Genomic DNA, 93,186 nt, shown 5'->3' with positions numbered 1-93,186 from the left:
AAATCCGTAATGGCAGCTGTTGTTTGGTTACCAGCAGAAGCCGACCATAAATATGAATAAGGAGCATTTCCACCAGTAGCAGTTGCAGTTGCAGTACCATCATCACATCCTTGAGCAAATGTTGCGTTAACTTTATCAACAGAAACACTTAATGCTTGAGAAGGTTGTGTAATTTGAATATTATGAACAACAGGATCACAAGACGAGCCATCCATAGAGACACTTACTGAATAATTACCAGCTAAATTTTCAAAGTAATGGTTGGTTTGTGTTGTAGTTCCTGCATCTAAAGAATAACGATAAGGAGTTGTACCACCAACACCTTGATATTTTATGCTTCCAGTTGATTCTCCATAACATTTAACACCCTTATTATAAATAAAATTAGCAGATAAAGCTTCAGTTGGTTCAGCTATTGTAACAGAATCGGAGTCTGTACATCCATTATCATCCGTTACTAAAAGATTATAGGTGCCAGCAACAACATTTGATAATGTTGCAGAATTTGAACCGACAGTATCACCATCAGAATTTGACCATAAATATGTGAATGGAGTTGAACTACCAAATACTGAGGCGGTAGCACTTCCTGAATCACTTCCAAAACAATCAGCATTTGTTGGACTTATTGTTCCAATAACTACGCTTTGACTAATATCATAAGTATAAGTTACAGTGTACTTATAACGTGCAGTACTCTTAAAAGTAATTAAACTACTGCCAGTAGAAGAGGATGATGAATTACTGTTTGTTGCAAAACTTAATGGTAAAACACCAGTTCCTATGAAATTACCTAGGTCACTAACAGAAGTGTAAATTACATTTCCACTGTCTAAAGTTGTATCCATTTCATAAATCATATCATCATCAGCAGTAGAATCTCCAATTATATTTGTTACCCATAATGGATTATTTGTTGGATCAATACCTAATAAGAATGATTTAGATGCAAAATCATTAAATTCTTCATCCATAGCAAAATAGGTAGAATTAGAGCTAGCACTATCTCCAGGCCAATTGCCTTGCGCAGGTACTAGAACTTCTTCGTTAATCGGAATATATTGAGAAGTAGCATAGCCATTTGTTCTAGCTAATTCTGCATTTGAAACGATAGGACTAAGATTACCAATCTTGTAAGATATATCTGTGTCAATAGCGCCTCTAACAAATCCGTTAGTAGTTTTGTTTTCAAATAGAACTGCGCTTCTGAATTCACTAGAATAACTTACTTCTACTTGTGTTAGTGTTCTAGTACTTCCAGGATTAAATTTTGGAATATTAACAGCTAACTCGTCAGCTTCTGTAAGTATAAAATCAGATTCAAAAGTGTAAGTAACTTGTTTATTAGTAGATTCTGGAACACAATCTTCAGAACATGTACCAGGATTAGTTAAGTTTAACGTTTCCGTTAATCCACAAGGATTAGACGTAATTGTAATTACAAAGTCGTCGTTTCCTAAGCCTCCATTATGTATAATAAAATCTGTTGGGTAGCCATAACTTACATTATTAGCAATTTCTTCCGAAACGACATGTGATCCAGAAGGATATGTAGTTTTATTATAAAATACATCAACCGCAGATCCATTTTGTGTTGCTGAAACATTATATGTGTAAGGATTTTGGAAATAATCTGTTGGAGCATCTGGATCTATAGTGAATGTAATAAAGTCATCTGTAGAGTCTTCAAAAGTTCCTGCATTATTACAAACGGCAGCAAAGATTTGAGAGTTAAAATTTTTAAATGGTGGCTCATTAACTGTAATACTCGTTGAAACAGAACAACTATAATTATCAACAACAGTAACATTATAGATACCTGCACCAATATTTGTTAAATTATCATTAGTAGAACCATCATCCCAAGTATAATAAATTGGAGGAGTTCCACCTTCTACATTTAAGTAAATAGCACCTGTATTTTCGCCATTACATTCTACATTCGTTATTGAAGAAACAGTAACAACTATTTCATCTGGTTCTGTAATTTCTAGATTTACAGTAGAAGTACAATCTAACGCATCAATAATGGTAACAGTATAATCACCAGCAGTAAAAGGAGGTGCAAAGAAATCACTAGATTGGGTTGTTGTTCCTCCATCAACAGAATATAGGTAAGGAGGTGTTCCACCAGAACCAATTACTTTAAAGTCTCCAGAAGAATTACCATGACAGTCAACATGTTTTATCCAGTCAACCGCTACAGATAATTCTTCATTGGGTTGCTCAACTTCAAAGTCTTCGTTTTCTGTACAACCATTTGCATCTGTAACAGTTACGGTATATGTACCTGCATATAAACCTAACAAATCTTCGGATGTCGCAGAATTATTCCAACTATATGTATATGGAGGCGTTCCACCAGAGACTGAAATGTCTATTGCGCCATCATCACCTAACTTACAAGATACATCTGTGATGTCCCCTGTTATTTTCATATTAGATAATAAAATTGGGTTGTTTGTGTAAACTTTTTCACAAGTTGTATTAGTATTTCTAATAACTAAATTATAGGAACCAGCAGGAATATTGAATATTGGAGAACTCTGAAAAGCACCTGTATTTAATTTGTATTCAAATTCTGCACCTAATGGAGAAGTAACTTCGATATTAAAAGTATCATCAGCATTACAATCTACTTCATATGAAGGATCTGGAGGTAAATCCACAAAATTCATATATACTGTTGCTTGGTCACAAACAGACTGGTTCGGAGCAGGTAAACAAATACTATATTCAAAACTTACTTCACCAGTAAAATTATCAGTTGGTTGGTAAGTATAAGTTCCGTCTGCATTAAGCTCAAAAAATGCGCCGGCAGGAGTTGGAGCAGAAACTAATGTATATGTAGAATTATCAGGAGAACTATTGGATAATTTTAGATCACCTGTATAGAGCTCATTGATACAATTGGTCTCATGGTTATCTACGGCATATTTTTGTAGAATTAAAAACTTACCATCACCATGATCATTAGTTGAAGCATTAAATTCAATCTTTGTGATTTTTGAACCTATTGGTACAATATCACTCAAATAGAATAATGCCATACCAAGCGTTTTATTTTGTTCAACTGTACGATCTGTTAACCAATAATCTGTTCCGGAATTTGGTACTTGGTTTGGAGGAGAGTAAGTACCATTGATTGTATTATTATTAGATCTTACAAAAGTTTCACCTAAAAATTGTTCTGGACCTCCACCAACAGGAATTCCAAAAACTGCGATATGGTAACAGTTATTAGCATTACGCTCAGTAATTGCTAAAACACCGCCTTCATTGGCAGGTATTGAAGGATTATAAAAAATAGTTTGTTTTTGTGCGTCTGTTGTTTCCACAGCATCAAAATCTAAACAGATGTTTCTACCGTTAAAACTACAAGCGAAAAAGTGATTTAAATTCTTATCTTGAAACGCAGACAGCGCTTCTGAGTGCCATAAGGGATCACTACTATCTGCGAAAATAGTTGATGAATTCTCCATAATATGATTGTATGCGTGACCTTTTCGTCCAACGCGCGTCATTTCATAATCTGAAGGAACTGCAAACGTATTATATACTTCACCATTAATAGTTACCGATTCAATTGTTGCAGGATACGTACCATTTGGTTGTGTAGCTTCTACCCATTGAAAAGTAACACCAGTCTGAATTGATGGTGACTGCTGTGCTGTTAACAGATTTGGTAAAACAACAAATAAAGCTAAAAAAATAGCTCTTGTTAAATTTACTACAGAAATACAATTGTATTTTTTTCTCATACTGTACATAATAACTTATTGTGTCAATAATTTTATATATCAACTGAACATAGTTATGACTACAAATAAAATTTGAGCATAAACAATTCAGTATCGAATAATATTATTATTCGTTTTTGTTAAAATATAGAGGGAGATATTATTAACGTAAATGAAATATATTTAATGGATTAATATATTTTTTGATTTGGGATCATTTACATTATTTTTACGTAACAAAATAACTATTAACTAAAACCATAAACAAACTTTGATGTTAAGGCGGCAATTTACTCGTTAAGGTGGACATGTGCAACCTTTTGTCGGTAAAATATGCGTTTAATCGTAATTGTATGAAAAGTATTACACTAGTAAGGCATGGTAAATCTTCATGGAAACATGATGTTTCCGACCGAGATAGACCACTACAAGATAGGGGGTTTGTTGATTCTGAATTGGTTGTTAATCAGCTTGTTAATAGAGTTTTTTATTGTAAAAATATTTTTTCTAGCCCTGCAAAAAGAGCATTAAGCACGTGTAAAATCTTTATAAGAACGCTGCAAATTCCTGAAAATGAAATTTCTATTATCGAAGATTTATATGATTTTGACGGTAGAAATGTGATAGAATTCATAAAAAAAATACCAAATAATATTGATGATGTTATGATTTTTGGTCACAATCATGCATTCACATCAATTTCTAATATATTTGGTGATGTTTTTATAGATAATCTTCCTACAAGCGGATTAGTTAAACTCAATTTTGAGATAAATGACTGGAAAGATTTGAAAAAAGGCACTACCGAATTTGTAATTATTCCAAAGGAATTAAGAAAATGACAAAAGATAAAAACATATATATAAATAGAGAGTTAAGTTGGTTAAAATTTAACGAGCGTGTATTACAAGAGGCAGCTGATGTTGAAGTTCCTCTAATAGAACGATTACGCTTTTTAGGTATTTTTTCTAATAATTTAGATGAGTTTTTTAAAGTAAGATATGCTACTGTTAAGAGAATATATGAGGCAGGTAAAGGAGGAAAGAGTGAATTAGGTGGTATTAAAGCAGGTGATTTATTAGAAAAAATAACTGAGATTGTTATACAACAGCAAAGTTATAGTCTTGAAATTTTAGATGAAATAGAATCTGAATTACAACAAGAGAAAATCTATATTATTAATGAGTCGCAAATTGATAAGGAGCATCATGAGTTTATTAAAAATTACTTTTATCAAGAGATAAGTCCTGCACTTGTAGTAATTATGCTTAATGAAGAAGTTGCTTTACCAGAACTAAAGGATATTTCGGCTTATCTATCCGTAAAGATGAGTAGCAGAAATGCAAAGGATCAATTTGCTTTAATTGAAATTTCTGCGGCAATGGATCGATTTGTTGTTCTACCAAATAAAGGTGAGAATAGCTATATTATAATGTTAGATGATATCCTTAGATATTGTTTAGATGACATTTTTAATATTTTTAGTTACGATACTATTACTGCACACATGATAAAAATTACCAGAGATGGTGAATTAGATTTTGACAGTGATTTAAGTAAAAGTTTTATAGATAAATTATCAGAAAGTGTAAAGGATAGACAAAGTGGAGTTCCTGTGCGTTTTGTATATGATAAAAGTATTGAAGCAGATACACTTAGTTTCTTGTTAAACAGAATGAAAATTGATGAGAAGGAAAGTATAATTCCTGGTGGTCGTTATCATAACCGACGAGATTATATGAGTTTCCCAAGTTTAGGGCGAACAGACTTATTATATAGTAAAATAAAACCTTTACCTGTAAAAGGCCTTAGTTTAGAAGAAAGTATATTTAAAACAATCGCTAAAAAGGATTACTTAATTTATACGCCATATCATACATTCTCTTATATCGTAAAGTTTTTAAGAGAAGCCGCTTTAGATCCTAAAGTTAAAACGATAAAGATTACTATTTATAGGTTGGCACAAATTTCTCATGTCGCGAGCTCTTTAATTAATGCTGCTAAAAACGGAAAAAAAGTAACAGTATCTATAGAGTTAAGAGCACGTTTTGATGAAGAGGCAAATATCAACTACGCTGAGCAAATGCAAGATGAAGGTGTAACAATGCTATTTGGTGTTACAGGTTTAAAGGTGCATTGTAAAATGTGTGTTATTGAGCGCGAAGAAAATGAAAAACTAGTTCGTTACGGGTTTATTAGTACCGGAAACTTCAATGAGTCTACAGCTAAAATTTATACAGATTTTACTTTGATGACGGCTAATCCAAAAATCCTAAAGGACGTTTATAAAGTATTTAATTTCTTAGAAGTGAACTATAAGGTAAATAGATATAAACACATTATTACCTCTCCTCATTATACAAAATCGAGAATATTTGCCTTAATTGATAATGAAATTGAAAATGCTAAAAAAGGTAAGCCTGCTTATATTAAGTTAAAGATGAATAGCATCAGTAGCTATAAAATGATAGACAAGTTATATGAAGCCAGCAGAGCAGGTGTAAAAATTCAGATGATCATAAGAGGTTTGTGTTGTCTGGTTCCTGGAGTGAAAGGTATGAGTGAGAATATAGAAATAATTAGTATTATAGATAAATTCTTAGAACATACACGCTTGTATATATTTTCTAATCAACAAAACCCTAATATATATATATCATCTGCGGATTGGATGACGCGCAACATTGATAATAGAGTAGAAGTTAGCTGTCCTATTTATGACGAAGATATAAAAAGAGAGCTACAACATTTATATGATATATGTTGGAATGATAATGTAAAGGCAAGAATTATTAATGAAAATCAAGATAATAGCTACCGAAGAAATAACAACCCTAAAGTAAGAGCACAATTTGATACTTATAGGTATTATTTAAATAATTTAGAAGGATAATTATGCTGAAGATACAGAAATTTGCAGCCATTGATATTGGGTCTAATGCTGTGAGACTATTAATTTCAAATATCATTGAACAAGATGACGAGTTGGTGATTTTTAAAAAAAATTCCCTCGTTCGTGTACCTATTAGATTGGGAGCAGATGTTTTTCTTAATGGTGAAATATCAGAATATAACCAGAATAGAATGATGGATACCATGCAAGCATTTAGCTTAATTATAAAATCTCATGGTGTTGTAAGGTATAAAGCATGTGCAACTTCTGCAATGCGCGAAGCAAAAAATAGCGAACCATTACAAAAAAGAATATTAGAATCTTGTGGTATTAATATTGAAATTATTGATGGAGAAGAGGAAGCTGCCATTATTGCAGCTACAGATTTACAGTCTTTTATAAACCCAAATAAAACGTATTTATATGTAGATGTTGGAGGTGGAAGTACGGAGTTTTCTATTATTCATAATGGTGATAAAAAACAATCTAGATCATTTAAAATAGGTACTGTAAGGCTTTTAAATGATATTGTAAGGAATGAAACTTGGCAAGAATTAGAAAGCTGGATCAAGGAGAATACAAAAAAATACGATAAAATAGAATTAATAGGTTCTGGTGGTAACATCAACAAGATTTTTAAAATTTCTGGAAAAGACGCAGGGAAACCATTAACTTATTTTTATCTCACAAGCTATTACAAAATGCTTCAAAATTATTCTTACGAAGAACGAATTACAAAATTAAATCTTAATCAAGATAGGGCAGATGTTATTATACCTGCAACAAGAATTTATCTTTCTGCTATGAAATGGAGTGGAGCAAAAGATATTTATGTTCCAAAAATTGGACTATCAGATGGAATTATAAAAAGTATGTATTATGAAACTGTTTCTAGTGTGGTGATATAAAAAATCAGACTAAAGCATGTAGTTTGTCCGATTTTTCTTTATATAATATCATAAATATAGAAATTAATTTATCTTAGCTTCCTATAATAACTAATTATGAAAAAATATTTATTTCTTTTAATATTTGTATCCTTTACAAGCGTAGGTCTTTCACAAGACATTTTTTACGGAATTAGAGGCGCATTAAATGTATCTAATTTAGACTATAAGCCAGATGCTGAGTTTTCAAATCAGCATAGAAACGGATTTGCTTTTGCAGGATTTGTAGATTTTGAGTTCAATGAAAAAATTGGATTAAGAACAGAGCTACAGTGGTCTGCAGAAGGAGGTAAAGCTCAAGAAATAAGAGCAGATTATATTCATTTACCGCTTCTTTTAAATATTTCGTTTACTGATCGTTTTTCATTTTTAGTAGGTCCTCAACCTAGTCTAAAAACTTGGAAGGATAAAGACGGATTTTCAACATTTGCAGTATCAGGAGTCATAGGTGTTGAGTTTATGTTAACAGATGAATTATTTATAGATGCTAGAGCATCTTATGGATTAACAAACATTTTAGATCAAGATTTGACAACATTCGAAGCAAAAAATAATGTCTTACAATTTGGGTTTGGGATGAAGCTCTAAATATGTTAGAATTAGTGTAATAAAAAAGCCTTAACTTTTCAGTTAAGGCTTTTTTATTTAGCCATGTATAGTTTCCTTATTCCCCAAGGATTTCATAATATTTGCTTCAAAATCTAATAAAGCTTCCCATTTATCATCTACTTCTTTTCGGTCGCCATATTTTCTAGCAAAATTTAAAAACATAGTGTAATGTCCTGCTTCGCTTATCATTAGTTTTCGGTAGAACTTAGCTAGTTTCTTATCTTCTAATTCTTCAGAAAGTAATCTAAAACGTTCACAGCTACGTGCTTCAATTAAAGCAGCATATAAAAGTCTGTGCACTAATTGTGTCGTTCTGCTTCCACCTTTAGGAAAGAACTTAATAAGAGCAATAACATAATCGTCTTTGCGATCTCTACCAAGCGTCCAGCCGTTTTCTAAAATCCTATCGTGTACCATTTTAAAATGGCTCATTTCTTCATTGGCCAATTCAATCATTTCTTGTACTAGCTCAGTGTATTCTGGGAAACCTACAATTAATGAAATTGCAGTACTTGCAGCCTTTTGTTCGCAATAAGCATGATCCGTTAAAATATCTTCTATATTCTTTTCAACGATATTTACCCATCTTGGATCTGTTGGTAATTTTAGTCCTAACATAATTATTTTACTTCTGTTTGTACCACATTAGATTTTCCATTGTTATCAATATATAACCTATGAATGGCGTATTTGTCAGATTCAGGAATGGCATACATAATATCTATTAACACCATATTTTTATAAGAAGGGTCATCATTTACATTAATAGATTTTAAAACCGCAAGGGTATTAAAATTGTATAAATCAGAACCACTAACTAAATTGGCATTGTATTTAAAGACTTTATTTATTTTCTGCTTATCGAAATTTTCATTGTAAATTTCTTTATCATCTTTAGAGATGCTAATATCAAACTTGAAGTTTCTATAATGCATCTGATAATTAATAGTGTCTTTTATTTTTGAAAATCTAACTGCATTAGATAAATCAGAATAGGTTTTAATTTTTACTCTAAAACCATTACTCATAAGAGTATCTACTTCTTGCTCTATATAGGTTTCAGGTATATAAATGTTAGTTTCAAAATTCACCGTTTTTTTAAATTCCTCAATGCTTTCAGATAAAGCTTGATTTTGTGTTTTCCTACCTTCGCAGCTTGATAAGCCTATTCCTATTATTAATAAAAGTAATACTAATTGTTTCATAGTCGTAGTGGGTTATATATCTAATCCAAAAGTTTGTCTTAATATTTCAAGATTAGGATTCTTTTCTTTCAATTTTTCGTATTTTTCTAGAGGTGTAAATGCGTATTTTTTAGCAATTTCTTCGTTAACGGTTATGTCTAGTTTTAAATCGTAATTAAGCAATTTCTTTTTTAAAAAAGCCATTAACGGAAATTCAGCACGTTCTAATTCTATCTTATTGGTATTATTAGAATACGTTAAATAAATGGTCGTTCCTTTTAGTTTTGGTTGATCCATTTGCAGAATGGAAGCCATAATTTTTTCACCTTTCTTATCCATTTGAGCCGTATAGATTTTCCAGGCTTCGTCTAATGCTTCTTGTGTAACGGCTTCTTTAGGTAAGTCGTCTTCATCAATTACTACATCCATTTGACGTAGCTGATGCTCTTTCTTTTCTCTAATACTTTTTAATGATAAACCAGAAGTAGATGATTTTGGTTTATTAATAGATATTTTAGGGATATTTATAACTGGCTCAGCAACAGTAGCAACTGTTTCTTTAGGTTTTATTTGTTCTTCTGAAATGGTTTTGTTTTCAGGAGTTTTTACTTCTGTTTTTGGTTTTGTAACAGGAATAGGTGTGATACCTCTTGCTTTAAAATACGAAGACGGAATTATGAAGTGCTTAAGATTTTTTTTTTCTCCATCAAAAGTGATAGAGGCAAGTTGCATAAGTGTTAACTCAACGAGTAAACGTTGATTTTTACTGGTCTTATATTTTAAATCGCAGTCATTAGCGAGTCTAATACCTTCCATAAGAAAGGTGTGTGTTGTCTTTTGCGACTGTTCTTGATATTTAAGACTTGTATCTTCACCAACTTCTAATAACGGAATGGTTACAGGATTCTTACAAACCATTAAATCTCTAAAATGAGAAGCTAAACCTGCAATATAATGATGACCATCAAACCCTTTAGATAGAATACTATTGAATTGTATTAATAAATCTGGAATCTTATTCTCTAAAATTAAATCTGTACTTGTAAAATACGTTTCGTAATCTAGTACATTTAAATTTTCAGTAACAGCTTGTCTTGTTAGGTTCTTACCAGAAAAACTAACTACTCGGTCAAAAATAGATAGAGCATCTCGCATGGCACCATCTGCTTTTTGAGCAATAATATGTAGTGCGTCATCTTCTGCAGTAATGCCTTGTTCTTTAGCAATATATTTTAAGTATTCTTTTGCATCTGAAACTGTGATTCTTTTAAAATCAAAAATCTGACAACGCGATAATATCGTTGGGATGATTTTATGTTTTTCAGTTGTAGCTAAAATAAAAATACAATGTTTTGGTGGTTCTTCTAATGTTTTAAGGAAAGCATTAAAAGCAGCTTGAGATAACATGTGGACCTCATCAATAATATAAACTTTGTATTTACCAACTTGTGGAGGAATCCTTACTTGATCAGTTAAACTTCTAATGTCATCAACAGAATTGTTAGAAGCCGCATCTAATTCAAAAATATTAAAAGCAAAATCTTCGTCTTCCTTAGTATCACCATCACTATTTATCATTTTCGACAAAATACGAGCGCATGTTGTTTTACCAACACCTCTAGGGCCTGTAAATAATAAAGCTTGTGCTAAGTGATTGTTTTCAATAGCGTTGAGTAAAGTATTTGTAATAGCTTGCTGACCTACAACATCCTTAAAGGTTTGTGGTCTGTACTTACGAGCCGATACTACAAAGTGTTCCATTGAAAAGTTTACTGAATTACAAATTTAAGAATAACCTATAAATAGCCCATTCTAAGAGGTTAAAATTAGTATGAGTTATTAACAATTTATGTACTTTTGCTCACAAGTAAATCGCCTTATCGATTCTAAATTTATTTAGGGTAGGAAAGTCCGAACACCATAGTGCAATCATAGTGGCTAACAGCCATCCATCGAAAGGTGAGGAAAAGTGCAACAGAAAGTATGTACAGGTAATGCTGTAGTGAAACCAGGTAAACTCTATGTGGTGCAATGTCATGTATACTAACGTTTGAGCGTACACGCGCGATTGTTAGAGGGTAGGCAGCTAAAGTTTGCTGGTAACAGTAAGCGTAGATAAATGATAAGGGCTTTTTTTTTGTTTAGGATTTATTTCCTAAAAAATAAAAATGTACAGAATTCGGCTTATAGATTTGCTTAAACAAACAAGCTCCTTGAATTTCAAGGAGCTTTGTTTTGTTTATGTTGGTTGGTATTATTCTTTTGATGGAGGTATAATTTGATAACCTAAAGCTTTAAGAATGGCCAAATTATCATAATAAATACTGCTTCTTTCTATTTTACCATTGTTTACAAGAGCTGTAAATTGATAAGGAAGTTCTATGTCTTTTCCGTCTTGAGTAAAGGAATAAGTACCAAATTGATAAACCCAATCACCTTTATATTCACCTTGGACAACTCTAATTGTTGCTGTTACAAAACTCACTTTTTCATTACTGCGAATTTTATGTGTTTCGTTCCAAGAGTCTAGTGTTGCTTGCTTTGTTATAGAATCGTTTGCCGCAGGACCATAACCTATATAATTGTCTGATAATAGCTCTTTCGCTTCCATCATTTTATTATTGATTAAAGCATTTACATAATTACTCACCACTTTAATATCGGCTTCTGGTTCTGGGTTTTCGACTACAATGTCACTGTACTTTGGTGCTTTGTCTTGAGCAAATGATAGTTGACTTATTATTAAAAATAATAATAATAGTAATGGAGTTTTGAAAATTTTCATAATAGCTGTTTTTAAGTTATATAATTGATTAATAGTTGCAAATCAATTTTGGGACAGAAACTCTTAAGGGAACGCGCTATTAAAGACCAGTAGGATGGTAATGGCGTATACGTTAGTTACTTAGGGCTACTAAGATAGTGAATTTATTTGATTAAGAAATAAGCTACAAAACTGATAATCAGTTAATTTGAGAAAAAACTAAATACATTTCCACCATAACTTTTAGAATAGGAGTAATGCTCTAATTGACTCAAATCTGTATGCTTAGAGTGTTCTACAATGAGTACACCTTCATCTTCTAATAATTTATTCTTAAATACTAATTCTGGAATTTTAGAAAATGCATCTAATTCAAAAGCATAAGGTGGGTCAGCAAAAATAATGCTGTGTTTCTGTTTTGATTTTTCAAGGAATTTAAAGACATCACTTTTAATGGTTGTGATGTTCATTTCAAAATCGTCTGCGGTTTGGTTAATGAATTTTATACAGCCAAAATGGGCATCTACTGCTGTGATTTCTTCAGTACCTCTTGATGCAAACTCATAGCTAATATTACCTGTGCCAGAGAACAAGTCTAGTACCGAAATGTCATTGAAGTAATACTGATTATTTATAATATTAAAAAGTGCTTCCTTTGCCATATCTGTAGTTGGTCTAACAGGTAATTTTTTAGGAGCTGAAATTCGTCTGCCTTTGTACAAACCCGATATAATACGCATTAAAAGGAATTTAAGATTACATAATGTTGGTGTAAATAACGTCTATCTGTTTTTGCAACTATGTTAAATTTATAGTTTTTTTCTATAAAAGTGACGTGCCTTATATAAAGATAAAGCATCACAAAGTTTTCGTCGCCAATTACAATATTTCCACTTAAGAGAATGTGAGTAGTTTCAACGTCTAGTTTTAATTGTTCAAACACAAATAAAACGTAGTAAATAAAATCTTCTTTGCTGTGATATTCAAATACATTAAACAGTTGGAGCTTACCATTCTCTAAAACTAAAAGTTCTATTGTGTTTTTATTTACATTAACGTAAACGGTTGGTTCTTCTGATGTGGATTCTGGATTCTGTATTAAAGCATCAATGAGTATACTTGAAGAATGTTTGTAAACAAATTCCCCAAAAGTTTCAAAAATGTAATTATTAATATTCACGTAAGGCACATAAACATTTACACTTTTATTTATTGCAATAAGGTCTTCTGTAATAAAATCGTTTCTAAGAATTTTAGAATTAAATTTTAAATAATCAGCTTTATTATCTGCATTAAATAGTTCTTCTGGGACTAATGAAGAGAGCTCGTTTTGATGTATAACTAATACGTCATTAAAGTCTTCAGAAAAAACGGTATTACTACTTAGCTCAGTCTTTAAGTGATTAAGAACAGCGTCTGGCACTTGCTTTTGTTCAAAATCTATAGTTTTAAGAAACTCAATTTCGTTTGTTGTTCTATTTAGTATACAAAAAGAAAGCCCATTCAAATTAATTTGAATGGACAGTTCTTTAATATCGTTTATTTTCAAACTATTCTTTGTTTGTGTAACTTTTTGGCCAGTTTCCTTTTGTGAATACTTCATCCATAGATCCTACAATTAACGTTGGACCATTAACACCATCCACAGAAACAACTTGCTTTTCTTTTTCAACTAAATATGGTTCTTGGTCATCTAAAACAATTGCCTTATCTACACTTGCTTCAAATACAGGGAATTCGTCTAATTTACCTGCTTTTAGTGTAAATTTAGCGCCTTCTTTACCAATACCAACATTCATCATATTTTTGTAACGTGTGCTACCTTTAAAAATAGAATCTTTCAGATTCCAATAATCAAGTGTATCAATTAAAGTAAGAGTTTTCATAGTTTCTACACCACCAAAAGCTTTTGTTCTTTCTTCATCTAATACTAACGTATCACGTCTTTGTGTAATTGGCACTTTACCGTTTTCAACAAAATTTATTAATTTATCAAAACTATCAGTGTAAGTTCCGTGTACATCTTTATATGCTAACTGAGAATCTCTAATGTCAATTAATTTATCAATTACTAAAGAGAAACGCTCTTTCTTTAATTGGTTAAATTGAATTTCTTTATAAACAGACATGTATGTCATGTAACCTAAGAAAATAATTAATACCCAAAGTAAAATATTAAGAATTGGCTTAATTTTTTTTGGTACGAACTTGTCAATCAACCATACAATTCCGATGGTCAAAATTATAATTAATACAATTGCTAGAATTATCATATATAAGTTTTTATTAATTAGGTCTAACGCAAATCTACAATTTTTTTTTGTTGGTTAAAACTATCTAAATAAAAAACATAAAAAATAATTAACTAAACATCTTTAAGGCTTTAAAAAGAGAGAATATTACTATCTTGCTGTATATTTATTTTCTCTATGATCTCTAATGCTTCTGCATTCTATTCGCTATTAAAATCTAAGTTTCCTTTTACACCAACTTCTAAGCAAGATATGGTGTTAATGCAGTTATCGCAATTTATTTTCGATAATAATAAAAATTCAATTTACCTTCTAAAAGGTTATGCAGGTACAGGTAAAACGAGTATCATTGGTACCATTGTTTCAAATTTATGGCAAGCTAAAAAAAGTGCCATTTTATTAGCTCCAACTGGTAGAGCTGCAAAGGTAATTTCTAATTACTCTAAAAAAGAAGCATTTACCATTCATAAAAAAATATATTTTCCTAAAAAAGATAAAGGCGGTGGTGTAAATTTTGTAATGCAGCCTAATAAACATCGCAACACTATTTTTATTGTAGATGAAGCTTCTATGATTTCTGATACGCCTTCAGACACTAAATCTTTTGATAGCAGTTCGCTTTTAGATGATTTAATGAGTTACGTATATTCTGGTCATGAGTGTAAATTATTACTTATTGGTGATAAAGCCCAGTTACCACCAGTAAAATCCGATTTAAGTTCTGCTTTAGATGAAAACAAACTCAGCCTTAATTACAATAAGGATGTTATTGGTATTGAGTTAGATGAAGTAGTAAGACAAGAACAAGATTCAGGGATTCTTAGCAATGCAACAGAGCTTAGAGCCGTTTTAGAATCTGGTATTTACGAGAGTTTTAAATTCGATTTAAATGGTTTTAAAGATAGTGTGCGTTTAATTGATGGTTATGAAATTATGGATGCCATTAATGATGCTTACAGCAATAATGGTTATGAAGAAACTGCGATTATTGTAAGAAGTAATAAACGCGCTAATGCTTATAATCAGCAAATAAGACAACGTATTTTGTTTAATGAAGCTGAATTATCAGCAGGTGATTATTTAATGGTTGTAAAGAATAACTATTTCTGGCTTAAGCCTACAACTGAAGCTGGTTTTATTGCCAATGGAGATATTATTGAAGTCCTTGAAATATTTAGTATTAAAGAATTGTACGGCTTTAGGTTTGCTGAAGTAAAAGTAAAAATGGTAGATTATCCTAACATGGAGCCTTTTGAAACGGTCTTGCTTTTAGATACAATTGATGTTGAAAGTGCATCGCTTAGTTATGAGGAGTCAAACCGATTATATCAAGAAGTGTCAAAAGATTATGAAGAAGAACCTTCAAAATACAAACGTTTTTTGGGTGTAAAGAACAACAAGTTTTTTAACGCATTACAAGTAAAATTCTCTTATGCTATAACATGTCACAAATCACAAGGTGGACAATGGAATACGATATTTGTTGAGCAACCTTACTTGCCAAACGGAATGGATAGAGATTACATTCGTTGGTTGTATACAGCGATTACTAGAGCCAAAGAAAAACTATATTTAATTGGCTTTAAGGATGAAATGTTTGTAGAAAAAGACTAAAACAATACTAAAATGACAGAAACTTTATTAAGCATATTTTTAGGTATCGGACTTTCAGCCTCTGTTGGTTTTAGGGTATTCTTACCATTGTTTGCTTTAAGCTTAGCTGCTTATTTTAATTTGTGGGAACTCAATGAATCTTGGCTATGGATTGGGAGTACAACTGCAGTGGTCACTTTAGGTATTGCAACAGTTGTAGAAATTGTAGCTTATTATATTCCGGTAATTGATAATGCTTTAGATACAATCGCAATTCCGTTAGCAACCATCGCAGGCACTGCTGTTATGGTTTCTACAGTAGCAGATTTAAGCCCTGTAATTACTTGGGCTTTAGCGATTATTGCAGGAGGCGGAACTGCAGCAGTAGTAAAAAGTTCTGCAAGTACAGCAAGATTAGGTTCTACGGTTTCAACAGCTGGTTTTGCTAATCCTATTGTTTCTACTATAGAAACAGGGACGTCCATTTTAATGTCAATTATCTCTATATTCTTGCCGGTTTTGGCGATTTTTTTAGTGTTATTTATTTTTTATCTGATTTATAAACTCTATCGAAAGTTGCGCCCAAACAAATCAAAATCACCAAATACCAATTTGAATACATAAAGTCGTTTTTAAATCTTATTTTTGAAAGTACACAAGTATAAGTTACATAGATGAAAATTATATCAATGATTCCGGCACGTTATAGTGCATCACGTTTTCCAGGTAAATTAATGCAAGATTTAGCAGGGAAATCTGTTATTTTAAGAACATATGAAGCTACCGTTGCCACTAAATTATTTAGTGAAGTTTACGTTGTAACTGATAGTGAAATCATTTATAAAGAGATTGTAGATAATGGCGGAAAAGCTATTATGAGCATAGAGGAGCACGAGTCAGGTAGCGATAGAATTGCAGAAGCTGTAGCTAATGTAGATTGCGATATTGTAATTAATGTACAAGGTGATGAGCCGTTTACAGAACGCGAAAGTTTAGCCAAAGTAATCGATGTTTTTAAAGATGATAAAGACAAAGAAATTGATTTAGCTTCTTTGATGGTAGAAATTAAGGATTGGGACGAAATAAACAATCCAAATACAGTAAAAGTTATTGTAGATCAGCAGAATTTTGCATTATATTTTTCTCGAAGTCCAATTCCGTTCCCAAGGGATAAGGAAGTTGGTGCACGCTACTTTAAGCATAAAGGGATTTATGCATTTAGAAAAGAAGCGATATTAGAATTTACCGTTTTACCAATGCAGTTTTTGGAAGCATCTGAGAAAATTGAGTGTATAAGATATTTAGAATACGGTAAACGCATTAAAATGGTAGAAACAACCATTCAAGGTGTAGAAATTGATACACCAGAAGATTTAGAAAGAGCCAAGAAATTGTGGAAGTAGATTATAAAAATATAAAAGTTATTGGCTTTGATGCTGACGATACACTTTGGGTCAATGAAACTTATTTTAGAGAAGCTGAAGAGGAAGCAGGTAGGTTGTTATCACGTTACGAAACACCAAATAAAATAGATCAAGAGCTTTTTAAGATGGAAATGAAAAATCTTCCAACTTATGGTTATGGAGTTAAAGGTTTTGTTTTATCCATGATTGAACTTGCTGTAGAGCTATCTAACGGAAAGGTTTCTAATGATGTTATTGCGGAGATGTTAAATATCGGCAAAGAGATGATTAACAAACCAATTGAGTTGTTAGATGGTGTAGAAGATGTTTTAAAAGTATTGTCAAAAGATTTTAGATTAATTGTTGCAACCAAAGGCGATTTGCTAGACCAAGAACGGAAATTAGAAAAATCGGGCTTGTTAAAATATTTTCATCATATAGAAGTGTTAAGTGAAAAACAAGACGTTAATTATTCAAAATTATTAAAACATTTAGATATTGAACCTGAAGCTTTTTTAATGATTGGTAACTCTCTTAAATCTGATATCTTGCCATTAGTGAGCATTGGAGCAAAGGCTATTCATGTTCCATTTCATACTACTTGGCAACATGAAACCGTGACAAAAAAAGAAGCCAATGGTTCTGATTTTGAAACGGTACAAAGTTTAACTGAAATTTTAGACTTTTTTAATTAGGATTTGAAAGTACTCGATAAACATACATGGAACAGGCAATCTCATTTTGAGTTTTTTAACTCATTCGTAGACCCCTATTTTGGAGTAACTTTTAAAGTAGATGTTACTAAAGCATATCAATTTTCGCGTTCTAACGATGTCTCTTTTTTTGTAAAATATTTACACGCTACAATGCAAGCTGTAAATGATGTAGAGAATTTTAAGTACAGAATAAATGAAGAAAACGATGTTGTTGTTTTTGATACCATTCATGCATCTCCAACAATATTAAGACCGAATAAAACCTTCGGATTTACGTTTGTAAATTACGATGATGATATTCTTAAATTTCAAGCTAGCTTTTTAAAGGAAAAAGAAAGAGTTTTTAACTCTAAGGATTTGTTTCCTCCTGTAAACTCTATGGATTGTGTACATTGTTCATCTTTGCCATGGATTAGTTTTACAGGACATAAAGAACCGTTTAAAGGTGATAAAGATTCTATACCAAAGTTGGCATTCAGTAAAATGGAAAGTTGCGGTACAAAGAAAGAAATGGACATTGCTGTAAACGTTAACCATGCTCTAGTAGATGGCTATCATGTTGGGCTGTTTAATGAAAAATTACAATTTCATTTAAATAGTTATTAAATATAAACTAAGTTGTTATTTTTGTTAAAGATATAAAGTAAATGAAATATAAAAATTATCCAATGGTGTCCAGAGTTGTTTTTGGTCGAGGAAGTTTTAATCAACTCGATGAAATTCTTACAACTAAGCGCAAGGGAAGAAATGCACCATTTATATTTTATGTAGATGATGTGTTTAAAGGCAATCATTGGTTAACCTCAAGAATTACCTTGTCTTACAAAGACAAAATTATATACGTACCTACAAAAGAAGAACCAAGGACTGACCAAATTGATCAGTTAGTTGAAGATATCATTTTAGAACATAGTGAGCTGCCTTCTGGTATTATAGGAATTGGTGGAGGCATTGTGTTAGATATTGCTAAAGCAGTGTCCTTAATGTTGACTAATAAAGGTGAGTCTAAAGATTATCAAGGTTGGGATTTAATAAAGCAGCCAGCTATTTATCATGTTGGTATACCAACACTTTCTGGTACAGGAGCAGAAGTGTCTAGGACAACCATTTTAACAGGGCCAATTCGTAAATTAGGAATTAACAGTGATTACACACCTTTTGATCAAGTTATATTAGATCCAGAATTGACAAAAGATGTACCAAAAGATCAATGGTTTTTTACTGGTATGGATTGTTTTGTGCATTGTGTGGAATCGTTAAATGGTACTTTTTTAAATGCTTTTAGTCAGAGTTATGGTGAAAAAGCTTTTGAGCTTTGTAAGGAAATTTTTTTAGAAGACACTTTAACTACAGAAGACGCTCAAGATAAATTAATGATGGCCTCTTGGCATGGTGGTATGAGTATCGCATATTCGCAAGTTGGAGTAGCACACGCAATGAGCTATGGTTTAGGTTATCTTTTAGGAATAAAACATGGTATCGGAAACTGTATTGTTTTTGACCATTTAGAAGAGTATTATCCTGAAGGTGTGGCGATATTTAAGCAAATGAAAGCCAAACATAATATTCAATTACCACAAGGTGTTTGTGCAGATTTAGAGCAAGATCAATTTGATAAAATGATTGATGTTGCGCTTAGTTTAGAACCACTTTGGGAAAATGCAATTGGTAAAAATTGGAAAACAGTAATAACTAGAGAAAAGCTTCTGGAGCTCTACAAAAAAATGTAAGATGCGTTGGTTAGCTAAATTTATTTATTTTAAACTGTTAGGTTGGAAAGTGGTTGGAAACACCAACTTCTCTAAAGATACGGTTAAAAAAGCTGTAATTATTGCAGCACCACATACGAGCTGGATTGATTTCTACATTTCATTGTTATTACGAAAAGTAACAGGAGTAAAGACTAGTTTTGTCGGAAAAAAAGAATTGTTTACTTGGCCCTTTGGATACTATTTTAGATCAGTAGGAGGACACGCATTAGACAGAACTTCTGGGCAAAATAAAGTTGAGGCTATAGCTAATTTGTTTGAAGGTAAAGATGAATTTAGACTAGCATTATCACCAGAAGGTACTAGAAAAAAAGTAGTTAAGTGGAAAACAGGTTTCTATTACATTGCTAAAAAGGCTAATGTGCCAATTATCATGTACACTTTCGATTTTAAAAACAAACAAAATAAAGTTTCAGAACCATTTTACCCTACGGACAATATGGAAGCCGATTTTGAATATATGAAATCATTTTATAAAGATGTTATAGGTAAAGTAGAATCATATAGTTAGAAGTTAAAACGCTATAATTTTGGCATAACATTTGAAGTATTTTTAACACAATGAAACATAAAGTAAACTCCAAGTCCCTAAAAAGAAACATTGTTCCAGAAAGCTCTCTAATTAATTAGAGAGTTTTTTTTTCTCCATGTATTTCTCTAAAAGAGAATTGGTTTGGGTGTTAAGTTTCTTTTTGAAAAATGACATACCACCAAAAAGCATTCCTTTTAATCCAATAGCTTGTTTTGCCCATTTATGCAAATCAAAAACATCAGTATGTTTTATAATTAATCCATCTTTAAATATAAAAGTAGCATCAATTTTATTATGTACTTTTTTACCAGTTTTACTAAAATTATAATAGGCTTCCCAATGAGCAGAGCCTCTGTTTTTATCGGTTTTTATATTTGTAAATTCTACTTTAAAACCTTTTCCATTCTGCGATTCGCACAGCATTAACCACATAGATTTTGCGCGTTCTCCTTGTAAAATGCCAAAAGCAGGATCTTCAAAAACAACATCGTCATGGTAACAAGAAGCCATAGTTTTACCATCAGAGTTATTTAAAGCAGTGTAAAATGTTTCAATAAGTTTCTCCATCATTTAAAGTTTTTCCGGTAATTACAAAACCGTTATAAACAAAAATACGTAAGTATTATGCTATTGCTTCATATTCGATAATTGAAAAGGGAATTAATTACTGTGAAAAGTAAAAAACCATTTTACTTATTAAGGTGGTCTTTTAAATTAAAGTAACTAAATCAGTTGGTATATCGTTTAATCTTGTCTATCAATTTTCTTGTATTAGAGTAGACAAATGCATTGGTTTTAGCATAATGAAATGATAAAAAACAAACTAGAGATAAAAAGATAATAGCACCAAGTATAGCTTGCCATGGAAGAAGTGTGTTTCCTATTATTTGATGTAATCCTAGTCCTGTAAAACTTCCATAAATTATAATAAAATGAATCACATAAATGGATAGTGTTTTCTGTCCTATTCTTAAAATTAATGGTTGTTTTATATAGTTTTCAGCTAGGTAGAATATTGAGAACAGAATTAAAACATTACCGAGTCTGGTAAAGAGATAATTATAATATGCAACGTCTTTAAATAATGAAATATCTAGCCAATAATACAGTTTCATAAATAGGTGAGACGACTTAAATATTAAAGCAATGCCTACAATAAAAAAGCCTGTAACAATTGCCATCTTAAATTTAGGTCGTTCCACATAACGATAAAATAAAGTAGAAATAAAGGCTCCAAAAGCAACATACCCAAACCAAGGAATAATGGTAAATACAGAACCATGAGTTTTAGTTAAATAGTTAGAAATAGCAACAGGGATTTGAGGTAATTCTAAATAACGATATAGTGGTTCCGTAGAAAATACAACTAGACCTAGAGTCAACATTAAAATTGAAAATATTAATGTTTTTTTGAAGGTGAGCTTATATATTATAACTATAATAATGAGTGATAAACCTATACATTGTAATACATCTACAATTAGAAAGTAATTACTGAATTTCCCAAAAAGCCATTCAAAAATAGGTACGCGTAATAAATAACCAATGCCAATTAGCATTAAGCCTCGCATTACACCTTTTCGCATACGTTGGTTAATACTTCCATTTTGTTTTGCTCTAATAAGTAGGTAGGAAAATATGAGTCCAGAAATTGTGAAAAATGTTGGAGCAGTAATACCTCTAAAGTATTCCCATGTTTTAAAAGCTAAATGATTTTGGTCTCTATAAGAAGGGTCGAGTAGCGTATCTATAAAATGTCCTTGCAACATCATTAAGATAGCAAATGCTCTCACAGCATCAATAAAATATAGACGGTTTGATTTCAATTAGTTATTGCGTTGAAATGTAAAGATATGATTTAGCGAATTAATAAGTTTTTAGATAATGAGTATTGTAAACACTCACGTCATTTTTCATTAACTAATTTGATCAGCAAATCTATCTTTGTCAGCTTTAGTTTTTTTCCAAGACTTCTCTAACAACATATAAAGTAAATAGCAACTGAGAATACCAAATGGTATCATAAAAAGACTAAGTACAGTGTCATTCATGGTTTCTAAGAATTCAGGATAAAATATATCTAGTATAATTCCAATGGTGAAACTCGCAGCAATGATTCCTGCGTAATAAACTACGACGCCTAATATTGCAAAACCCCATTCACTTTTATCATACTCCTCAGCTAATTTATAAAAATATTTACCTATCCAATATAATAATAGTAGTCCTAACATATTTCTTTATCTAATTGTTAATCTCAGTTTTGGCAATTTAAAAGTCCAATTAAAATTGTATCTGTATTGTAAACATAGTAATAATTCCTAAACTGAATTATTAGTTGTTTCGTTTTTTTTAAGTTTGATTGCAATATAAAATGGATTCTTTTTTAAGAATATATAATTGGCTGATTAATATTTGTTCGTGACAAAGAATATACTTGGGCAATAAGAATTAATAGTCTCTATAAATTATGAAAAAACGAGGTGCAAAAAAAAAGAGATGCACCTCGTTAAATTAAATATTATAAATAAATAGCTAAAAATTACTTTCTTCAGCCATTTTAACAACGCCTACAGTTAGTATTAAATTAGCGAATCGACGTTGTTCACCTGTTTGAATAATTAATGTAGTGGCAGGTTCTCTAATTTTATCATAGAAAGCCCATCGTTCCATTTCATCCCAAGTTACGTCACCTAATAATTTTTTATAGGCATCATGTATTTCTGCATTAGCCTCTGCTGGCTTTTCCATAACAATAGCACCTTGTATTGGACAAACCTCTAAAATACCTTCTAGGACAGTTAATGCATCTAGCAATCCTGGTCTAAAATTTAAATGTACTGTTGTAGAATTAGGACCTGTCATAGCACCAACAGGTAAATTGCCGTCAGCGATTACTACTTGAGCAAAATGACCAGATCGCGCAAGTGCTTCCATAATTGTTGGATGAATTACTGCAGTCTTTAACATAAATATTTTTTTAATTGTTGTAAACAAACACTAAAAAAACAATATCGGTTTTAGTGTTTGTTTACTTTAATGAGTAATTACATGTTATAAACACCTCCATTGATGTCTAAAGTAGCTCCTGTTATGAAACCATCGTATTCTGAAGCCAAATATAAAACGGCTCTAGCAACATCATCAGCATTACCTGCTCTTTGTATTGGTATGCCAGCTGTTGTCTCAGCCGCAGATTCTTTTGTTGTGTGTGTATTATGAAATGACGTCCCAAGAATAAGACCAGGAGAAACAGCATTCACTCTTGTGCCTTGCCCTCCTAATTCTGTAGAAAGTGCTCTTGTAAATGTAAGAATAGCACCTTTACTTGTAGAATAAACTAATGAACCTGGATGACCACCTTTACGTCCTGCAAGCGAAGCTAAATTCACAATACTACTATTCTCATTTTTTGTTAAATATGGCGCTGCAGCTCTAGTAACAAACATCATAGATGTAAGATTGATGTCCATAACTTTATGCCAAAATTCAGTTTCCATCTCGTTAAGCATTTTACGTGCCACAAGAGAACCAGCGTTATTAATTAGTATATCTAATCCACCTAAGGCTTCTACTGTTTTTTCAACTAAAGCATTCGCGTCAACTTCCTTTGTTAGATCACCACTTATAGCAATTGCTTTTTGGTCTTTACTTTTAGCATAATCTACCAATTTATTTGCTGTATCAGCACTCGAGAAATAGTGAATCGCAACATTAGCTCCACTGTCAATAAAGTGTTTAGTTATTGCTTCTCCAATACCTTGGGCTCCTGCAGTAATTAAAACATTTTTTTCGGTAATTTTATTATTATTCATGTATCTAAGAAATTATTAGAGTTGATTGTTGTGTTGTAATTTCGACTAAGTATTACAGTCGTCGTTCCTTGTACTTACAAATATAGCATTTATAATAAAAAATAAGATAAGAGTCTTAACCATAAATTAATTGAAAACAAAGGCCGTAAATTAAAACGGTTTACTAAATTTATAATCTATGGAATTTTTAAACCAATTACTCAAAGATTTTTCGTCCTTAGCTTGGGGTTTACCTTTGCTGATTTTATTAATAGGAGGAGGTTTGTACTTATTAATCCGTTCTCATTTTTTACCATTTAGATATCTTGGTCATGCCATTAATGTACTAAGAGGAAAATATGATGATCCAAATGATCCGGGTCAAATTTCACATTTTCAAGCATTAACAACGGCTTTGTCAGCAACGGTTGGCATGGGGAATATAGCAGGTGTGGCTGTGGCTATTTCGGTAGGAGGACCAGGAGCAGTTTTTTGGATGTGGATTAGTGCTGTAGTTGGTATGTCTACCAAATTTTTCACTTCTACTTTAGCAATTATGTTCAGAGGAAAGGACAATGAAGGTGAAATTCAAGGTGGACCAATGTATTTTATAGTGGAAGGTTTAGGAAAATCTTGGAAACCATTGGCTGTGTTTTTTAGTCTTTGTGGACTTATTGGAGCTTTACCTGTTTTTAATGTAAATCAATTAACTCAGGCTTTAAATGATATTTTATTAATACCGAATGGTGTAGAAGTTGGTTTAGTTTCCAACCTTTATATCGGAATTATTTTAGTAAGTATTACAGCTTTAGTTATTTTAGGAGGTATTAAACGTATAGGTTCTGTAGCGTCTCGATTAGTACCAAGTATGGTGGCTTTATATTTTGTTTTAGTTATTGTTATTTTAGTAGCGCATAGTGATGTATTATTATATTATTTGAAATTAATTTTCACAGATGCTTTTGCTGCCAATTATTACCCAAAAGACGATACCTTTTTAGGAGGTGTTTTGGGCGCATTGATTCTTCATGGAATTAAACGTGGCGCTTTTTCTAATGAAGCCGGAATAGGAACTGCACCAATGGCACATGGAGCCGCGAAAACAGATGAGCCTATTCGAGAGGGTTTAGTTGCCATGCTTGGTCCTGCAATAGATACTTTAATTGTTTGTACACTTACGGCTTTGGCTATTTTGGTGACAGGTGTTTGGGAAACTAGTGATGCTAATGGTGTTAGTCTTACTGCTTCAGCATTTGCAGATGTAATGCCTAATTATGGAAAGTATTTATTGCTAATTTGTATTGCTATTTTTAGTATGAGTTCGTTGTTCTCATATTCATATTATGGAACGAAATGTATGTCATTTTTATTTGGAGCAAAACATAAACATTACTACAATTATTTTTATATTTTTAGTATTCTTATTGGTGCAACAACCAGCTTAAAAATGATGATAAACCTTATTGATGGTGTGTTCGCTTTAATGGCTATACCTACAATGTTGGCAACTATTATTCTAGCTCCAAAAGTAATTAAGGAATTGGAAAATTATATTAAACGGTTAAAAGAGGAATGATAATAAGATGATACTCTTTGCTACTTATTTATAGAAGCTTTAAATTGTTGAGGCGTCATCATTTCCATTTTTTTGAATTGCCTATTGAAGTAACTCGTGTTATTAAATCCAGATTGAAAAGCAATTTCAGACATTCTTAAATTTTTAGATTCTTTAATTAGCTTTTTAGAAAACTTAATTTTTTCCGAATTTATATAATCTATAGGCGAGATGCCTAACGTGTTTTTAAATTGCTTATGAAAGTGAGATGTGCTCATGTAGGCTTTCTTTGCTAACTGATCTACAGAAATATCTTTATTTGTTAAGTTATCTTTTATAAACTTAATGACAGCGCCAATTCTTGTGTCCGTGAAAATATGAGTGTCATTAATTATTAATGATTTTGCTTTAGTTTGAAGTAATCGCACAATCAATTCCTGTATCATTAAATCTAATAAAACATCTTTAGATTTATTACTGTTAGTAAATGTATAGGTGAGTCTTTCTATTAAATGATTAACATCTACATTATTTATGAGGTGAGATGTGGTTTTTTCTAAATCCCAAGTATTGTTTTCGTTTTCAATAGCAACATTGTGATTAAATTTTTCAACCACTTCTTCAATTTTAAAAGCATCAATACCTAAAGCTAAGCATTGCGTTGGTTTATCTATTGTTGCTACAGGGAAATCAATAATCATTTCCTTATTAGTTGGCATTACTACGGATTCTCCTGGATTAAAATCAAAAGCATCAAATCCATCAAGATGCATTATTTTCTTGCCAGTTAGCATACTGGCAATAATCGGAAAATCGAAAGTTAAAGATACTTTTTCTGCAAAGGCATGAGTTTCATAAATATTAAGCTCGGCATATTCAGCATTATAAGTCGTTCTGTTTTCTACTAAAGTAGTCAGTTTTCTTTGGCTTTTATGTCGAGTTAATAAGTTGCTCATTCTCAATATTACAAAAAAATAGTCTTAAAAATTGTTAATAATAGATATGTTCAAAGGTATAATAAATACGTTCAATTTAATTCGAATATGATAAAATAACTTTAACAAAATTAATAAATAGTCAATTTTTTGGCTATAAAGATTAGAAACTAATAAATAAACAACAACAGGTATGAGTTATTCTAAACCAAAATTTAAAGAGAAGTATTCCAATTTTATCAATGGAAAATTTGTGCCACCAGTAGGTGGAGATTATTTTGATAACACGTCTCCTGTAGACGGAACATTAATTGCTAAATATCCTAGGTCACAAAAGGAAGATGTAGAAAATGCAGTTGACGCAGCTAATGCAGCTAAAGATGCTTGGGGAAATACTTCAGCCACGGAGCGTGCAACAATGTTAAATAAAGTAGCAGACATTATAGAAGAAAATTTAGAAGAATTTGCGTTAGTAGAAACTTGTGATAACGGAAAGCCAATTAGAGAAACGTTGAATGCAGATATTCCATTAGCAGTTGATCATTGGCGCTATTTTGCAGCATGTATAAGAGCAGAAGAAGGCAGTGCTACAGAGCTAGATCAAAATACGTTGTCTATGAATATTAAAGAGCCACTTGGTGTAATAGGTCAAATTATTCCATGGAATTTTCCTTTGTTAATGCTGTCATGGAAATTACCACCAGCTTTAGCAACAGGTAATTGTGTGGTGTTAAAACCAGCAGAGCAAACACCATCTACAGCTACTTTATTAATGGAAAAAATAGCAGATGTATTTCCTCCTGGAGTTATAAATATTGTGCATGGCTTTGGTCCAGAGGCAGGGAAACCATTGGCATCTAGTTCTAAGGTTGACAAGGTGGCTTTTACTGGTGAGACTACAACAGGTCAATTAATAATGCAATACGCTTCAAAAAATTTAAATCCAGTAACGATGGAATTAGGTGGGAAGTCTCCAAATGTTTTCTTTAATAGTGTAATGGATGAAGATGATGCGTATTTAGATAAAGCTATTGAGGGCGCAGTGCTATTTGCTTTTAATCAAGGTGAGGTTTGTACGTGTCCGTCTAGAATATTAGTGCAAGAGGATATTTATGATGCATTTATGGAGCGCGTTATTGCTAGGACAGAAGCTATTGTACAAAATAGTCCTTATGATACTAGTTGCATGGTAGGTGCACAAGCTTCTAATGATCAATACGAGAAAATCCAATCATATTTTAAAATAGGAAAAGAGGAAGGTGCTAAAGTTTTAACTGGTGGTGAAGCTAATAAACTAGAAGGTGATTTAGCAGGTGGTTTTTACATTAAGCCCACATTATTAGAAGGACATAATAAGATGAGAGTGTTTCAAGAAGAAATCTTTGGACCAGTAGCATGTGTTACTAAGTTTAAAGATGAAACCGAAGCTATTGAGATAGCAAACGATACTTTATATGGTCTTGGAGCTGGTGTTTGGACGAGAGATGCACACCAATTATATCAAATACCTAGAGCTATAAAAGCAGGTCGTGTTTGGGTGAATTGTTATCATGCTTATCCTGCTCATGCACCATTTGGTGGTTATAAAAAATCTGGTTTTGGAAGAGAGAATCATTTAATGATGATGAATCATTACAGACAAACAAAGAATATGTTAATTTCATATGACAAGAATAAATTAGGATTCTTTTAGAGTTAAATTAATTAATAGCTGTTAAAGGTTGGGTTAGTTAAATGACTCAACCTTTTTTAATATAATAAGAATATGAAAAGAGTAGAAATAACGGAAAAAGCGGCAGAAATTGTTAAGCAACTAAAAGCTAAGCATGGTGATTTAATTTTTCATCAAAGTGGAGGTTGTTGCGATGGTTCTGCACCTATGATTTTTGAAAAAGGAGATATGTATTTAGATGAGAGCGATATTCATTTAGGTGTTGTTGAAGGTGTTAATTTTTATATGAATCAAGATCAGTTTGAATACTGGAAACATACACATTTAACCGTTGATATTACCGAAGGAAGAGGCGCAAGTTTTTCTTTAGAAATTCCATTAGGTCTTCGGTTTTTAATTCATTCTAGATTGTTAACTAAAGAGGAAGAAGTATTTTTTAACAAATAGTATACCTGAAATGAATTAAGTAAATATTCAGATTTTATAAATTAAGCTCTAAAAATTAGTGTTATTCGCTGTTTTGGAGCTTTTTTTATGTGAAACCACTACTTTTTTAACATTTGATTTTGAATTATATCGCTAATTTGATATATTTATGCTAAATAGATATATATGAATATTGATAGTTGTCCAAATTGCAGTTCTAGTCATTATATAAAAAGCGGAATCGTCAGTGGTAGGCAACGTTATAAGTGTAAAAAATGTAATTATTTTTTTTCTGTAAATAAAATAGGAAAGCAAATTGATGATTATTATGTTAACAAATCGCTTCAGTTGTATTTAGAAGGCTTAACATATAGAGAGATTGAGCGTATACTAGGTGTTTCTCATGTGAGTATTATGAATTGGGTTAAAAAGTATAACATAAAACGACCTTATAATTCTAACTACCATCCAACTTACAAAATACTAAACGCTACAGAGCTTGGGCTTTACTTTAGTGATGCTGCAAATATTAAAGGAGCAGGTGTTGTTGTTACAGAACTAGGTGATAAGTTTATGTTGATTAAATGGGAGCGTTTTAAAGATTAGTATAGTAAATTAACAAAAAAATATATTAAGTTTATTTTAACTGATTGTTTTATAGAATTTAGTGGTGCATACAAAACCAATTTAATAACTAACTAATTTTTTAAACAATGAGAAAACTACACTTATTATTGATTGGACTCTTATTAGTGTCCATTCAATTATTAAAGGCTCAAGGCTCTCCAGACTACACTGGTGGACTTAAGTTTAAATTTAACGAAGATGGCTCTAAATATCTTCGTCTTATTTCTTGGGCACAGGTTCAGGCTAATTACAATACCGATGATTCATTCGATTCTAACGGAAATAAAAACAGTAAATTAAACTTCAATTTACGTCGTGCAAGAGTTTTAATGTTTGCACAAATCAACAAGAACTTTTTAATTTTAACACATTTTGGGTTAAATAGCTTAACAAGTACAACGTTAAGTCCTACAGGTAAAGGAGATGGCTCTCAGCTCTTTTTTCACGATGTTTGGGCACAGTACAATTTGGGTAAAGATCACACTATTGGTGGAGGTTTACATTATTTTAATGGTATCTCAAGGCTAAACAATCAAAGTACCTTAAACATGATGACCTTAGATAATAACCGTCAATCTTGGGCAACAATAGGTTTGTCTGATCAGTTTGCGCGTCATTTAGGTGTCTTCTTAAAAGGTAAATTTGATAAACTACAATATCGTTTAGCAATAAACGATGCTTCTTCTTCTTCTTTAGATTCTAGAACTGCGGTTGCTGGTGGAGATGCTGTTTATAATGGTCGTTTAAATCTTGGGTCTAAAGACGCAGGTAAAACGTACGCTGGTTATTTTGATTATCATTTCCTTGATCAAGAGTCTAACTTTTTACCTTATAAAGTTGGTACGTATTTAGGTGGAAAAAAAGTCTTTAATGTTGGTGCAGGTTTTTTTATGCACCCTAAAGGTTCTGTTGTAGATACAGGTTCTGCTTTAACACCTAATTTAGAAGGTGAAGATGTATCCATTTTTGCAGTAGATGCTTTTTATGATTCACCAATAGGAGAGAATGGAAGTGCAATAACAGCATACGCAGTATATCAAAATAGTGATTACGGAAAGAACTATCTCTACAGTGCTTACGGAACAGGAAGTATGATATATGGTCATGTTGGTTATGTTTTTAATGGAGATGCTGCCAAAACGAGGTACCAGCCTTACGTAAGTTATGGTACACATAGCTATGATGCTGTAAGTGATGATCGATCAACACTAGGAATAGGAGTAAATGCTTATATGAGTGGGCACAATTCAAAATTAACTTTAGAATATAAAAATCAACAGTTTGGTGCTTTAGACGCAAATACTATTTCGCTTCAAGCAATGATTTATCTATAAAAACTAAAAACTATGAGTGAAAAACAAAAAAACGCAACAGCGTACTGGAAAGAAAATATAAAGTACTTAGCGATTCTACTGACTATATGGTTTGTGGTTTCATTTGGGTGTGGCATATTATTTAGAGAAGCATTAAATGAATTTAAACTTGGTGGTTTTAAACTGGGTTTTTGGTTTGCACAACAAGGATCAATATATGTATTTGTGATTCTGATTTTCGTGTATGTTAGATTAATGAACAAACTAGATAAAAAATACGGTTACGACGAGTAATCCTTAACTAAACTAAAAATATATAAATTATGAGTGTACAAACGTGGACTTGGTTATTAGTAGGGGTTACATTTGCCCTATATTTCGGAATAGCAATTTGGGCTAGAGCTGGCTCAACTAAAGAATTTTATGTTGCAGGAGGAGGTGTTTCTCCTTTAGCTAATGGTATGGCAACTGCAGCCGATTGGATGAGTGCGGCTTCCTTTATTAGTATGGCAGGTATTATTTCCTTCGCAGGTTATGATGGTTCTGTTTATTTGATGGGTTGGACAGGTGGATATGTGCTCTTAGCATTGCTCTTGGCACCTTATTTACGGAAGTTTGGGAAATTCACAGTTCCTGATTTTATTGGTGATAGATATTACTCAAACACAGCAAGAACAGTTGCTGTAATTTGTGCCTTAATTGTATCATTTACTTATGTAGCTGGTCAAATGAGAGGTGTAGGAATTGTATTTTCTCAATTTTTACAGGTTGATATTAATATTGGTGTAGTTATAGGAATGACAGTGGTTTTAACCTTCGCGTTATTAGGAGGTATGAAAGGAATAACATATACACAAGTGGCACAATACTGTGTTTTAATCTTTGCTTTTATGGTACCTGCATTTTTTATCTCTATGCAAATGACAGGGAACATTATTCCTCAAATAGGAATGGGAGGAACTGTTGAAGGTGGAGAATTTCTGCTCGATAAGTTAGATAAGCTTCATACAGAATTAGGATTCAATGAATATACAAGCGGAACAAAATCTACTTGGGATGTTTTTGCAATTACTTTAGCATTAATGACAGGAACCGCTGGGTTACCTCACGTAATTGTGCGTTTCTTTACAGTACCCAAAGTAAAAGATGCACGTAAATCTGCAGGCTATGCTTTGTTTTTAATCGCAATTTTGTATACTACAGCACCTGCAATTGCAGTGTTCTCAAGAACAAACTTAATTGAAACTGTTAGTAATCAGCAATATTCTGAAATTCCGGTTTGGTTTAAAAATTGGGAGAATACAGGTTTAATTGCTTGGTCTGATAAAAATGGAGATGGAAAAATACAGTATGTGGCAGGTAATGCTTTAGATGGTAAAAAGCCGGTATATACAGATGCTAGAGGAGCTAATGGTGAACGTATGATTTCTAATGCAAGTGCTGCTAAAAATGAATTGTATGTAGATAGAGATATCATGGTATTGGCAAATCCTGAGATTGCTAATTTACCAAATTGGGTTATTGCTTTAGTGGCAGCAGGTGGTTTAGCAGCAGCTTTATCTACAGCAGCAGGTTTACTTTTAGTAATCTCAACTTCAATTTCTCACGATTTAATTAAGAAACAATTAAAGCCAGACATCTCAGATAAAAATGAGTTAACTGCAGCAAGAATTTCAATTTTTGTAGCAATTTTAATTGCAGGATACTTTGGTATTAATCCACCAGGATTTGTCGCCGCAGTCGTCGCCTTGGCATTTGGTCTCGCGGCCGCCTCATTCTTTCCTGCTATTATTCTCGGAATTTTTGATAAGCGTATGAACAGTCAAGGTGCTATTTCAGGAATGGTTGTAGGTATTGTATTAATGTTATTCTATATGATGAAATTTAAACTAGACATGTTTGGAGGAGGTACAAAAGAAGATTGGTGGTTTGGTACTTCACCAGAAGGATTTGGAACCATTGCAATGTGTGTAAATATTGTAATTTCAATGGTTGTTTCGAGATTAACACCAGCGCCTCCACAGAATGTTCAAGACATGGTAGAGAGTATAAGAATACCTTCAGGAGCAGGTGAAGCTTCAGACCATTAAATTCTTGTTCTTATTAAAATAATTAGAACATAATTTTAATTTTGTTAGTTAGAAAATCAGCATTGCATTTATGTAGTGCTGATTTCTTATATTAGGAGAATAATCTTAATTTTATAAATATTGTCTGGTTAAGTACAGTTGAAACTGCTTTGAGCTATTAGTATCACATGAAAAAACGTCACGAACAAAAGTTAGTAGTCTTGTCTATAGCCTTGTTTTTAATTTTTAATATTCCTTTTGTATTAATTTTTAATAATGAAGGTGCCATTTTTGGTGTTCCAACCTTGTACGTTTCAATATTTTCTATCTGGTTTTTGTCCATCATAATTTCATACATCGTTTTAAAACGTCACTATGAATAATTATACATTAATAGTTGTCATAGTAATCTATTTAGCGGTGTTATTTTTCTTAGCATTTGTTGCAGAGAAAAAACGACAAAGTAAGTGGGTAAATAACCCATATGTATACACATTATCATTAGCGGTTTATTGTTCTGCTTGGACGTATTATGGAAGTGTTGGGATTGCTGCAAATTCTGGTATTAACTTTCTACCCATTTATTTGGGACCAGTGATAGCCGCGCCTTTGTGGATTGTAGTATTACGGAAAATTATAAGAATTTCTAAGCAGCATAAAATTTCTTCTATAGCGGATTTTATTTCCTTACGCTACGGAAATAATAGATTTTTGGGAGCTTTAGTTACAATTGTGTGTTTGTTCGGAACATTGCCATACATTTCTCTACAACTAAAAGCAGTCTCAGAAACTTTTGAGATCATGTCAGATGATACAAGTTATATTTCTACTGCTGTAATTGATGATTCTACCTTTTACGTTGCGTTATTGCTAGCTATTTTTGCAACCTTTTTTGGAACTCAAAATACAGATGCTTCCGAAAAACATAAAGGTATTATTGCTACTGTGGCTTTTGAATCAGTTTTAAAACTAGTATTCTTTTTAGCAATAGGAGTTTATGTCACGTTTTATTTATTCGATGGCACAACAGATATTTATAATAAAATTTCAATTACTGAAAACTTTAAAGAACTCACAACGCTAGGTGGAGTAGAAGACGGTTTTAATTGGTTTTTTATGATTGCTTTATCTTTTATGGCTATTTTTTTACTACCAAGACAATTTCAAGTTTCGGTTTTAGAAAACAATAGAGAAAAGCATTTAAAAAAAGCTATTTGGTTGTTTCCATTGTATTTGCTGTTATTTAATCTGTTTGTTATTTTTATAGCTTGGGCCGGAAAGCTCACTTTTGGTTCAACTCAGAATGCAGAATATTATACGCTATTATTGCCATTAGAAAATGGTAATTCTTTTTTAGCCACACTAGTTTTTCTTGGTGGTTTTTCAGCTGTAATATCAATGGTAATTGTGTCCACATTAGCATTATCTACAATGGTTAGTAATAACCTTATTATTCCATATGGTTTTCTAGATAAATTCATTAAAAACCAACCAGAACGAAATTCAAAATATATAAAAAATATTCGTCGTATTTCCATTTTTACCATTATAATTTCAGCGTATTTTTTCTATGTTTCGTTTTCAAAAGAACTATCGCTGTATTCAATAGGGTTAATTTCATTTGTTATTATAGCGCAACTAGCACCTTCATTTTTTGTTGGTTTATACTGGAATCGTGGTTCTTCAAGAGCTGCAATTATTGGGATTATAGTAGGCTTTCTAATAGCAGTCTATACATTAGTTTTACCATTTACATTGCAAGCCTATACAGGAACAGACGATTTTACCCAATATGGTTTATTAGGAATTTCGGCTTTAAAGCCTCACGCGCTATTTGGTATCGATTTTTTAAGTCCTCCAGCACATGCATTTTTCTGGAGTATAAGCTTTAATGTTATGTCTTATTTAGTGTTTTCATTAATTTCTAAAGGAAATTATAGAGAGCGTAATTATGCTGAAATGTTTGTAGATAGTAAAAACTTTTCAACCCTTCAAGACAGTGCCTTGGTTTGGAAAGGTGAAGCTTTTGTATCTGATATTAAAAGTGTACTTGTTCGTTTTTTAGGCGAAAAAAGAGCTACTCGTGCACTAACAATATTTTTTACTAAATATAAGTTACCACAAGACACGCAATTAGCTGATGCCAGATTAATTAATTTTTCTGAAAAACTATTAACCGGAAATATAGGTTCTGCTTCAGCAAAAATATTAATTGCTAGTGTTGTAAAAGAAGAACAAATTAGTTTGGTTGAAGTGCTGAAGATTTTAGAAGAATCTAAAGAAAACATTGTCAGTAATAAAGTTCTTCTAGAAAAGTCAAATGAGTTGTCTCAATTGTCTTCAAAACTAAAAGATGCTAATGAAGAATTAATTAGCAAAGACCGACAAAAAGACGAGTTTTTAGATACTGTTGCGCACGAACTTAAAACACCAATAACAGGAATACGTGCTGCTACAGAACTGTTAATGGATGAAGATGATGATATGCCAAAGGAAACTAAGGCGCAATTCTTAAAGAACATCCTTCAAGATTCTGATCGTTTAGGACGATTAATTCATAATATTTTAGATTTTGAAAAACTAGAAACGGGTCGTTTGCATTTAGATTTGCAATACAGAGATATTCAAGAAACGATAGCTAAAGCGATTTCTAGTATCTCCCAAATAGCAGCTAAAAAGGAGGTGAAAATCATAAATAAGAATACACATTGTTTTAGTACTAATTATGATGAAGACCGTATTCTTCAAGTATTGACCAATTTACTGTCTAATGCTATTAAGTTTTGTAGTCCTAAAACTGGAGAAATTATAGTAGATTATAAATTAGGAAATGAAAAGATTGAAATCTCTGTAACAGACAATGGTAAAGGGATTCCTGAAGAGGATTACGAATTTATTTTCGATAAATTTTACCAGTCTAAAGACCAAAATACTAGAAAACCACAAGGTAGCGGATTGGGATTAGCAATAACAAAACAAATAGTAGAAAAACATAAAGGAAAAATTTGGGCAATAAAAGACGTTAAAAATGGCGCAACGCTTGTTTTTACGATACCTTTTAAGTAAATTGTTCACAGAAAGTATGAAGAAGAAGATTTTAATTGTTGACGATGAACCAAATATTGTGATGTCGTTAGAATATACCTTCAAAAAACAAGATTTTGAAGTGTTTATTGCAAGAGATGGAAGTGAGGCTTTAGAGATATTAAAACATCATATTCCTAACGTAGTTTTGTTAGATATTATGATGCCCAATGTAGATGGTTATCAGACATTAACACATATTAAAAATACAGACAGTTTAAAAAATACCAAAGTTGTTTTTTTAACTGCTAAAAATAAAGCTTCAGATATTGAAAAAGGTTTAAAACTTGGAGCAGATAAATATTTAACAAAACCTTTTTCGGTAAAAAAAATAGTTTCAGAAATACTGGAACTCGTGACTTAGAAATAGTCTTTTAAGTCTTTTAATAAATTGGTTTTGTATGCAAACAAACTAAGTTTAATTAAAAGTTTAAAGACATGAAATTTCGTATAAACCCTTTAGCGTCAGATATTATAATTAGTATCTATGTTGTAGCTACGCTATATTTAAGATTTAAATTCGAAAATATTTCAGACGTAACTCCTATACTATCTATAGTAATGGGTGTTTGTTTTGTAGTGATAATTTGGGCGTTAGTAAAGCTCAAAGTGCTTAACCCTAATTGGTTTGGCTTGCTTAATTCTAATAAAGCATAGTCATGGAATACCAAAATTTTTATATTGATAGTATTGATAATCCTGAGCAATTTTGGAGCAACCACACCAATCAATTAGAATGGTTTAAAGCACCAAAACAAATAATGTCCAAGGATAAATTCAACTACAATCAGTGGTTTGCAGATGGGCAACTTAACTTAAGTTATTTGTGCATAGATAAGCACATAAATGATGGGTTTGGAGAACAGAATGCAATTATATATGATTCTCCAGTTACCAATACAAAACAACATATTACATTTAATCACTTACATCATGAAGTGTCAAAACTAGCTGGTGGATTACAAGATTTAGGACTAAAAAAAGGAGATACTTGTATCGTTTATATGCCAATGATTCCGCAGGCATTATATGCTATGCTCGCTTGTGCAAGAATAGGTGTTATACATTCTGTTGTTTTTGGCGGTTTTGCACCACATGAGTTGGCAATACGTATTGACGATTGCAAACCCAAAGCGATTATTACGGCATCTAACGGAATTGAAATAGAACGTATTATTCCGTACAAACCATTTGTAGATGAGGCTATTATTAAAGCAAAAAACAAACCAGAACATGTTATTGTTTTTGATAGGGAATTAGGGGTTGAAATTCCGCAGAAAAGCTACGATGTAGATTATACTACTTTGGTTGAAAAATCACGATCAATTGAGGCTTTATCAATAGAGTCAACGCACCCTTCTTATATTTTGTATACATCTGGAACTACAGGAACACCAAAAGGAATAATTAGAGATACAGGAGGATATGCAACAGCTTTAAAATTCTCTATGAAATATATTTATGGTGTAGATGAAGGCGATGTCTTTTGGGCAGCAAGTGATGTTGGTTGGGTTGTAGGACATAGCTATATTGCCTATGGCCCCTTATTAAATAGAAATACAACTATTTTGTTTGAAGGCAAGCCAATAAGAACGCCAGATGCATCTACATTTTGGAGGGTAATTAGCGAGCATAATGTAAAGGTGATGTTTACTGCGCCAACTGCAATTAGAGCCATTAAAAAAGAAGACCCAATAGGCCATATGATTAAGCGTTTTGATTTGTCTTGTTTAAAATATCAATTTCTTGCGGGAGAACGTTGTGATGTTGCAACTTTAAATTGGACAGAAGAAAAACTAAACGTACCAGTAATAGACCATTGGTGGCAAACCGAAAGTGGTTGGCCAATGTTAGCCAATATGGTTGGCGTAGGATTGCAAGCTGTAAAACCAGGTTCTGCAGGTTTTCCTGTTTGTGGCTATGATATTCAAATTTTAAATGAAGAAGGTGAGATTGTTGAAGATAATGTAGAAGGTTATGTTGCTGTAAGACTACCATTACCACCAGGTACTTTAAGTAATCTTTGGGGAAATCCAGAGCGTTTTAAATCTGGGTATTTAAATCGTTTTCCTGGTTACTATTTTTCAGGAGATGGTGGCTACAAAGATGAAGATGGTTACGTTTTTATTACAGGTCGTGTAGACGATATTATAAACGTAGCAGGTCACAGACTTTCTACAGCGGAAATGGAAGAGATTGTTGCTTCCCATAAAGCCGTTGCAGAATGTGCAGTATTTGGAGTGCATTGCGAAATAAAAGGACAAAAGCCTTTAGGTTTGGTTGTTTTAAAGTCTTATGAAACTTCAGATAATCAAACCATTCAAAAAGAAATTATACAAGATGTTCGTAAAGAAATTGGAGCAGTAGCTTCCTTTAGAGATGTCCTAGTTGTTAATCGATTACCGAAGACAAGAAGTGGAAAAATTCTTCGTAAATTGTTAAGGAATATTGCAGATGAACAACAGTATAATGTGCCATCAACCATTGATGATGTAAATATAATTGACGAAATAAAAACTATATATCAAGCCCATAACATTGGGATTCATAAATAACTAAAAAAATTAAACTAATCATATTATGAGTAATTATCACATAAAACACTTAGAAGAATATTATCAAGTATATCGTAAATCCGTCAGGAATCCTGAAAACTTTTGGGAGGAAATTGCAGAAGAGCACTTTATGTGGCGACAAAAATGGGACAATGTATTAAGTTGGGATTTTAAAAAACCAGAAGTTAAGTGGTTTGAAGGCGCAAAACTCAATATCACAGAAAACTGTATAGATAGACATTTGTATACTAGAGGTGATAAAACAGCTATTATTTTTGAACCTAATAGTCCAGATGAGCAAGCGCAACATATAACGTATAGAGAATTGCATGAACGTGTTTGTAAATTTGCAAATGTTTTAAAAGAAAAAGGTGTTAAAAAAGGAGATCGTGTTTGTATATACTTACCAATGATTCCTGAATTAGCAATATCTTTATTAGCTTGTGCTAGAATAGGAGCAATACATTCTGTGGTTTTTGCAGGCTTTTCATCTACAGCGTTAGCAACAAGAATTAATGATAGTGATTGTAAAATGGTAATTACCTCTGATGGTTCTTATCGTGGTGCAAAAACTATAGATTTAAAATGCATTGTAGACGAAGCTTTAGAAGAATGTGAAGGTGTAAAGAATGTGCTCGTTGTCAACCGAATTAATTCAGATATATACATGAAAGAAGGTCGTGATCAATGGTTGCAGCCTTTGTTAGATGAAGCTTATCACGATTGTGAGCCAGAAATTATGGATGCTGAAGATCCTTTATTCATTCTATATACTTCAGGCTCTACAGGTAAGCCAAAAGGAATGGTGCATACAACAGCTGGTTATATGGTGTATTCAGCATATACGTTTAAAAATGTTTTTCAATACAGAGAAAAAGATGTGTATTGGTGTACGGCTGATATAGGTTGGATTACAGGTCATAGTTACATTGTTTACGGCCCATTATGTAATGGAGCAACCACAGTAATGTTTGAAGGTGTACCAAGTTACCCAGATTTTGGACGCTTTTGGGAAATTGTAGAAAAACATAAAGTTAATCAGTTTTATACAGCACCAACTGCTATTAGAGCGTTAGCAAAAGAAGGTGTAGAGCACTTAGAAAAGCACGATTTATCATCAATAAAAGTATTAGGAACCGTTGGTGAGCCAATTAACGAAGAGGCTTGGCATTGGTACGATGATAACGTAGGAAAGAAAAAAGCACCAATTGTAGATACATGGTGGCAAACAGAAACTGGTGGAATTATGATAACGCCAATTGCTTTTGCAACTCCTACAAAGCCAACGTATGCAACACTTCCGTTTATTGGTATTCAGCCTGCATTAATGGATGAGCATGGTCAAGAAATAAAAGGAAATCAAGTGGATGGACGTTTATGTATAAAATTTCCTTGGCCAAGTATGGCAAGAACTATTTGGGGAAATCACCAACGTTATAAAGATACTTATTTCTCAGCCTATGAGAATATGTATTTTACAGGAGATGGTGCCTTACGTGATGAGGTTGGATATTATAGAATTACAGGTCGTGTAGATGATGTTATTATTGTTTCTGGTCATAATCTTGGTACAGCACCAATTGAAGATGCTATTAATGAGCATCCAGCAGTATCAGAAAGTGCAATTGTTGGTTTCCCACACGATGTTAAAGGAAATGCATTATATGGTTACGTGACTTTAAAAGAAACGGGTGAAAGTAGGGATCATGATAATTTGCGAAGAGAAATCAATCAAATCATTACAGAACAAATAGGACCTATTGCTAAATTAGATAAAATACAATTTACAGAAGGTTTGCCTAAAACGAGAAGTGGAAAAATTATGCGTCGAATTTTGCGTAAAATAGCAGGAAAAGACACTTCAAATTTAGGAGATACAAGTACATTACTGAATCCAGAAGTTGTACAAGATATAATGGATAATGTACTTTAGGAAATTTTTCGGTTCTAATTTTAAAGGTTAACTTTTGCTTAATATTTTTAACCTTTCTTTCATAATTATATAAGATGTCAGTAATCTTTAAGTAATATATGTGTTGTTAGTTTGCATTATAATTAATCAACCATATAAAATGAAAGTATTAAAAAAATTAAGCTTAGTTAGTTTGTCTGTATTGGCTTTTACGGCGTGTAAAGATGATGATAATGATTCTGGAGTTGCTCAGCAAAATCTGGTAGCATTAGAATCTCATTCCGTAACTGCAAATTATTTAAAATTGGAACCAGAATTCTCTGATGTTAATATTTATTCGTTATTGTCTTCTGAAGATGTTCTGGATGAATCACCAGCATTTGTTTATGGATCATTGGCTGATGGTGCAGGTCTTTTAAAGAATAGTGATGATACCTTCACGTTAATTAATAATATAGAAGGTGATTTTTCTATAGCGCGTATGACATTAGATGAGACTTTTCGTCCAGTTAAAGGGGAATATATTTTAAATGCTGATGCTACAGCTTATACGGCTCAATGTTCTGGTTCGTTAATTACCTTAGATGAGCATGGCTTTGGGCCAATGTATTTATCTGGAGGTGAATGGGGAGGATCTTCAAAAGGTGTGTTTATAACAGATCCTTATAAAGATGCATCTTCTGCGTCTTCTGCAACAATGCTAAATTCTTTTGGGCAATGGTCTACTGAGAATGCTGTTGTTATAGGTAAAGATGCATATGCAGGTAAAACAGTTGCGTTTATAGGTGATGATCACTCTGACAATGAAATTCCTTCAGGCCAATTAGGTATGTATGTTGGAAGCCAAGGCGATTTAAACGGTGGAAATTTATATGGCTTACGTGTTACCGATGCGTCTATTATTTATGAAATGGATATGGCAGAAGGACAAACATATAATGTTGATTTTGTTGAACTAGAAGAAACTCAAATCGATTTGCTAGATGCAGAAGCAAAGACTAAAGGTGTAATGGGTTTTTCTAGGTTAGAGGACATTGATTGGAGACGAGGTTCTGCGGCAAGCAATAGAGAAATATATTTCTGTGTTACAGGACGTCAAAAAGATGGTTTAATTGGAGAAGGTACAGTTTACGGTAGAGTTTATAAAGTAACTTTAAATGAAAACGACCCAACAGGTGCTGGTACTATTACTTGTGTTTTAGATGGTGATAATCTAACTGGTGCTGCGAAAATGTTCCATAGTCCAGATAATATTGTTGTAACAGAAAATTATGCATACATTCAAGAAGATCCAAATGGATATTTTGACACGGCTGAGAAAACGCATTATGCAAGATTGTATCAATATAATTTGAATACAGGTACTTTAAAAACAGTTTTAGAGTGTGATCAAGATACTGCGTTATCAAACGGTGTAGGCTCTGCGAATTCAGTATGGGAGCTAACAGGTATGATAGATATTTCAGATACAGTTGGTATTGATGATACGTTTTTACTAATTACTCAAAATCACGGTTGGGATAATGTTGCCTTTACGGATCCAAATGCTTTAGATCCTGTAACCGCTCCAAACCAAGAGGGTAGTGTCTTACATATTGTTCAAGGTTTAGATAGATAGTATGTATAGAGTTAAGATATTTTTACAAAAAACACATGTGATAAACATGTGTTTTTTGCTTATAATGATAACAGCATGTAAACCTGAAAAAGAATACAAGTCCGTTTCTAATTTAGAATTATTAGAAGAAAGATATGTTATAGGTTTAGACTCAACTATAGAAAATTTATATAGTATTTTATTAGCTAAAAAGGTGAATGATCAACTTAAGTTCTATTTAGTTTCTAGAGATTACTTTAAGAAAACAGAACCATTATTGGCTTTTGTAGATAAGCATAATTTTAAGTCACTAAATCAACCAAATATTTTAAAGGTTGAAGAGGAAGATGCTACTGATATTAAAGAGAGCAGTCCGTTTGGTTTTCAGGTTTTAGAAGAACAATTACATGATAATGAGGTTACTAAAGATGAAATAAATAGAAATGTAAACCGAACGATAAGTCGGTTGAAATTAATTAGAGCTAATACAAAGTTAAAATTAAAAGAGTACCATGTTCTTTGGTTGTTACGGGACGAAATTGCTCGTGTAGCTTTAACTGGTATTACTGGTTTTGATTCTCCAGTTTTGGAACGGTCACTTAAAGAGGCAATAATCGTTTATAAAGAGTTAAAAGAAATTGTATCTATTTATAAATCAAATTTTAAAAGAGAAGATTTATACAATAATTGGTTAATAGAATTAGATAAAACTATTGCAGATTTAAATCATGATTTTGCTTCATTTGATAGGTATAAATTTATAAAAAACCATACACATAAGCAATTAGAACTTTTGGTGAATACAAAAGAAGATTGGAATATTCAGTTTCCTCTGGAGCTAGCTTTAAACAATGATGCAACATCTTTGTTTTCTAAAAGTACTTTTAATATTATTTATTTTTCAGATCATATAGATAAAACAAGTTACAATGAAGAGAAAATAGCCTTAGGAAAAGCTTTGTTTAATGACAAAAATCTATCAGTTAATACTGACATGAGTTGTGCGACTTGTCATCATAATGACAAGGCTTTTACAGATGGATTAAAAGCATTTCCTAAACAATTTAGAAATACGCCAACTCTAACTTACTCGTCATTACAAAAAAGTTTTTTTCATGATGGTAGAGCAGGAAGTTTAGAAGGTCAAGTTGCTGCAGTTGTTAAAAATGCTAATGAATTTCATAGTGATTTAGAAACCATGAAGAAAGCTGTTGAAAGTGATTCTAATTACGCGTCAAAATTTCAAAATATTTATAAAGCTAACATAAATCAAAACAACATTAGGAATGCCATTGCTACTTATGTAAGAAGTTTGAATCAATTCAATTCTAAATTCGATAAAAACATTAATAATCTTGAAAACACACTTTCTGAAAGTGAAATAAATGGGTTTAATCTTTTTATGGGAACAGCAAAATGCGCTACATGTCATTTTGCGCCTATATTTAATGGAACTGTACCTCCAAATTTTTCAGAAACAGAATTAGAATCTATTGGAGTACCTTTAGATATATCACAGGATTCGCTAATAGATACAGATTTGGGACGGTATAATTTGTTTAAAACAGAATCAAGAAAACATTTTTTTAAAACACCTACTATCAGGAACATTGCTTTAACATCGCCTTATATGCATAATGGTGTTTATAAAACTTTAGAAGAAGTAATGGAGTTTTATAATAATGGAGGAGGCAGTGGATTGGGAATTTCATTAGAGCATCAAACATTGCCAACCGATTCACTTAATTTAACTGAGAACCAAGTAAAGGATATTATTAATTTTATGAATTGTCTAAGTGATGATAAATAATATTAGTGGACTTTTTAGTCTGAAGATTCATTAGCTTTTTTAGCCTTAGCTAAATCAACGATAGCTTTAAGTCGTGCTTTTCTATCATCAGATTTAGATTTTTGTTTGTTCTTCTTCTGAGCAATTAATTTGCTATGCTTGGCTTTATTTATTGTGTTTTTTTCACGTCCTTTTTTTGCCATTTTTTTTAAATATTTATGAATAGCAAAACTAAGCATAATTTAATATAAACTTAATGGCATTGTTAGCTCTTCTGTTCTGCAATGCCATTTACTTTTTTATCTTCGCAATAAATTAAAATTATTTATGCTAAAAGCAGTATTATTTGATATGGATGGTGTTATTGTAGACACTGAACCGTTACATCGTAAAGCGTATCATCAAATGTTTAGCGACGTAAACATTGAAGTAGATAGTCATTTGTACGAATCCTTTACTGGTCAGTCAACTATAAATATTTGCAAACGATTAGTAGACCATTTTAATTTAAATGATACACCAGAGTACTTAGTGAGCCTAAAGCGCAAGCATTATAAAATTTTCTTTGAAAATGGAGATTTGCAATTAATAGATGGTGTTTTAGATAGAATAAAAGATTACCATGCCAATAACGTTACTTTAGTTGTAGCATCATCTGCATCAATGCCTGGAATTCATCAAATTTTTGAGCATTTTGATTTAAATCAATATTTCAGTGCTAAATTTAGTGGTGCTGATTTAGAGAAATCCAAACCACATCCAGAAATCTTTTTAAAAGCTGCAGAATTTACAGGTTTTAAAAAATCGGAATGTATGGTTATTGAAGATTCTACCAATGGTATAAAGGCAGCACATTCAGCCGGAATTTTTTGCACAGGTTTTAAAAGTAAACATTCTTCTGGTCAAGATTACACCTTAGCGAATAAGGTCGTTTCTAGTTTTGAAGAAATTAGTTATTCTAAAATTGTAAATATTATCTCGTAGTTATTTGCTGTATTTTTCCTGAATTTTATTTACAACATCTGCAATTTTAGCATCCTTTTGAGCCGAAATAATGCTAATTGGTTGTGCTTGTCTAACTTCACAATCACTAATTACGCAACGCTCACATGTGACGCCAACTTGTGTTTTAGGAATTGATTCGCTCTCAGCAAAGGCAATTTTCCGTTTTAGTTGACTATTAATTTGAATTCCAATATTTACACTTCTATAGCTATTAGCGACAAAAGGATCGGCTGTCGCTGAAGAAAATATTAAGTAGCTTTTGTCTTCATTTGGATAATTAGAAATCTGTATATCAAACTCATGAGGTTTGTTGCTCTTACTAATTTGCTCTAGCACTTTTAAAGACACCCAACGTCTGCAATAGTGTTGATTAGTTTCATTAGCATGAGGTGACTGCTGTTTAGATAAATGTAATTCTTTATTTAATTTAAAGTGATTAGAACCTTTTTGATGCGAAAATCTTAAAAAGAATAAGCTTTTAAGGTTAAAATCCTTGGTTAAGATGTTGGTTAATCTTTGATAAATAGATTCTGGAGAAGCATTGTAATTACTAATTATACGTTCAAAATCTTTAGCTTTAAATGATTTTTTTGAAAATAAATCTTTCAAATCAGCAACCAAACTCGCTCTTGGTATAATTAAAGCACCTGCAAAATAAGATGCATAAAAGTTATTTAACACTTGGTCAAAATTCTCAAATTTTATCCAAGAGAAAGTATAAAGGCGTTCGCTAATTTCTAAATAATTATAAGCAATTTCTTTAGCGTATATAAATGTTTTTTGTGCATCATCAATATGTCTGGCTAGTAGGAGTGTTTTGGTTTTAGGAACAAATACGGAACGTAAATTATCTAATTCTGTATGCGATGTTAATTCGGTAGTGTTTATTGTATAACCGTATTCTTCAATAAGGATTTCTTCGAGTTCAACAGACTTTAAAGGTTTGGTGAGGTCTACTTGGTAGGTTTTTGAAAATTTTAAAACCGCTTGTTCTAAGTCATCAAAATAATTGTTGTTGGCTTCCTGAAAAGACCTAACAGAAGCTAGGTAAAAACTCTCTTTACTAAAGTTGTAGTTCTTTGCGATTTCAATAATAGTACTAATAAATGCTGTCACCTTTGCTGGCGCATTAGAGATAATATCAATCATTGTACTTTCTTGGATTCCAAATAGCTCTAACGGAATCTCTTTTAGAAGTTTAGATTGTAATATCTCACCAATAGGAGCGAGGTTTTTATCTAGCTTTAAAGACACCATTTCATCGTATGGAACATCTAAATGTTCGGATAATGCAGCAATTTTATCTGGCTTAGGATATTTTTTTCCTTTTTCAATTTCGTTTAAATACGATTTTGAAAGTCCAGATAATTTAGACAATCCAAATAGCGAAAGTCCTTTGTCTGTACGGATTTGCTTAAGTTTTAATCCAAATATTAATTTAATATAATCTTGTTCCATAATAGCAAATATACTATAATTTGCGAACTTGCATAATTAGCGAATTTAAATATTTAGCGAACGTTCGCTTGTTTTTATGAAAAATAGGTTGTAACATTGCTTCATCAAATAAAACTACAGCATGGAAATTTCAGTAACAACACAACAAAAAATGAAATTCGCACCAGAGGTGACTAATTTCTACCCAGAACTTTTAACTGAAGACGCTCTAGAGTTTCTTACAGTATTACAAGAAAAATTTAATGCTTCTCGTTTGTCTTTATTAAAAAGAAGAGAGCAGCAACAATGCGACTTCGATAAAGGCGGTTTTCCATCGTTTCCTATTGAAACAAAATCTATAAGAGAATCTGATTGGACAGCAGCTTCAATTCCTGATGATTTATTAGATCGTCGCGTAGAGATTACAGGTCCTGTAGACCGTAAAATGGTCATCAATGCCTTAAATTCTGGTGCCAAAACATTTATGGCAGATTTTGAAGATAGCAATGCACCGAGTTGGAAGAACACTTTAGAAGGGCAGCAAAACTTAATTGATGCTAATTTAAAAACCATTGAGTTAGTTGATAATTCAAGAGGGAAGCATTATAAACTTAATGATGAAACAGCTGTCCTTATTGTAAGGCCAAGAGGTTTGCACCTAAATGAACGTCATGTACTAGTAAATGGCGAAGAAATGTCTGGGAGTTTATTCGATTTTGGATTGTATGTTTTCCACAATAGTGTAGCATTAATGGAGAGTTGTTCTGCACCGTATTTCTATCTGCCAAAATTAGAACATTACTTAGAAGCGCGCTGGTGGAACGACGTTTTTGAATTTGCTCAGAATTATTTACAAATACCAAACGGAACATTTAAAGCTACGTTATTAATAGAAACGATAACGGCAAGTTTTCAATTAGACGAATATATCTATGAACTTAAAGACCATATTGTAGGTTTAAACTGCGGACGTTGGGATTACATTTTTTCATACATCAAAAAGTTTAGAAATCATAGAGGTTTCGTAGTACCAAATAGAGACCAAGTGACTATGGCAACACCATTTATGGCCGCTTATTCTAATCTTGTAATACAGCGATGCCATAAAAGAGGAATCCATGCCATGGGAGGAATGGCAGCACAAATTCCTATTAAAAATAATCCTGAAGCTAATAAAGCCGCGCTCGAAAAAGTAAGAGTAGATAAAGAACGTGAAGCTAAAAATGGGCATGATGGTACTTGGGTGGCGCATCCAGCTTTAGTTGAAGTGGCAATGCAGGAATTTGATAAATATATGCCAACACCAAATCAGATTTTTAAGAAGCGTGAAGATGTTGTGGTTACTGAAGCAGATTTAGTAGAAATACCAAAAGGAACAATTACAGAAGCTGGTGTAAGAAAAAATATCAATGTTGGTATTCTTTATCTCGAAGCTTGGTTAAGAGGTTATGGTGCAGTGGCACTTTACAACTTAATGGAAGATGCTGCAACGGCAGAAATATCGAGAACACAAGTTTGGCAATGGTTAAAAAACGAAGTGATTTTAGAAGATGGTCGAGTTTTTAATAAAACTTTATTTGATGAATTGTTTGATGATGAAGTTGAAAAAATAATAAAAGAAGTAGGAGAGGGGAAAATTAAAAACACCAAATTTTCTGAAGCTATTTCACTTTTCAAAAGATTAGTAACACAAACAGAGTTCGAAGAGTTTTTAACACTTTCAGCATATCAATTAATATAAAAAAATGTCTCGTAACTACTGGAATAGATTACGAGACGTAATTATCAAAATTTGGAATAAACTTAATAATCAAAAACAAAATTATGAAAAATTTAGGACAAAGTAACTATCGTTCTGCATTAGAAACCGTAAGAAATCTTAAAGCAAAGTACGGACAAACTTGGAATGCCATTAATCCTGAAAGTGCTGCCAGAATGGTGGCTCAAAACCAATTTAAAACAGGTTTGGATATCGCAAAATACACTGCTGCTATTATGAGAGAAGATATGGCAGCCTATGATGCAGATTCATCAAATTACACACAATCTTTAGGTTGCTGGCATGGTTTTGTGGCGCAGCAAAAAATGATTGCAGTGAAGAAACACCACAAAACAACAAGTAAACGTTATTTATACCTTTCTGGTTGGATGGTTGCAGCATTACGTTCAGAATTTGGACCATTACCAGACCAGTCAATGCATGAGAAAACGGCTGTTTCTGGACTTATTGCAGAAATTTATGATTTCTTACGTCAGGCAGATGCGATTGAGCTAAATGATTTATTTCGAAGATTAGAAAATGGAGAAGATGTTCAGGATGACATAGATAATTTTGAAACGCATATCGTTCCAATCATCGCAGATATAGATGCTGGTTTTGGTAATGAGGAAGCAACATATTTACTGGCTAAAAAGATGATTCAAGCAGGTGCTTGTGCTATTCAAATTGAAAATCAGGTTTCGGATGCCAAACAATGCGGACATCAGGATGGAAAAGTAACGGTTCCTCATGAAGATTTTGTGGCTAAATTAAATGCAGTGCGTTATGCGTTTTTAGAATTAGGCATAGAAGACGGAATTATAGTAGCAAGAACAGATTCTGAAGGTGCAGGCTTAACTCAAAAATTACCTGTAAGCCAAGAGCCTGGTGATTTAGCGTCTCAATATTTAGCTTTTGTAGATGCAGAAGAAGTTGCCATTGAAGATGCAAAGCAAGACGATGTTTTATTAAAGCGCGATGGTAAATTAGTACGTCCTATAAGATTAGCTAATGGGTTGTATAAGTTTAAAGACGGCTCAAATATTGACCGTGTAGTTTTAGATTGTGTAACAAGTCTTCAAAATGGTGCAGATTTATTATGGATAGAAACACCTACGCCAAACGTGAAACAAATTGCACACATGGTTAACAGAATTAGAGAAGTGGTACCAAATGCAAAATTGGTTTACAATAATTCACCATCTTTCAACTGGACTTTGAATTTCCGTAATCAAGTATTCGATGAAATGCTTGCAGAAGGTGAAAACATGACGGCTTACGATAGAAATAATTTAATGGATGCGCAATATGACCATTCAGAATTATGCCATAGAGCAGATGAGAAAATTAAGACCTTCCAAATGGATGGCGCGAGAGAAGCTGGTATTTTTCATCACTTAATTACATTACCAACCTATCATACAACAGCGTTACATATGAATGATTTAACCGAAGGTTATTTTGGAGAAGAAGGTATGTTGGCTTATGTAAAAGGTGTGCAACGACAAGAGATTAGAAAAAATGTGTCTTGTGTAAAACATCAAAGAATGGCAGGTTCTGATTTAGGTGATGACCATAAAACATTCTTTGCAGGTGAAAAAGCTCTAAAAGCAGGAGGAGAAAATAATACGTCTAATCAGTTTGGCTCAGATTCTAACAAATCAAAAGCAAATAAAAAACTAAGCATTGTTGCTTAAACGGTAAAATAAATCTGAATTATTTATTTTAAATTAGTTAGGTCAAGGCACACTCTTTAGGGAGTGTGTCTTTTTTATAACAAGCCAATTCTTTTATGAGAGCGCAACAAGTCTTTTAAAGTTAAATCACCATTTTTATTTAAAATAGCAAGGAGTTTTAAAAATAAAATGGCTGTGATATAGGCATCACCAGAAGCTGTATGTCTGTCGTGCAAAGGAATGTTAAATCGCTTAGATAGTTCATCTAAACAAAAATGTTCTTTAGTGGTATCTAATTTTGTTTTTTGAAATAGATGTCCTGTGTCTAATACTTTATTTTTAAGTTTAGGCAGTTGCATTCGTTTTAAAGCATTATTAATCATAGTAACATCAAAAGCAGCATGATGAGCCACTAAAACAGCATCCTTTACAAAATCTAAAAATTGAATAATTGCTTCCTCTTCTTCAAGTTTAGACAATGTTCCTTCTTTTAGTAAACCATGAATTTTTACGGTATCTGCATTAAAATGCTCTTGTATTACGTAAGATTCTAATTGGTCAGCAATTTTGATTTTAAAATTTTCTATTCCAACGCAACCAATAGATAAAATACGGTCTTCTTTTGTGTTGAGACCTGTAGTTTCAGTATCAAATACGATAAACCGAATATCTTTTAATTTATGGTGTTTGCTCTTTTTAAAATGAGCCACATAATTGTGCCAGAATTCAGGATACGTTTTGCGTTTAAACCAGCTCATATTACATTAATTGAGAAAGTTTAAATCTAGTCTGAATAAGTTCTTGTACAAGTTTTACAGCCTTAAAGCTGCGTTTAAGTTTTAATCTATTTAGTTTACTTAGCGATTGTACATCAATGAATCTTCCGGAATCAGAATTATGCAAACCTTGTTCGGTTCTAAACCACAGCAAGTCTTTGTACGCCTCTATGCAGAATAAATAAATGTCTTTGTTCTGAGGTTCTAATTCTACTAATTTTTTAAAACGTTCTACAGTATTGTTTATTGATTTAATGTTGTGCGATAGAATAAGTAATCGTGCAGCATCTACCAAAGGCATCATAGAACGTGCTTTAATATCGAATTGATTTTTATGCTCACCACTTTCTTCAACTAAAAACTGTCTAAAGAAACTTAAAGGTGGTGGGTTTTGCAATGCATTTCGTCCTAAGTAGGTTAAAAATATATCATGGTCTTCAATACTCTTAAAAATACTTTGAGACAGTTTCTCAATTAGTGTTTTACTGCCATAAACATGTTCAAAATCGAAGAAAATGGTACAGAGCATTAAGTTGTCTTGGTCTGGCATTGTTATCCATCTATTAAACTGAAGATTCCATTCTGAAACCGATAAACACCATTTAGGATTGCTTCCCATCATATCAGCAGGACATAATTCAAACCCAACCGTTTCTAGGTCGTTATTAATTTGCTTTGCTAAGTTTAAAAAATATGTTTTAGTCGCTTCTTTTTTATCGTCAGAAACATCTTCGTAAACTAAAGCATTATCTTGGTCTGTCATTAACAATTGCTCTTGTCTGCCTTGACTTCCAATAGCTAACCAAGCAAATTCTGTTGGAGGATTAGTGCCTTGTTGTATTATCGCTGAGTCTATTATTTTTTGAGTAATAACATCGTTAATTGTTGAGATTAATTTAGCCGCAAACTCTATTGGTAAATCTTGTTCTAAATACCGTTTTAATAATTTTTCTGCCTGCGCTCTAATGTCTCTTAATTGCAGAATGTCTTTACTACGCTTAATTTCTTTGACTAAAGAGGAAGCACTATTTTCTCTTAAAACAATAATATCGTGTTCAGATAAAATGCCTGTTAATTTAGAATTAGCTGTGCCATCTTCCGTAATACATAAATGGGTTATTTGATGTTTCAGCATCGCAATTTGTGCTTCGGCTACAGTGGTGTTTTCTGGATAGGTGATTACAGGTGACGACATAATTTTAGAAACTGATTCTGAAATTGAAAAGCGACCTGTCGCAATCTTTATGCGTAAATCCTTATCTGTTATAATTCCGATAGGTTTAGCGTCTTTTTCAATAATTATTGAACCTATACGTTTCTCTGTCATAGTTTGGGCAGCAGATTGTATTGTGGTATCAATAGTACATGTCACCGGATTTTTAGAATAATCAATAGACTGAAGATTCGTAAACTCAGAAGATGTTATAGTTGAGGTATCAGATTCTAATTGTTTGGTATTAGATATAAAACTTGTCATTAAAAACCGACTGGCCTCGGAATTCGTGGTAATATTTTCCTCTAATAATTCTGAAGAAATTGAATACACAATACTTTCTTCTATGGCAATAGCATCTAAAATATAATTGTCTTTTCTAAGTAAAGCTCTTAGTCCAAAAATATCACCTTCATCACATTCATCAACAATAATTCCTTGGTCAGTATATAATCCTATGGCACCATTTTTAACCACGTAGAAGTGATTCTCTATTGGTTGGTCAATTTTAAATAAAGCTTGGTCTTTTTCAAAATACCCAACTTCTACGGCTTCGGAAATAGAGAATAGCTGATTTCTGTCTAACATATTAAAAGGAGGAAAATCTTTTAAAAAATCATATATGCGCTCTGCAATAGTGTTCATTCTAGCAAGTTAGTTAAAAAATGAATTATTAAATATCAATTTTATCTTATTTGCGCTAAAATGATATAGTTGTTAATTTTACTCAAATAAGTTGATATTAGTCATTAATACTTATGTTTTATGAACAACTGTCGTTTTGTTTTTTTAACAAAAAATTAGAAAACTAATTCTGAATTAATCTATATCTTGTTCAAAATCAAACCTAATCAAAGATAAATCATGAAAATCAAAAAACGTAATGTCTTTAGACTGCTGTCTATTGCACTAGTCACTTGTGCTTTTATTGCACCTCAAAATGCCGAAGCGCAACGTAAAAAGAAAAAGAAGAAAGACAAAACAGAAGCTGCTGCTCCGAAACCAAAATCAAAAGATAAATCAATAAAAGACCTTACTAAATCTAGTAAGAAAATCGAAGGGCTTTTTACAATGTATAGAGATACTATTACAGGTTCTTTACAAATGGTGATTAGCGATGAGCAACTTGGTAAAGAGTATATTCACTTCAATCAAGTATCGAATGGCGTTATTGATGCAGGACGATTTAGAGGTGCTTATGGTGGTTCTAAGGTTTTTAAAGTGAAAAAGTATTTCAATAAAATTGAATTCGTTTCTCAAAACACTTCTTTCTATTTTGATCCTGAAAATGCCATCTCTAAGTCTAAGGATGCCAATATGAGTGAAGGTATTATGGCAACTGTAAAAATAGAAGCGCATGATAAGAAGGAAGGCTTATATTTAATAAAGGCTGATGGTTTATTTTTAAAAGAAACATTCTCTCAGGTAAAACCACCACGTTTTCCGGGTTCTAGTCCTTTGGCTTTTACACTTGGTAATTTAGATAAAACAAAAACAAAAATTAATACGATAAAAAACTACGAGGATAATACCAACTTAGAGGTAGAGTATGTGTATTCTAAACCTTCAGTATTAAATGGAGGGTCAAGAGGCGTAACCGATGGTAGAAATGTGAGTATTAAAGTATTTCACAGTTTAATTGCGATGCCAGAGAATGATTATGAAATTCGTTTAGACGATCCAAGAGTTGGTTATTTCACAACTCAGGTTAATGATCAAACAGCTACAAATTCGGCACCATTTAAAGATTTAGTTCACCGTTGGAATTTAGTAAAGAAAGATCCTAATGCAGCAATTTCAGAACCTGTAAAGCCAATTACTTGGTGGATGGAGAATTCTACACCAATAGAGTGGAGAGAAACTATTACTCAAGGTGTTTTAGAATGGAATAAGGCTTTTGAAAAAGCTGGATTTAAAAACGCAATGGTAGTGAAATTACAACCAGATGATGCGGACTGGGATGCTGGAGATATTAATTATAATGTCTTACGTTGGACGTCTTCACCAAATCCACCATTTGGAGGTTATGGCCCAAGTTTTGTAAACCCTAAAACAGGGGAAATAATTGGTGCAGATATTATGTTAGAGTATGTACATTTTACAAATAGAGTATTCTATGATCAATTATTTGATTTAGCAAAAGCAGATGCTGAATTTGATGCAACTGATTACTTGCAGAAGAATAAAGTGTTATGTTCATTTGGTCATGTAATGCATGAGAATACAATGTTTGGGCAGGCTGTAGTTGAAGCTGCAAATGGTTCTGAACTAGAAATGGCTCGTATGAAAGAAGAAGCAATGTTAGCTTTAATTATGCACGAAGTTGGTCATACTTTAGGTTTAAATCACAACATGAAGGCTAGTCAGTTATTTTCACCTGAAGAATTAGCAAACAAAGATTTTATTGAAGGAAAATGTTTAACAGGTTCTGTAATGGATTATGCAGGAATTAATCTTACTAAAAACAGAGCAGACCAAGGTCAATATTATGATACCACTGTTGGACCATACGATGTTTGGGCAATACAGTTTGGCTATACACCTTTTAAGTCTGAAACAGAAAAAGCGACCTTACTTAATAGATCTACTGAACCACAATTAATCTTTGGTAATGACGCAGATGATATGCGTGCTCCAGGAAAAGCGATTGATCCAAGAGTAATGATTGGTGATTTATCTAACGATCAAATAGGTTATTCTATTGACAGAATTAAGTTGGTAGATAGCATGATGAAAGACGTAAAATCTAAATTTTCTAAAAAAGGAGAATCGTACCAAGAGCTAAGACGTGCATACTATATTTTAAGTGGTCAGCGTGCAACTGCTGTGAATGTGATTTCAAGATTTATTGGTGGAGTTTATGTAGATCGCGCAATGATTGGCCAAGAAGGAGGAACACAACCATTTACACCAGTAAGTTTAGAAGATCAAAAACGAGCAATGGATGCATTAAAGAAATATGCTTTTGCACCTGATGCTTTTAGTGCACCAAATGACTTATATAATGATTTAGCGATGCAACGTCGTGGCTATAATTTTATGAGAGGCACGGAAGATCCTAAAATTCACCAGCAAGTTTTAACCTATCAACAAAACGTATTAAGACATATCTTACATTATAATACGTTACAAAGAATTACGGATAGTGAGTTGTATGGCAATGAGTATGGCTTGTCTAAATTTATGACAGATTTAAATTCGTCTATTTTTAAAGCAGATATTTTTGGAAATGTAAATTCGTTTAGACAAAATTTACAATTATCATATACAAATATGCTTATAGATATGTTAACAGGTAAGCAAAGTAGTCGTTATACAAATAATGCAAAATCAATGGCATTGTATAACTTAAAGCAGATTAGAAATATGGCTGCACCAAGTGGTAACGTTTCTAGTAAGGCACACAAACAACATTTACGTACATTAATAGATAATGCACTAAAAGAAGTTAAGTAAGCTTAGACTTAGTAGTAAATAAAAAAGGCACAAATCGTATTTGAGTATACGGTTTGTGCCTTTTAATTTAAAAGTTTTTTTATCCTTCAAAATCCATATTATCTCCACCATTTCCTTTTTGTCCAGAGCGCTCACGTTTATTTAGTTTTTGGTTAAACCTGTATGTGAATGAAGCGTTTATTTGTCGTTGTCTCCACTGAAACTCGTTATAACGTTCAAAGAAATCTGTTGTTGTTGTCGCTTTATATTTTCTAGAATTGAATAAATCTCTAACGTTTATAGCTAGTGTTCCTTTTTTGTTTAAAATCTCTTTACTAAATGCTAAATCTAGAGAGAAAATACCTTCTGCATCTGTTTGAGCATCTTGACTTGGACCTCTGTAAAAAGCACTGGTTTGCCAATCTATAGCGTATGGTAATGTTACTTTTGAGCTAAAGCGTCCAAACCAACTAATGTTTTTGGCACTATAATCTACACCATTAAATTCACCTTCAGTTTCAAATTGAAAGAAATTAAAACTAGAATTTAATCGTAACCATTTTGCAGGAGTATACATTAAACCAAGTTCAGCACCTGTACGATTGTTAGATGATAAATTAATAGGAATAGTTCTAATGATATCAATACCATCTGTAGTTTGTTGACCTGTATTTTCTTGTACGCGCTCAAATGAATCAGTTTCGTGTTGGTAATAAATAGATGAAGTTAAGGTGAATTTTTCCCAACGTTTTAAATAACCTAAATCAAATGTACTTGAGAATGCAGGATTTAAATTAGGATTACCTTGCCAAATATTTGTTCTACTAGAACGCGAAGGGAAAGGATTAATGAATCTGCCACGTGGACGATTGATTCTTCGGTTGAATCCAAGAGTAATACTTTCTTCAACATCTGAATCTTCTTTGTTGAGGTTGTAAATTAAATTTACGGTAGGGAATAAGCCTAAATAGTTTTTATCAAAATCTGTATCTATAGGGAAGCCAAAAGCTTCAATTAATTCTTCTTCTGTTAAACGAGAATCAATTTCTCCTTTTAATTGTGTGTTTTCTAATCGTAAACCTAAAAGAAAAGAGAATTTACCAAACTTAGTTCCATATTGCGTATAAAGCGCATTTACATTTTCCTGATAATCAAAAATATTAGAAATAGTATCATTTATTGCGAGGTTACCAGTACCGAAGTCTTCTTGGTCTAATTGATAATCTGTATTACTGTTTTTAAAATTACCACGGTAACCAGCTTCAAAACGAGAGTTTTTTCCTAAAGGTAAAATATAATCAGTTTGAAATAAATATTCTTTTTGGTCTTCATTAGTAAATTCTTGTTCAATTTGAAAAGCTTCAGCATCAGCCTGGCTGGTAAAAACGTAATCTTCATTTAAGTAAGTAAACCCATCTTCATTGTCTTTTTCAAATTGAAAATCTACGGTTAATTTGTGATCTCTGTCTTCACCAAATTGTTTTGCATAATTAATAGCGATTTGATAGCCATCACCTTCTTCTGTTTCTCTTTCTCTTCTCAAAGTTTCTTCTACAATGATGTTATTGTTGAGTCGCTCACTTGAGTTTAATGAAACGTCAGAATCACTTCCAAAGTTGTAAAATAAACTTCCTGTAATTGATGATTTTTCACTCAGAAAATATTCCATACCTATATTAGCATTATAGTTTCTTCTTATGCGATCAACATCTTGGTTTTCTATAATTCTTCTATATTCTGGTTCTGAAACAGAACCATCTTCCTCTATAGTATCAAAATAATTAACATCTATAAAAGTGGTTCGTGGTGCATTAAAATATCGCCACCCAAAATTAGAAAAGAGATTGTATTTTTCTTTTCGGTAGTTTAAGGCTGCAGAAAAACCAGCATTATCAGGATTACCACCTGTTAACGTTATTGAACCGTTAAAACCAAGTGTTTCCTTTTGTCTTAAAATTATATTTAAAATTCCGGCTGTACCTTCAGCATCATATCTTGCAGAAGGAGATGTAATGACTTCTACACGCTCAATAGCATCAGCAGGTAATTGACTTAGAACATTGCTATCTCCAAAACCAGCCATAGCTGATGGTTTTCCGTTTATTAAAATACGTACGTTTTCATTACCTCTAAGGCTAATTGCGCCTTCTACGTCAACTGTTACAGAAGGTACATTGTTAAGTGCGTCACTTACAGTTCCTCCTGCAGTAGTTAAATCTTTACCGATATTGTAAACTTTTTTATCGAGTTTAATTTCTACCGTTGTACGTTCTGCAATAACCATAACTTCATCTAAAGATTCTTCATCTAAAGCTAGTTTTATGGTGCCTAAATCAATATTTTTTGAAATGTTTTGTTCCGGAAAGGTTTTGGTTTTATAAGATATATATTCAACTGAAATAATATAATCACCAGATGGAACTTCTACTTTAAATTTTCCTTTAGAGTCTGTTATTCCTCCTGTTAAAATGGAGTTGTTTGTCTTTATAACAACTGTTGCATATTCTAGAGGAATATTTGATCCTTGTTCAACAACTGTACCTTCAATTTTTATGTCTTTTTGGGCATAAACAAATGAAAGGCTAAAAATTAATAGAAAGGTAGTGTAAAAGTTTAATTTCATTACAATTTGGTTAAATGTTGGTCTCTATAGGACTAACAAAAATACCTTTAGTTCAATTGTAATAGGTTAATCTTTTGTTAAAGCAATATGTTAAAAATGGTAAGTATTATTAATATAAAAGGTTAGTCTTTATCCTTTTTACGTTTCCTTTTTTTGCGTTTTTCTTTTTTGTCTTTTAAAACTTCTTTTTCGTCAAATTCGCCTTTAATCATTTCTTTAATTTTAGCCATATCACTTTCAGAAATTAGTTCTTCTAAATCTTTAAAATGAGTGTTTTCTAAATTTTCGATAGCAGTTTGGCGATCAATTCGATGTTCAAATTGCATTTTAAAAAGTGCAATCTTAGCATCAAAAAAACTATTAATGTTTTGTTTTATAATATGTTTTTGAAACTCGTCAGCCTCTAGAGTTGTTAAGAAATTATCTATATACTCTTCCTTTCGTTCTTCCATTTCACGCTGACGTTTAGCTAATTGTTCTTCTGTAGGTTCACTACTAGTTTGTGGAATACGATTAGAGTTATTACGCCTTTGAGCTTGCACATTTAAAGCAAATAGTACAGTAAATAGAAGTAAGATTGTCTTTTTCATTTGTAATGTATTATATGATTTCTGATATTGATTCTGGAGGTCTGCCAACCACAGCTTTCTCTCCGTTAACCACAATTGGTCGTTCAATTAATTTAGGATGATTTACCATGGCCTCTATAATTTCTTTATCGGAAAGTGTTTTTCCTTTAAAATCAGATTTCCAAATCGCTTCATTTTTACGAATTAAATCCATTGGCTTAATTCCTAATTTAGAAATAATTGATTCTAGTTCTTTAGCCGTTAATACATCTTCTAGATATTTTATGGTTTCAAAATCTTTACCAGAAGCTTCTAGTATAGCAAGACCTTGTCTAGATTTTGAACATCTTGGATTATGGTATATTTTAATCATGTCTTTTGGTTTATTACAATTATAATGCCGAATCTTCTTTTTGTCCCATCATCATTAAATAGGCCTTTAAAAAGGGTTCAATGTCACCATCCATTACAGCATCAACATTCCCTGTTTCGTGAGCAGAACGCACATCTTTTACTAATTTATAAGGATGCATTACATAATTTCTTATTTGGCTTCCCCATTCAATCTTCATTTTGCCAGCTTCAATGTCATCACGTTGTGCCATTTGCTTTTGCAGTTCAATTTCATACAATTGAGACTTCAACATTTGCATAGCTCGCGTTCTATTGTCTTGTTGAGAGCGTGTTTCGGAACACTGAATTTGAATACCAGAAGGTTTATGTCGTAATTGTACTTTGGTTTCAACCTTATTTACATTCTGTCCACCAGCTCCACTCGATCTTGCTGTTGTTATTTCAATGTCGGCAGGATTTATGTCTATTTCAATAGAATCATCAACTAAAGGATAAACATAAACCGAAGCAAAACTAGTATGTCTTTTTGCATTACTATCAAAAGGTGAAATACGTACTAAACGATGTACTCCATTTTCGCCTTTCAACCAGCCAAAAGCATAGTCTCCTTCAATTTCTATGGTTACTGTTTTTATACCAGTCACATCGCCTTCTTGCATGTTAAGTTCTCTGACCTTATAGCCGCTTTTTTCAGCATACATAAGGTACATGCGTAAGAGCATGTTTGCCCAATCGCAAGACTCTGTTCCGCCAGCACCAGCAGTAATTTGTAAAACCGCACTAAGGCTATCTCCTTCTTCAGAAAGCATGTTTTTAAATTCTAATTTTTCAATAGCAGTGACGCATTTTTCAAAACGAGCTTCAACATTTTCCATGGGAGCTTCGTCTTCTTTGTAGAATTCGTATATAACTTCTAAATCTTCAAAAAGGGATTTGGCATCATTATAGTCGTTAACCCAACTTTTTTTCTCACGGATGGACTTCATTACTAATTCGGCAGCTTTAGAGTCATTCCAAAAATTAGGGTCGAAAGTTTGTTCTTCTTCGTTTGAGATTTCTATGAGCTTAGCATCTAAGTCAAAGATATTGTCTAAGTATGTCTAGACGGGAATTAAGATCTTTTATTTGATCTGATGTTATCATATATTGATGTAATTTTTACAAATATAGGATGTGGATTTAAAGTGCCATAATTTTGAATCGGTTTTTTAGAAATTCCGTAATTTTATCTTTTAAACTTTAGTAGAAATAAATGATTATAGATTTAAGAAGCGATACCGTTACAAAGCCATCAAAGGGCATGTTAGATGCAATGATGTCAGCACAAGTTGGTGATGATGTTTTTAGAGAAGACCCAACAGTAAATGAGTTAGAAGACCGTTTAGCAAAAATGTTTGGTAAAGAAAAGGCATTGTTTTTTCCTTCAGGAAGTATGGCAAATCAAATTGCAATTAAACTACATACCAATCCTGGAGAACAAGTAATTTGCGATAAATATGCACATATTTATAATTATGAAGTTGGAGGTGTTGCTTTTCATAGTGGAGCATCTTGCAAATTAATTGATGGTGATCGTGGCATGTTTACAGCGACTCAAGTTAAGGAAGCTATTAATCCTCCAGAATATTATTACAGCCAATCTAGTTTAGTTGAAGTTGAAAATACTACTAATAAAGGAGGAGGAGCTTGTTGGGATTTCAATGAGTTTGAAAACATACAAAAAGTATGTAAAACCAATAATTTAGGTTTTCATATTGATGGTGCTCGTCTTTGGAATGCAATGGTGGCTAAAAATGAAACCACGTTGCAATACGGAAGTGTTTTTGATACTATTTCGGTTTGTTTAAGTAAAGGGTTAGGCTGTCCTGTAGGTTCTGTGTTGATTGGTGATAAGGATATTATGAAAAAATCATTAAGTCTAAGAAAACTCTTTGGTGGTAATATGAGACAAATTGGTTATTTAGCTGCAGCAGGTTTGTATGCTTTAGATAATAATATTGAACGCTTAGCAGAAGATCATAGAAAAGCTAAAGAAATAGGAGAGATGTTAACCTCTTTGGTTAGTATAAAAAAAGTAGAGCCAATTGAGACTAATATTGTCATTTTTGAATTGAATGATGATGTGGATGAAGCTAAATTCCTAAATAATTTGAATGAGAAAAACATCAGAATTATAGGAATGGGTAGTAATAAGCTTCGCATGGTCACGCATTTGGATTATACGGACCAAATGCATGACAAGTTACTAAGCGAATTAAAATCTATTTAAACATATCCATACCAGGAATACTTGGCATGCCTTCTTTAGCAACAGCCGCAACTTCAGTCTCGTGTACATTTGTTGCTTTTTCAATGGCTTTGTTTAGTGTAAGAATTAGATAATCTTCAAGCATATCTTTATCTTGAAGTAACTCATCGGCAATTTCAATAGATTTAATTGTTCTATTGGCTGTAATCGTTACTTTAAGTTTATCATCGCTGCTTGCTTCGTCAATTAAAACAGTGTGCAAACGTTCTTTAGTTTCTTCAACTTTTTTCTGAGCTTCTTTTAATTTGCCCATCATTCCCATCATATCTCCAAACATAATTGTGTCTTTTAATTTTTTACGGTGTAAAATTAGTAAATTGCGCGACTTTTTAGATTAAAATTTTCTTAAAACAAATGACAAAGAACTCAAACATAAATCCGCCAATTGCCAAAAAGATTCCACATCAATTAGAAAAGCATGGAGATGTGCGTATTGACAATTATTTTTGGATGAAAGACAGAGAGCACCCAGAAGTTATTGATTATCTCAACGCAGAAAATGAGTATTGCGATGCTGAAATGGCTCATACAAAAGACTTTCAGAAGGATTTGTTTGAAGAAATGAAAGCAAGAATTAAAGAAGATGATTCTTCTGTACCCTATAAATACAATGGGTATTGGTATATTACAAAATTTGAAAAAGGTAAAGATTACCCAATTTATACACGTAAAAAGGAGAGTTTAGATAATCCTGAAGAGTTATTATTTGATTGTAACGAAATGGCTGAAGGTCAGAGTTATTTCAAATTAGCAGGTATAAGTATTAGTCCTGATAATAAAATGGTGTCTTACGGTATTGATAATTCAGGAAGACGAAATTACACCATTCATGTTAAGGATTTAGAAACACATAAAGTCGCTTCAGATAGAATTGAAAGCACTACAGGTTCTTCAAGTTGGGCAAATGATAATGCCACTTTATTCTATACTAAAAAGGATGAAGTTACACTTAGAGCTTTTCAAATTTACAAGCATCGTTTAGGTGATGAATCTGAAGATGAGTTGGTTTTTGAAGAAGGTGACGATACCTTTGGTGCAGCAGTTTATAAATCAAAGTCTCGAAAGTATATCATTATTGCTTGTTATAGTACATTAACCAACGAGTATCATATTCTAGATGCCAATAATCCTGAAGGTAAGTTTCAAGTTTTTCAACCAAGAATTAGAGGTTTAGAATATAGTATTTCGCATTATGAGAATCACTTTTATATTCTTACTAATAAAGATAAAGCAACAAACTTTAAATTAATGAAGACTTTAGAAACGGATACTAAAGTTGAAAGTTGGACGGAAGTTATAGCGCACAGAAAAGACGTACTAATTGAAGGTATTGATATTTTTAAAGACTATTTAGTTGTTAGTGAACGAAAAAATGGACTAAATGAAATTAGAATAAAACGTTGGGATGGTAGTGAGGATTACTACTTGCCGTTTGATAATGAAACATATACAGCGTATACTGGGACAAATGTAGATTTTGACACCGAATTATTGCGTTATGGTTATAATGCTATGACAACACCTTCTTCTGTTATTGAATTCAATATGCGGACTAAAACAAAGACTGTTCTAAAAGAACAAGAAGTTTTAGATAAGAATTTTGATAAGGATAATTACGTATCAGAGCGTATTTGGGCAACTGCAGAAGATGGAAATAAAATTCCAATGTCTGTGATTTATAAGAAGGGTATTAAAATGGATGGAACAAATCCATTATTACAATACGCATACGGAAGTTATGGTTCTACAGTAGATCCTTATTTTTCAACCATAAGATTAACTTTGTTAGATCGTGGTTTTATTTATGTGATTACGCACATTAGAGGAGGAGAGTATTTAGGGCGTGATTGGTATGAAGATGGAAAATTACTAAATAAGAAAAAGACATTTTCAGATTTTATAGCCTGTTCCATTCATTTAATTAAAGAACGTTATACATCATCAAAGCATTTATATGCTATGGGTGGAAGTGCAGGAGGTTTATTAATGGGAGCTATTGTTAATAAAGCACCAGAATTATATAACGGAATTATTGCCGCAGTTCCTTTTGTGGATGTGGTTACCACGATGTTAGATGATTCTATACCATTAACAACAGGTGAGTATGATGAATGGGGAAATCCTAATGATGTTTTGTATTATAATTATATAAGGTCTTATTCGCCTTATGATAATGTGGAAGCAAAAGCTTATCCAAATATGTTGATAACAACAGGTCTGCATGACTCACAAGTACAATATTGGGAACCAGCAAAATGGGTAGCTAAACTTAGAGATATGAAAACGGATTCTAATCAATTGTATTTAAAAACAAATATGGACGCTGGTCATGGTGGTGCTTCTGGTCGTTTTGAGAGTTTAAAAGAAGATGCAGAAGAGTTTGCTTTCTTGCTAGATTTAGAGGGGATTTCCTCCTAGCTTAAAAAAAAGTGTTACCTTTGCGAGGTTTTAGGTGTCTAATATATAAATAGGTTACTGAAAAATATTTTTTATGAAGCAAAACAAAAATGTATTTGATAATGTACTTCAATTAATAGGAAATACACCACTTATCAAATTAAATAGAATGACTGTTGACTTCGATGGCGATTTTTATGCAAAAGTAGAAGCATTTAATCCAGGTCATTCTTCAAAAGATAGAATTGCATTACATATTATTGAAGAAGCTGAACGTCAAGGTATTTTGTCACCAGGTGATACTATTATTGAAACCACATCTGGTAATACAGGTTTTAGTCTTGCTTTAGTGAGTATCATTAAAGGTTACGATTGTATTTTAGCAGTAAGTTCTAAATCATCAGCAGATAAAATAGACATGTTAAAGTCTATGGGAGCAAAGGTTTATGTTTGTCCGGCTCATGTAAAAGCTGACGATCCGCGTTCTTATTATGAAGTTGCAAAACGCTTACACGAAGAAAACAAAGGTTCTATTTATATTAATCAATATTTTAATCAATTAAATATTGATGCGCATTACAACTCTACAGGTCCAGAAATCTGGGAACAAACAGAAGGTGAAATAACACACCTTATTGCTTGCAGTGGAACAGGTGGAACAATTTCTGGTATTTCTAAATATCTAAAAGAGCAAAACCAAAATGTAAAAGTTATTGGTGTTGATGCTTATGGTTCTGTATTAAAGAAATATCATGAAACTCGTGAGTTTGATGATAAAGAGATTTATCCATATAGAATTGAAGGTTTAGGAAAAAATCTTATACCAACAGCAACAGACTTTGATTTAATAGATAAGTTTATTAAAGTTACGGATGAAGAAAGTGCACATACTGCAAGAGAAATCTCTAATACAGAAGGACTTTTTGTAGGTTACACAAGTGGAGCAGCAATGCAAGCTATAAAACAATTACAAGAAGAAGGTGAGTTTAAACCTTCAGATAAAATAGTAGTGATATTCCCTGATCATGGATCACGTTATATGAGTAAAGTATATAACGATAAATGGATGGAAGATCAAGGCTTTTTTGATGCCAAGTCAGAAGTGCAAGCCACTATAGAATATATTAAATAAAATATTATTAATAAAAACGAACCTATCACTAATTTCCGTGATAGGTTTTTTTTGTTTAAAACTTAGTTAATACTTAGAATAAATAAATTATGTGGTCATAATTTTATTAACTAATTTTGTCGACACTAACAAAACTAATTTAACAATTATTAAAAGCAATCTCTAAAAGCTAAATACGAGCTGATTTTATATGAACCATAAATAATAAAAAGAATATTGGATTTTAACTAATTATTAAAATCGATTATAGGGCTGACTTCGGTTAAGTTTTAATAAATACTAGTTATTTAAATAAGCAATATTTTGGTTGTATATAATTTGAATTTTTGAGATTGTGATTGATAGCAAATAACGAGCATGAAGGATTTATTTGAAAAGATTTATAGAGATAAAGGACCATTAGGAAAATGGGCTGCACAAGCAGAAGGTTATTTTGTTTTCCCAAAACTTGAAGGTGAGATCTCTAATAGAATGAAATTTCAGGGAAAAGATGTTATTACTTGGAGTATAAATGATTATTTAGGTTTAGCCAATCATCCAGAAGTTAGAAAAGTAGATGCTGAAGCTGCTGCTGCTTATGGATCAGCGTATCCTATGGGAGCACGTATGATGTCTGGACACACAGAGCTACACGAGCAGTTACAAAACGAACTTGCAGCTTTTGTTAGTAAAGAAGCGGCTTATCTTTTAAATTTTGGATATCAAGGAATGGTTTCTACCATTGACGCTTTGGTTTCTAAAGATGACATTATTGTTTACGATGTTGATGCACATGCATGTATTATTGATGGTGTGCGTTTACATATGGGTAAACGTTTTACATATAAGCACAACGATGTAGCTAGTTTAGAGAAAAATCTTGAGCGTGCTACAAAAATGGCTGAGCAAACAGGTGGAGGAATCTTAGTGATTTCTGAAGGTGTATTTGGTATGCGTGGTGAGCAAGGTCGTTTAAAAGAGATTGTAGAACTTAAGAAAAAGTTTAATTTTAGACTGTTTGTTGATGATGCGCATGGTTTTGGTACACTTGGTGCTACAGGAGCAGGAGCGGGAGAAGAGCAAGGTGTACAAGATGATATTGATGTGTATTTTGCAACCTTTGCTAAATCAATGGCAAGTACAGGTGCTTTTATTGCAGCAGATCAAGAAATTATTGACTACTTAAAATATAACTTACGTTCTCAAATGTTCGCTAAGTCTTTACAAATGCAATTGGTTGTTGGTGCGTTAAAACGTTTAGATATGTTACGTACTATGCCAGAACTGAAAAAGAATCTTTGGACAGTTGTTGATGCATTACAATCTGGTTTAACGGAGCGTGGTTTTGATATTGGTACAACGCAGAGTTGTGTGACTCCAGTTTATTTAAAAGGGAGTATTCCTGAAGCTATGGCTTTAGTGAGGGACTTACGTGAAAACCATGGAATCTTCTGTTCTATAGTAGTTTATCCAGTTATACCTAAAGGATTGATTTTATTAAGAATGATTCCTACAGCAACACATACGTTAGAGGATGTAAGAGAAACATTAGATGCTTTTGAGGCTATTAGAAGTCGTCTAGAAAACGGAACTTATAAAAGAATGTCTGCAGCATTAATCGCAGCAATGGGTGAATAGTTATTCACTTAATGATAATAAAAAACGGTCATCACTTTAATTGCGATGACTGTTTTTTGTTTAGTTAACTTTTTCTATTTTATCAATTACTTAAACAAATCTTAAGGTCTTTCTTAAAAGTTTTACGTCTTGCATAAACTTTAGGGTCAAAATGTTTCCAGATTTGTTTAATCGCATAATTATCTTCTAGCTCTGGCGTTCTATAGCAAGTTTGGATACCTTTTTCTTTAAAGGTTTCGTAATATTCATTAAATATTACGGCATGTACACCCTTATTTTGATAATCTGGATGAATACCTATTAAATAGAATATTACGTCTTTACTATTCTTTTTAGCTTTTAAGATGTGTGTAAAGCCAAATGGAAATAATTTACCTTTAGTTTTTTGTATAGCTTCAGCAAACCTAGGCATTACAATAGCGAAGCCTACAAGCGTATCGTTTTCGTCAACTACAAATTTGATGTATTCAGGATTAACAAAACTTATAAATTTCTTTTTAAAATATTCCTTTTGTATGTCTGTGATTTCGACAAAAGAAGATAAAGAAGCGTAACTTTCATTAAATAAATCGAACATGCGATCCACGTAAGGCATTACTTCTTCCGTTTTTGTAAACTTAAGAGCCGTTAACTTATAACGTCGCTTAATGAGTTCTTGTGCTTTTTTAAAAAATTCAGGCTTTACATTTGCAAAAGGAAATTTACTTTCTGAGTATTCTTTTTCAATTTGATAATTGTGTTCGTTGTAATGATTAACATAGTAAGGGTGATTATACCAGGTAATCATTGTTGCCAAATGGTCAAAACCTTCAGTCATTACACCAACTTTATCTAAGTTTGAAAAACCAACAGGGCCTTCGATGTAACTTAATTGATGTTCTCTTCCTATCTTTTCAACGGTTTCCAGTAAAGCTTTACTTACTTCAGTATTATCAATAAAATCAAACCAACCAAAACGCATTTTTTTGATGTTTTGTTTGTCGACTTCTAGCCAATTAACAATAGCTGCAATTCTACCGACAATTTCATCACTTTTATAAGCTAAGAAAAAGCGCGCTTCTGCATCTTTAAAAATGGGATTTTTATCTTTATTAAAAGTCTCTAGTTCTTGTTTAATAATTGGCGGAACCCAATATTTAGAGTCTTTGTAAATAGAAAAAGGAAATTTAACAAATGCCTTTAAATCCTTTTTTGAAGTGGCTTCTTTTATTGTAATCATGTAGTTAGGAAAGCTATTAATTAAGAATCAAAATCATCTGTTTTTTTCTCTTTCTTCTTTTTGTCCTTTTTTGGTTTTCGCATTTTACCATTTCCGTCTTTTGCAGAATTACCGTTATCAATCTTCTTGTCTTTATGGAAGTCTAAGCGGTAAGACGCTCCAAAGGCAATATTAAAAACTGTTGGTGTATCTTTTGTATTGAAAGCGATATTAGCATCTAATTGAAAGTTTTGTGTCCAAAGGTAAGCGCCTCCAAACCTAAATATATTATCTGCATAAAAATCACTTTGTATACCTTGCGTTTCTCCAAAAACAACCCATTGAGGCGTAAAAGAGTGTGTTAAGGTTAAGATATATGAAAAATCGGATTGGTCTGTCCCAATTCTATCCTTTATTAAGTTCATTACAAAAACCCAACCACCATTAAAGTTGTTTTGAGTTGCAATCATTATTTTTGGACTAAAACCTTCAATACCATAATCTGTATAAGGATTATTTTTAGTGTCAAAATTTGCACCTGCATAAATAGAAACTGCAGGTATTAATGATTTCCAATTGAATTTTCTGTTTGCATGGTAACTGTAAATATTAGGTTTTGCTTCTTCTGCATTTTTATAAGGGTCATAAACTAAGTATTTAGCACCGATAGTTAAACTCTTAAAATTTGAACGTTTATTTTCATTCGGAATTAATCCATTATAATCAGTAAAAGTATCATTCTGGTAAACACCATCAAGCGACAATTCTAATTCTTCAAAAAGTAAACCATATCGCAGTCCAAAATCGAGACCAAAGCCAGAAACTTCATAATTGCTTAGTGCATGTTCTTCTTTCACAGTATATGCTCCAGTTTCAAATTGAACAATTCCTGTACCAACAGAAAATGCACTTTTTGACACACCAGGACGATTAGAATTAATCACTTCTGTATATTGAGCAAAAGCAGCGTTAAAGGAAATTGTAAGTAATAAAATAAGGGTTGATTTGAGTATTCTCATTTTTTTAAGGATTTAAAACCATTCAGTCTATTGTAGATTTGAGTCAAATATATAGATTTTATAGTTTTTTTAAGGAATTATAACGTATTATAAATGTTGATAATTGTATTTTTGAATAATATAAATTTTATCATTTAAGAAGCTTAGTCCATGGGATTATTGAAAACTATATTAATTATTTTATTGGTTTACTACGGTTTTAAGGTTTTATCACGTCTTTTTGCGCCGTTATTAGTGCGTTTTGTAGCCAAGAAAGCTGAAGAGAAATTCGGAGGTCAATTTGGCGGATTCCAAAACCCAAACCAGCAAAGACAACAACAAAAACAAACAGAAGGCGAAACGGTTATTGATAAAATGCCTAACGAAAATAAATCTTCCAACTCAAAAGTAGGCGAGTATATAGATTACGAAGAAATAGAATAGCTAGATTCCTTTGGTTAATGCTGAGTTTGATTCAGTAAAAAGGAAACTTTAGCAATGTTTCAAAAAAAATAACTACTTTTCAGAATCATTCAACTTAAAGCATTCTCATGTCATTTTCCATTAAACGTATATTGCCACATGTCTTAATTCTAATAGGATTTGTAGTTGTTTCTCTAGCTTATTTTAGTCCTGTTCTTCAAGGCAAAAAAATCAATCAAAGTGATATAATGCATTACATTGGTATGGCTCAGCAACAAAAAGAGTTTGCCAAAACTACAGGTGAAGAAACGTATTGGACTAACAGTGCTTTTGGTGGTATGCCAACGTATCAGTTAGGAGCAAAATATCCACATAATTATATTAAAAAACTCGACTTAGCATTACGTTTTTTGCCAAGACCAGCAGATTATCTATTCTTATATTTTATAGGGTTTTATATTCTGTTATTGGCTTTAAAAGTAGACTTTAAACTCGCTGCACTTGGTGCATTAGCTTTTGGATTTTCCACTTATCTTATAATTATATTAGGTGTTGGTCATAATTCTAAAGCGCATGCTATTGCTTATATGCCTTTGGTTTTATCAGGTATTGTCCTCACGTTTAGAAAGAAATACATTTTTGGGTTTCTACTAACTTCGATTGCTTTAGGCCTTCAGATAGTGGCAAATCATCCGCAAATGACCTATTATCTTCTTTTACTAATATTAGTTCTAGGGTTGGCTTATTTGATAGATGCTTACAGAAAAAAAGTATTACCTCATTTCTTTAAATCAGTTGGTTTATTAACCGTTGCTGCGATATTAGCCGTTGGTCTTAATGCAACAGGTATTATGGCAACACAAGAGTATGTGAAAGAAAGTGCTCGTGGACAAAGTGACTTAACTATAAATACAGATGGTTCACCAAAAGAGGTGACGACAGGTTTAGATAGAGGTTATATTACAGAGTATAGTTATGGTATTTTAGAATCCTTTAATCTTTATATTCCAAAATTTATGGGTGGAGGAAACTATGAAGATGTAGGTAAAGATTCTGAAACTTACGAAGCCTATATTAATCTTGGAGCTTCACCAATGGAAGCTTTAGATGCAGCCAGAAATGCACCAATGTATTGGGGAAATCAACCTATAGTGGAAGCACCTGCTTATGTTGGTGCAGTAATTATATTTCTATTTGTTTTAGGTTTGTTTTTAGTAAAAGGAAGATTAAAATGGTGGTTAGTAGGCGGAACTATTCTATCACTTTTATTATCTTATGGGAAAAATCTAGGTTTTTTAACGGATTTCTTTATTGACTATGTGCCGTTTTATAATAAATTTAGAGCAGTGAGTTCAATTCAAGTTATACTAGAGTTGTGTATTCCGGTATTAGGGATTTTTGCGTTATCTCGTTTGTTTAATGACTTTCAGAAAGATGAAGAAAAACTTAAAGCATTGTTATATTCTGTAGCAATCACAGCAGGTTTAGCTTTAATATTTTTAGTATTTAAATCTACGTTATTTGATTTTGAAGGCTTAAGAGATGACCAATATATTAGTGCTTATGGACAAGCCTTTATGGATTCTGTTATTGAAGACAGAAAATCCTTAATGACGGCAGATACCTTTAGAACCTTGATTTTGGTGTTGTTATCTGCAGGAACTATTTACTTATTCTTAAAGAAAAAATTATCTGAAAATTTAGTTGTTGTTGTATTTGCAGTATTAATTCTATTTGATTTAGTTACTGTTGATAAAAAGTATGTTAACAATGATAATTTTATATCAGCTGTTAAAGTAGATAAACCTTATCAACCTAATCAAGCGGATAAAGAAATCTTAAAAGACAAAAGCCATTTTAGAGTGATGGATATGTCTTCTGAAGGGCAACGGATGCCAGCAAAAGCTGCTTATTATCATAATTCATTGATGGGTTATAGTGCGGCGAAATTAGGTCGTGTTAATGAGTTATTAGAGTTTCATGTGTATAAAAACAACATGAATGTCCTCAATATGTTAAACACTAAATACATCATTGCAGAAGAGCAAAATACCATTTTTCCATATACAAATACTGAAGCAAATGGTAATGCATGGTTTGTTTCTAAACTAAAAGTTGTCGCTGATGCTAACCAAGAAATTTTAGCTTTAGATAGTCTAAATACTAAGACGACTGCTGTTTTAGAAAAAACGGTTCAGGTTGAAAATAATTTGAAGTCAACATATCAAGTTGATTCTACAGCTTCAATTCAGTTAAAAGAATTTAAGCCTAATTATTTAAAATATGAATCTAATAACACCAATGAAGGTTTAGCTGTATTTTCTGAAATCTACTACAAGCAAGGTTGGGATGCTTATATCGATGGCGAATTAGTACCACATTTTAGAGTGAATTACGTGTTAAGAGCTTTAGAATTACCAAAAGGAAAGCACACAATAGAATTTAAGTTTGAACCTCAAGTTGTTGAAACAGGAAGTAAAGTAGCATTAGCTAGTTCTGCTATTTTATTGATTTTTATATTGTTAGGTTTGTTTTTTGAATTTAAAGGAAGAAAAGCGAAAGCTTAGATATGAATTCTAAAGTACTTATCATAACCTATTATTGGCCACCAGCAGGAGGTCCAGGCGTGCAACGTTGGTTAAAATTTGTTAAGTATTTACCAGAATTTGGTATTGACCCTATTGTTTATTGTCCTAAGAATCCAAATTATCCGATACTAGATGAAAGTTTGGTAAATGAGATTCCTGAAAACATTACTATTTTAAAACAACTCATCAGTGAACCTTATGGTTTAGCTAGTATTTTTTCTAAAGGAAGTTCAAAGAAAATTAGCTCAGGTGTTATCCCAAAAACTAAAAAGCAATCTCTGATTGAAAAAGCGATGCTTTACGTAAGAGGGAATTATTTTATTCCAGATGCTCGAAAAAACTGGGTGAAACCTTCGGTTGAATTTCTTTCAAATTATATAAAAGAACATCAAATAGAAACCATTATTACAACAGGTCCACCTCACAGTTTACATTTAATAGGCTTGCAATTAAAGGCTAGATTAGGTATAAAATGGTTTGCAGATTTTAGAGACCCTTGGACGACTATTGGCTATCATAAAGATTTAAAACTAACAGAGTCTTCAAAAGCAAAACATTTAGATTTAGAACATAAAGTTTTAAATACAGCCGACCAAATTATAGTGACAAGTAATCATACTAAAAACGAGTTTATAACCAAAACCAAACAATCCATTACTGTTATTACTAATGGTTATGATACGCACAAGGTTAGAGTAGAAGGGAAGGACCAAAAATTCACCTTATCTCATATTGGTTCTTTATTATCTGAACGAAATCCTGTGGTTTTATGGGAAACACTTTCTGATTTAATTAAAGAGAATAAAAGTTTTTCTGAATTATTTAAATTACTATTAATAGGTGTAGTTAGTGATGATGTTATAGACTCTATTTATAAATATGGTTTAAAAAATCATGTTAATGTTGTTGGTTATGTAAGTCATGATGAAGCGTTAAAGTTTCAAATGAAATCACAATTACTATTATTGATAGAAATCGATTCTGAAGACACTAAAGCCATAATTGCTGGTAAAGTTTTTGAATATCTTATTTCCGAAACACCAATTTTAGCCATTGGTCCAAAAGATGCTGATGTTGAGAAAATTATCACTTCAACCAATACCGGAACCTACTTTAATTATAACCAAAAAGAAGAATTAAAATCACAATTATTAACTTATTTTGAAGCCTTTCAGAATAAAACTTTAAAAGTAAATGCTATTGGTTTACAACCCTACAGCAGAAAAGCATTGACAGAAAAGTTAAGTAAAATCATAAAGGATAGATAATTTATAAAGTTCATTTTAGAATTTAATAGTTGTATTTTGCCTCACTATGGGAATCGTATTAAACCAGTCTTTTAAAAACACAATAACCACCTATTTGGGTTTTGGTATTGGTGCTATTAATACACTTTTTCTTTACACTAATTTTTTATCGGACCAATATTATGGTTTAGTTGCCTTTTTGCTTTCCGCTGCTAATATTATGATGCCTTTTATGGCATTTGGTGTTCATAATGCTATTGTAAAATTCTATTCAACTTTTAAATCTAAAAACAGTATCAATAGTTTTTTAACGCTTATGCTGTTTTTGCCTTTAGTATTTATAATTCCTACTGGTATTATTGGCTATTTTGCTTATGATGCTATTGTTAATTGGCTTTCTAGTGAAAATCAAATTGTAGAAAATTACGTTTGGCATATTTTTATTTTAGCTGTGTCTATGGCTTATTTCGAAATCTTTTTCGCTTGGACTAAAGTGCAAATGCAAACTGTGTTTGGTAATTTAATGAAAGAGGTATTTCACAGAGTATGTATTATGTTATTATTGTTCGCCGTTTATTTTAATTGGTTAACTGTAGATAATTTTATAATTTCTCTTGTTGGCGTTTATGTTGTTAGAGTTATAATAATGAAGCTTTATGCTTATTCGGTGAGATTTCCAAAGTTGAAATTTCAGAAACTAGATAATCAATCTTCAATTTTAAAATATTCAACATTAATGATTATCGCAGGCTCAGTAGCTATGCTAATTTTAGATATCGATAAGTTTATGATTGGTCTAATGTTACCAGATATTGAGCAAGTTGCTTATTATAGTGTTGCTATTTTTATTGCAACAGTTATTGCTGTTCCGCAACGTGCGATGCATCAAATTATGTTACCATTAACAGCTAAATATCTTAATGAGAAAGATTATGTGGCCTTAGAAGATTTATATAAAAGGAGTTCTATGACACTTTTGGTGGTAAGTGGATTTATATTCTTGTTGATTATATTAAATATCAATCAACTATACGAAATTCTTCCTTCTGAATTTACAGGTGGGCTTTTTGCTGTGTTAATAGTGAGTTTAGCAAAGCTTTACGATAATAGTTTGGGTAATAATAATGCGATTTTATTTAATAGTGATTATTATAAAATGGTCCTATTATTTGGTGTTTTATTAGCTATTATGGCCATTGTTCTTAACGCTATTTTTATTCCTGTTTATGGCATTGAAGGTTCTGCCTTTGCTACGTTTTTGGCTGTCTTTATCTATAATACTATCAAAATTATATTTGTGAAAAGAAAGTTTAATATGTTACCTTTTACTTTAAGTTCAACCAAAATTGTGGTCACATTAATTGTATTAAGTATTGCATTTTACTTCTGGGATTTTCCGTTTCATCCTGTAGTGAATATAATTTTGAAATCAATGTTAATAGGCTTAATTTATTCTATGGTTATTTATAAGTTGAATGTTTCGGAGGATATTTCAAATCAGATAAAGAAGTATTTAAGATTGAAGTAAAATAGAAATTCCTGCAATAGCAAGAATCTATATTACAAAAATGTCCCGTAAGGTGCTCTGAGGCATACATCATACGGGACATCCTAACCAACCAAAAAAACTTTTTATGCTCTTGATCGTCTTGAGTTAGATCTAGTAGAACTTTGGTTGCTCTTTCTACTTGTGTTAGATCCGCTTTTTACAGACGATGATTTTCTTTTATTCTGAACTGTTATACTTCTTTGTTTAGTACTTTGTGATCTAGTGTTATTACTTGATCTTGTAGAAACCGTTCTTGGTTTACTAGTTACTGTTCTCTTGTTAGACACAGAATTGTTACTTCTGGTCACATTATTTCTCGAATTTCTCGTGGATGTTGCATTACTACTACGTGTTGTTCTTGTTGGAGTATTCACTTTAGTATTAGAACGTACTGTATTTGCTTTTCTAGTTGTACTTGTTCTAGTAGGTGTATTTACTCTTGTATTAGTGCGCGTTGGTGTTGCTTTATCAGAAACACGTCTCGTACTAGTTCTTGTTGTTGCATTTGTATTACTAGTTGTTCTTGTCGCATTTTTTTCACTTAAACGTGTTGCTCTTGTAGTTGCAATTGCTTTATTACTGCGTGTTACACGAGTTCTTAAACTTCTTTCTGTTTTGTTTCTTGGTGTTTGAGCATATCTACGTGTATTTCTAACTGTGTTATTACGTCTCGTTACATGTCCATTATCGCGTCTTACAATATTATAATGTCTTACATTATTAGTATATGGTCTGTAATATATATGTCTTACAGGAGTATAATATTGTCTGTATGGATTAACATGTACAATACAGAAATTAATATGAGGTGTTGCATAAAACCTGTGCCATGGTCTGTAAACATATGCTCTGTTGTATGAGTTGATGAATCCATCATATCTCCAATAAGCATTATTTCTATAATAAATATTTAGACCTCCAATTCTGTTTATTCTACCAAATCCGTTATAGTTGATAAAAATATTTCCTATTTGATTTACACGACCGTAGTAGTCATAATATATAGGTGTGTTTTCAATTTGAATAATAGCTCCAAACTCGTCATATTGTAAATATGGATTGTAATCATAACCAGAGTTAAAACTTAAACTGAAACCAGGTGTATCAATATCTACGTTTACATCTGGTCCGTAATTTGGTAAATAAAAATCAAATTGACCATCAGCGAAAACTGAAAATTCAATTCCTGCTTCATTAAAGATGAAAGACTTACCATAACCTCTCACATAGTTATCGATTGAAGCTTCTGATTCTGCTTCTGTTGTTGTGTCGTTGGTTGCGAATGCAGTTGTGCTTATAGCGACTAAAGCTGCAAATAAATATAGTATTCGTTTCATAATAATTGGGTTTTAAATTAAACTCGTTTAGTATAAAACAAACAGCGTGCCAAGTTTTTAATCAGCTGTTTTTTAGTGCATTGAAAAAGTTTAAAAGATGAAGGACTATAATTAGGAAAGGTTGAAATGTTGAAAAGTTAGAATATTGTGAAATAGTTTACGTTAATATTATTGCAATTAAAAACCCTGAGTGTTTTTTCAAACATTTCAGGGTTTTAGTTTTAATCTATAGAATAGCTATTAATAGATTAAGCTTTTAGTTTCTTCTTTTTTAGTGTTTTTCCATCTTTTCTGTAATAGTAATAATCATCATCTTGCTGAGATGAGTCATCATTATGATCTTCAGACCAATCAGATGTTCCATAATTTCCGCTATCAGGATTATTTCTATTTACAATACCTCTTGTTCCAATAACATCTCCATGTCTATTAGTTAAAATACGTAAACCACCAACTTGCCTTAATTGTCCATTTCTGTAAGTCATATATACAGAACCAACACGCTTTAGTCGTCCTTGTCTATCATAGTTGATAAATACATTTCCAATTCTTCTAACACGTCCTTCTCTATCGTGCGTTACCAAAACACCTCGATTTCTAACATTATTATTTATACTTGGTGCACCATAAGTTCTGTTAGTACTGCGTCTTTTTTTTGTGCTAGTACGTCTGTAATAATAGTTGTCATCATTTGGTTGTGAGATGGAAGTATCGGTATTAAAATCGAAACTACCATCGGCAAAGATTAAAAATTCTACACCACGTTCTACAAACAAAATTGGTTGTGCGTAATGATTACGAGATTTGTTTAAACCTTCCCCATTTAAAACAGCATCTCCTGCTGTTGTTGCTTTAGCAGATGTTAATCCTATTAACACCATTGCCATAAAAAGTACTTGTCTTTTCATAATTTATAGGTTTTTAGATTCGCCTTGTCACTAACTTGTTTAGGACTTCTTGGCTTTCTTACTTGGTTTGATATTTTCAATTAGCGTGCCAAAAAACGCAAAGTCCTTGTAGTTAGTTGCTTAGGGTGTTGTGAGGTAAGGATATAACCATTATTAGTTTTCATTATTCTAACATGTAGTCATTGATAGTATAATTTTTGTTACTTTTAAATCTGATTAACCAATCAAAATGAAAACCAACCAAACGAATTGTAAAAATTGTGAACAACCTTATGATGAAGGTTTTCAGTTTTGTCCACATTGTGGTCAGAAAACTAACGACGAATTAACTATTGGTGTTCTATTCTATAATACCATCAGTAACTACTTTTCTTTTGATGCAAGATTCTTTAAAAGCTTCATTCCATTATTGTTTAAACCTGGTTATTTGGCCAAAGAATTTATTAAAGGAAAACGCTTATTATATCTGCATCCTGCGCAGATGTATTTGTTTATCTCGGTTGTATTCTTTTTTATATTTTCATTCAATGTAAGGGATCAAGTTGATAGCTTAAACGATAATTTTCAAGAAATTTTTGATAAAGATGGTACAGTTGTTTTGGATTCTGTTCAAATTAGAAAAAGAGATTCCATAAAATATGTTAAGGATTCTATAGCTAGAAAAGAAATTGAAGGCGCACTTAGGAGTAATAAATTTATTACAGGAATGAGTGATAATGAAATTGATTCTATTATTAAATTAGATGACTTACCTAAAAAGAATGATATATCTTTTGGTTTTAATGAAGCAAAAATGGACTCTTTAATCAGTATAAATGCTTCTGATAAAGAGATTTACGAATCAATGGGCTTAGAAGAAGAAGATGGTTGGTTTATGCGAAAATTATATACTCAGATTCTCAAGTTTTATAAAGCGCGTGATGGAGGAAATGTTTTAAAAACATTTTATGATACGATACCAATAGCATTATTCTTCTTGCTCCCAATTTTTGCACTTATTATTAAGTTGTTATATTTTAGAAAAGGACGTTATGCACATCATTTAGTATTCAGTTTTTATTACTTCTCGTATTTATTTACGGTGTTCAGTATCATCTTTGGTGTAAATTTATTTTGGGATATTCCTGATTGGATCGATTGGCTTATAGCTTTATCTACTTTTGTTTATCTGCTAATAGCATTGAAAAAATTCTATGGACAAGGTTGGTTTTTAACTTTTTTTAAAGTTAGTGTTGCCACTTTTACTTTTATGATTATAGTAATACCAACTGCAGTTTTTATAATTGGGTTATTCGCTTTTATGTTCTATTAATTAATAGAACCAGCATGCCAAATTGGGACATTTAAAAATGCGCTTAAAATTTCGGCATCAACAATTATAGATTTTAAAGGAATATATTTTTTTGAAGTGTCTTTTTTAATTTTGTGAATGTCGGTTTTATAGGCTTTATAATAAACTCCTAATTGCTTATCAAATACACGAGGCATATAAAAAATATAAAACATTGAACCACCAGCAATAGAAAAAATTAAACCAAAGATTAATAAAAACCATTCTACTTCGGCAAAATTAAAACCGTTTTTAAATAATGGATTAATTCCTGAAAAGAAAACGCCTAAACCTACAGCTAAGAATATAAGCTAAAAAGACCAACACCAATTGAAGGTTTATAATATAGCTTAGAGCTAGACTCTTCAATTAGTACATTAGTTTTAAAACTAGCACCTCCACCTTTTACAGGAGAAGTGTTAACGTTTTTTTTAGTTCATTTAATTCAGAATTTACTTCTATTGGCTTCATTTATAATTTTTCTAGAAGATATTTTCCTGTAACTGATTTCTTGTCCTTCGCGATTTCTTCGGGTGTACCAGAAGCAACTAATTGTCCTCCATGTTTTCCACCTTCTGGACCTAAATCAATAATATAATCTGCACATTTAATTAAATCGATATTATGCTCAATGACTATAATTGAATGTCCTTTGCTAATTAATGCCTGAAATGATTTTAATAACTTTTTAATATCATGAAAGTGAAGTCCTGTTGTAGGTTCGTCGAAAATAAAAAGTGCATTATCACTTTTACTGCCTTTGCCTAAAAACGTAGCTAGTTTAATTCGTTGTGCTTCACCACCAGAAAGGGTAGAAGAGGATTGCCCTAAGGTAACATATCCCAATCCAACATCTTGAAGTGGTTGTAATTTTCCTTGAATTTTAGTTTCCTTATGAGTTGTAAAAAAATCAATGGCATCATCTATAGTAAGGTTTAAAATGTCATCTATAGATTTGCCTTCAAACTTAACTTCTAGTACTTCTTTTTTAAATCGTTTTCCGCCACAAGTGTCACAAGTTAAATGCACATCTGCCATAAACTGCATTTCAATAGTAACTTCGCCTTCGCCTTTGCAGGTTTCGCAACGTCCACCATCCACATTAAAACTAAAATGCTTGGCTGCGTAATTTCTAATTTTACTTAATTTCTGAGACGCAAATAAAGCACGTATATCATCATAAGCTTTAATATAAGTTACAGGATTAGAACGAGACGAACGACCAATTGGGTTTTGGTCAACAAATTCTACATGCTTAATATTACTATGATCTCCTTTTATTTCTGAAACCTGGCCAATTTTATCACTAAATCCAGTAAGTTTCTTTTGTATAGCAGGAAAAAGAATCTTCTTTACCAAGGTACTTTTTCCACTTCCGGAAACACCAGTAATAACCGTTAACATTTCAAGCGGAAAGGTAACATCTATATTTTGTAAGTTATTTTCTCTAGCACCAACAATCTCAACGCTATACTTTGAAGTTCTTCGTTTTTTAGGCACTTCAATTTCTAATTGACCATTTAGATATTTAGCCGTTAAGGTATCTGTAGCAAGAATGTCTTTAAAATTGCCAACAGCCATAACTTCACCGCCAAAAGTACCAGCCTCTGGACCAATATCTATAATAGAATCGGCTGCTTTCATTATATCTTCATCGTGCTCAACAACAATAACCGTGTTGCCTAAGTCTCGTAAATTTTTTAAAACTTCAATTAGACGTTCTGTGTCTTTAGGATGCAAGCCAATACTAGGTTCATCTAAAATATACATAGAACCAACAAGGCTACTGCCTAAAGATGTTGCTAAGTTAATACGTTGGCTTTCTCCACCAGATAAGGTATTAGATTTTCGGTTTAAGGTTAAATAACTTAAACCTACATTAGATAAAAATGCAAGACGCGTATTAATTTCAGTTAACAGACGTTTTGCGATTTTAGAATCACTTTCGTTTAACGTTAAATTATTAAAGAAAACAGTTAATTCATCTATTGGTAAATCTACTAAATCTGTAATGGTAGCTTCATTAATTTTTACATAACCAGCTTCTTCACGTAAGCGTTTACCTTTACAAACGCTACATTTTGTTTTACCACGATAACGTGATAACATTACACGATTCTGAATTTTATAGGCTTTAGATTCTAGCTCAGCAAAGAACGCATCTAAACCTTCGAAGTATTTATTGCCTTTCCAAATGAGCGCTTTGTTTTCATCACTTAATTGAAAGTAGGGTTTATGAATAGGGAAATCGAAATGATGAGAGTTGTTAACCAATTGGTCTTTATACCAACTCATGGTGTCACCTCTCCAAGGAAAAATTGCATTTTCGTAAACGGATAATGCTGTATTCGGAATTACTAAATCATCATCAATACCAATAACATCGCCATAACCTTCACATTTTGGGCATGCTCCATAAGGATTATTAAAACTGAATAAATGTGCATTAGGTTCTAGAAAAGACATGCCGTCTAATTCAAACTTATTATTAAATAGTGTTTGTTTTTTATCTGATAGTGATTCTATAATACAAGTGCCAACACCTTCATAAAAAGCCGTGCCAACAGCATCTGCTAAACGATTAAGGAAATCTTCATCATTTTTAAAAACAATTCTATCTACAACTAGAAATAAATCTTTATCAGATTTAATTTTCGATTTTAGAGCTTCATCAATTCTAACAACATCATCTTTTACTTTAATACGTGCGTAACCTTGTTGTTGAAGTGTTTGTAGTTTATTTTCAATAGTTCGTCCTTCTTCCAATATAATAGGAGCCAAGAGTAACAATTTAGAGCCTTCTTCAAATTCTGAAATAAAATTAATAACATCAGAAACGGTATGCTTTTTAACTTCTTTACCAGAAATAGGCGAATAGGTTCTACCAATTCTTGCAAATAATAATTTTAAATAATCGTAAATTTCTGTTGTTGTACCAACTGTAGAACGCGGATTTGTAGAGTTTACCTTTTGCTCAATAGCAATAGCAGGAGCAATACCTTTAATGTAATCTACTTTAGGTTTATTTAGTCGTCCTAAAAATTGGCGCGCATAACTACTTAAACTTTCTACATAACGTCTTTGACCTTCTGCATAGAGCGTATCAAAAGCTAAACTAGACTTTCCTGAGCCTGATAAACCTGTGATAACCACAAGTTTATTTCTAGGGATAACAACATCAATATTTTTTAGGTTGTGCAATTTTGCTCCTTTTATAATGATGTTTTCCTTTGGGCTAACGTCTAAAACAGTAGTATTCATAGGTTCTCTTCGGTATCTAAGTTTGCAAAGATACTATAACTATTTCATCTATTAAAGGAACACTTTATCCGACAAAATGTTAAATTTTAAGGTTATTGTTTGTTTTTTCGGAATGATTGTTGTTATATTTGAAGCATATCCATTTAAAAACATCTGCGTATAGCATAATATTACTTTAAAAAAAAACAGCTTTTAACCCCAAACTTAATAGGTCACTATTGAGCTTTAAAGTAATTATTATGAAAAAAGAACTTATCCAAGACGCAGAGTTGGTTAGCAACTACATTAACGGTAACGAGAATGCACTTTCAATATTAATAGAGAGGCATAAGCAGAAAATTTACAGTTTTATTTATTCTAAAGTCTATGATAGAGATGTCACTGAAGATGTATTTCAGGATACTTTTATCAAAGTTATTAGAACCTTAAAACGAGGCAAGTATAATGAAGAAGGTAAATTTTTACCTTGGGTTATGCGTATTGCTCATAATTTGGTAATTGACCATTTTAGAAAGAACAAACGTATGCCAAAATTTGATAATACAGGTGAGTTTAGTATTTTTTCAGTCTTAAGTGATTCTAGCTTAAATGCAGAGAAAACGATTATAAAGAATCAGGTAGAATCTGATGTACGACGTATTATTGAAGAATTACCAGAAGATCAAAAACAAGTATTGTTGATGCGTATGTATCAAGATATGAGTTTCAAGGAGATTTCGGAAAGAACAGGAGTAAGTATCAATACAGCACTAGGTAGAATGCGTTATGCGCTTATTAATATGCGTAAAGTAATTGAGCAAAATAATATTATTTTAACAAATTGATACAATAAAGTATGCTGAGATGCGTTTTTGCTATATATAAACTGATAAATTATAAAAATGGCAAAAATTTACTCTAATGCTTCCCCAAAAAATATTAACCTAAATCCAAAAGATGAAACGATAAGTTATCTTTTGAATTACTCTAAGGCTTTAAGTGTTATAAATTATAATAAATTGAAGTTTGAAGCACTTCTAAATTAAGTTGTTTAAAAAATCCTGATGTTTTTACATCAGGATTTTTTTTGAAACTATATAGATGGACTATTTATATATTCATTTTGTAGCAGGTTCAAATAATCTAATACTATTTTCCGATCAGGATGTTTTGATTTTAGACAATTATTATTGTCTTCATCATAAACTGTTAATGCTAAAAACCAATGTCCAACACGTTTAACGTAGCCTTGGTCAAAAATTGGATCTATTTTGTTTACTATAAGCGTTGCATCTACAGCAATACCTAAGAGATTTAGTTTTTTATCTGGTATTTCTGCTTCATGATATGTAATAAAATACGTTTTATTATCAATTACAACAGGTACATTAGAACCAACATCAATATCATTGAGTTGATATTTAATGTTTATATAATTATAAAATTGATTAGCATCTTTTGGGTCCTCAAAGATATAAGCTAACTCTCTTGGAAATTGACGTTTAAATTTTTTTGCAACTTCAATTTTATGTGTAAAATTTGATGGTGCTTTTCTTAAGGAAATACAAGATGTTACTGTAGTTGCTAATAATAAAATGAATAGTTTTTTCATAGGTTGGCGGTTTCTGCTATTATCACAACAATTGTACCATTCAAGCTTTAAAATAACTTATAACTTTATCGATATAAAAGGGTCATAAAGTCCCTGTTCTTAAAGATTTCGACAATGCTCAACTAGGTACTATTTATTTTTTCTTATTGTAATAATCATCTAAAACTGATTTTCTTCCGATTGTTTTGGTAATAATGTCTTTATCCATATCCCAACCACGCGCTGGAGAATATTGTCTTCCATACCAAATTATTTGAAGGTGTAAATCATTCCAAAGTTCCTCAGGAAATAAGCGTTTAGCGTCTTTTTCTGTTTGCACTACGTTTTTACCGTTGGTAAGATTCCAACGATACATTAAGCGATGAATATGTGTGTCTACAGGAAATGCCGGAATTCCGAAAGCTTGCGATAATACTACTGCAGCTGTTTTATGTCCTACAGCAGGCAGTGCTTCTAAATCTTCATATGTTTGTGGGACTTCACCATTATGCTTATCAATTAAAATATGTGATAAACCATGAATACCTTTGCTTTTCATTGGAGATAAACCAACGGGTTTTATAATTTCTCTAATTTCCTCAACACTGAGCTTTATCATATCGTAAGGATTGTCAGCACGCTCAAACAATAAAGGTGTTATTTTATTAACGCGAACATCTGTGCTTTGTGCAGACATTAAAACGGCAATTAATAAAGTATAAGGGTCTTTATGATCTAAGGGAATCGGAATTTCAGGATATAATTTATATAAAGTATTTATAACGAAATTAACTTTTTCTTGTTTTGTCATTTTGTATTTTTACGATTAGACATTATATACAAATTTACACAATATGACACACTTAAAAGTAGGAGACAAGGCACCAGATTTTTCGGCATTAGACGAACAAGGGCATAAAGTTGCATTATCAGATTATAAAGGAAAGAAATTGGTAATTTTCTTTTATCCAAAAGCGAGTACACCAGGTTGTACAGCTGAGGCTTGTAACTTAAATGATAACTACGAGCGTTTTAAAGCTTTAGGTTATGAAATTATTGGTGTGAGTGCTGATAGTGCTAAACGACAAACAAACTTTAAGACAAAATATGGTTTTCAGTATCCATTATTAGCTGATGAAGATAAAGCTGTAATTGAAGCTTTTGGAGTTTGGGGACCAAAGAAATTTATGGGGAAAGAATATGATGGGATCCATAGAACGACTTTTATAATTGATGAAGATGGCGTAATAACAGATGTGATTTCTAAAGTAAAGACTAAGGCTCATGCTGAACAAATATTAGGTGAGTAAAATAATCACTTATCTTTACCTAAATAAAAAAGCGACGATTTGGTCGCTTTTTTATTTTTATTAAATATGAATTTGATAATTAATTCTTATGCATTACTTCTTCAGATTCGCAACCAAATAAACTCTTTTCCTTAATTAGTTTAGCTACACCTTCTGGTAACATTTTTTCCCAGCCATTTTCATTCTTAGAAATCATTTTTAGTACTGTTCTTGAAAATACAGTTAAGTTAGATCTATCGTAATCTGCGATATCTACTACTTTTCCATTGTATTTAAAGAATTTATAAAGTTCTTTCATACGTGGATGCACTTTTAGGTTTTCGCTAGTGGTTAAGCTACCATCTTCATTTTGCATTGGATATAAGTAAACACGTAAATCTTTATAAAATAATTTACCAAAGGCTTCTAAAATTCCACCACTTAAATGACGGTAATATTTTTCATCAAAAATATCAACAAGGTTATTTACACCCATTGCTAATCCCATTCTTGCTCTCGAGTATTGTGAAAAATATTCAACTAATTTATAATACTCTTGGAAGTTAGAAATCAATACCGTTTGGCCTAAAGAACATAATAGCTTTGCGCGATCCATAAAATCTTGCTCGTCAATTTCTCCTTCAGCTCTTAAGTTAGATAAAGTAATTTCGAAAATTACTTGCGTCTTTTCTTTTTCAACCTTGTTTTCTTTCACAAACATCTCTAGAGATTTCTCTAGCATATCCATGTTTACTTTAGTCACTGGTCTAAAACTACCTCTAAGTGTAAGTATATTCTTTTTGTAAAGTACACGAGCAGGTAATACATTATTACCATCTGGTGCAAACATTACGGCATCTGTCATTCCGTTTTTAACCAGTTGTAAACTCATTAAACGGTTATCTACATCTTTAAAAACAGGACCAGAGAAATTAATAGTATCAATTTCTAATTGGTCTTTATCTAAGTGATCGTATAAATAACGTAATAATTTACGTGGTTGATTGTATTTGTAAAAAGCACCATAGATTAAGTTAGTACCTAATTTACCTAAGGTTTCTTGTTGTAAACGTGCATCTGTTTCTTTAAAACGAACGTGTATAATAATATCGTTGTACTCTTGGTCTGGTGCTACTTGGTATTTAATTCCGACCCAACCATGACCTTTGTATTTTTTAGCAAAATCAATTGTTGCAACGGTATTTGCGTATGAGAAAAATATTTTATGAGGATTATTATCTCTTGTAATACGCTCTTCCATTAAGCGTACTTCGTGATTTAGCATTTTTCTAAGTCTAGCCTCAGTTACATAACGCTTATCATCTTCAATACCATAAATGGCATCACTAAAATCTTTATCGTAAGCAGACATAGCTTTAGCAATAGTTCCAGATGCACCTCCAGCTCTAAAGAACTGACGTACTGTTTCTTGTCCTGCTCCAATCTCGGAAAAGGTTCCGTAGATATCAGCATTTAAGTTAATACGTAAAGCTTTATCTTTTAGTGATGGTATATTTTCAATAATAGTATCACCTTTATACGTTATGTCCTTCATTAGATCTGGGTTTCAATCGTTTTCGCAAAGGTATCAATTTACTATCGCAAACAAAAAAATAAGTTTATTTTTGTCAAATCGCTTACTTAATTTGAATTATCGTAAAAGATTAGGATGATTTTTTTCAATTTTAATGAAATAGAAAAGAAAAAAGATTGTTTTATTGCAGTAATATTAATTGAAGATAAGAACGATTAAACTAAATCAAGTTGAAAATTACATTTTTAGGTACTGGTACATCTCAGGGAATTCCTATTATAGGAAGCGACCATCCTGTTTGCTTAAGTGAAAACCCTAAAGATAAACGGCTACGAGTTTCTATTTTAGTGGAGTGGGAGGATTATACGTTTGTAGTAGATTGTGGACCAGATTTTAGACAGCAAATGCTCAGAGCAGAGGTTACTAAAATAGATGGTATTATTTTTACTCATGAGCATGCTGATCATACCATGGGCTTAGATGATATTCGTCCTTTTTTCTTTAGACAAGGTGATATTGATTTGTTTGCACATCAGCGCGTGTTTAAATCCTTAGAAAAACGTTTTGATTATATTTTTACAACAGGAGAGAAATATCCTGGAGTTCCGAGTGTAACAAAAACAGAAGTGAAAAATGAACCTTTTTTTGCAGGAAACCTTAATGTAATTCCTATTGACGGACTACATTATAAGCTACAAGTCTTTGGTTACCGTTTTCATAATTTTGCTTACTTAACAGATATGAAAACCATTGCTGATTCTGAAATTGAAAAACTTCAAAATTTAGATGTTTTAGTAGTTAATGCTTTGCGAATTAAAGAGCATATTTCACATTTTAATTTAGAACAAGCCTTAGAACTTATTAGAAAACTAAAGCCTAAACGTGCTTATTTAACACATATTAGTCATCATTTAGGATTTCATGATGATGTACAACAAATATTACCAGAAAACGTTTTTTTAGCATACGATAACTTACAAATTACCATTTAGATATGAAGAGTAAAATTTTAATGTATTTATTCATTTTTACAGTTTTATTATTGATTTTTCAATATGTGAATTCTAAAAATATTCTTGATAAATATGAAGAAGATATTATTAAAGTAAAAACTAAGCTGAAAGAAAGCGAAAATAGGGTGAAGGCCTTAGAAGATGAGAATTTTGAATTGAGTTATTTCAACATCATTGGTAATGAGGATGCCTTAACTTATTTTGAAGCACAAGGTTATAATACAGACAAGCTGATACCTGCAATTGCAGCAGGTTTATTTGATATGAATGATTATGAAGGTGACGATCACCCTATTGTTCCTTATGTATCAACTACAGAGTCTAAAATATTGATTAATAAAATCCGTATTTTAAACCATAAATGGATTGTTGCAAACTTTACAGATGGGCAATTTTGGGGTGAAATTATTGTAAGTTACGAGATTGATGAGAATAATAATCTTAAATATAAATTGGAAGAATATTTAATGTATCCTACAATCAATTAAATGTGTTTCTCTAACCAAGCTTTTAAATCATAGAAATTTTGAGGAGCAACACCATGGCCAACAGGATATTCTGAATACACATGGTTAATACCCAATGCTTCTAAAAATACAGGCGCTTTTTGTGCCCAATCAACAGGTATTACTTGGTCTACAGAACCATGAGAGCAGAAGAAGTTAAGATGTGCAACATCTTCTTTATTTATAGATTCTGGTAAAATATCTTCATTAATATATCCACTTAAAGCTACAATGTTTTTTACTTTATTAGGATATGTTAAAGCCACAGCATAACTTAAAATAGTACCTTGGCTAAAGCCCAATAAGGTTACATTTTTAGAATCTACAGCATACGTATTACAAGCATAATCAATAAATTCAGCAATTTTTTCTACTGATTCTTTGGCTTGTTCATTATCACTCCATTTACCTTTATCAGCATCAAAATTAATAGCATACCAAGCATTGCCGTAAGGTTGCATGGCATATGGAGCTCTTAAAGAGATAATCATTAATTCTTCTGGTAATTCTGAAGCAAAAGAAAATAAATCGTTTTCATCGCTTCCGTAACCATGACACATAATTAACAGAGGTGCATTTTCTTTAAGTGAAGATGGTCTAGTGATATAGTGTAATTTCGACATAATTATTGTTCTCTAGATTTGAATGCTTTTTGAAAAAAATCTCCTAAAAGAGGAATTTTATTTAATTTTCCTGTTATGGCTCCAAAAAGCCCATAAAAAAAGAGTACTGAAAAGAAAATCCAGAAAGAGTAGGTAATCATCCAACTATCAAAATAGCTAATAAAAAAACCTATAATTACATATAGAAATCCTAACCCTAAAGCTTGTCTAATATGAAACGCAGTAAATGGATTACGCTTGTCTTGGTTCATAAAGTAGGCAATTAAAGTGCCAAATAAGGTTAAGTAAGCTACTAAACCTAAAGTTTTTCCTTCGTCTATAGTATTTTGGTCCATTATTTTAATACAATTTTATTGTTGGCAATAATGCCATAAGTTTCACCTTTCAATTTTGTGCCTAAAAACATACTGTTTTTAGAACGGGATGAAATATTTTGAAGACTAAATTCGTAATTAGTATCAGGATTAAATAATGCTAAATCTGCTAATTCTCCTTCTTTTATTGATGATTCAGAAACACCAAATCTAGATTTACCTTGTGTTAAAAGACTTATTGTTTTCTTTGTGGTAAAGATAGTTTGCAAAGCACCAAAAGCAGATTCTAAACCAATAGTGCCATATTTAGCAAAATCAAATTCTATCTTTTTGTCTTCAATATCAATAGGATTATGGTCTGTAGTCACCATATCAATCGTTCCATCTTTTAAGCCTTCAATTAAAGCATCACAATCTGTTTGTGTTCTTAATGGTGGAAGGACTTTATAATTGGTGTCAAAGCTATGTAAAACATCATCAGTAAAAACCAAATTATGAATAGCGACGCTACAAGTTATATTCAGTTTCTTCGCTTTAGCAGCTCTGATTAATTCTACCGATTTAGCAGTTGAAATTGTCGGAATATGAAGTTTGCCTTCCGTATATTCTAATAAGAATAAATCTCTGGTCACTTGTAATTCTTCCGCTAAAGCCGGATTTCCTTTCAATCCTAATTTTGTACTATTAATATGTTCATTAACAACACCAAGACCAGAAATTTTAGATTCCTGAGGAAAAGAACAAACCAAACCATCAAAATTACTTGCGTATTGCAGTGCAATCTTCATTAAATTAGGATTGCAAATTGGTTTTTGATAATCGTAAAAAGCAACGGCTCCAGCATTGGTCATATCAAACAATTCAGCTAAATCTTCGCTTTTACTTCCTTGTGTTAATGCACCAATAGGATAGAGGCTCACTGCATTGCCACTGGCTTTACATTTTACAAAGGTAATATCTGCATAAGAATCTATTACAGGATTAGAATTGGCATTAAGTACTACAGAAGTAAAACCAGAATTTGCTGCTGTTTTTAATCCGTTACTAATAATTTCGCGTTCTTCATAACCAGGTTCACCAAAAGACACACTACTATCAAACCAACCTTGAGAAACATGTAAATTGTCTCGTGTAATTTCTTTGTAATTATTAGAATTGGTAATCTGTTTTGAAATCTTGGAAATACGACCTTTTTCAATTAAAATATCAACCGTTTCATTGTGAAAATCACTTTTAGAATCAACGATGGTTGCAGATTTTATGAGTGCGTTCATTTAAGATATTTTAGAAGTAACATTTCTACTATTAAAAATGCTAATGCAAAAATAACAAACCATTTCCATAGCGCATTAACATTTGTGTTACTTTTTATGTTATTGATTGTTGTTGCTAAACTCGATTCAGTATCTGTGTTTGCTAAAGTCTTTAAATCGTAATAACAAAGATTGCTTTCTGTTCTATTGTAATTAAAACTTAATCTTTCTAATACGTTTTTTTTATTTTTTACATTCAATATTCCTGCTGTATTTGGGAAATCTTCGGTTTCTAAAACCACAGATTTGCTATAGGTTTTTTGCAATGGAATCACGGAAGTGTCATCAGAATCTAAAGTTAAAATATCATCCTGTCCAATAGAAGTTTGAATAGCAATAGAGTTGGGTTGACCAATGGTGTAATATAATTTAGACAATTTTAAACTTTGTAATCCTAAATTATATAACACAGGAATTATTAATTGTGAGTTTTTAAAGTTTGAATTATCCGTGTTTAATGCCGAAGAAAAAGCGTAAGTATTAGAATTGCCTACCAAGAAAGGCGAGCCATCTTCATAAGACAAAACATTGTTTGAATTTGAAGAAAAACGATACGATTTATCAACCTTAGGATATTGAAAATTAGTGACTTTAGAATAAAATGCATTCGCTAAAAGTGGATGATTGTAGTTAATACTTGTAATGCGTTTTTCGTTTGTGTTTTGTTTAGTGAAAACACTAATGTTTAAGTTCTTAAGTGTTTGATTATAAGAATTTAAGTCAATTTTATCTGAAGGAATGATTAGTAGCTTCCCACCATCATTTATAAAAGCAATTAAAGCTGTTTTTAATGCATTAGAAATGTTATCTAATTCATTAAGTACAATAAGATTTTGTTGAGGAATTAAATTAAAATTAAGTGCATTTAGTTTGAAGCTTTTAAAGTCGAATTCATCTTCTGTATAAATTCTGTTTAAGAAGGAATCGTCAGCAGTTTCATTAATAGCTAAAACTTTAATTTTTGGTTTATTATTAATATTAAAATAGAACGCATTATCATACTGTAAACCTGCGTCATCAATCATTAATTTTCCATTAATCACTTTATTGTTAGGAATGGTAAATGTCGCTTCCGCTTCTTTGTCAATATCAACAGCACTTTTAGTGAGCAATACATCAGCATTAAATAATGAAATGGTGACGTTATCTATAGGTTTGGCTTCGTTAGATACTATTACATTTAAATCTAAAGTTTCAGAGGTTGAATTAGAAACATAAATACTATCGATACTAATATTAGAAACCAAAGTAGATTTTGGTTGTACCAATTTAAGCTGAACAGTAGAATCCGCTTCAAAATTTAATAGGTTTCCTTTTTGTTGAAAATCAGAAACCAAAACTAAATTACGTGTGGCTGCACCTTGATTAGAAAATAATTGTTTCCCTTTGAGATATGCAGCATCATAATTAAGCTGTGTTGGCGAATGTGTTAATTGTATTAAATCATTCTTTAAAGCTTTAACCGTTGTATTTCTAAAAGTTTTATCATTAGTGAAAAGACCGATAGTTTCATCTTCAGGCAACGTGTTTATAATATCTTGAATGGCTTCATTTAACAACGTTCCGTTACTCCCTTTAGCTTCCATACTAAAGGAATTATCTAAATAAATAACGGTTTCTTGCGCTTCGTTAAAATCTTCTGTGTTTGGTATGAAAGGTTGCGCAAAAGCAATAATAGCAGATGCTAAAAGTAGCATTCTGGTTAATAAAGTAATCCATTTTTTTAATTGCGAACTTTTACGTGTTTGTAGTTTAACGGACTTTAAAAACTTAACATTAGTAAACTGAACTTTCTGAAAACGACGCAGCTGAAATAAATGTATAAGAATAGGAATGACCAGCAAAAATAGAGCGTAAAGTAATTCGGGATTTTTAAACTGCATTCGTTGTAATTATAGTTGCTAATTTAAAGACCTAGCAGGTTTCAAAAACCTAGCAGGTCTGGATTGTTCAAATATAAATAATCATTAGAGATAACCTCGTTCAGCTTCTGTGAAATTTAACAGAAAAAGAAATAATCTAACATAGACTTCATGTTTTGAATTTCAAAATAGCTTGTAATCTCTTCTTGGGCTTTAGTATTAGCAACTGTTACTATGCTTTGCGGATTTTTAAGTTCAGCTAAATAATTAAAATTAAATAGTTCTTGGTCGTAAATGTGCTTTCCTATTTTCTTTGGGTTATCGCAAATCCAGTAAAACGGAATATTTTTCTTAATCAGTATTTTAGCTAAGGTTTTACCTTTATGTCCTGCGCCCCAAATTGCTAATGGTCGTGATGCATCATAATTCAATTCTATAAAGTATTTTACTTTAAGGTCTAAAAATGAATTTTCAGCATAATGCTCGTGTGTTCTAGAGGTTCTGGTACTATAATCTCGCCAATGAAGTAATACTTTATCACATGGAATACAAGTGAAATTAGCTTTGTAAAACCGGAATGCTAATTCGTAATCTTCAGGATAAATTTCAGAATTAAAACCGTTGCAAGCTTCAAAATCACTGCGATGAAGCATCCAACAAGGAGACGGAATCACACATTCTTTATAGATTTCCGAATAATTTCGGCCTTGAATAGTTAAAGAATTTAACCAACTTTCATAACGTGCAAAGCCATCACTAAGTCCATCCGCTCTAAAATATTTTACTTGCCCTACGGCTAAATGTTTTTTACCATGTTTTTCTAGGCTGTTAACCATGGTTTCAAGTCGGATAGGTGTCATTAAATCATCACTATCCATTCGTGTTATATAACTTCCTGAAGAATGTTTATAAGCTGTTTTTAAGGCTTCTATAATGCCTGACTGCTTATTCTTGTAAACTTTAATTCTAGTATCTGTTTTAGAATAGTTTTCAACAATAGTGTAAGAATTGTCATCGGAATTATCATCAATAAAAATAGCTTCCCAATTATAATAAGTTTGGTCTAAAATAGAATTAATACACTCAGCAATAAATGCTTCGGTATTTTTAAAAGGCACTAAAATGCTAACTAAATGTTGCGACATAATGCGAATTTAACAAAACCTTTAGGTTTTTAATAGTAACACATTGTAGATTTGTGCGTCTTATAAAAAAATTAAAAATTTAAACATGAAGAATTATTTAGCCATGCTTGGCTTAGGTGTCGTTTTAGTAGGTTGTGGATCTGCAAAACAAACAGTAGATGATTTAGCAGTAAGCCATCCTATTGTTACAGCTTTAGATCTAACAGCTGTTAATAATGATAGAGTGCCAGTAACTATTAATCCTGGTCGCTTTACAGCAGAAACAGTAACATATAGATTGCCAAGAGTAGTACAAGGTACTTATTCCGTTAGTGATTTCGGAAAGTATGTTGACGATTTTAAAGCTTTAGATTACGACGGAAATGAATTAGCTGTTACTAAAGTTGACGATAATACATGGACCATTACAGGAGCAACTAAATTAGATAAGTTACAGTATTATGTAAATGATACGTTTGATATTGAAACCAATGGTGGTATAGGAGGTGAGCAGCCATTTTCTCCTGCCGGAACAAATATAGAAGAAGATAATTATGTATTAAATCTTCACGGTTTTATTGGTTATTTCGATTCTTTAAAAAACAACCAATACGCATTAGATGTAATTGCACCAGCAAATTTTGTTAGAACTTCTGCTTTAGAAGATAAAGGCGTTAAGTCTAGTGAAAATGGTACGGTAATTACAAGTAGTTATTTTGCAGAACGTTATTTTGACATTACAGATAACCCAATGATGTATGGGAAATTAGATGTTGAAGAATTTATGGTTGGGGATATTAAAATTGTTTTAAGTCTTTATTCTCCAACAGGAAAACATACAGCAGCAAGTTTAAAAGAAACGGTTTATAAAATGATGGAAGCTCAAAAGAGCTATTTAGGTGATGTAAATAGCACACCTCGTTATGATATTTATGTGTATTTATCTAAAGGTGATGAAACGTCTCCAAAAGGTTTTGGTGCTTTAGAACATCACACATCTACAGTTGTAGTTTTTAATGAAAACAGTCCTTTAGAAGCTTTAAAAGCATCTATGATTGATGTGGTTGCGCATGAATTTTTCCATATTGTATCACCATTATCTGTTCATTCTGAAGATGTCCATTATTTTGATTACAATAAACCAACATTTTCTAAGCATTTATGGATG

81 protein-coding genes and 1 other RNA gene (1 of these 82 cut by a window edge) are annotated in these 93,186 nt (G+C 32.0%); 45 read left to right on the top strand and 37 right to left on the bottom strand.

Annotated features, from left to right (window positions below; all coding sequences use genetic code 11):
* Positions 1-3,761: Ig-like domain-containing protein (locus tag Q0807_RS15890; protein ID WP_299111572.1), on the bottom strand; the 3,761-nt coding region annotated here is incomplete at its 3' end.
* A gap of 332 nt (positions 3,762-4,093) precedes the next feature.
* Here Q0807_RS15890 and Q0807_RS15885 point away from each other — a divergent pair.
* The 4 genes from Q0807_RS15885 (at position 4,094) to Q0807_RS15870 (ending at position 8,168) form a co-directional block, all read left to right on the top strand.
* Entirely contained in the window at positions 4,094-4,582 is a 489-nt protein-coding gene (locus Q0807_RS15885; RefSeq protein ID WP_299111570.1) for a histidine phosphatase family protein, read from the top strand.
* The gene (ppk1, locus tag Q0807_RS15880) at positions 4,579-6,633 is read left to right on the top strand and encodes a polyphosphate kinase 1 (RefSeq protein ID WP_299111568.1); all 2,055 of its coding nucleotides are present in this window, start codon (positions 4,579-4,581) and stop codon (positions 6,631-6,633) included. Before Q0807_RS15885 ends, ppk1 begins: the two co-directional genes overlap by 4 nt.
* 2 nt (positions 6,634-6,635) lie before the next feature.
* Positions 6,636-7,541 (top strand): Ppx/GppA phosphatase family protein, encoded by a 906-nt coding sequence (locus tag Q0807_RS15875; protein WP_299111566.1) that lies wholly within the window; start codon positions 6,636-6,638, stop codon positions 7,539-7,541.
* A 96-nt stretch (positions 7,542-7,637) separates the two neighbouring features.
* Positions 7,638-8,168, top strand: coding sequence for a porin family protein (locus Q0807_RS15870; protein ID WP_299111564.1), 531 nt, complete (start codon positions 7,638-7,640; stop codon positions 8,166-8,168).
* A 57-nt stretch (positions 8,169-8,225) separates the two neighbouring features.
* Here the strand turns inward: Q0807_RS15870 and Q0807_RS15865 are convergent, their stop codons facing one another.
* The 3 genes from Q0807_RS15865 to dnaX are packed head-to-tail and all read right to left on the bottom strand — an operon-like array spanning position 8,226 to position 11,134.
* Positions 8,226-8,807, bottom strand: coding sequence for a tRNA-(ms[2]io[6]A)-hydroxylase (locus Q0807_RS15865; RefSeq protein ID WP_299111562.1), 582 nt, complete (start codon positions 8,805-8,807; stop codon positions 8,226-8,228).
* Positions 8,808-8,809: 2 nt separating this feature from the next.
* Positions 8,810-9,394 (bottom strand): hypothetical protein, encoded by a 585-nt coding sequence (locus Q0807_RS15860; RefSeq protein WP_299111560.1) that lies wholly within the window; start codon positions 9,392-9,394, stop codon positions 8,810-8,812.
* A 12-nt stretch (positions 9,395-9,406) separates the two neighbouring features.
* Positions 9,407-11,134: a DNA polymerase III subunit gamma/tau gene (gene dnaX / locus Q0807_RS15855; protein WP_299111558.1), complete on the bottom strand. Its 1,728-nt coding sequence runs from the start codon at positions 11,132-11,134 to the stop codon at positions 9,407-9,409.
* Positions 11,135-11,237: 103 nt separating this feature from the next.
* On the opposite strand from dnaX, the gene rnpB reads away from it, so the two are divergent.
* Positions 11,238-11,576: RNase P RNA component class A (gene rnpB, locus Q0807_RS15850), an RNA gene on the top strand.
* A gap of 51 nt (positions 11,577-11,627) precedes the next feature.
* Here rnpB and Q0807_RS15845 read toward each other — a convergent pair.
* The 4 genes from Q0807_RS15845 to Q0807_RS15830 form a co-directional block, all read right to left on the bottom strand.
* Positions 11,628-12,158, bottom strand: coding sequence for a hypothetical protein (locus Q0807_RS15845; RefSeq protein ID WP_299111556.1), 531 nt, complete (start codon positions 12,156-12,158; stop codon positions 11,628-11,630).
* A 182-nt stretch (positions 12,159-12,340) separates the two neighbouring features.
* On the bottom strand, positions 12,341-12,877 hold the full coding sequence (rsmD, locus tag Q0807_RS15840) for a 16S rRNA (guanine(966)-N(2))-methyltransferase RsmD (RefSeq protein ID WP_299111554.1): 537 nt from the start codon (positions 12,875-12,877) through the stop codon (positions 12,341-12,343).
* Positions 12,877-13,686: a DUF3822 family protein gene (locus tag Q0807_RS15835; protein ID WP_299111552.1), complete on the bottom strand. Its 810-nt coding sequence runs from the start codon at positions 13,684-13,686 to the stop codon at positions 12,877-12,879. The genes rsmD and Q0807_RS15835 overlap by 1 nt, the downstream gene beginning before the upstream one ends.
* Before the next feature lies 1 nt (position 13,687).
* Positions 13,688-14,410: a hypothetical protein gene (locus Q0807_RS15830; RefSeq protein WP_299111550.1), complete on the bottom strand. Its 723-nt coding sequence runs from the start codon at positions 14,408-14,410 to the stop codon at positions 13,688-13,690.
* A gap of 156 nt (positions 14,411-14,566) precedes the next feature.
* Between Q0807_RS15830 and Q0807_RS15825 the strand changes: the two genes are divergently transcribed.
* From Q0807_RS15825 to Q0807_RS15795, 7 genes are read left to right on the top strand one after another with little or no spacing between them, the layout of a single operon-like run.
* Positions 14,567-16,003, top strand: a complete 1,437-nt coding sequence (locus tag Q0807_RS15825) for an ATP-binding domain-containing protein (protein WP_299111547.1) — start codon at positions 14,567-14,569, stop codon at positions 16,001-16,003.
* Between the two features lie 12 nt (positions 16,004-16,015).
* Positions 16,016-16,606 carry a DUF4126 domain-containing protein gene (locus tag Q0807_RS15820; protein WP_299111545.1) on the top strand — a complete coding sequence of 197 codons (591 nt, stop codon included), beginning with the start codon at positions 16,016-16,018 and terminating at the stop codon, positions 16,604-16,606.
* A 50-nt stretch (positions 16,607-16,656) separates the two neighbouring features.
* Entirely contained in the window at positions 16,657-17,385 is a 729-nt protein-coding gene (kdsB, locus tag Q0807_RS15815; RefSeq protein ID WP_299111543.1) for a 3-deoxy-manno-octulosonate cytidylyltransferase, read from the top strand.
* Positions 17,376-18,080: an HAD family hydrolase gene (locus tag Q0807_RS15810; RefSeq protein WP_299111541.1), complete on the top strand. Its 705-nt coding sequence runs from the start codon at positions 17,376-17,378 to the stop codon at positions 18,078-18,080. The genes kdsB and Q0807_RS15810 overlap by 10 nt, the downstream gene beginning before the upstream one ends.
* 3 nt (positions 18,081-18,083) lie before the next feature.
* Entirely contained in the window at positions 18,084-18,707 is a 624-nt protein-coding gene (locus Q0807_RS15805; protein ID WP_299111538.1) for a CatA-like O-acetyltransferase, read from the top strand.
* Positions 18,708-18,748: 41 nt separating this feature from the next.
* Positions 18,749-19,831, top strand: coding sequence for an iron-containing alcohol dehydrogenase family protein (locus tag Q0807_RS15800; RefSeq protein WP_299111536.1), 1,083 nt, complete (start codon positions 18,749-18,751; stop codon positions 19,829-19,831).
* Between the two features lies 1 nt (position 19,832).
* A complete protein-coding gene (locus Q0807_RS15795; RefSeq protein WP_299111533.1) occupies positions 19,833-20,381 on the top strand; it encodes a 1-acyl-sn-glycerol-3-phosphate acyltransferase in 549 nt (182 codons plus the stop codon).
* A gap of 111 nt (positions 20,382-20,492) precedes the next feature.
* On the opposite strand, the gene Q0807_RS15790 is transcribed toward Q0807_RS15795, so the two are convergent.
* From Q0807_RS15790 to Q0807_RS15770, 5 genes are all read right to left on the bottom strand, one after another.
* Positions 20,493-20,972, bottom strand: coding sequence for a nuclear transport factor 2 family protein (locus tag Q0807_RS15790; protein WP_299111531.1), 480 nt, complete (start codon positions 20,970-20,972; stop codon positions 20,493-20,495).
* Between the two features lie 158 nt (positions 20,973-21,130).
* Entirely contained in the window at positions 21,131-22,228 is a 1,098-nt protein-coding gene (locus Q0807_RS15785; RefSeq protein ID WP_299111529.1) for a heparan-alpha-glucosaminide N-acetyltransferase domain-containing protein, read from the bottom strand.
* Positions 22,229-22,318: 90 nt separating this feature from the next.
* Entirely contained in the window at positions 22,319-22,636 is a 318-nt protein-coding gene (locus Q0807_RS15780; protein WP_299111526.1) for a hypothetical protein, read from the bottom strand.
* A gap of 301 nt (positions 22,637-22,937) precedes the next feature.
* Positions 22,938-23,372: an RbsD/FucU family protein gene (locus tag Q0807_RS15775; RefSeq protein WP_299111523.1), complete on the bottom strand. Its 435-nt coding sequence runs from the start codon at positions 23,370-23,372 to the stop codon at positions 22,938-22,940.
* 77 nt (positions 23,373-23,449) lie between these two features.
* On the bottom strand, positions 23,450-24,217 hold the full coding sequence (locus tag Q0807_RS15770) for an SDR family NAD(P)-dependent oxidoreductase (RefSeq protein WP_299111520.1): 768 nt from the start codon (positions 24,215-24,217) through the stop codon (positions 23,450-23,452).
* Positions 24,218-24,395: 178 nt separating this feature from the next.
* Between Q0807_RS15770 and Q0807_RS15765 the strand changes: the two genes are divergently transcribed.
* Complete coding sequence (locus Q0807_RS15765; RefSeq protein WP_299111517.1) at positions 24,396-25,772, top strand: sodium:alanine symporter family protein; 1,377 nt, start codon at positions 24,396-24,398, stop codon at positions 25,770-25,772.
* Positions 25,773-25,792: 20 nt separating this feature from the next.
* On the opposite strand, the gene Q0807_RS15760 is transcribed toward Q0807_RS15765, so the two are convergent.
* Positions 25,793-26,707, bottom strand: a complete 915-nt coding sequence (locus Q0807_RS15760; RefSeq protein ID WP_299111514.1) for an AraC family transcriptional regulator — start codon at positions 26,705-26,707, stop codon at positions 25,793-25,795.
* Positions 26,708-26,879: 172 nt separating this feature from the next.
* On the opposite strand from Q0807_RS15760, the gene Q0807_RS15755 reads away from it, so the two are divergent.
* From Q0807_RS15755 to Q0807_RS15695, 13 genes are all read left to right on the top strand, one after another.
* Positions 26,880-28,379 carry an aldehyde dehydrogenase family protein gene (locus Q0807_RS15755; RefSeq protein WP_299111512.1) on the top strand — a complete coding sequence of 500 codons (1,500 nt, stop codon included), beginning with the start codon at positions 26,880-26,882 and terminating at the stop codon, positions 28,377-28,379.
* A 72-nt stretch (positions 28,380-28,451) separates the two neighbouring features.
* A complete protein-coding gene (locus tag Q0807_RS15750; protein ID WP_299111509.1) occupies positions 28,452-28,805 on the top strand; it encodes a DUF779 domain-containing protein in 354 nt (117 codons plus the stop codon).
* Between the two features lie 165 nt (positions 28,806-28,970).
* Positions 28,971-29,390, top strand: a complete 420-nt coding sequence (locus Q0807_RS15745; protein ID WP_299111505.1) for a helix-turn-helix domain-containing protein — start codon at positions 28,971-28,973, stop codon at positions 29,388-29,390.
* A gap of 107 nt (positions 29,391-29,497) precedes the next feature.
* Entirely contained in the window at positions 29,498-30,745 is a 1,248-nt protein-coding gene (locus tag Q0807_RS15740; RefSeq protein ID WP_299111503.1) for a hypothetical protein, read from the top strand.
* 12 nt (positions 30,746-30,757) lie between these two features.
* Positions 30,758-31,018 carry a DUF4212 domain-containing protein gene (locus Q0807_RS15735; protein ID WP_299111500.1) on the top strand — a complete coding sequence of 87 codons (261 nt, stop codon included), beginning with the start codon at positions 30,758-30,760 and terminating at the stop codon, positions 31,016-31,018.
* Between the two features lie 29 nt (positions 31,019-31,047).
* Positions 31,048-32,814 (top strand): sodium:solute symporter family protein, encoded by a 1,767-nt coding sequence (locus Q0807_RS15730; RefSeq protein ID WP_299111496.1) that lies wholly within the window; start codon positions 31,048-31,050, stop codon positions 32,812-32,814.
* A gap of 354 nt (positions 32,815-33,168) precedes the next feature.
* Positions 33,169-35,859, top strand: a complete 2,691-nt coding sequence (locus Q0807_RS15725) for a sensor histidine kinase (RefSeq protein WP_299111492.1) — start codon at positions 33,169-33,171, stop codon at positions 35,857-35,859.
* Positions 35,860-35,875: 16 nt separating this feature from the next.
* Positions 35,876-36,241 (top strand): response regulator transcription factor, encoded by a 366-nt coding sequence (locus Q0807_RS15720; protein ID WP_299111489.1) that lies wholly within the window; start codon positions 35,876-35,878, stop codon positions 36,239-36,241.
* Between the two features lie 74 nt (positions 36,242-36,315).
* The gene (locus Q0807_RS15715) at positions 36,316-36,534 is read left to right on the top strand and encodes a hypothetical protein (RefSeq protein WP_299111487.1); all 219 of its coding nucleotides are present in this window, start codon (positions 36,316-36,318) and stop codon (positions 36,532-36,534) included.
* A gap of 2 nt (positions 36,535-36,536) precedes the next feature.
* Positions 36,537-38,432, top strand: a complete 1,896-nt coding sequence (locus Q0807_RS15710) for an acetate--CoA ligase (RefSeq protein ID WP_299111485.1) — start codon at positions 36,537-36,539, stop codon at positions 38,430-38,432.
* A 25-nt stretch (positions 38,433-38,457) separates the two neighbouring features.
* Positions 38,458-40,365 (top strand): acetate--CoA ligase, encoded by a 1,908-nt coding sequence (acs, locus tag Q0807_RS15705; RefSeq protein ID WP_299111483.1) that lies wholly within the window; start codon positions 38,458-38,460, stop codon positions 40,363-40,365.
* 139 nt (positions 40,366-40,504) lie between these two features.
* The gene (locus Q0807_RS15700; protein ID WP_299111480.1) at positions 40,505-41,962 is read left to right on the top strand and encodes an alkaline phosphatase PhoX; all 1,458 of its coding nucleotides are present in this window, start codon (positions 40,505-40,507) and stop codon (positions 41,960-41,962) included.
* A 64-nt stretch (positions 41,963-42,026) separates the two neighbouring features.
* Complete coding sequence (locus tag Q0807_RS15695; RefSeq protein WP_299111478.1) at positions 42,027-43,751, top strand: cytochrome c peroxidase; 1,725 nt, start codon at positions 42,027-42,029, stop codon at positions 43,749-43,751.
* Between the two features lie 14 nt (positions 43,752-43,765).
* Here the strand turns inward: Q0807_RS15695 and Q0807_RS15690 are convergent, their stop codons facing one another.
* Positions 43,766-43,933, bottom strand: a complete 168-nt coding sequence (locus Q0807_RS15690; protein ID WP_299111476.1) for a hypothetical protein — start codon at positions 43,931-43,933, stop codon at positions 43,766-43,768.
* A gap of 124 nt (positions 43,934-44,057) precedes the next feature.
* On the opposite strand from Q0807_RS15690, the gene Q0807_RS15685 reads away from it, so the two are divergent.
* Positions 44,058-44,714: an HAD family phosphatase gene (locus Q0807_RS15685; RefSeq protein WP_299111475.1), complete on the top strand. Its 657-nt coding sequence runs from the start codon at positions 44,058-44,060 to the stop codon at positions 44,712-44,714.
* Here Q0807_RS15685 and Q0807_RS15680 read toward each other — a convergent pair whose 3' ends face one another.
* Positions 44,715-46,193, bottom strand: a complete 1,479-nt coding sequence (locus tag Q0807_RS15680; protein WP_299111474.1) for a helix-turn-helix domain-containing protein — start codon at positions 46,191-46,193, stop codon at positions 44,715-44,717.
* Positions 46,194-46,314: 121 nt separating this feature from the next.
* Between Q0807_RS15680 and aceB the strand changes: the two genes are divergently transcribed.
* Together aceB and Q0807_RS15670 are read left to right on the top strand one after the other, a co-directional pair.
* On the top strand, positions 46,315-47,913 hold the full coding sequence (gene aceB / locus Q0807_RS15675; protein ID WP_299111472.1) for a malate synthase A: 1,599 nt from the start codon (positions 46,315-46,317) through the stop codon (positions 47,911-47,913).
* 83 nt (positions 47,914-47,996) lie between these two features.
* Positions 47,997-49,628 carry an isocitrate lyase gene (locus tag Q0807_RS15670; RefSeq protein WP_299111470.1) on the top strand — a complete coding sequence of 544 codons (1,632 nt, stop codon included), beginning with the start codon at positions 47,997-47,999 and terminating at the stop codon, positions 49,626-49,628.
* 74 nt (positions 49,629-49,702) lie between these two features.
* On the opposite strand, the gene Q0807_RS15665 is transcribed toward Q0807_RS15670, so the two are convergent.
* The gene (locus tag Q0807_RS15665) at positions 49,703-50,365 is read right to left on the bottom strand and encodes a PolC-type DNA polymerase III (RefSeq protein WP_299111468.1); all 663 of its coding nucleotides are present in this window, start codon (positions 50,363-50,365) and stop codon (positions 49,703-49,705) included.
* A gap of 1 nt (position 50,366) precedes the next feature.
* Positions 50,367-52,241, bottom strand: a complete 1,875-nt coding sequence (locus Q0807_RS15660; RefSeq protein WP_299111466.1) for a DUF294 nucleotidyltransferase-like domain-containing protein — start codon at positions 52,239-52,241, stop codon at positions 50,367-50,369.
* A gap of 219 nt (positions 52,242-52,460) precedes the next feature.
* Between Q0807_RS15660 and Q0807_RS15655 the strand changes: the two genes are divergently transcribed.
* The gene (locus Q0807_RS15655; RefSeq protein ID WP_299111464.1) at positions 52,461-55,052 is read left to right on the top strand and encodes a zinc-dependent metalloprotease; all 2,592 of its coding nucleotides are present in this window, start codon (positions 52,461-52,463) and stop codon (positions 55,050-55,052) included.
* A 79-nt stretch (positions 55,053-55,131) separates the two neighbouring features.
* Here Q0807_RS15655 and Q0807_RS15650 read toward each other — a convergent pair whose 3' ends face one another.
* From Q0807_RS15650 to prfB, 4 genes are all read right to left on the bottom strand, one after another.
* Complete coding sequence (locus Q0807_RS15650) at positions 55,132-57,654, bottom strand: outer membrane beta-barrel protein (RefSeq protein WP_299111462.1); 2,523 nt, start codon at positions 57,652-57,654, stop codon at positions 55,132-55,134.
* 122 nt (positions 57,655-57,776) lie between these two features.
* Complete coding sequence (locus tag Q0807_RS15645; protein ID WP_299111460.1) at positions 57,777-58,244, bottom strand: hypothetical protein; 468 nt, start codon at positions 58,242-58,244, stop codon at positions 57,777-57,779.
* A 10-nt stretch (positions 58,245-58,254) separates the two neighbouring features.
* Positions 58,255-58,596, bottom strand: coding sequence for an arsenate reductase (glutaredoxin) (arsC, locus tag Q0807_RS15640; RefSeq protein WP_299111458.1), 342 nt, complete (start codon positions 58,594-58,596; stop codon positions 58,255-58,257).
* Positions 58,597-58,615: 19 nt separating this feature from the next.
* Positions 58,616-59,720, bottom strand: a protein-coding gene (gene prfB, locus Q0807_RS15635) for a peptide chain release factor 2 (protein WP_299111456.1) whose coding sequence is annotated in 2 segments (ribosomal slippage) — positions 58,616-59,656 and positions 59,658-59,720 — 1,104 coding nt in all. Because the reading frame shifts where the segments join, the coding sequence is not laid out codon by codon here.
* Between the two features lie 109 nt (positions 59,721-59,829).
* On the opposite strand from prfB, the gene Q0807_RS15630 reads away from it, so the two are divergent.
* Positions 59,830-60,846, top strand: a complete 1,017-nt coding sequence (locus Q0807_RS15630) for a low specificity L-threonine aldolase (protein ID WP_299111454.1) — start codon at positions 59,830-59,832, stop codon at positions 60,844-60,846.
* On the opposite strand, the gene Q0807_RS15625 is transcribed toward Q0807_RS15630, so the two are convergent.
* Entirely contained in the window at positions 60,839-61,162 is a 324-nt protein-coding gene (locus Q0807_RS15625) for a YbaB/EbfC family nucleoid-associated protein (RefSeq protein ID WP_299111452.1), read from the bottom strand. The genes Q0807_RS15630 and Q0807_RS15625 overlap by 8 nt on opposite strands.
* Before the next feature lie 77 nt (positions 61,163-61,239).
* Here Q0807_RS15625 and Q0807_RS15620 point away from each other — a divergent pair, with 77 nt between their 5' ends.
* The 3 genes from Q0807_RS15620 to Q0807_RS15610 all read left to right on the top strand — a co-directional run bounded on the left by Q0807_RS15620 (position 61,240) and on the right by Q0807_RS15610 (position 66,031).
* The gene (locus tag Q0807_RS15620) at positions 61,240-63,303 is read left to right on the top strand and encodes a S9 family peptidase (protein WP_299111450.1); all 2,064 of its coding nucleotides are present in this window, start codon (positions 61,240-61,242) and stop codon (positions 63,301-63,303) included.
* A gap of 73 nt (positions 63,304-63,376) precedes the next feature.
* Positions 63,377-64,414, top strand: coding sequence for a PLP-dependent cysteine synthase family protein (locus Q0807_RS15615; protein ID WP_299111448.1), 1,038 nt, complete (start codon positions 63,377-63,379; stop codon positions 64,412-64,414).
* A 357-nt stretch (positions 64,415-64,771) separates the two neighbouring features.
* Complete coding sequence (locus Q0807_RS15610) at positions 64,772-66,031, top strand: aminotransferase class I/II-fold pyridoxal phosphate-dependent enzyme (protein WP_299111446.1); 1,260 nt, start codon at positions 64,772-64,774, stop codon at positions 66,029-66,031.
* Positions 66,032-66,113: 82 nt separating this feature from the next.
* Here Q0807_RS15610 and Q0807_RS15605 read toward each other — a convergent pair whose 3' ends face one another.
* Together Q0807_RS15605 and Q0807_RS15600 are read right to left on the bottom strand one after the other, a co-directional pair.
* Positions 66,114-67,250, bottom strand: coding sequence for a GNAT family N-acetyltransferase (locus Q0807_RS15605; protein ID WP_299111444.1), 1,137 nt, complete (start codon positions 67,248-67,250; stop codon positions 66,114-66,116).
* 20 nt (positions 67,251-67,270) lie between these two features.
* Positions 67,271-68,248: a transporter gene (locus Q0807_RS15600; protein ID WP_299111442.1), complete on the bottom strand. Its 978-nt coding sequence runs from the start codon at positions 68,246-68,248 to the stop codon at positions 67,271-67,273.
* Between the two features lie 150 nt (positions 68,249-68,398).
* Here Q0807_RS15600 and Q0807_RS15595 point away from each other — a divergent pair, with 150 nt between their 5' ends.
* The 4 genes from Q0807_RS15595 to Q0807_RS15580 all read left to right on the top strand — a co-directional run bounded on the left by Q0807_RS15595 (position 68,399) and on the right by Q0807_RS15580 (position 74,013).
* Complete coding sequence (locus Q0807_RS15595; RefSeq protein ID WP_299111440.1) at positions 68,399-68,671, top strand: DUF4834 family protein; 273 nt, start codon at positions 68,399-68,401, stop codon at positions 68,669-68,671.
* Between the two features lie 107 nt (positions 68,672-68,778).
* Positions 68,779-71,217 carry a YfhO family protein gene (locus tag Q0807_RS15590; RefSeq protein WP_299111438.1) on the top strand — a complete coding sequence of 813 codons (2,439 nt, stop codon included), beginning with the start codon at positions 68,779-68,781 and terminating at the stop codon, positions 71,215-71,217.
* 2 nt (positions 71,218-71,219) lie between these two features.
* Positions 71,220-72,506 (top strand): glycosyltransferase family 4 protein, encoded by a 1,287-nt coding sequence (locus Q0807_RS15585; RefSeq protein WP_299111436.1) that lies wholly within the window; start codon positions 71,220-71,222, stop codon positions 72,504-72,506.
* 46 nt (positions 72,507-72,552) lie between these two features.
* Complete coding sequence (locus Q0807_RS15580; RefSeq protein WP_299111434.1) at positions 72,553-74,013, top strand: polysaccharide biosynthesis C-terminal domain-containing protein; 1,461 nt, start codon at positions 72,553-72,555, stop codon at positions 74,011-74,013.
* A 104-nt stretch (positions 74,014-74,117) separates the two neighbouring features.
* Here Q0807_RS15580 and Q0807_RS15575 read toward each other — a convergent pair whose 3' ends face one another.
* Entirely contained in the window at positions 74,118-75,371 is a 1,254-nt protein-coding gene (locus Q0807_RS15575; protein ID WP_299111432.1) for a hypothetical protein, read from the bottom strand.
* Between the two features lie 248 nt (positions 75,372-75,619).
* Entirely contained in the window at positions 75,620-76,279 is a 660-nt protein-coding gene (locus Q0807_RS15570; RefSeq protein ID WP_299111430.1) for a hypothetical protein, read from the bottom strand.
* Positions 76,280-76,508: 229 nt separating this feature from the next.
* Between Q0807_RS15570 and Q0807_RS15565 the strand changes: the two genes are divergently transcribed.
* Complete coding sequence (locus Q0807_RS15565) at positions 76,509-77,591, top strand: DUF3667 domain-containing protein (protein ID WP_299111427.1); 1,083 nt, start codon at positions 76,509-76,511, stop codon at positions 77,589-77,591.
* On the opposite strand, the gene Q0807_RS15560 is transcribed toward Q0807_RS15565, so the two are convergent.
* Positions 77,588-77,767, bottom strand: coding sequence for a hypothetical protein (locus Q0807_RS15560; protein WP_299111425.1), 180 nt, complete (start codon positions 77,765-77,767; stop codon positions 77,588-77,590). The genes Q0807_RS15565 and Q0807_RS15560 overlap by 4 nt on opposite strands.
* 313 nt (positions 77,768-78,080) lie before the next feature.
* The gene (uvrA, locus tag Q0807_RS15555) at positions 78,081-80,870 is read right to left on the bottom strand and encodes an excinuclease ABC subunit UvrA (RefSeq protein ID WP_299111423.1); all 2,790 of its coding nucleotides are present in this window, start codon (positions 80,868-80,870) and stop codon (positions 78,081-78,083) included.
* Positions 80,871-81,109: 239 nt separating this feature from the next.
* Here uvrA and Q0807_RS15550 point away from each other — a divergent pair, with 239 nt between their 5' ends.
* Positions 81,110-81,694 (top strand): sigma-70 family RNA polymerase sigma factor, encoded by a 585-nt coding sequence (locus Q0807_RS15550; protein ID WP_299111421.1) that lies wholly within the window; start codon positions 81,110-81,112, stop codon positions 81,692-81,694.
* A gap of 57 nt (positions 81,695-81,751) precedes the next feature.
* The gene (locus Q0807_RS15545; RefSeq protein ID WP_299111419.1) at positions 81,752-81,895 is read left to right on the top strand and encodes a hypothetical protein; all 144 of its coding nucleotides are present in this window, start codon (positions 81,752-81,754) and stop codon (positions 81,893-81,895) included.
* Between the two features lie 47 nt (positions 81,896-81,942).
* Here Q0807_RS15545 and Q0807_RS15540 read toward each other — a convergent pair whose 3' ends face one another.
* Together Q0807_RS15540 and nth are read right to left on the bottom strand one after the other, a co-directional pair.
* Positions 81,943-82,461 carry a hypothetical protein gene (locus Q0807_RS15540; protein ID WP_299111417.1) on the bottom strand — a complete coding sequence of 173 codons (519 nt, stop codon included), beginning with the start codon at positions 82,459-82,461 and terminating at the stop codon, positions 81,943-81,945.
* A gap of 133 nt (positions 82,462-82,594) precedes the next feature.
* Entirely contained in the window at positions 82,595-83,251 is a 657-nt protein-coding gene (nth, locus tag Q0807_RS15535; RefSeq protein WP_299111415.1) for an endonuclease III, read from the bottom strand.
* A 43-nt stretch (positions 83,252-83,294) separates the two neighbouring features.
* Between nth and bcp the strand changes: the two genes are divergently transcribed.
* Entirely contained in the window at positions 83,295-83,750 is a 456-nt protein-coding gene (gene bcp, locus Q0807_RS15530) for a thioredoxin-dependent thiol peroxidase (protein WP_299111414.1), read from the top strand.
* A 79-nt stretch (positions 83,751-83,829) separates the two neighbouring features.
* On the opposite strand, the gene Q0807_RS15525 is transcribed toward bcp, so the two are convergent.
* Positions 83,830-85,284 carry a TonB-dependent receptor gene (locus Q0807_RS15525; protein ID WP_299111412.1) on the bottom strand — a complete coding sequence of 485 codons (1,455 nt, stop codon included), beginning with the start codon at positions 85,282-85,284 and terminating at the stop codon, positions 83,830-83,832.
* A 209-nt stretch (positions 85,285-85,493) separates the two neighbouring features.
* Between Q0807_RS15525 and Q0807_RS15520 the strand changes: the two genes are divergently transcribed.
* Both Q0807_RS15520 and Q0807_RS15515 read left to right on the top strand, forming a co-directional pair.
* On the top strand, positions 85,494-86,255 hold the full coding sequence (locus Q0807_RS15520) for an MBL fold metallo-hydrolase (protein WP_299111410.1): 762 nt from the start codon (positions 85,494-85,496) through the stop codon (positions 86,253-86,255).
* A gap of 2 nt (positions 86,256-86,257) precedes the next feature.
* On the top strand, positions 86,258-86,764 hold the full coding sequence (locus Q0807_RS15515; protein ID WP_299111408.1) for a hydrolase: 507 nt from the start codon (positions 86,258-86,260) through the stop codon (positions 86,762-86,764).
* Here Q0807_RS15515 and Q0807_RS15510 read toward each other — a convergent pair.
* The 5 genes from Q0807_RS15510 to Q0807_RS15490 form a co-directional block, all read right to left on the bottom strand.
* Positions 86,761-87,405 (bottom strand): alpha/beta hydrolase, encoded by a 645-nt coding sequence (locus tag Q0807_RS15510; protein ID WP_299111406.1) that lies wholly within the window; start codon positions 87,403-87,405, stop codon positions 86,761-86,763. The genes Q0807_RS15515 and Q0807_RS15510 overlap by 4 nt on opposite strands.
* 2 nt (positions 87,406-87,407) lie before the next feature.
* Complete coding sequence (locus Q0807_RS15505) at positions 87,408-87,740, bottom strand: hypothetical protein (RefSeq protein ID WP_299111404.1); 333 nt, start codon at positions 87,738-87,740, stop codon at positions 87,408-87,410.
* The gene (locus tag Q0807_RS15500) at positions 87,740-88,993 is read right to left on the bottom strand and encodes a dihydroorotase family protein (protein WP_299111402.1); all 1,254 of its coding nucleotides are present in this window, start codon (positions 88,991-88,993) and stop codon (positions 87,740-87,742) included. The genes Q0807_RS15505 and Q0807_RS15500 overlap by 1 nt, the downstream gene beginning before the upstream one ends.
* Positions 88,990-90,915 (bottom strand): BatA domain-containing protein, encoded by a 1,926-nt coding sequence (locus tag Q0807_RS15495; protein WP_299111400.1) that lies wholly within the window; start codon positions 90,913-90,915, stop codon positions 88,990-88,992. Before Q0807_RS15495 ends, Q0807_RS15500 begins: the two co-directional genes overlap by 4 nt.
* Before the next feature lie 116 nt (positions 90,916-91,031).
* Positions 91,032-92,039, bottom strand: a complete 1,008-nt coding sequence (locus Q0807_RS15490) for a glycosyltransferase family 2 protein (RefSeq protein WP_299111398.1) — start codon at positions 92,037-92,039, stop codon at positions 91,032-91,034.
* 85 nt (positions 92,040-92,124) lie between these two features.
* Between Q0807_RS15490 and Q0807_RS15485 the strand changes: the two genes are divergently transcribed.
* Positions 92,125-93,186: the 5' portion of a peptidase M61 gene (locus Q0807_RS15485; protein WP_299111396.1), read on the top strand. Its footprint extends 834 nt past the window's final position; only the first 1,062 of its 1,896 coding nucleotides appear in the window; it begins with the start codon at positions 92,125-92,127; its stop codon lies off the right edge, out of view.

The organism is uncultured Winogradskyella sp. (genome assembly GCF_947495255.1).
Lineage (GTDB): Bacteria > Bacteroidota > Bacteroidia > Flavobacteriales > Flavobacteriaceae > Winogradskyella.
Note: the sequence above shows the minus strand (reverse complement) of the source record. Positions and strands in the feature narration are given on the sequence as shown.

Bases quoted from the DNA above. Each gene is read 5' to 3' on its own strand.
- Q0807_RS15885 (WP_299111570.1), top strand. From the start codon at position 4,094: ATGAAAAGTATTACACTAGTAAGGCATGGTAAATCTTCATGGAAACAT.
- ppk1 (WP_299111568.1), top strand. From the start codon at position 4,579: ATGACAAAAGATAAAAACATATATATAAATAGAGAGTTAAGTTGGTTA.
- Q0807_RS15875 (WP_299111566.1), top strand. From the start codon at position 6,636: ATGCTGAAGATACAGAAATTTGCAGCCATTGATATTGGGTCTAATGCT.
- Q0807_RS15870 (WP_299111564.1), top strand. From the start codon at position 7,638: ATGAAAAAATATTTATTTCTTTTAATATTTGTATCCTTTACAAGCGTA.
- Q0807_RS15865 (WP_299111562.1), bottom strand. From the start codon at position 8,807: ATGTTAGGACTAAAATTACCAACAGATCCAAGATGGGTAAATATCGTT.
- Q0807_RS15860 (WP_299111560.1), bottom strand. From the start codon at position 9,394: ATGAAACAATTAGTATTACTTTTATTAATAATAGGAATAGGCTTATCA.
- dnaX (WP_299111558.1), bottom strand. From the start codon at position 11,134: ATGGAACACTTTGTAGTATCGGCTCGTAAGTACAGACCACAAACCTTT.
- Q0807_RS15845 (WP_299111556.1), bottom strand. From the start codon at position 12,158: ATGAAAATTTTCAAAACTCCATTACTATTATTATTATTTTTAATAATA.
- rsmD (WP_299111554.1), bottom strand. From the start codon at position 12,877: ATGCGTATTATATCGGGTTTGTACAAAGGCAGACGAATTTCAGCTCCT.
- Q0807_RS15830 (WP_299111550.1), bottom strand. From the start codon at position 14,410: ATGATAATTCTAGCAATTGTATTAATTATAATTTTGACCATCGGAATT.
- Q0807_RS15825 (WP_299111547.1), top strand. From the start codon at position 14,567: ATGATCTCTAATGCTTCTGCATTCTATTCGCTATTAAAATCTAAGTTT.
- Q0807_RS15820 (WP_299111545.1), top strand. From the start codon at position 16,016: ATGACAGAAACTTTATTAAGCATATTTTTAGGTATCGGACTTTCAGCC.
- kdsB (WP_299111543.1), top strand. From the start codon at position 16,657: ATGAAAATTATATCAATGATTCCGGCACGTTATAGTGCATCACGTTTT.
- Q0807_RS15800 (WP_299111536.1), top strand. From the start codon at position 18,749: ATGAAATATAAAAATTATCCAATGGTGTCCAGAGTTGTTTTTGGTCGA.
- Q0807_RS15795 (WP_299111533.1), top strand. From the start codon at position 19,833: ATGCGTTGGTTAGCTAAATTTATTTATTTTAAACTGTTAGGTTGGAAA.
- Q0807_RS15790 (WP_299111531.1), bottom strand. From the start codon at position 20,972: ATGATGGAGAAACTTATTGAAACATTTTACACTGCTTTAAATAACTCT.
- Q0807_RS15780 (WP_299111526.1), bottom strand. From the start codon at position 22,636: ATGTTAGGACTACTATTATTATATTGGATAGGTAAATATTTTTATAAA.
- Q0807_RS15775 (WP_299111523.1), bottom strand. From the start codon at position 23,372: ATGTTAAAGACTGCAGTAATTCATCCAACAATTATGGAAGCACTTGCG.
- Q0807_RS15770 (WP_299111520.1), bottom strand. From the start codon at position 24,217: ATGAATAATAATAAAATTACCGAAAAAAATGTTTTAATTACTGCAGGA.
- Q0807_RS15765 (WP_299111517.1), top strand. From the start codon at position 24,396: ATGGAATTTTTAAACCAATTACTCAAAGATTTTTCGTCCTTAGCTTGG.
- Q0807_RS15760 (WP_299111514.1), bottom strand. From the start codon at position 26,707: ATGAGCAACTTATTAACTCGACATAAAAGCCAAAGAAAACTGACTACT.
- Q0807_RS15755 (WP_299111512.1), top strand. From the start codon at position 26,880: ATGAGTTATTCTAAACCAAAATTTAAAGAGAAGTATTCCAATTTTATC.
- Q0807_RS15750 (WP_299111509.1), top strand. From the start codon at position 28,452: ATGAAAAGAGTAGAAATAACGGAAAAAGCGGCAGAAATTGTTAAGCAA.
- Q0807_RS15745 (WP_299111505.1), top strand. From the start codon at position 28,971: ATGAATATTGATAGTTGTCCAAATTGCAGTTCTAGTCATTATATAAAA.
- Q0807_RS15740 (WP_299111503.1), top strand. From the start codon at position 29,498: ATGAGAAAACTACACTTATTATTGATTGGACTCTTATTAGTGTCCATT.
- Q0807_RS15735 (WP_299111500.1), top strand. From the start codon at position 30,758: ATGAGTGAAAAACAAAAAAACGCAACAGCGTACTGGAAAGAAAATATA.
- Q0807_RS15730 (WP_299111496.1), top strand. From the start codon at position 31,048: ATGAGTGTACAAACGTGGACTTGGTTATTAGTAGGGGTTACATTTGCC.
- Q0807_RS15725 (WP_299111492.1), top strand. From the start codon at position 33,169: ATGAATAATTATACATTAATAGTTGTCATAGTAATCTATTTAGCGGTG.
- Q0807_RS15720 (WP_299111489.1), top strand. From the start codon at position 35,876: ATGAAGAAGAAGATTTTAATTGTTGACGATGAACCAAATATTGTGATG.
- Q0807_RS15715 (WP_299111487.1), top strand. From the start codon at position 36,316: ATGAAATTTCGTATAAACCCTTTAGCGTCAGATATTATAATTAGTATC.
- Q0807_RS15710 (WP_299111485.1), top strand. From the start codon at position 36,537: ATGGAATACCAAAATTTTTATATTGATAGTATTGATAATCCTGAGCAA.
- acs (WP_299111483.1), top strand. From the start codon at position 38,458: ATGAGTAATTATCACATAAAACACTTAGAAGAATATTATCAAGTATAT.
- Q0807_RS15700 (WP_299111480.1), top strand. From the start codon at position 40,505: ATGAAAGTATTAAAAAAATTAAGCTTAGTTAGTTTGTCTGTATTGGCT.
- Q0807_RS15695 (WP_299111478.1), top strand. From the start codon at position 42,027: ATGATAACAGCATGTAAACCTGAAAAAGAATACAAGTCCGTTTCTAAT.
- Q0807_RS15690 (WP_299111476.1), bottom strand. From the start codon at position 43,933: ATGGCAAAAAAAGGACGTGAAAAAAACACAATAAATAAAGCCAAGCAT.
- Q0807_RS15685 (WP_299111475.1), top strand. From the start codon at position 44,058: ATGCTAAAAGCAGTATTATTTGATATGGATGGTGTTATTGTAGACACT.
- Q0807_RS15680 (WP_299111474.1), bottom strand. From the start codon at position 46,193: ATGGAACAAGATTATATTAAATTAATATTTGGATTAAAACTTAAGCAA.
- aceB (WP_299111472.1), top strand. From the start codon at position 46,315: ATGGAAATTTCAGTAACAACACAACAAAAAATGAAATTCGCACCAGAG.
- Q0807_RS15670 (WP_299111470.1), top strand. From the start codon at position 47,997: ATGAAAAATTTAGGACAAAGTAACTATCGTTCTGCATTAGAAACCGTA.
- Q0807_RS15665 (WP_299111468.1), bottom strand. From the start codon at position 50,365: ATGAGCTGGTTTAAACGCAAAACGTATCCTGAATTCTGGCACAATTAT.
- Q0807_RS15660 (WP_299111466.1), bottom strand. From the start codon at position 52,241: ATGAACACTATTGCAGAGCGCATATATGATTTTTTAAAAGATTTTCCT.
- Q0807_RS15655 (WP_299111464.1), top strand. From the start codon at position 52,461: ATGAAAATCAAAAAACGTAATGTCTTTAGACTGCTGTCTATTGCACTA.
- Q0807_RS15650 (WP_299111462.1), bottom strand. From the start codon at position 57,654: ATGAAATTAAACTTTTACACTACCTTTCTATTAATTTTTAGCCTTTCA.
- Q0807_RS15645 (WP_299111460.1), bottom strand. From the start codon at position 58,244: ATGAAAAAGACAATCTTACTTCTATTTACTGTACTATTTGCTTTAAAT.
- arsC (WP_299111458.1), bottom strand. From the start codon at position 58,596: ATGATTAAAATATACCATAATCCAAGATGTTCAAAATCTAGACAAGGT.
- Q0807_RS15630 (WP_299111454.1), top strand. From the start codon at position 59,830: ATGATTATAGATTTAAGAAGCGATACCGTTACAAAGCCATCAAAGGGC.
- Q0807_RS15625 (WP_299111452.1), bottom strand. From the start codon at position 61,162: ATGTTTGGAGATATGATGGGAATGATGGGCAAATTAAAAGAAGCTCAG.
- Q0807_RS15620 (WP_299111450.1), top strand. From the start codon at position 61,240: ATGACAAAGAACTCAAACATAAATCCGCCAATTGCCAAAAAGATTCCA.
- Q0807_RS15615 (WP_299111448.1), top strand. From the start codon at position 63,377: ATGAAGCAAAACAAAAATGTATTTGATAATGTACTTCAATTAATAGGA.
- Q0807_RS15610 (WP_299111446.1), top strand. From the start codon at position 64,772: ATGAAGGATTTATTTGAAAAGATTTATAGAGATAAAGGACCATTAGGA.
- Q0807_RS15605 (WP_299111444.1), bottom strand. From the start codon at position 67,250: ATGATTACAATAAAAGAAGCCACTTCAAAAAAGGATTTAAAGGCATTT.
- Q0807_RS15600 (WP_299111442.1), bottom strand. From the start codon at position 68,248: ATGAGAATACTCAAATCAACCCTTATTTTATTACTTACAATTTCCTTT.
- Q0807_RS15595 (WP_299111440.1), top strand. From the start codon at position 68,399: ATGGGATTATTGAAAACTATATTAATTATTTTATTGGTTTACTACGGT.
- Q0807_RS15590 (WP_299111438.1), top strand. From the start codon at position 68,779: ATGTCATTTTCCATTAAACGTATATTGCCACATGTCTTAATTCTAATA.
- Q0807_RS15585 (WP_299111436.1), top strand. From the start codon at position 71,220: ATGAATTCTAAAGTACTTATCATAACCTATTATTGGCCACCAGCAGGA.
- Q0807_RS15580 (WP_299111434.1), top strand. From the start codon at position 72,553: ATGGGAATCGTATTAAACCAGTCTTTTAAAAACACAATAACCACCTAT.
- Q0807_RS15575 (WP_299111432.1), bottom strand. From the start codon at position 75,371: ATGAAACGAATACTATATTTATTTGCAGCTTTAGTCGCTATAAGCACA.
- Q0807_RS15570 (WP_299111430.1), bottom strand. From the start codon at position 76,279: ATGAAAAGACAAGTACTTTTTATGGCAATGGTGTTAATAGGATTAACA.
- Q0807_RS15565 (WP_299111427.1), top strand. From the start codon at position 76,509: ATGAAAACCAACCAAACGAATTGTAAAAATTGTGAACAACCTTATGAT.
- Q0807_RS15560 (WP_299111425.1), bottom strand. From the start codon at position 77,767: ATGCCTCGTGTATTTGATAAGCAATTAGGAGTTTATTATAAAGCCTAT.
- uvrA (WP_299111423.1), bottom strand. From the start codon at position 80,870: ATGAATACTACTGTTTTAGACGTTAGCCCAAAGGAAAACATCATTATA.
- Q0807_RS15550 (WP_299111421.1), top strand. From the start codon at position 81,110: ATGAAAAAAGAACTTATCCAAGACGCAGAGTTGGTTAGCAACTACATT.
- Q0807_RS15545 (WP_299111419.1), top strand. From the start codon at position 81,752: ATGGCAAAAATTTACTCTAATGCTTCCCCAAAAAATATTAACCTAAAT.
- Q0807_RS15540 (WP_299111417.1), bottom strand. From the start codon at position 82,461: ATGAAAAAACTATTCATTTTATTATTAGCAACTACAGTAACATCTTGT.
- nth (WP_299111415.1), bottom strand. From the start codon at position 83,251: ATGACAAAACAAGAAAAAGTTAATTTCGTTATAAATACTTTATATAAA.
- bcp (WP_299111414.1), top strand. From the start codon at position 83,295: ATGACACACTTAAAAGTAGGAGACAAGGCACCAGATTTTTCGGCATTA.
- Q0807_RS15525 (WP_299111412.1), bottom strand. From the start codon at position 85,284: ATGAAGGACATAACGTATAAAGGTGATACTATTATTGAAAATATACCA.
- Q0807_RS15515 (WP_299111408.1), top strand. From the start codon at position 86,258: ATGAAGAGTAAAATTTTAATGTATTTATTCATTTTTACAGTTTTATTA.
- Q0807_RS15510 (WP_299111406.1), bottom strand. From the start codon at position 87,405: ATGTCGAAATTACACTATATCACTAGACCATCTTCACTTAAAGAAAAT.
- Q0807_RS15505 (WP_299111404.1), bottom strand. From the start codon at position 87,740: ATGGACCAAAATACTATAGACGAAGGAAAAACTTTAGGTTTAGTAGCT.
- Q0807_RS15500 (WP_299111402.1), bottom strand. From the start codon at position 88,993: ATGAACGCACTCATAAAATCTGCAACCATCGTTGATTCTAAAAGTGAT.
- Q0807_RS15495 (WP_299111400.1), bottom strand. From the start codon at position 90,915: ATGCAGTTTAAAAATCCCGAATTACTTTACGCTCTATTTTTGCTGGTC.
- Q0807_RS15490 (WP_299111398.1), bottom strand. From the start codon at position 92,039: ATGTCGCAACATTTAGTTAGCATTTTAGTGCCTTTTAAAAATACCGAA.